Here is a 114,612-nt window from a genome sequence, read left to right on the forward strand (position 1 = left end):
TTCACGACCCCGCCCCCGACCGACACCTCCGACAACAACGTCACCTGCGGCACACCCAGCCGCTCCGCGAGCAGCGCCGGAACCACACCCATCGTCCCGTCCGTCGACGCCATCCCCGAGATCACCAGGTCATAACCAGTCTTCTCGACCGCCTTCGCCAGCACCAACGACGTACCCACCGCGTCCGTGCCGTGCAGACCGTCGTCCTCGACGTGAACAGCCCTGTCCGCACCCATCGACAACGCCTTGCGCAACGCGTCCTTGGCATCCTCCGGACCCACCGTCAACACGGTGACCTCCGCATCGTCCGCCGCGTCCGCGATCTGCAACGCCTGCTCGACCGCGTACTCGTCCAGCTCCGACAGCAGCCCGTCGACATCCTCACGATCCAACGTCAGGTCATCGGCGAAATGCCGGTCACCGGTCGCGTCGGGCACGTACTTCACACAGACAACGATCCTCAAGCTCACGCCGGCTCTCCTGTACTTCGTGGTGTCTCTGCAGCGATCCTATGGTACCCAGTACCCTTCGTAAAGGTACGCAGTGCCGGATATGCCGTTCCGGTGCTACGTTTCCCGGCATGACCGATGACCGCGGGCCGGCCAAGAAGCCCCCCATGCGTGACGTGCTCGCCGAGGCGGCCTTCGCGCTCTTCATGGAGCGCGGGTTCGAGCGGACCACGGTGGACGACATCGTGGCCAGCGCCGGGGTGGGGCGGCGGTCCTTCTTCCGCTACTTCCCCTCGAAGGAGGACGCGGTCTTCCCCGATCACGAGCGGTGCCTCGCGGACATGACCGCGTTCCTGGAGGCCGCGGGGGAGGGCGACCCGGTGGAGGCGGTGTGCGATGCGGCCCGGCTGGTGCTGCGCATGTACGCCGAGAAACCCGAGTTCTCCGTGCAGCGCTACCGGCTCACCCGGGAAGTGCCCGGCCTGCGTACCTACGAACTCTCCGTCGTGCGCCGCTACGAGCGGACCATGGCCGGGTATCTGGAGCGACGGTGGGACGGCGCCCCGGACGCGGCCCTGCGGGCCGAGGTGATCGCCGCGTCGGTGGTCGCGGCGCACAACAACGGGCTGCGGTCCTGGCTGCGTTCGGGCGGCCGGGGCGATGCCGGCGCCGAGGTCGACCGGGCGCTCGAACTCGTCCGTTCCGTATGGGGGGCGGCGGCCGATCGCCCGCCCGCGCCCGCCACCGAGGACGACGTGATCGTGATGATCGCACCGAAGGGCGCCCCGATGTGGCGCGTCGTGCAGCGCATCGAATCGGCATTCGGCGAGGAACAAGGCACCACTGAGAGGTAGTTCACTCAGCGGTTCACCTCTTCCCGGCACTCAGTACCTTTACTTCATGGAACTAAGTGCCATACGGTGCCGATGTGCCGTCGCCGGAAGTGCGGCGCGCCGAGTCGAGCGCGGGAGGCCGAGACGTGTCCATCACCGGAATCGACGTGGAACCCACTGCTCGCGACGCAGCGGGGCCCCGCAGCACGGAAGGTCTGGTGTACCAGGTGTGCCGGTGGTGCGGCACCGCCTCGTTCCGTAAACTCCTGTGCCCCGTCTGCGCGTCGAGCGATCTGGAAGCGGAGCACAGCGACGGCCACGGTGTCGTCGTACGGTCCAGCGTCGTGAACCGCTACTCGCGGGTCATGCGCAACGAGTCCCTGGTCCGGTTCCCCGAAGGCTTCGTGTACCGGTGCCGCATCGTGGGCGCCGCTCCGCACCTGGTGAACGCCGGAGACCGGGTCCGGCCCGTCGGCGGCATGACCTCCGAGGCGGGTGAGGTGGTGCTCGAACTGTGCGACCCGCCCGGGATGGCCGATTGGTACGCGTGAGCCCGGGGCCCTCACGCCTCCAGGTGGCGCAGCACGGCAGGGATCCGGCGGTTGCAGCCGGTGCGGTGCGCCGGCCCCGGCTTGTCGAAGACCGTGTTCAGGTTGTTCTCGACCGCGCTCGGCGAGATGTGCAGTTTCCGGGCGATGGCCGCATTCGTGCAGCCCTGTGCCGGCGCCTCCAGGACGGTGCGCCCGCGCGGGGTCAGCCGCGACAGCGGGTCGGCTCCCGTCCCATGGGTCAGGGGCGGGCGTCCGGCACGGCCTGAGGTCCGCCGGATCCCGCTCCACCGCCCATCCGCCGCCGATACTGCCAACTGGCGTCCACGAGGTGGGTGCTGGGCCAGGACCGCCAGTCGACCGGCCCCTCGTGCTCGTTGCCCTCCAGACAACGTGGGTCGTCGCGTTCGGCCAGCCCGTACACGGCCCAGATGCGCACCATCTGGTCCTCGTCGCCGAGGCGTTCGGCCAGTACGTCCGTGATGTCCTGGGCGTGGCCCTGATGACCGGCAAGGAGTGAACACGCGTGTGCCCGTACGTCGCTGTCGGGATCCCGCGTCAGGACGAACAGTGCCCGCAGCGCCGCGAGGGAGAACGACCCCTCGGATCGCTGGAGGACCGAGGCCGCCGAGTGCCGCACCTCCGCGTCCGGGTGGGTGACGTAGGAGAGAGCCACCGCCTCGACCCGAGGGTCCGGGGAGCCGGACTCGGACAGTGCACGCAGTACGGGACGGAGGACGGCCGGGTCCGTCTCTCCGACGGCCCACGGGAGGAAGATCTCCGGTGCCCGCGGTTCGAACACGACCGGCCGCGCATCGGCCACCGCCTCCCTCTGGACGATGCCGCGCAGGACGTCCGCGGCGAACATCCGGTGCAGGGGTTCGGGGTGGGACCGCAGCCTCGCTGCGGCCGCCCAGGTCTCCTCGTCGGTCCGGTCGGCGAGAACACCCACGGCCTCGGACCAGTCGGCGTGCTCCGGGTCGGGATGCGCGAGGGCGCGTCCGAGCAGTTCATCGACGGACTGACGCTGCCCGAACCACCTTTCCAGATTGCTGAGAACCGCGGCGTGCCCGTCGCGCACGGTCAGTCCGCCGAGCGTGATCTCGTCGTAGTCGGTCCACCAGTCGCCGTCCCGCACACGGATCCGGCAGGGCGGGCCCAGGTCGCCCGTTCTGCGCCGCAACTCGGTTACCACACCTGCCTCGTGCCAGTGCCGCGCGCGTGCCAGCAGTTCAGCCCGCTCGGTCTCGCCGAGGTGCTCCCCGAGACCGGGCAGCACCGCGAGAACGACCGAGACCGTGCCGCAGTCGACGGCTCGGAGCAGGGGAGTGGTTCCGTCGGGGAGCAGCCGTTCCGGATCGGCGCCTCCCTCGGTCAGGGTGGAGGCGACCGGTTCGTCGAACGCGGCGATGGCCAGGCAGAGCGCCGGGACGCCCCGGGCGTCGGCCGATTCCGGGTCGGCGCCCGCCTCCAGGAGCCTGCGTACGGCCTCCGCGTCCCCGCGCCGCACCGCATCGATCACTGCGCCCTCAGCCATTCACAGCCCCCACTTGCACGCATGTCCCCGGAGGAACCCTAATCGCCCCTGCCGTACGACATCGTTGAGGATCGTCCAGCCCGGCGGCCTCCCTGGCCGGTTGCCGGCCTCACCGACGCCGAACCGGGGGCGGTGGGGGGATCCCAGGGCGCCTGTGCGTGAGGGTCGAAAATCCCAACGCCGTTGCCCCGTACAGGTATTGAAGTGGTGGGCCGACCGCCCGAAGCTTCGGCGGCAGTGTTGCGGGTGAATTGCCTGACGCTGCCGCAATGGTCTCTCCGTGGGTCGCGAAGTCATCCGATGAACCCTGCCCTTCACCCTTCTCCCGGCGAGCCCGCGCCGCTACCATCGGGACGCGAATGGGAGCGCTCCCACATCTGTACCCGCCCTGTACCGCCGCTGTCGGCGGTCTCGTTCGGAGAGGACGTTTCCGTGCGCTCAAGCGCTAGACCCCTTGCCGCCCTCCTGGCGGCACTCACTCTCACCGCAGGCCTGTTCGCCACCGGCGCCCCGGCATCGGCGCGAGCCAACGCTGCCGTACCGGCCGCCGAAGCATCCGATGTGTCCCTGGCCGCGGACACGTACGACTGGAAGAACGTCCGCATCGACGGCGGCGGTTTCGTCCCCGGCATCGTCTTCAACCGGTCGGAGAAGAACCTCGCCTACGCCCGCACCGACATCGGCGGTGCCTACCGCTGGGACCAGGCGGGCAAGCAGTGGACACCGCTGCTCGACTGGGTGGACTGGGACCACTGGGGCTGGTCCGGCGTGGTGAGCCTCGCCTCCGACTCTGCCGACCCGGACAACGTGTACGCCGCGGTGGGCACGTACACCAACAGCTGGGATCCGACCAACGGTGCGGTCCTGCGCTCATCGGACCGGGGCGCCAGCTGGAAGGCCGGCACCCTCCCCTTCAAGCTGGGCGGCAACATGCCGGGCCGCGGCATGGGTGAGCGCCTCGCGGTCGACCCGAACAAGAACTCCGTGCTGTACCTGGGTGCGCCCAGCGGCAAGGGCCTGTGGCGCTCCACGGACTCGGGGGCGACCTGGTCCGAGGTGACGGCCTTCCCGAACCCGGGCAACTACTCCCAGGACCCGACCGACACCAGCGGATACGGCAACGACAACCAGGGCATCGTCTGGGTGACCTTCGACGAGCGCAGCGGCAGCGCGGGCAGCACCACGCAGGACATCTACGTCGGGGTCGCCGACAAGGAGAACACCGTCTACCGCTCCACCGACGGTGGCGTCACGTGGTCGCGGATCGCCGGACAGCCGACCGGATACCTGGCCCACAAGGGGGTGCTCGACTCCTCGGGCGGCTATCTGTATCTGACGCTGAGTGACACCGGCGGCCCGTACGACGGCGGCAAGGGCCGGATCTGGCGCTACACCACCGCGACCGGTGAGTGGAAGGACGTCAGCCCGGTCGCCGAGGCGGACACCTACTACGGCTTCAGCGGACTGTCCGTGGACCGGCAGCAGCCCGGCACCCTGATGGCGACCGCGTACAGCTCCTGGTGGCCGGACACCCAGATCTTCCGCTCCACCGACAGCGGGGCGACCTGGACGCAGGCCTGGGACTACAGCAGTTACCCGAACCGCACCAACCGCTTCACCCAGGACGTCTCCTCCGTGCCCTGGCTGACCTGGGGTGCCAGTCCGACGCCGCCGGAGACCTCGCCCAAGCTGGGCTGGATGACGGAGGCGCTGGAGATCGACCCGTTCGACTCGAACCGGATGATGTATGGCACCGGTGCCACGATCTACGGCACGGAGAACCTCAAGAACTGGGACTCCGGCAGCCAGTTCAGGATCACCCCGATGGTGAAGGGCCTGGAGGAGACGGCCGTCAACGACCTGGCGAGCCCGCCGTCCGGGGCCCCGCTGCTCAGCGCGCTCGGCGACATCGGGGGCTTTCGCCACACTGATCTCGACGCTGTACCGGGCATGATGTTCACCTCGCCCAACCTCACCTCGACCACCAGCCTCGACTTCGCGGAGACCAGCCCGAACACGGTCGTACGGGTCGGCAGCGCCGACGCCGCCCCGCACATCGGCTTCTCCACTGACAACGGGTCCAACTGGTTCCAGGGTTCCGAGCCCTCCGGGGTCACCGGCGGCGGCACGGTCGCGGCCGCGGCCGACGGCAGCGGGTTCGTGTGGAGCCCGGAGGGCGTGGGCGTACAGCACACCACCGGGTACGGGAGTTCGTGGTCCGCGTCCACCGGCATACCGGCCGGGGCGGCCGTCGAGTCCGACCGGAGGAACCCGAAGAAGTTCTACGGGTACAAGGCCGGCACCTTCTACGTCTCGACGGACGGCGGCGCCACCTTCACCGCGAAGGCGTCGAGCGGTCTGCCCGCCGAGGGCAACGTCCGCTTCAAGGCGGTGCCCGGTACCGAGGGCGATGTGTGGCTCGCGGGCGGCAGCACGACCGGGGCCTACGGACTGTGGCACTCCACCGACTCGGGTGCGACGTTCACCAGGCTGTCCGGGGTCGAGCAGGCGGACTCGGTCGGCTTCGGCAAGGCGGCCGCGGGGGCTTCGTACCAGACGCTCTTCGTCACCGCGAAGATCGGCGGCGTGCGTGGTGTCTTCCGCTCCACGGACGCGGGTACGACCTGGACCCGGATCAACGACGACGCGCATCAGTGGGGCTGGATCGGCGCTTCCATCACCGGCGATCCGCGGATCTACGGGCGGGTGTACGTCTCGACCAACGGGCGCGGAATCATGTACGGCGACTCCTCGGACAGTGACGGGGGCGGCACGGACCCCGGGACCGATCCGGGCACGGACCCCGGCACCGACCCGGGGAACCCGCCCGGGGACGCTGCCTGTTCGGTGACGTACAAGGTCACCAACCAGTGGTCGGGCGGCTTCCAGGCCGATGTGACGCTCACCAACACCGGGACCGCGGCTCTGGACGGCTGGCAGCTCGGCTGGACGTTCGCGGACGGCCAGAAGGTCACCCAGATGTGGAACGCGACGCCCACACAGGACGGGGCGAAGGTGAAGGCCGCCAGCATCTCCTGGAACGGCAAGGTGGTGCCGGGGGCCTCGGTGGGCTTCGGTTTCACCGGCACCCTGACGGGCGGTAACTCCGAACCGGCCGCGTTCGCCCTGGGCGACGAGGTCTGCGCCACCGGCTGACCAACGGGGCGAGGGGGAGCGGGGGAAGAGGAACGGGGGGAGGGGCGGGCCGAGCGGTTGGGCCCGCCCTTTGCCGCGTCCCCGGTCCCGGGGAGGTGGCGGCGCGCGACGACCTCACTGGCCCCGTACAGGTTAGTCGGCCATACTGCCCGCCGTGGAGCAGCGCATAGATTCGAACACTCAGCCCGCGTACGCCGCAGGGACAGACCCGGCGTACATCCCTGGTCTCACGGCCCCCCGAACCGTCGCGAAGGCGGACGAGGACCCGGAGCAGACCGAGGAGCCCGCACCCGAGGATGCCGCGCCCGAAGATGCCGTCGTGGAGGCCGCATCCGAGGACGCGGTGCCCGACGGCGAGCCCGCCGCCGGAACGGCGTCGGACGACGAGGAGGACGAGAACGAGAACGTGGCAGGGGCGGTTGAGGGCCCTGCGTCCGAGGACGGGGCCGCCGACGGCCCGTCGTTCGAAGTGAGCGACCGACGTGGTTCGATCTCCGCGGACCGGGAGGGTATCCGGTTCACGCTGGACGACCAGGCGGCCGACTTCCACTGGGACGAGATCGGGGCCGTCGAGCTGAAGCCGGCCCGGTTCGGCCGCCGGTTCACGATCACGGTCCACGTGTCGGCCCAGCGCTGGTTCAACGCCGAGGTCGAGGCACCCGCCAGGAGCAGCCTCCAGGAGTGGACGGAGGGCTTCGACGCGGTCCTGGACGTCTACTTCGAGGAGTCCTGAGGCCGCGGGGCTCCGTGGCCCGTGCCGAGCAGCACAGCGAGGACGTGCGGCCAGGCGGCCGCCCCGAGTGCGGCGTCGGCGGCGGGTGAACCTCCGTACCGGAAGCGGTCGGACGGGGTCGCGGGGCCCTCGCCGGGCAGCCGGGGGCGGTGTCCCGCGTCGGCACGGGTGACCAGGCGTACGGGGAGACCGGCCGCCCTGCGACGGGCGGCCAGCTCCCCGGCGAACCGCAGGGAGGGCCACATCAGGTCGTCGCCGCCCGCGACCAGCACGAGCCCGGTGCCGGGCCCGGTCGGCGGGATCGACGCGGCCGGGACACGGCCGGCAGCGGTCCGCAGGCTCTGCTCGTACCAGCCGAGCACCGAGACGGGCTCTCCGTCCGGCTCCACGGGTACCCAGGCGTCGTCGTAGGGGACGAACGGCAGCGGCTTGCCGCGCCAGGTCCAGGACGACCGGTGCGGCCGCGTCCTGCCGTCGCGGCCCGGCCCCACATTCGCCCAGGTGAGCGAGGTGGGTGAGAGCGCCACGACGGCGTCGACGCCGTCGTGGAGACCGGCGAGGTGCAGCGCGGCCTCGGCGCCCTTGGAGGTGCCCAGGACGCCGATACGGCGCACCCCCGCCGCTCGCAGCCACTCGATCGCGGACACGAAGGTCTCCAGCGGGACTTCGCAGATGCCCGGGGGCTGTCCCGGGCCGCCGAACCACTGGATCGACAGGGCGGTCATGCCGTGCCGGGCCAGCAGCCGGCACCGCGCGTCCTCGATCCGCCCGCTGGACCCGGCGAGGACGAGTACGCCGGTACAGCCGCCGTGCTCGGGGGTGGCGAGAAAGCCCGTCCAGGCGTCCGCACCGCCCCCCGGTCCGGCCTGCACCGCGCGTTCCGCGATCCTCATGTCCCGCTCGGTATCCGGCTCGGCTCAGGCGTCCGCCAGGACCACCGACCGGGTCAGATGGCGCGGGCTGTCCGGGTCCAGACCGCGGGCGGCGGCGCGGGCGATGGCCAGGCGCTGGACGCGGACCAGTTCGGCCAGCGGGTCCAGGCCGCTCTCCACCCAGCGGGCGCCGGTGGCGAGGACCTGCTCGCGCAGTCCCTCGGGGGCGGCGCCGAACGTCCAGGTCGCGGTGCCGGTGGTGGCGATGCTGATGGGACCGTGGCGGTACTCCATCGAGGCGTACGCCTCCGTCCAGGACAGCGAGGCCTCCTTCATCTTCAGTGCCGCCTCGTTGGCGAGGCCGGCCGTCCAGCCGCGGCCGAGGAAGGTGAACTGGGTGCAGTCCAGCAGCCCTTCGGGCAACGGCTCGGCCAGTGCGGCCTCCGCGTCGCGGACCACGGCGTCGGTGTGCAGACCGAGGTGGGCGCGGAGCAGGGTGAGCAAGGTGGTGGCGAACCGGGTCTGCACCACGGACTGCTCGTCCGCGAAGTCGAGAACGACGACGGCGTCGGCGGACGTCATCACCGGCGTGTTCGGGTCGGCGGTGATGGCCACCGTGGGGGTCGTGCCGCGCAGCCGGTCGAGCAGTTCGAGTACCTCGGTCGTCGTGCCCGAGCGGGTGAGGGCGACGACACGGTCGTAGCGGCGGCGGGCGGGGAACTCCGAGGCGGCGAAAGCGTCGGACTCACCCTGTCCGGACTCCTCGCGGAGCGAGGCGTATGCCTGAGCCATGTAGAACGAGGTGCCGCAGCCGACCACGGCGATGCGCTCGCCGGGGGCGGGCAGCGCGGCGGCATGGCTCGGAGCGAGGTCTGCGGCGCGGCGCCAGCAGTCCGGCTGACTGGCTGTCTCGATCTCGACAAAAGACACTTTTGCACTCCGTACTGAGGGTTGGATGCTCGTTTACGCACGTTACTCGCAATGAGCAAGCATTATCAAGCATTCAGCGTGCATGCGGCTTGACTCGTCGGAGCCTTGTGCGACGCTTGCGCGTGTCCGGTGATCGCGCCCGAGGGGATGGGTGCTCGCAGACCGGGCCCGTAAGGAGACTTCTCTTGTCCAGGGATACCCGGTGGAACGAACTGCTGGAACTCGTCGGCAAGCACGGCCGGGTGGACGTCGAGGACGCCGCCAGGACTCTGGACGTGTCGGCCGCGACCATCCGCCGCGACCTGGACCAGCTGGCCGAGCAGCAGCTGCTCACCCGTACCAGGGGCGGCGCGGTCGCGCACGGCGTCAGCTACGAGCTGGCCCTGCGCTACAAGACGGGACGCAACGCTCCGGAGAAGCAGGCCATCGGCCGTGCCGTCGCCGAACTGGTCGCGGTCGGCGAGGTGGTGGGGCTGACCGGCGGCACCACCATCACGGAGGTGGCGCGGTCGCTCGCCGTGCGGTCCGACCTGGTGGGTGAAGGTGCGGGCGGGTCGTCCGGCCAGCCGACCCTGACGGTCGTCACCAACGCCCTCAACATCGCCAACGAGCTGGTGATCCGGCCACAGATCAAGATAGTGGTGACCGGCGGCGTGGCCAGGCCCCAGTCGTACGAGCTGACGGGCCCGCTGGCCAGCGGTGTGCTGGGCGAGATCACGCTGGACGTCGCCGTGCTGGGCGTCAACGCGATCGACACCGAACGCGGCGCGTACGTCCATCACGAGGGCGAGGCCAGCATCAACCGGCTCCTCGCCCAGCAGGCCCAGCGGGTGGTGGTGGCGGCCGACTCGTCGAAGATCGGCAAGCGGGCCTTCGCGCGGGTCTGCGACCTCGGGCTGGTCGACTTCCTGGTCACCGACAAGGGTGTCACCTCCGAGGCGGCCGCACGCTTCGCGGAGGCGGGTGTCACCGTCATCGCGGTCTGACCCGGACCGAACGGCCCGTACCGGGCCCATGCGTGACTGCGGGCCGCCACATCTCGTGTGGCGGCCCGCAGTCACGCGCGGGCCCGAGAGGTTTCGCGGTGCGTGAAGCTGCTTGTGATCTTCGCCAACTGATCACAACCACGCACCGGAGTACCGCTCCTGACGGTGTCGCAGCCCTTTTCGGGGCCGGATAGCGAGGATGCTGCGTCGCTTGTGTGCCGATTTCGCATCCCTGCTTGACCCTCCGTTGTGCTTGCGTCGACTTTTCCATGCCAATAGATGTTCGTTACTTCAGTGAAATGAACAACTCTTGCCATGGCGGTGTGTGGTCGTGAACTATGTGGGCTGTCGCCGCGAAGGAGCTGCGGACGCACCCGAACCGGTGCGCGCCGCCTCCGCGTCTGCGGGACGTTCTCTCGCTCCATCAGCCCTGGAGGTGCCTGTGACGATGGCAGATGTGCCGGTCACAGCCGTGCGGTCGCCCGAACCGCAGCCCCGCGACCCCGACGACGCGGACCGCCCCGCCGGGAAGAAGGGCGGGAAGCCCCGAATACGGCAGCCGCTCCGATACCGCCTGAAACGGGACAGGACGCTTCTGCTCCTCTGTCTGCCTGGCGTGCTGTACTTTGCGCTTTTCTTCTACCTGCCGCTCGCGGGCAACGTCATCGCCTTCCAGGACTACCAGCCGTTCCTGGGCTTCAAGCAGAGCCCGTTCGTCGGCCTCGCGAACTTCAGCGCGCTGCTCGCCGAACCCGAGTTCTGGAGCGCGGTCTCCAACACGCTGCAGATCACCGCGATCCAGCTGCTCCTGTACTTCCCCGCGCCGATCGCCCTGGCCCTGCTGCTCAACTCGCTCATCAGCGAGAAGATCAAGCGGTTCATCCAGACCGTCGTGTACCTTCCGCACTTCCTGTCCTGGGTCGTCGTCGTCGCCATGTTCAAGCAGGTACTCGGCGGAGCGGGTTCGGTCACCACGCTGCTGATGGAGCACGGGGTCAGCATCGGCAACGTGATGACGGACCCCGGCACGTTCAAGCTGCTGATCACCGCCCAGGCCATCTGGAAGGACTGCGGCTGGGGCACGATCATCTTTCTGGCGGCCATCGCCTCGATCGACATGGGCCAGTACGAGTCCGCCGCGATGGACGGCGCCGGCTGGCTCCGCAGGATCTGGCACGTCACCCTCCCGGGCATCCGGCCGGTGATCCTGATGCTGCTGATCCTTCGGCTCGGCGACATCCTCTCGGTCGGCTTCGAGCAGATCATCCTGCAGCGCGACGCCGTCGGCCCGGACGCCTCCGAGGTCATGGACACCTACGTCTACTTCCACGGCGTCGTCGACGGCGACTGGGGAATGAGCACCGCCGCCGGTCTGATGAAGGGCGTCATCGGTTTCGCCCTCATCCTCGCCGCCAACAAGCTGGCCCACCGCTTCGGCGAGCAGGGAGTGTACCGATGAGTCAGCAGTCCGTCGCGACCCGGCTGCGCCGCGCCCGGTTCGGCCCCCGGGGCGCCTCGCGCCCCCGCGTCACCCACGGCAGGCCGCCGTGGATGGAGCGCCCCCACTGGTACGGACAGGGCGCGAAGGCGGCGGCCCTGGTCGTCCTCACCGTGATCGTGCTCTACCCGTTCGTCCTCGCCATCGGCACCAGCCTCGCCGGCCGCGAGGAGCTGAACGCCAACGGCGGTTACGTACTCCTGCCGCACCACCCGACGCTGGAGGCCTACCGGGTCATCCTCTCCGGCGGTGTCGTCACCCAGGCCGCCCTGGTGTCCATCGGCATCACGCTGATCGGCACGGCGCTCAGCCTGGCGTGCACGGTGATGATCGCCTACGGCACCTCGCGCCCGGGCACGGTCCTCGGCAAGCCGATCCTGCTGCTGGTGCTGGGCACCTTCCTCTTCGCGCCCGGCATCATCCCGACGTACCTGGCAGTCCAGCAGTTCAAGATGCTGGACACCTACGCCGCGCTGATCCTTCCGGTCCTGCTCAACGCGTTCAACATCGTGGTGGTCCGCTCCTTCTTCCAGAGCATCCCCGAGGAGCTGTACGACGCGGCGCGGATCGACGGGGCGGGTGAGGTCACGGTCCTCTTCAGGATCGTCCTCCCGCTGTCCAAGGCGGTTCTCGCAGTGGTCGGCCTGTTCTACGCGGTCGGCTACTGGAACAGCTTCTTCAACGCGGTGCTGTACCTGAACGACTCCAGCAAGTTCCCTATCCAGGTGATCCTGCGCAGTTACGTGCTGAACGGGCAGAGCATCAACGCGTCGGCCATGGGCGTCCACGCGGTGCCGCCCGCGACCTCGCTGCAGATGGCCGTGCTGATCATCGCCATCGTGCCCATCTTCTGTGTCTACCCCTTCCTGCAGAAGTTCTTCGTCAAGGGCGTCCTCACCGGGGCGATCAAGGGCTGATCCGCCCGCCCCGCCACTGCCCAGCAGGCCACACACTTCTAGGAGCACCATGTCCACCAACTTGTCCCGGCGCGGCTTCATGGGTGCCGCGGGAATCGCCGGCCTGACCGTGGCCGGCCTGTCCACGCTGAGTGCCTGTGGCAGCGGCGCGACGGTCAGCAAGGGCGGCGCGAAGGCGTCGGCCAGGCTCAAGCTGCCGACGTACGTGGCCGCGCAGACCGCCCCCGCCGACCTGGCGGGCAACGCAGCGGGCCTCGACGCCACCTACCTCCGCTACCCCAAGGCCCTCACCACATCGGTGGTCAAGGCGCCCGGCGACGGTAGCCGCATCACGGCCCTCACCGAGACCTTCACCACGCCCGCCCCGCCGCAGGCCAAGAACGCCTACTGGCAGGAGCTCAACAAGCGCCTGGGGGCGCAGTTCGACATGACGATCGTCGTGGACCAGGGCGTCGACGCGTACCTCACCAAGTTCAACGCCATGATGGCCGGCGGCGACATACCCGACCTGGTGTGGTTCCCGCCGAACCAGGGCATCCAGCGCGTGCCAGAGCTGCTGGACGCCAAGTTCCACGACCTCACCCCGTACCTCTCGGGCGACGCGGTGAAGGCGTACCCGAACCTGGCGAACCTGCCGACCACCGCCTGGAAGACCGCCGTGATCAACGGCAAGATCCGCGGCGTCACCGTGGCCTACGGCTCGATGGGCCAGGTCTATGTGGTCAACCAGGACTTCTGGAAGCCCGTCGGCGGCGCCGAGTTCAGCAGCGCGGAGGACTTCCTCGCCAAGGGCAAGGAACTCGCGGACCCCAAGCGCAACAAGTACGTCCTGGAGCCGGCGTACGTGAATCACGTCGGCCAGTTCGGCCAGTGGTTCGGCGCGCCCAGCGGCTGGCGGCTCGAGGGCGGCAAGCTGACGCACATGTACGAGACGGAGGAGTACCAGGAGGCCCTGGCGTTCGGGGTCAAGGTGGCGAAGGCCGGGCTGTTCTGGCCCGACCCCAACCTCAGCACGACGATGGAGAAGATGGCGCAGGGCAGCCTCGGCGCCTATGTGCAGTCCTTCCCCAGCTTCCTGGTCGACTCCAAGACGTACGACTTCCCGTTCGGTGTCATCGTGCCGTTCGCCGCGAAGGAGGGCGCGAAGCCCCGGTACAACATGGGCTACGGCTCGGTCGGCTACACCGCCATCAACAAGAAGGCGGACGCCGAGCGCGTGAAGATGCTGCTGGGTGTCATGGACTACCTGGCCGCGCCCTTCGGGACCGAGGAGCGGCTCTTCCTCGACAACGGCATCGAGGGCAAGCACTTCACCCGCACGGCCAAGGGCGACATCCAGCTCACGGCCAAGGGGAACTCCGAGGCGGTCACCACGGCCATGCCGCTGGCCTTCCTCGCCGCCGGCCCCGAGTACGTCTACCTGCCGGGCAAGGCCGAGCTGGCCGGGAACATCCACGGCTGGCAGCAGGAGCTCCTCAAGATCAGCCAGTCCAACCCGACGAGCGGGCACTTCTCCGACACGTCGACCAGCAAGAGCCCCTCGCTCACCACCGCCATGGCCGATGTCCAGCTGGACATCATCGCGGGCCGCAAGCCGATCTCCGCCTACAAGGAACAGCTGAGCAAGTGGCGTTCCGGCGGCGGCGACAAGATGCGCGCCGAGTTCGAGGCCTCGCTCGCCGGCAAGTAGCCTCCGCCCGCACCCTCCGCCGTACCCCCCAGAGAAAGGGACTCCCGTGTCAGACCTGCGACTCGGTGTCATCGGACTCGGCCTGCGCCGTTCCATCGCGATGTCAGCCCACCACCCGGGACAGGGGTCGGCGATCACCGCCGTCTGCGACCTCGACCCCGAGGTGCGCCGGCGTGAGGCCGAGCGCTTCGGCACCGATGTCGCGGTCGAGGACTACAAGCTGCTCCTCGACCGGGACGATCTCGACGCGATCATCATCGCCACCCCGGACGACACCCACGAGGTCATCGCGATCGACGCACTCCGCGCCGGCAAGGCGGTCTTCGTGGAGAAGCCGCTGGGGATCACCGTCGAGAGCTGCGACAACGTCCTGCGCGCCGCGTACGAGACCGGGACCCGGCTCTACGTCGGCCACAACATGCGGCACATGGGTGTCGTGCGGCTGATGCGCGACATCATCGCCCGCGGCGACATCGGGGAGCCCAAGGCCGTCTGGGTGCGCCATTTCGTCGGCTACGGCGGGGACTACTACTTCAAGGACTGGCACGCCGACCGGACCCGGACCACCGGTCTGCTCCTCCAGAAGGCCGCGCACGACATCGACGTGCTGCACTGGCTGGCCGGCGGCTACACCCGGCGGGTCAACGCGCTGGGTGACCTGCTCGTCTACGGCGGCCTGCCGCGCCGGGAGGCGGACACCCCGCGCCCGGACAACTGGCTGCGGGAGTTCGACTGGCCGCCGACGGCCCGCAAGGACCTGCACCACATCGTCGACGTCGAGGACGTCTCGGTGATGAACATGCAGCTCGACAACGGCGTCGTGGCCGCCTATCAGCAGTGCCACTTCACGCCGGACTACTGGCGCAACTACACCGTCATCGGCACCGAGGGCCGGCTGGAGAACTTCGGCGACAGCCCCGGTGACGAGGTCAAGGTCTGGAACACCGGACCCAGCGGATACCGCGCCGACGCCGACATCACCTACCGGGTGCCGGAGGCCGGCGGTTCGCACGGCGGCGGCGACACCCGGATCATGGAGGAGTTCTGCCGGTTCGTGCGCGACGGGGGCGTCACCGACACCTCGCCGGTCGCCGCCCGGATGAGCGTCGCCGCCGGTGTCCTCGCGACCCGCTCCCTGCGTGAGGGCGGTGCGCCCTACGACGTGCCGGCCCTCGACCCCGAGCTGGTGGCGTACTTCGAACGCGGGCAGGTCCGTTCCTGAGGATCTGACCGGGAAAGGCCGGACAGGGCCACGGCCCTGTCCGGCGGGTTTCACCGCACGAAACGCACCGAGCCGGTGCATGCGAAACGATCCCCGTCCCCCCATCAGAAGCAGGTGCACCGCATGACTCTGCGCCACTTGTTCGGAACCCTCACCGCCACCGCCGCGGCAGCCGCTCTGGCCCTGCTCGGCACGGCCGCCCCCACACAGGCAGCAGGTATCGGGACGACTCCCGGCACCTACACCAACTACTCCTTCTCCGGTGCGCCGAAGCTGACCGACGTCACCTGGTCCACCACCGTCCTGCACGATCCCGGATACCAGGCGAACGTCTTCTGGAGCCATCAGTTCGGCTTCGACCAGGGCAACGGCGCGTACATCGGGATGCAGTCCAACGGAGGGAAGAGCCGCGTGCTCCTCTTCTCCGTCTGGGACGTCTCCGAGGCCAAGGCGGGCTCCACCGGTAGCTGGTGCGAGAGCTTCGGCGGCGAGGGCGAAGGCATGAGCTGCCGGATGAACCTCGCCTGGACCGCGGGCCACCGCTACACCTTCAAGGTCGCGGCCGAGGGCGACGGCTGGTTCGGTGCCACCGTCGCGGACACCACCGCGGGCACCTCGTACAAGCTCGGCACCATCAAGACCCCGGCCACCGCCATCTCGCCCACCGGGATGGTCGACTGGACCGAGTACTTCGAATGGAACGACTCCCGCGCCAACTGCTACGACCAGCCGTTCAGCGACGCCCGCTTCGGGACGCCCACCGGCAACGGCGGCACTGTCACCGGCGCGGTCTCAGGCACGTCCAACAGCGGCAACGCGTGCGCATCCACGACCCGGACCGACGTCGTCGCCGGCTCCACGGTGCAGAACCTCGCGATCGGCAACTCGGTGCGCGGCCCGGTGACCGGACTGGCCGGAAAGTGCCTGGACGCCGCGGGAGGCGTCTCGAACGGTACCGTCGCCGACCTCTACACCTGCTCCGGCGGCGCCAACCAGGCCTGGGTGAGAGCGGCCGACGGCACACTGCGGCTGCCGTCCGACTACTGCCTCACCGCAGACGGCACGGGCAACGGCGCGGCCGTACGGGTACGTGACTGTGCGGGAACGGGGACAGGCGGAGCCGTCACCGATCCGGCCAAGCAGTGGACTTACAACAGTTCCACGCACGCACTCGTCAACAAGGCGTCGGGCCGATGCCTCGACGCCCCGGGCAGCGCCACCACGGACGGGACCGCGCTGGACGTGTGGGACTGCCACGGCGGCGCCAACCAGCAGTGGAACGTGCCCGTGACCTACTAGGAAGTGAGCCACAAGCCCCCGGCGGGCCGCCTCCAGCGGTCTCGGCCGGGGGCTTTTCGGCGTCTGTTTTCAGCCATGCTCGGTGGGTAATCAGCCTCTGCCGGTTTGACGTCGGTCCGCTGCGCATCGGTGATGAGGGAGTAGGTATTCGGGGGAATTCTCATGAACTGTTCCGTTGTCGCACTGCGGCTCCCGGCTCGATTGCTCTCGGACGGTCACCAGTCGGCGGCCTCCGAAGTGGCGGGCAGTCGATTTCACGCCAACAGCGGCCCGTCGTGGCCGGGTTCGAACGCAAGACCGGAAACCGGTCGGCATAATCGCGTCCATGTCGATCACAGGTGGAGACGTCGTTGACCTGGGCCGGGGCCTGTACGCATGGCTCCCGCCGAAACGGGGTTGGGGCCTGGCCAACTGCGGCCTGCTCGTCTCACCGCGTGGCGCGCTCTGGTTCGACACCCCGTACGACACGGTGCTTGCTGGACAGTTCCTGGCCGAGAGCACGAAGCTGCTGCCCGACGGCGTCTCCATCGACCGCGTGATCGTCACGCACGCCAACGGGGACCACTTCTGGGGCGCCGGAGTGCTGCCGGACGCGGAGATCATCGCGACCCGCGAGGCCCGGGAGCACATCCACTACGAGCCCACTCCGCAACAGCAGCACGCCCTGGTCAACGGCAGCGATCCGGCCACCGCGCTCGGCGCCTACCTCGGGCGCCACTTCGGCCCCTTCGACTGGTCGCAGACCGATCCGGTCCGGCCGACGACCTACTTCACCGGGGAGCTCGAACTGACCCTGGGAGAGTTCCCCGTCCGGATCACCGCCCTGCCGTCCGCGCACACGACGGGGGACCTCATGGTCCACCTGCCCGAGCAGAGCGCCGTGTTCAGCGGCGACATCATCTTCTCCTCGACCCCGCAGCAGCCGGGCGACCACCCGATCCACTGGGCCGGCCCGCTGAGCAATGTGATCGCGGCCTGCGAACAGGTGCTGGCCACCGGTGCGGAGACGGTCGTGCCGGGCCACGGACCGGTGCTGGACCGGGCCGGCGTACGCGACCACATCGTCTACCTGGAGTACGTGCGGGAGCGCGCCCACGCCTTCCACGCCGCGGGGGTGCCCGCCATCGAGGCCGCCCGTCGTGTGATCGGGGAGGGGCGCCATCCCGAACTGGGCCTCCCCGAGCGGCTGGTGGTCACGATCGGCAGCGAGTACCGACAGCTCGACGGCTCCGAACTGCCCAGCGTGCTCCAGGTGATGACGGACGTCGCGACGGTGGCACAAGAAGTGGAGCAGGCCCGTGGGACGGCAGTCCGGGCGGGCTGACCGCCCGGTCCTTCGCCACCCCGGCCACAGGACCGACCCGACGACAGAAACGCGGTAACGGCATGGGATGGATCGTGGCGGTGATCGCCGTCGTCGTCGCTGTGACGACGGCGGTGCGCTCGTACAACGCCGCCCGCTCGGAACAGCTGGCCGTGGCCCACGCCGAACTGGCCGAACGCCAGGCGAAGGCCGCGGAGGCGCGCACCGACGCCCTCGTCGACGAGATCCGGCAGCTGGCGCGCAAGCGGATTCCGGCTGCCGCGCTCGCCCTCTCCCACCCCAGCGCCCAGGTCCCCGGGCTGCGCGAGGCGGCCGAGGTCGACGGCGGCGCGGCCCGGCTGCTCACCGAGGCGGTGCAGGCGGCCAGGACCGCGGTCATGGAGGAACGGCAGCGCGTCGACGCGGCCGCCCGAGCGGCGATGCGCGGCACCTCGGCCAAGATCCAGTCCCTGCTCAACCAGTCCCAGCAACTGCTGCACGAGCTCCAGCACGAGTACGACGACCCGCGCATCCTGCAACTGGACTTCCGCAACGAACTCGCGCTGCGCCGCACCCAGGCCACCGCCGTGCTCTGCGACGCATGGCCCGGCCTCGCCCGGCAGAGCTCACCCCTCGTCGAGATCGTGCTCGGCGCTCAGTCCCGGGTCGCCGGCTACGAGCGGATCAAGGTGGCCAACCACTTGCGCGACGAGCGGCTCGCGCTCGCGGCCCGGGCCGCCGAACCCCTCGCGATCGCGCTCGCCGAACTGCTCGCCAACGCCACCGCCTATTCGCACCCCGACACCGACGTGCAGGTGACGGTCCAGCAGAGCGGCGGCCGCGGAGCGTTCCTGGTGGTCGACGACGCGGGCATCGGCATGGACGAGGATGCGCTCGACCGGGCCCGCACCCTGCTGGCGGGCCCCTCCGAGGTCCTCCTGACCGAGCTGGGCGACCCTCCGCAGACCGGGTTCGCGGTCGTCGGCCGGCTGGTGCTGCAGTACGGCTTCCACTGCCACATCGAGGCCTCGCCGTTCGGCGGCATGCGCACGATCCTGCGTGTCCCCGCGCACCTGCTGACCGTGCTGGAGGACGACCACACCCTTTCCGTCCTGGCCCCGGTGCCCGTGTCGGCGGCCCCTGCCCCGGACCGTCCGGCCGGTCCCGCGGAACCCGGACCGGAGGCACCGCAGCCCGCCGCGGCAGCCTCGGGGCCCTCGGGGCTGCCCAGCCGGCGCCGCCGCGCGCCGCGTCCCGCGCCGGCCGCCACGGCCCCCGCCGCCCCGGCCGCCGGACAGGTGTCCCGTACACCTGAGCAGGCGGAGTCTTCCTGGGCGGCACTCCAGCAGGGCACCCTGATCGGCAGGAGCGTCGCCGGGCGGGCCCCCGCACCGGATTCGGACGGCCACGACCACCTGGGCGACCAGGACGAGCAAGGAGACGACGAGAAGTGAGCGCCCCTACTCCCACCACCGGTGACCTCGCATGGGTGCTGACCCCGCTGCTGGAACTGCCCGGAGTCCAGCACGCCGTGGTCGCCACCGGCGACGGTCTCGTCGAGGGCGCCTCGCCCGGCCTCGACCGGGCGTCCGGCGAACGGGTCGCCGCGATGACGGCCACGCTGCACGCCGCAGCCCGCGCCTTTACCACCGCCTTCACCAACGCGGAGTCCCCGCAACTGGCCCAGACCGTCGTCGAGTCGGACCTGGGCTTCGCGATCGTCGTACCGGCGGGGAAGAACACCACGCTCGCCCTGTTCGCTGAACCCGGCGCCAAACTCGGTGACATCGCCTACCAGATGCAGGTGCAGGTCACCGCGCTGACGCGGGCGATGCACGCGCCCGCTCGCCAACCGGACACCTCCCCACGGCCATGACCGCCGGCCCAGGACGCCGTCTGATCCCCGCCTACCTCGTCACCGGAGGCCGGTCCCGGCCCACCGGTCCCACGCTCGACCGCCTCGCCGTGCTCGTGCGGACCGAGGAGGCGCTGCCGCAGGACACCGGCTCCGAGCAGCGCAGGCTGTGCGGACTGCTGGAGCCAGGCGCCCTCACCGTCGTGGAGTGCGCGGCCCATCTGGACCTGCCGGTCAGCGCCACCGTATTCCTGGCCACGGACCTCGCGGCCGCCGGACTTCTGCTCACGCGACCGCCGATACCCAGTGCCGGGGAGATCGACCGGTCGCTCGTCGAGAGGCTGCTCGTTGGACTCCGCTCCCTCCACTGACCGGACGGGTGTCGGCTATCTGCCGGCTACCGCCCGGACCCTGATGAAGCTTGTCGTCACGGGTCCCTTCGGCGTGGGCAAGACGACCCTGATCCGAACCCTCTCGGAGATCCCCACGCTCCACACCGAAGAGGCGATGACCCAGTCCAGCACCCTGCTCGACGACACAGCAGGGCTGCCCGACAAGACCACGACCACGGTCGCCATCGACTTCGGGCGCCTCACCGTCCTGGACGACCTCGTGCTCTACATGTTCGGCACGCCGGGCCAGGAGCGGTTCCTGCCGCTCTGGGAGGACATCGCGCGCGGGGCCCTGGGCGCGCTGGTCCTGGTGGACACCCGCCGGCTCGCCGACTCCTTCGCCGTCATGGACATGGTCGAGGAACAGGGACTGCCGTACGCCGTCGCGGTCAACCGCTTCCCCGATGCCCCCGCCCACAGCGACGAGGTCCTGCGCAAACACCTCGACCTCGCTGCCGGGACCCCGCTGATCCAGTGCGACGCGAGGGGGCGACGCGGCAGCATCGACGCCCTGATCGCACTGGCCGAACACGTGCTGACCCGACTGCCGCAGCCCGAGGACCCGTCATGACATCGCATCCGCAGCCGCCGCCGTCCCTGGCGCTGTACGGCCCCGACTTCGCGGCCGACCCGCACGGCCACTACCGCAGACTGCGCGAGCACGGCGCCCTCGCACCGGTCCGGATCGCCCCCGACGTCGAGGCGATGCTGGTCACCGACTACCAGGCGGCCGTCGACCTGCTGCGGGACACCCACACCTTCAGCAAGGATCCCCGCACCTGGCAGGCGACGGTCCCCGCGGACTCGCCGGTGCTGCCCGTGCTCGGACACCGCCCCACCGCGCTGTTCAGCGACGGCCCGGAGCACACCCGCTACCGCGACGCGATCAACGACACCCTGGCCCTGATCGAACCGCACATCCTGCGCGCCGAGGTGGCCAGGGTCGCCCAGCAGCTCATCGGTGAGTTCGCCGCCACCGGCAGCGGCGATCTCATCGCCCAGTACGCCCGGCTGCTCCCGCTGCACGTCTTCGTCACCTGGTTCGGCGTCGATCCCGAGGACGGCGAACGCATCGTCGACGGCGTCGGCGGCATGATGAACTCGGCCCAGGGCGCCGCCGCCGCGTACGCCGACCTCGTCGATGTCGTCACGCGCCTCGTCGCCGACCGGCGGGCCCGGCCGCGTCGCGATCTGACCTCGTACTTCCTCGCACATCCGGCGCGTCTCGACAACGACGAGACTGTGCGTCAGATCACTTTGCTGATGAGTGCGGGCCACGACCCGGCGACCAACCTGATCGGTAACGCGATCCTGCACATGCTCACCGACGGACGGTACGCGGGCTCGCTGCACAGGGGTGCGATGACCGCCCACGAGGCGATCAACGAGGTGCTGTGGAGGGATCCGCCGATCGCCAATCTGGCGGCGCACTACCCGCGCCACGACACCGAGTTTCACGGGGTCAGGCTGCGCGCCGGACAGCTCGTCCTGGTCTCCTTCGGGGCAGCCAACACCCAGTCCGCACCTGCCACTTCGGACACCGTTGTGCGGTCCGGGGGCAGCGCCCATCTCGCCTGGTCGGCAGGGCCCCACCGATGCCCCGCGAAGCAGCCCGCACTGCTCATCGCGATGACCGCGATCGAGCAGCTGACGAGCCAGCTGTGCGATGCGGAGCTCGCCGTTCCGGTGGGTGAACTGCTGTGGCGGCCCGGTCCGTTCCACCGCGCACTGGTGCACCTTCCGGTACGTTTCACACCCCTGGACACCACCGCGTCCACGGGCCCGGACCGGGGCCGGGCGGGTGAGCCGGCCGTTCCGATCGGCTCCTGAACCGTGTCGCTGGTAGGCCGAACGGGTGAGGGGCGAGAGAATTGCCCGATGAACAGTGAGCGCAGCCGGCGCAACGCCAACCGATGTACAGACGGGGTGGTCCGGTGAGCAGGTACGACAGGTATGACGTCACGGACGAGCAGTGGGAGGGGCTGGCCCAGGTCGTACCGTTGCGCGGCCGCAACGAGTGGCCGTCCCGGGTCGACCACCGCACGGTCCCGGACGAGCGGGAGAGTGCCGAGCAGCGGCGCATGGTGGTGCTGCGGGTCCAGATCTTCGCGGATGCGCGCGAGGTCGCCGAGTACCTGGTCGCGCAGATTCCGGTGCTCCTCGATCTGACCAGCGCCGAGACCGACGTGGCCAAGCGGATCCTCGACTTCACCAGCGGGGTCGTCTTCGGTCTGGGCAGCGGAATGCATCGCGTCGACCGCAACGTCTTCCTCCTGTCGCCCATCGGCATGGAGGTCGAGGGCATGACGGCGGCGGGCGTACCGGGGGCGTAGCCGGTCTTTCCGAGGGCGCCGCGGCACCCGGTACGGCGTCGTCTCCGGTACGCCGTGACCGGGTGCGGCCCGGTATGCCGTTTGCCCGCGCGGGCGCCGTGGCTGGTGGTGTGGCCGATGGTGGTGCCGGTGGGCGGTGCCGGTGGGCGCCGCCGGTGGTGGGGCGCCTTCACATGCGAGGCCGCTTCCACGGGCGGGGGCCGCTTCCACGGGTGGGGGCAGATTCCGGCCGCAGGGCGCCGGGGCGGCAGTGGTAGACCTGGGGCCGTGACAGAACTCGACGTACGGACGCTCCAGCAACGGCTCGCCGCCTTCGCGGCCGCACGGGACTGGGGGCAGTACCACACCCCGAAGAACCTTGCGTCGGCGCTGAGCGTCGAGGCCGCCGAACTCGTGGAGATCTTCCAGTGGCTGACGCCGGAACAGTCGGCGCGCGTCATGGAGGACCCCGGAACGGCGCCCAGGGTCGCGGACGAGGTCGCGGACGTTCTCGCCTACCTGCTGCAGTTCTGCGAGGTGCTGGGCATCGACGCGCTGGCGGCCCTGGCGGCGAAGATCGAGCGGAACGAGCGGCGCTTCCCGGTGCCGGAGCCGGCGGACCCTCCCCTCCGTCACTCTTCGGAGTGATCGACTTGTTCACAGTCGACTCGGTGTCCACAGATTCCCGAAATCCTCTGGCCTTTCGGTACCACCGCCCTCACTGTGGGTAATGGAAGAGGTGAGTGGGTTTTCGCATCGAACGGGGGCGACGGATGGAAGCGGAGCGGCTTGTAGCAGTCATCCGGAGGGCGCTGGCACAGAGCCGGGGCACGCCGGACATCATCGCCGAGGCCTGGCAGGCCCAGGCGCTGGCGCAGGCGATCGGGAGCCGGCTGGCGGCGAGCGGCCCCAAGGAGTTAAGGGGCGAGGCGGGCGGACTCAGCGAGATCGGCGGGCGGAGCAACGGGGCGCTGGACCATCCGGCGGCGCGGGCCGGTGTGGCCCGGGCCGCGCAGCTCTCCGAGGTCGCCGATCCACGGGCGTCCCTGACCGGCCTCGGCGCGCTGCTCGGGGAAGTGGGGATAGCCCTGGTCGGAGTGGCGTGCGAGACGGATGAACAGGGCCTGTACTGGCAGTGCATGGAGGCGATCGACGCCGCCGACGAGTCGACGGACCGGGTGCACGGGATGCTCCGGCTTCTCGACGAGCGCGACCGGGAGTACCGGGAGGATCTGGAGCGCGGCAGGGAGCGCGACGGCCCGCACGGTGTGCTGCACGGACCGGTGGGGCCCGCGACCGACATCGGCTGAGCGTCCGGCACCCGGCACGTCCGGCACTCGTCGCGTCCGGCACTCGGCACGACCGGGGCGCGGCGCGGTGGAGAAGGCAGCGGGAGGGGAATCGGGGCGTCCGGAGGTGCAGGATGGAGGCATGGATCTTCGAATCTTCACCGAGCCCCAGCAAGGGGCGAGCTACGACACACTGCTCACCGTCGCGAAGGCGGCCGAGGACCTCGGTTTCGATGCCTTCTACCGGTCCGATCACTATCTGCGCATGGGACAGGGCGACGGCCTCCCCGGCCCGACGGACGCATGGATCACGCTGGCCGGGCTGGCGCGCGAGACCAAGCGGATCCGCCTCGGCACACTGATGACGGCGGGGACGTTCCGGCTGCCCGGTGTGCTCGCCATCCAGGTGGCTCAGGTCGACCAGATGTCCGGCGGCCGCGTCGAACTGGGCCTGGGGGCCGGCTGGTTCGAGCAGGAGCACAAGGCGTACGGCATCCCCTTCCCCAAGGAGAAGTTCGGCCGGCTGGAGGAGCAGCTGGCGATCGTCACCGGTCTGTGGGCCACCGAGGTCGGCAAGACGTTCAGCTACGACGGTGCGTACTACCAGCTCACGGACTCGCCTGCGCTGCCCAAGCCCGCGCAGGCCAAGGTGCCGGTGCTGATCGGCGGACACGGCGCGAAGCGGACGCCGCGGCTGGCCGCTCAGTACGCCGACGAGTTCAACATCCCCTTCGCCTCTCTGGATGACAGCGAGAAGCAGTTCGGCCGGGTCAGGGCGGCGGCCGCGGAGGCGGGCAGGCGGCCGGACGATCTGGTGTACTCCAACGCCCTGGTCGTCTGTGTCGGCAAGGACGATGCGGAGGTGGCGCGCCGGGCCGCCGTCATCGGACGGGACGTGGCGGAGCTGAAGGCGAACGGACTGGCCGGCTCGCCCGCCGAGGTGGTCGACAAGATCGGCCGGTTCGGCGCGATCGGAGCGTCGCGTATCTACCTCCAGGTACTGGACCTTGACGACCTGGAGCACCTGGAGCTGATCTCGTCGCAGGTCCAGTCCCAGCTCAACTGAGAGGAGCCCCTGTGTCCCCCGCCCGTCATCCCGGCCGATCCGCCGGGCCTCCCGCCGGAACTCTCGCGGCCGCGCTCGACGAGGGCCCGGTTCTGCTCGACGGGGGGCTCTCCAACCAGCTGGAGGCGCAGGGCTGCGACCTCTCCGACGCGCTGTGGTCCGCCCGGATGCTCGCTGACGGGCCGGAGCAGATCGAGGCGGCGCACGGGGCGTATGTACGGGCCGGCGCGCAGGTGCTCATCACCGCCAGCTATCAGGCGAGTTTCGAAGGGTTCAGGCAGCGCGGTATCGGGCGGGTGGAGGCGGCCGGGCTCTTCGCCCGCAGCGTGGAGCTGGCCCGTCGGGCGGCGGAGGCGGTGGACCGTGACGTCTGGGTCGCCGCCTCGGTCGGCCCGTACGGGGCGGTCACGGCGGACGGGGCGGAGTACCGGGGCCGCTACGGGCTCACTGTCCGGGAGCTGGAGCGCTTCCATCGCCCCAGGATCGAGGCCCTGGCCGCCGCAGGCCCCGATGTGCTGGCGCTGGAGACGGTGCCGGACACGGACGAGGCGCAGGCGCTGTTGCGGGTGGCGGGGGAGTGCGGGCTGCCGGTCTGGCTCTCGTACACCGTGGCCGGCGACCGGACCAGGGCCGGGCAACGGCTGGAGGAGGCATTCGCCCTCGTCGACGGAGAGGTGCAGGTGGTGGCGGCAGGGGTGAACTGCTGCGCCCCGGCCGACGCGGACGGGGCGGTCCGGGTGGCTGCGGAGGCGACCGGGAAGCCGGTCGTCGTCTACCCGAACAGCGGGGAACGCTGGGACGCGAAGGGGAGGAGATGGGCCGGGGGTGCCACGTTCGACCCCGGCCGGGTCGGGGCCTGGCGGAACGCCGGGGCTCGGCTGGTCGGCGGCTGCTGCCGCGTCGGTCCGGCGACCATCGCGGAACTGGCCGCGATGCTCGGCGAAGGAGGAACGGCAACCGAGCCCGGGGGGTGAAAATGCCTGGTGAGGGCGAATGAACCGGACCATACTCGGACGCGTGTTCCTGACGATCAGTACTACCGGCACCCCGGAGCGTCCCGCCACCGATCTCGGCTTCCTGCTGCACAAGCATCCCGAGAAGGCGCAGACGTATTCCACCTCCCATGGCACCGCGCACGTCTTCTATCCCGAGGCGTCCGCGGAGCACTGCACGGCAGCGCTGCTGCTGGAGGTGGATCCCGTGGCGCTGGTGCGGCGGGGCAAGGGCAAGGGACGCGGCGGTGCCCCCGACGCGGCACTCGCGCAGTACGTCAACGACCGCCCCTACGCCGCGTCCTCGCTGCTTTCCGTCGCGATGAGCAGCGTCTTCAAGTCCGCGCTGAGCGGCACCTGCAAGACGATGCCCGAGCGGGCAGCGGCGCCGATGCCGCTGCGGATCGAGGTGCCCGCCCTGCCGGCCCGTGGTGGTGCCGAGCTGGTGCGTAAGCTCTTCGGGCCGCTCGGCTGGTCGCGGGTGGAGGCGGTGGCCGTACCGCTGGACGAGCAGTTCCCCGAGTGGGGGGACTCGCGGTACGTACGGCTCGTACTGGAAGGCGAGTTGAGGCTCGCGGACGCGTTGCGTCAGCTGTACGTCCTGCTGCCGGTACTCGACGACGCCAAGCACTACTGGGTGGCGCCGGACGAGGTGGACAAGCTGCTGAGGGCGGGTGAGGGCTGGCTGGCCGGCCACCCGGAGCAGGAGCTGATCACCAGCCGTTATCTGTCGCGGCGCTGGGGCCTGACCCGGCAGGCGATGCAGCGGCTGGAACTGGTGCGGCTCGCCGAGTCCGACGACCTCGACGTGGAGAACATCGACAACGCCGTCGACGAGACGGCCGACACCGAGGAGCGCCCGGTGCCGCTCGCCGAGCAGCGCAGGGCCGCGATCCTGACGGCGCTGACCGCTGCCGGGGCGAGCCGGGTGCTCGACCTGGGCTGCGGTCAGGGCCAGTTGGTGCAGGCCTTGCTCAAGGACGTGCGCTTCACCGAGATCGTCGGCGTCGACGTCTCGATGCGCGCCCTGACGATCGCCTCGCGGCGGTTGAAGCTGGACCGGATGGGGGAGCGGCAGGCCGACCGCGTGACGCTCAGGCAGGGCTCGCTCACGTACACGGACAAGCAGCTCAAGGGGTACGACGCGGCGGTGCTGAGCGAGGTCGTCGAGCACCTCGACCTGCCGCGGCTGCCGGCCCTGGAGTACGCGGTGTTCGGCGTGGCCCGCCCCCGCACGGTGCTCGTGACCACGCCGAACGTCGAGTACAACGTCCGCTGGGAGACCCTCCCGGCCGGGCACGTCCGGCACGGCGACCACCGCTTCGAATGGACGCGGGCCGAATTCCGGGACTGGGCGGGCGAAGTGGCCGTCAGGCACGGGTACGGAGTGGAGTTCGTTCCGGTGGGCCCCGACGACCCCGAGGTGGGTCCGCCCACCCAGCTGGCCGTGTTCACGATGACCGCGGCCGACGGGACCGAGAGGACGGACGGGACCGAGAGGACGGACGCGGCCGAGAAGCCCGGCGCGGCGGAGAAGCCCGGTGCGGCGGGGAAGCTCGACGCGCCCGCGAACGCTGACAAGACCGAGACACCCGACAAGACCGACAAGACCGCGAAGACCGAGAAGGAGGCGAAGGCAGCATGAGCAGTACCAGCGACAGCACCAGTGATGTCACCCGTGACAGCACCAGTGACACCACCGGCGGCAGCACCAGCGACGCCACCCGTGACACCACCGGCGGCAGCACCGCGCGTGTCCTGCCGGTGACCGACCTCTCCCTCGTCGTCCTCATCGGGGCGAGCGGCTCGGGCAAGTCCACTTTCGCCCACAGGCACTTCAAGCCGACCGAGATCATCTCCTCGGACTTCTGCAGGGGCCTGGTCGCCGACGACGAGAACGACCAGAGCGCCAGCCGGGACGCCTTCGACGTCCTGCACTACATCGCGGGCAAGCGCCTGGCCGCGGGACGGCTGACCGTCGTCGACGCCACCAACGTCCAGTCGGAGAGCCGCCGCCAGCTGGTGCAGCTGGCCCGGGAGCACGACGTGCTGCCCATCGCGATCGTCCTCGACCTGCCCGAAGAGGTCTGCCTCGCGCGCAACGCGGCCCGTCCGGACCGTGCCGACATGCCCCGCCATGTCGTCCACCGCCACCGCCGGGAGCTGCGCCGCTCGCTGCGCGGCCTGGAGCGCGAGGGCTTCCGCAAGGTCCACGTCCTGCGCACCGAGGAGGAGGCCGAGCACGCCGAAGTGGTCCTGGAGCGCCGTTACAACGACCTTCGCCACCTCACCGGGCCCTTCGACATCATCGGTGACATCCACGGCTGCGGCTCCGAGCTGGAGACCCTGCTCGGGAAGCTCGGCTACGTGGACGGCTCGCACCCCGAAGGGCGTACGGCGGTGTTCGTCGGCGACCTCGTCGACCGCGGGCCCGACAGTCCCGGCGTGCTGCGCCGCGTCATGGCCATGGTCGCGGAAGGCGACGCGCTCTGCGTTCCCGGCAACCATGAGAACAAGCTCGGCCGTTACCTCAAGGGCCGCAAGGTCCAGCAGACCCACGGGCTCGCCGAGACCATCGAGCAGCTGGAGCGGGAGGACGCCAAGGACCCGGAATTCCGGGAGCAGGTGCGGGCGTTCATCGACGGCCTCGTCAGCCACTACGTGCTGGACGAGGGCAAGCTGGTCGTCTGCCACGCCGGTCTGCCCGAGAAGTACCACGGACGCACCTCCGGGCGGGTCCGCTCGCACGCGCTCTACGGCGACACCACCGGCGAGACCGACGAGTTCGGGCTGCCGGTGCGCTACCCCTGGGCGGAGGACTACCGCGGCCGCGCCACCGTGGTCTACGGCCACACCCCCGTGCCGACCACCTCCTGGATCAACAACACCATTTGCCTGGACACCGGGGCCGTGTTCGGCGGAAAGATGACCGCGCTGCGCTGGCCGGAGCGTGAGCTCGTCGACGTACCGGCCGAACAGGTCTGGTACGAGCCCGTGAAGCCGCTGACCACCGAGGCGCCGGGCGGCCGGGAGGGCCGGCCGCTCGACCTCGCCGATGTGCAGGGCCGCCGGGTCGTGGAGACCCGGCACATGGGCCGGATCGCGGTGCGCGAGGAGAACGCCGCGGCCGCGCTGGAGGTCATGAGCCGGTTCGCCGTCGACCCCCGGCTGCTCGCCTACCTCCCGCCGACGATGGCACCGACTGCCACCTCGCACGAGGAGGGGTATCTGGAGCACCCGGCCGAGGCGTTCGCGCAGTACCGGTCGGACGGCGTGGCCAAGGTCGTGTGCGAGGAGAAGCACATGGGCTCCAGGGCCGTGGCCCTGGTCTGCCGGGACGCGGACACGGCAAGGGAGCGCTTCGGGACCGGCGACTTCGGCGAGGGCGGCCCGACGGGTGCCCTGCACACCCGGACCGGACGGCCGTTCCTGGACGACCCCGCGCTCACCGAGGCCGTGCTGGGCCGGCTGCGCACGGCCGTCACCGCTGCCGGGCTGTGGGAGGAGTGGGACACGGACTGGGTGCTGCTCGACGCCGAGCTGATGCCCTGGTCCCTGAAGGCGGCCGGACTGCTCCGCTCGCAGTACGCGGCGGTCGGTGCCGCATCCGGCGCCGTCTTCCCCGCCGCCACCGGGGCGCTCGCGGCGGCTGAGGCACGCGGCATCGACGTCGGTGCGCTCGCGGAGCGGCAGCGGGGGCGGGCCGAGGACGCGGCCGCGTTCACCGAGGCCTACCGCCGATACTGCTGGAGCACCGAAGGCCTGGACGGGGTGCGCCTTGCGCCGTTCCAGATCCTTGCCGTGCAGGGCCGTTCGCTCGCCTCCGTACCGCACGACGAGCAGTTGGCCTGGCTGGACCGGCTGGTGGAGCACGACCCCACCGGTCTGCTCCAGGTCACCCGGCGGCTCGTCGTCGACACCGCCGACGAGGTGTCGGTCCGCTCCGGCATCGACTGGTGGCTGGAGATGACCGGCCGCGGCGGCGAGGGAATGGTCGTCAAGCCGCTCGGCGCGCTGGTCAGGGACGGGAAGGACCGCCTCGTACAGCCCGGGATCAAGGTGCGTGGCCGGGAGTACCTGCGGATCATCTACGGCCCCGAGTACACCCGCCCGGAGAACCTGGACCGGCTGCGCGGACGCTTCCTCGGCCACAAGCGGTCGCTCGCCCTGCGTGAGTACGCCCTGGGCCTGGAAGCCCTGGACCGGCTGGCCGAGGGGGAGCCGCTGTGGCGGGTCCACGAGGCGGTGTTCGCGGTTCTGGCGCTGGAGTCGGAGCCGGTGGACCCGCGGCTGTAGTGCCTCACCGGCGGGCCGGGACCGTGAGGGGTCCCGGCCCGCCCGCAGAACCTGCTGGCGATTCGCCGGGTGAACGGTGTCCCGCGCGGTGAGGATGAGGGCATGGGATTCCATGTCGACTCCGAGGCCGGGCGGCTGCGCCGCGTCATCCTGCACCGCCCCGATCTGGAACTGAAACGGCTCACTCCGGGCAACAAGGACGCGCTGCTCTTCGACGACGTGCTCTGGGTGCGCCGGGCCCGCCAGGAGCACGACGGCTTCGCGGACGTGCTGCGCGACCGCGGGGTGGAGGTGCACCTCTTCGGTGACCTGCTCCGGGAGTCGCTGGAGATTCCCGTGGCCCGACGGCTCGTACTGGACCGGGTCTTCGCGGAGAAGGAGTACGGACCGCTGGCCACCGAGCACCTGCGGGCCGCCTTCGAGGAGCTGCCCACGGCCGACCTCTGCGAGGCGCTGGTCGGCGGGATGACGAAACGGGAGTTCCTGGAGCGGTACCGCGAGCCGACCTCCGTGCGTTTCCACGTCATGGACCTGGACGACTTCCTCCTCGGCCCACTGCCCAACCACCTCTTCACCCGCGACACCTCGGCCTGGATCTACGACGGCGTCTCCATCAACGCCATGCGCTGGCCGGCCCGGCAGCGCGAGACCGTCCACTTCGAGGCGATCTACCGCCACCACCCGCTCTTCACGGGCCCCGACGCGGGCGCCTTCCACCACTGGTCGGAGGGCCAGGACGACTACCCCTCCACGATCGAGGGCGGCGACGTCCTCGTCATCGGCCAGGGGGCCGTGCTCATCGGGATGAGCGAACGCACCACCCCGCAGGCGGTGGAGATGCTGGCCCGCGGTCTCTTCGACGCCGGGTCCGCCCGGACGATCGTGGCGCTCGACATGCCCAAGAGCCGGGCCTTCATGCACCTCGACACGGTGATGACGATGGTCGACGGGGACACCTTCACCAAGTACGCGGGCCTGGGCATGCTCCGCTCGTACACCATCGAACCCGGGGACGGGCCGCGCGATCTCAAGGTCACCGACCATCCGCCCGAGCACATGCACCGCGCCATCGCCGAGGCACTGGGGCTGGACGCGATCCGGGTCCTGACCGCCACCCAGGACGTGCACGCGGCCGCGCGCGAGCAGTGGGACGACGGCTGCAACGTGCTGGCCGTCGAACCGGGTGTCGTCGTCGCCTACGAGCGCAACGTCACCACCAACACCCATCTGCGCAAGGAAGGCATCGAGGTCATCGAGATCCGCGGCAGCGAACTGGGCCGGGGCCGGGGCGGGCCCCGCTGCATGAGCTGCCCGGTGGTCCGGGATCCGGTGTAGGAGGAGCGTGCGGCGGGGGCGGGTGGCGGTCCCGCAGGTCGGCAGTCCCGCAGGCGGTCGGGTCAGCGATCCACCGCTCTGTATAGCGATGCATTGCGTCGTATAGACTTCCAGGGTTACCGTATGCGTCCCCGTCCGACCCAGGAGCAGTCACCATGGCCATAGACCTCGCAGGCCGCCACTTCCTCAAGGAGCTGGACTTCACGGCCGAGGAGTTCCGCGGCCTGATCGCCCTGGCCGCCGAGCTCAAGGCCGCGAAGAAGTCGGGGACCGAGGTCCAGCAGCTGCGCGGCCGGAACATCGCGCTGATCTTCGAGAAGACCTCGACCCGCACCCGCTGCGCGTTCGAGGTGGCAGCCGCCGACCAGGGGGCCTCCACCACCTACCTCGACCCCTCCGGCTCGCAGATGGGGCACAAGGAGTCCGTGAAGGACACTGCCCGCGTCCTCGGCCGGATGTTCGACGGGATCGAGTACCGCGGTGACAGCCAGGACGCCGTCGAGGAGCTCGCGGCGTACGGCGGAGTTCCGGTCTTCAACGGGCTGACCGACGACTGGCACCCCACCCAGATGCTCGCCGACGTCCTCACGATGACCGAGCACAGCGAGAAGTCGCTGGAGCGCATGGCCTTCGCCTACCTCGGCGACGCCCGGTTCAACATGGGCAACTCCTACCTCGTCACCGGCGCTCTGCTGGGCATGGACGTGCGGATCGTCGCGCCGAAGGCCTACTGGCCCGCCGAGGCCGTCGTCGCACAGGCCCGTGAGCTCGCCGCGGTCAGCGGTGCGACGGTCACGCTCACCGAGGACGTCTCGGAGGGAGTGCGCGGCGCGGACTTCGTCGCCACCGACGTCTGGGTCTCGATGGGTGAGCCCAAGGAGGTCTGGGACGAGCGCATCGCCGCCCTCGCGCCGTACGCCGTCACCATGGACGTCCTGCGGGCCACCGGCAACTCCGGCGTGAAGTTCCTGCACTGCCTCCCGGCCTTCCACGACCTCGGCACCAAGGTGGGGCGCGAGATCCACGCCCGGCACGGTCTGACCGAGCTGGAGGTCAGTGACGAGGTCTTCGAGTCCCCGCACTCCGTCGTCTTCGACGAGGCCGAGAACCGGATGCACACGATCAAGGCCGTCCTGGTGGCGACGCTGGCCGCGCGCTGACGCGGTCGTCACGCATGGTCATGCACCTAATTGGGTGAACATGCGTACGGGTGCCTAATATGGTCCCCGTTGGTGGGGTTCGAGCTCGCACGCTCGAACCCCATTTTCGTGTGCGGCGACCGGCCCCCACTGCCGTCGCCGCACCATCCCCCCACCTGCACCGCCAGAGATGAGACCACCGCCGTGAGCCCCCTGCGCCTGCCCGGCCCGCCACACCGCGTCAAGGACCCGCACCAGCTGATCGCCGAGTCCGGCGCCGACCTGGAGGGCCACGGGCTCAAGCGCACCATGGGCCTCTTCCAGCTGGTGTGCTTCGGGGTCGGTGCGGTCGTCGGCACCGGCATCTTCGTCGGCCTGTCCGACAGCGTGGCCGAGGCCGGTCCCGCCGTCGTGCTGTCCTTCGTCCTCGCGGCCGTCACCTGCATCTTCACCGCGTTCTCGTTCGCCGAGCTGGGCAGCGCGATTCCGGTGTCCGGCAGCTCGTACTCCTTCGCCTACGCCACCCTCGGTGAGCGCACCGCCTTCCTCGTCGGCTGGTGCCTGCTCCTGGAGTACGGCGTATCGGTCTCCGCCGTCGCGGTGGGCTGGAGCCAGTACGTCAACGAGCTGCTCGACAGCCTCTTCGGATGGCAGCTGCCGGCCGCACTCTCCGCCGGTCCCGGCGACGGTGGTGTGATCAACCTGCCCGCCGTGCTCGTGGTGATGATGGCCGCGACGCTGCTGGTGCGCGGCATCCGGGAGAGCGCCGGGGCCACGGCGGCGATGGCCGTTCTCAAGATCGCCATTCTGATCATGTTCTGCGTCATCGCCTTCACGGCCTTCGAGCACGGCAACCTCACGCCCTTCATGGCCCATGGCGCGGGCGGAGTCACCGCGGGTGCGTCGCTGGCGTTCTTCTCGTACATCGGCTTCGACGCCATTACCACCGCGGGCGAGGAGGTCAAGAACCCCCGGCGCAACATCCCGGTCGCGATCATGATCTGCATCGGCCTGGTCACGCTGCTCTACTGCGCGGTGGCCCTGGCCGCGATCGGCGCCCTCGGCCCGGAGGCCGTCTCCGACAAGCCGGCCGCGCTCTCGCTGATCGTCGACCAGGTCACCGGCTCGACCGTCGGCGGCGGGATCATCGCGTTCGGCGCGATCGTGGCCATCGCCTCGGTCGTCCTCGCGGTGATGTACGGACAGACCCGCATCCTGATGTCCATGTCGCGCGACGGCCTGGTCCCGCGGGTCTTCGAACGGGTCTCGCCGCGCACCGCGACGCCGGTCGCCAACACCTGGATCGTCGCCGGCGTCTTCGCCGTTCCGGCGGCCTTCTCCTCGCTCGACGTGGTGGTGAACCTGACCACCATCGGGACGCTGGCCACGATGGTCGCGGTCAATGTCGCCGTGATCGTGCTGCGCCGCCGCAATCCGGAGGTGAAGGGCTCGTTCCGGGTCCCGCTCTACCCGCTCAGCCCGCTCCTCGGCGTCGGCTTCTGCGTGTATCTGATGTACGGGACCGGCTGGTCGACCTGGGTGCAGTTCGCCGTGTTCCTGGCGGTGGGAGCCGCGGTGTACGCCGGCTACGGGCGCAGCCGTTCGCGGCTGGCGGGCCGGGTGGACAGCTGAGCGGTCTCCCCGGTCAGGACGTCGGGCGGGTGCGCGACGGCAGGGTGAACCACACCGCCTTGCCGCGCTCCGTCGTGCGGTGACCGCAGGACGAGCTGAGGGTACGGATCAGCAGCAGCCCCCGGCCGTGCTCCTGCCATGGATCGGGCGTCCAGCCCGGCTCCGGGCGGGAGAGATCACCGGGCGGGGCCGGATCGCCGTCGTGCACCTCCACCTGGCACCCGGTCGGCAGGAGCTCCACCACCAGCTCGACGGGCTCGTCGCCGGGGGTGTGCTCCACGGCGTTGGCGACCAGCTCCGCGGTCAGCAGTTCTGCGGTGTCGCTGTCGGCGGGGGCGTCGGAGTCCGAGTCGATGGATGCCAGCACCGCACGGATCAGCGCGCGGGCGATCGGCACTGCGGCCGCGGAGTGCGGCAGTGCGATACGCCAGGTGGCGGGTGCGGGGACATCGGGCGGCACGGCAGGGCTTCCGTTCGGGAGAGCGTCAACAGTCCTGGGCTCAAGGTTCCGGAGCTCAAAACTTCTTGGTTTCAACCATACGAATCCCCATGACACGGGCAAGGGCCTGCCGACCGGTACGAACGGGACGTTCGTCACTACGGTTCACGCTCCGCTTATCGCGTACTCGTGACGGAAGTCACGTACGAGTGATAAATTCGTGGTCAGGCAGCAGCCCGACGGCCGAAGGGGACCACCCTCGATGAGCCCGTTTCCCAGCTCCGCATCCCCTACGGAGAACTGGCGCCATCTACGGGTCACGACGCAGGACGGCGTCGCCACCGTCACCCTCGCCCGGCCCGAGAAGCTGAACGCGCTGACCTTCGGCGCCTACGCGGATCTGCGCGACCTCCTGGCCGAGCTGGCGCGGGATCGCTCCGTGCGGGCCCTGGTGCTGGCCGGTGAGGGGCGCGGCTTCTGCTCGGGCGGCGACGTGGACGAGATCATCGGCGCCACCCTCGCGATGGACACCGCCCAGCTGCTGGACTTCAACCGGATGACAGGCCAGGTCGTACGGGCCCTGCGGGAGTGCCCGTTCCCCGTCGTCGCGGCCGTGCACGGGGTCGCCGCGGGAGCGGGCGCCGTTCTCGCGCTGGCCGCCGACTTCCGGGTCGCCGACCCCTCGGCCCGGTTCGCCTTCCTCTTCACCCGCGTCGGGCTCTCCGGCGGAGACATGGGCGCGGCCTACCTGCTGCCCCGGGTCGTCGGCCTCGGCCACGCCACCCGGCTGCTGATGCTGGGCGAACCGGTCCGCGCCCCCGAGGCCGAACGCATCGGGCTGATCAGCGAGCTGGCCGAGGAAGGCGGGGCCGACGCGCAGGCCGCGGCACTCGCCCGCCGCCTCGCGGACGGACCCGCGCTCGCCCTCGCCCAGACCAAGGCGCTGCTCACCGCCGAACTCGACATGCCGCTGGCCGCCGCCGTGGAGATGGACGCCGCCACCCAGGCCCTGCTGATGCACGGCGAGGACTACGCCGAGTTCCACGCCGCGTTCACGGAGAAACGGCCGCCGAAATGGCAGGGCCGGTGATCCGGGTGAGCCCCCCCGAAGTCCCGCTCCCCGGCCCCTTGCCCCCCGGCAGGGAGGCGAACAGGCTCCGCCGGATCGCCGTCATCGGCGGTGGACCCGGCGGGCTCTACGCCGCGGCACTGCTCAAGCGGCTCGGCCCGGAGCGTGAGATCACCCTCTGGGAGCGCAACGCCCCCGACGACACGTTCGGCTTCGGCGTCGTCCTCTCCGACGAGACCCTCGGCGGCATCGAGCACGCCGACCCCGCCGTCCACGCCGCACTCCAGCGCGAGTTCGTCCGCTGGGACGACATCGACATCGTCCACCGCGGCCACACCCAGACCTCCGGCGGCCACGGCTTCGCCGCACTCGGCCGCCGCCGGCTCCTGGAGATCCTGCACGAACGCTGCGCCGGCCTCGGGGTGCGGCTCCGCTTCCGGGAGGAGGCGCCGCCCGCCGCCGAACTCGCCGCCTCCTACGACCTGGTGATCGCTGCCGACGGGGTGCACAGCCCCACCCGCGACGCGCACGCCGAGAGCTTCGGGCCCCGCCTCACCACCCACCGCTGCCGGTACATCTGGCTCGCCGCCGACTTCGCCCTGGACGCGTTCCGCTTCGAGACCGCCGAGACGGCGTACGGCGTGATGCAACTGCACGCCTACCCCTTCTCTCCCGATGCCTCGACCGTCATCGTCGAGATGCGCGAAGAGGTCTGGCGCGCGGCCGGATTCGACACCTGCGACCCCGCCGAGTCGACCCGGCACTGCGCCAAGATCTTCGCCGACGCCCTCGGCCACCGCCCGCTGCGCTCCAACAACTCCTCCTGGCTCACCTTCCGTACCGTTGTCAACAAGCACTGGTCGCACGGGAACACCGTTCTCATCGGCGACGCCGCCCACACCGCGCACTTCTCCATCGGCTCCGGCACGAAGCTCGCCGTCGAGGACGCCCTCGCCCTCGCCGCCTGCATCGAGGAACAGCCCGGACTGCCCGCCGCTCTCTCCGCGTACGAGAGCGAGCGCCGGCCCGTCGTCGAGTCGACCCAGCGCGCGGCCGCGGCCAGCCTGCGCTGGTTCGAGGAGCTGGGTACGTATGTCGACCAGCCGCCCCGCCAGTTCGCCTTCAACCTCCTCACCCGCAGCCGCCGCGTCACCCATGACAATCTGCGGCTGCGCGACGCCTCGTTCACCGCGGCCGTCGAGGACGAGTTCGGCTGCGCCCCCGGCACCCCGCCGATGTTCACCCCGCTGCGGCTGCGGGGCCTGGAGCTGCGCAACCGGGTGATCGTCTCGCCCATGGACATGTACTCCGCCACCGACGGCGTCCCGGGCGACTTCCACCTCGTCCACCTCGGGGCGCGCGCTCTCGGAGGCGCCGGGCTGGTCATGACGGAAATGGTGTGCGTGAGCCCCGAGGGTCGCATCACCCCGGGCTGCACCGGCCTCTACACCGATGAGCAGGCGGCCGCCTGGACCCGGATCACCGATTTCGTGCACGCCGGATCACCCGGCACCGCGATCGGAGTCCAGCTGGGCCACTCCGGCCGCAAGGGCTCCACGAAGCTCATGTGGGAGGGCATCGACAAGCCGCTGGACGACGGCAACTGGCCGCTCGCCGCCGCCTCCCCGCTCCCGTACGCTCCGGGCGTCAACCAGATTCCGGACGCCCTGGACCACGCCGGCCTGGAGGTTGTCCGCGAGCAGTTCGCGTCCGCCGCCGGGCGGGCCGACACCTGCGGATTCGACCTCCTCGAACTCCACTGCGCCCACGGCTACCTGCTCTCCGGATTCCTCTCCCCGCTCACCAACCACCGCACCGACGCGTACGGCGGCACCCTGGCGAACCGGCTCCGCTTCCCGCTGGAAGTCTTCGACGCGGTCCGCGAACGGTGGCCCGACGACCGGCCGATGACCGTCCGGATCTCCGCGACGGACTGGGCCGAGGGCGGGACGACGGGCGAGGACGCCGTCGAGATCGCCCGCGCGTTCGTCGCGCACGGCGCCGACGCCATCGACGTCTCCACCGGCCAGGTCGTCCCTTCCGAGCGGCCCGAGTACGGGCGCTCGTACCAGACCCCGTACGCCGACCGGATCCGCAACACCCTGTGCGTGCCCGTCATCGCAGTCGGCGCCATCTCCTCCTGGGACGACGTGAACTCGCTGCTGCTCGCGGGGCGCGCCGACCTCTGCGCCCTGGCCCGTCCGCATCTGTACGACCCGCACTGGACGCTCCACGCGGCGGCCGACCAGAGCTACTCCGGACCGGGCGCGCCCTGGCCGCTCCCGTACCGCGCGGGCAGCCGGACCCCGCCGGCCGGCCGCACCGACGCACCGAAACCGCGGCTCACCCTGGACTGAGCGGCAGGCACTCGTGGCAGAGGCAGGGCTCGGGGTGCGGGGCGGCATGGTGGGTGTGGCGCCCCAGGCGCGCGGTGCGCTCCAGCCGTTCCGCCAGTTCCGCCGCCTCCTCACGCGTCTGCGGGAGCATCCCCGCACACCGTCGGAGTACGGCCGGGGAGTACACCAACTGCGGCCGGAAGGTGTGCAGATGCCGGGTTCCGGTGTCGATGGTGATCCAGCGCCCGGTGTGCCGGCCGTGGCCCACCGCGGTCAGCTGCTCGTTCCCCGTCCCGGGGTACGTGTCCAGGACGTAGACCTTCGCCACGGCCCGGAACGCCTTCGTGCCGGGCCGGAACTCCTGCCCCAGATCCCCGTACCGCCGCCATCGCACCACGTTCGCCGCGACCAGCCAGAGCGGCTCGGGCGGTTCATCCATCGCCCGCCCCCTCGGCGCTGACCACCAGCCGGTCCGAGACCGCGCGATAGCCGATGCGCGTGTACACGCCGTTGCTCGTCGGGTTGGCGAGATCGGTGAAGAGCAGCACCTCGTCCGCACCCGCCGCCCGGGCCGCGCGGCTGACCTCGGCGGTCACCGCCGCCGCATAGCCGCGGCCGCGGTGCTCCGGCGGGGTGTAGACGGGAGCGACGCGCGCGGTGCCCGCGAGCTGCGGCGAGATGCCCGCCATCGACACGGGAACACCGTCGTCCTCCCAGAGCGTCAGCCGGCCCTCCGCCGTCCGCTCGTCGACCGCCCGCCCATGACGTTCGGCGTGCCCGCCCGGCCCGCCGATGTCGACGGCGAACGCGGCGTACCAGCGCAGCAGCAGCTCCCGGTCCGCAGGAGCCGCCGCCCGTGCCCGGCCGCCGGGAGCGGGCGACGGCGGGACCAACTCGCCCAGCCGGTAGAGCCGCTGCTCCCCGTCGACACGGTGTCCCGGCCAGTGGGCCGTCACCGCCCGTGCCGTCGCCCGGTCCGCGTTGACGTGGGTGAGCCGGCGGGCGTCCATCAACGGACCCACCGCCTCCGGGGAGAGCGCGTTCAGCGTCGCCGGGTAGGGCGGCGTGTGCAGCAGGGTGCCCGCCACCTCGCCGTCGGCACCGCGCCACCAGCCCATCACCGGGGCCCGGTCGCCATAGGCATGCGGGCCGTGGCGGCGCAGGGCCGCGGTGACGGTCAGCACGACCGTGCTCTCGGCCGGGCGGGCGGCCAGCGAGGGCCCGGCGTTGTCGAGGAACACGTCGACGTCGTCAGTGAAGGTCCAGGTCATGTGTCCGCATTCTGCCGGGCACACCACCACCTGGGCAGCCGGTTCATCCACGGACGAACTCCGCCCCCGCGTCCCGCAACCGCTCGTGCAACAGCCCGAAGACCTCCGCCGACCTGCCGCCCGGCCACTTCTCCGGAAGCAGCTCCCTCGGCAGCCCCGGATCCGCGTACGGCACCTGACGCCAGGAGTCCAGCGCCATCAGGTAGTCCCGGTACGCCGTCTCCGGGACGGGCGATCCGGCCGGACGCGCCTCCCAGGACCGCAGCACCGGTTCGTGGCGCTCCAGGAAGTGGTCGTGGAGCCGGGCCACCGCGTCGAGGTCCCACCAGCGGGCCACCGACTCCCCGGTGGCCGCGAAGCCCAGATGGTCACCGCGGAACAGCTCCACGTACGGGGCGAGACCGAGGCGCTCCAGGGTGTGCCGGGTCTCGTCGTACAGTGCGGCCGGTGCGATCCATACCCCGGGCGCGGCCGTGCCGAAGCCGAGGCCGGACAGCCGGGAGCGCAGCAGATGCCGCTTGTGGCGTTCGGCCTCCGGTACGGAGAACACGGCGAGCACCCAGCCGTCCTCGATCCGCGGGTCCGGATGCCGGTAGATCCGCCGGTCCCCGTCGTCGAGCAGCTGGCGGGCGTCGGCCGAGAGCGCGTACCCGGCCGCCCCGCCCGGCGTGCGGGCTGCGACGAGCAGTCCGCGCCGCTTCAGCCGGGAGACGGAGGACCGTACGGCGGGGGCCTCCACACCGACGGCGCCCAGCAGCCGGACGAGTTCCGCCACCGGCATCGGGGCGTCGCCCGGGGTGCGGCCGTACGCACCGTAGAGGGTGACGATCAGTGAGCGGGGGGTGTGCGGTTCGACCATGTGATCATTCTCGGCCCGGTGCGCCGGAGTCCGCACCGGGTTCGCCCTCACGGAGCCGGAACCGTTGCAGCTTGCCGGTCGGGGTACGGGGCAGTGCGGGCAGGAACGTGATGAGGCGGGGGCATTTGTGCGGGGCCAGTTCGGCCCGCATGAAGGTGCGCAGCGCGTCGGCCGACAGGGTGGAGCCCTCGCGCAGCACCACGTACGCCGCCACGATCCGGCCGCGCAGCTCGTCCGCACGGCCCACCACCGCGGCCTCCGCCACCTCGGGGTGGCGCAGCAGGGCGTCCTCGACCTCGGGGCCGGCGATGTTGTACCCGGAGGAGATGATCATGTCGTCGGCGCGGGCCACGTACCGGAAGTAGCCGTCGGCGTCGCGTACATAGGTGTCGCCGGTGAGGTTCCAGCCGTGCCGTACGTACTCCCGCTGCCGCTCGTCGGCGAGGTAGCGGCAGCCGACCGGCCCGCGCACGGCGAGCAGCCCCGGCTCGCCGTCCGGCACCGGTTCGCCGTCCCGGTCCACCACCCGGGCCTGCCAGCCGGGGACCGGGACGCCGGTGGTGCCGGGACGGATCGCCTCGTCGGCGGCGGAGACGAAGATGTGCAGCAGCTCGGTGGCGCCGATGCCGTTGATGATCCGCAGACCCGTCCGCTCGTGCCAGGAGTGCCAGGTCGCGACGGGCAGGTTCTCACCCGCGGAGACACAGCGGCGCAGCGCGGAGAGGTCGTGACCGTCGAGCTGGTCGAGCATCACCCGGTAGGCGGTCGGGGCGGTGAACAGCACCGAGACCCGGTGCGCGGCGAGGGCGGGCAGCAACTGCTTGGGGCCCGCCTGCTCCAGCAGCAGGGCCGAGGCGCCGGCCCGCAGCGGGAACACGACCAGGCCGCCGAGCCCGAAGGTGAAGCCGAGCGGCGGACTGCCGGCGAACACGTCGTCGGGCACCGGCCGCAGGACGTGCCGCGAGAAGGTGTCCGCGATGGCCAGCACATCGCGGTGCAGATGCATACAGCCCTTGGGGCGTCCGGTGGTCCCCGAGGTGAACGCGATCAGAGCCACGTCGTCCGCCGCGGTGTCGACGGCCCGGTACGGGCCCGGCCGGCCGGCGGCCAGCCGCAGCAGGTCGTCGGGTGCGTGGCCGCCGTACGCCGTGATCCGCAGCCCCGGAACCTCCGCCTTCACCAGGTCCTCGACCGACCGGGCATCGCACAGCGCATGGCTGATCCGGGCGATCGAGCAGATCGTGGCGAGTTCGGAGGCCCGCTGCTGGGCCAGTACGGTGACGGCGATCGCGCCGGTCTTCAGCACCGCCAGCCAGCAGGCGGCGAGGTGGGGCGTGGTGGGTCCGCGCAGCAGCACGCGGTTGCCGGGCACCACTCCCAGGTCCGAGGTGAGGACATGGGCGATCCGGTCGACCAGATCCCGCAGCTCCCCGTAGCTCAGCACCCCGCCGTCGGGCGTACGGAAGGCGGGCCGGCCGGGTCCGAAGCGCTCGGCCGTACGGTCCAGGAGCTCGGCGGCGCAGTTGAGCCGGTCCGGATACTGCAGCTCGGGCAGGTCGAAGACCAGTTCCGGCCACTGGCCGGCGGGCGGCAGATGTTGCCTGGCGAAGCTGTCGATGTGCGCTGAGGTATTCGGGTCCATGAAGGATCGCCCCCTTGTCGCCCTTGGAGCGTATCGTTTGGGTGACGGTAGTCAACGGTCCGCGATAAAACCCACGGCGTCCAGCAGGACGGCACACGCACGGCTTTGACGGGACTTTCGACCAGAGAGGCGCCGGTATGACGGCATTCTCGCTCGATCCGGCACAGACCGCCTGGTGCGAGGAGCTGCGCACCCTGGCCGGTGAGCGGCTGCGCCCGCTCGCCGAGAAGGGCGAGCCGGGGCACGTCAACCGCCCCCTGGTGGCAGCGCTCGGCGAGCTCGGACTGCTGGACCGGCTGTTCGGCTCCGGAGCGCTCGACCTGTGCCTGCTGCGCGAATCGCTCGCTCGCGGCTGTACGGAGGCCGAGACCGCCCTCGCACTCCAGGGCCTCGGGGCGTACCCCGTGGTCCAGGCGGGCACCCCCGCCCACCGCGAGCGCTGGCTCCCCGAGGTCCGCGCGGGCCGCGCCATCGCCGCCTTCGCGCTGAGCGAGCCGGGGGCCGGCTCCGACGCGGCGGCCCTGGCCCTCGACGCCGTGCCCGCGCCCGACGGCTGGCGGCTGACCGGCGAGAAGTGCTGGATCTCCAACGCCCCGGAAGCGGACTTCTACACCGTCTTCGCCCGGACGGCCGCGGGCGCCGGAGCGCGCGGTGTCACCGCGTTCCTGGTCCCCGCCGACCGTCCCGGGCTGACCGGCACCGCGCTGGACATGCTCTCCCCGCACCCGATCGGCGTCCTCCGCTTCGACGCGGTCCCGGTCACCCCCGACGACGTGCTCGGCGAACCGGACCGGGGCTTCAGGGTCGCCATGAACACCCTCAACCTCTTCCGGCCCAGCGTCGGCGCCTTCGCTATCGGCATGGCCCGGGCCGCCCTCGACGCCACCGTGGAGCACACCGCCACACGCACCGCGTTCGGCGGACCGCTGAGCGACCTTCAGGCCGTCTCCCACCAGGTCGCGGAGATGGCCACCCGCACCGAGGCAGCCCGGCTGCTGGTGTACGCGGCCGCCGCCGCGTACGACGCGGGGGAACCCGGCGTCCCGCGACGGGCCGCCATGGCGAAGCTGTACGCCACCGAAACCGCGCAGTACGTCGTGGACACCGCCGTCCAGCTGCACGGCGCCCGCGCCCTGCGCCGCGGCCATCTCCTCGAACACCTCTACCGGGAGGTCCGCGCCCCCCGCATCTACGAGGGCGCCAGCGAGGTCCAGCGCACCATCATCGCCAAGGAGCTGTACGCGAACCGGGAGCCGTCCGCATGAGCCCGATCCACCGGATCAACCCCGCCGAACTCTCACCGCCCGCGGGCTTCTCGCACGCGGTCACCGCCACCGGGAGCCAACTGGTGTTCCTGGCCGGGCAGACCGCCCTGGACCAGCGGGGCGACATCACCGGGACCACCCTGCCCGAACAGTTCACCACCGCCCTCACCAACCTCCTCACCGCCCTGCGCGCGGCCGGCGGCTCCCCGGCCGACCTGGCCCGGGTCACGGTCTACGCCACCGACGTCGCCGACTACCGGGCGAACGCCGCCGAGCTGGGCCGCATCTGGCGGCGGCTCGCGGGCCGCGACTACCCGGCGATGGCCGTCATCGGGGCGGCACGGCTCTGGGACGAACAGGCACTCGTCGAGATCGACGGGGTGGCGGTCCTGCCCTGACCACACGAACGCCCCGTGCGGGCCCGGGAATCCGGGCCCGCACGGGGCGTTCGCGACGATCGGCGCACTCAGCGAATGATCAGTACGGCTGCACCAGCACGTGCGCCGCACCCGGGATGCCGACCTTCAGCAGCTCGTCCTCCTCGGGTGTCGTCTCCCCGCCCGTCTCCTGCTTGAGCACGGCACGCGACATGGCCTGCACCCACATGGCACGGGGGCGGCGGCGGGCCTCCCAGACGTCGAGCGCGGCGGCGACGTCCGCCTCGGCGTCCAGCGACTCGGCGAGCACCAGCGCGTCCTCCACGGCCATCGCCGCACCCTGCGCGATGTGCGGGGTGCTCGCGTGCGCGGCGTCACCGGCCAGGACCACCCGGCCGACGTGCCACGGCTCCTCGACGGTCACCTGGGAGATCCGCGAGTACACCACCGCTTCCGGTCCCGTGACCGCGGCGAGCGCCTCGGCGACCGGGCCGGAGAACATCGGCAGTCGCTCCTTGAGCTGCTCGTGCGCCTTCTCCGCATCGGGCCGGAAGTCCTCGGACTCGGCGAACACCGCGCCCAGGTACATCAGCTCGTCCGTGATCGGGGTGAGCAACGCCTTGGCGGCCTGGCCCGCCGTGCCCATCACGACGCCCCGCACGTGCTCCTGACGGGGCACGGTGACGCGCCAGTTGGCGAAGCCGGTGTACTCGGGGACGTACCGGTCGCCGTACAGCCGGGTGCGCAGCGGCGAGCCGATGCCGTCGAAGCCGACGACCAGGTCCCAGCGCGCGGCCGAACCGTCGGACAGAGTGACGTCCACGCCCTCGCCGTCGTCGGTGAGCTCCGAGATGGTCGCGCCGAAGCGGATCGTCGCCCCCGCTGCCGTGGCCGCGGCGCCGAGCACCTGGGCGAGCGCGGGGCGCGGGATGCCGTTGTTGGACGGGGCGTCGCCCATGCGGGGCTGCGGTATCTCGGCCAGGGTGTTGCCGGCCGGGTCGGCGATGGTGAGGACCTCCCACTCGAAGCCCGCCTTGAGGCAGTCGTCGAGGACCCCGATCTCCCGCATGACGTGAAGGGCGTTGGACGGCTGGATGATGCCGACGCCCAGGGCGTCCAGCTCGTGGCGGAGTTCGGCGACCTCGACGGTGTGGCCGCGTCGGGCCAGGGCGGTGGAGAGCGTCAGCCCGCCGATGCCGCCACCGTGGATCAGGACGCGCAGAGGTGTTGCCATATCGGATCTCTCCAGTGCGGGAAAAGTATGAAGTGTCGGGGGAGGAGGAGTCAGCCGGCCGCGACGGGCAGGCTCATCAGGTGGTCCACGAGGGCCAGCAGCACATCACGCCCGAAGGGCCGCTCGCGTACGTCGCCGAGCAGCAGGGGGACATGCGGATCGAGGTCGAGAGCAGCCCTGATCTCGTCCAGGGTCCGGGTGTTGTGGCCGTGGAAGCAGTTGATCGCCACCACGAACGGGATGTCCCGGCTCTCGAAGAAGTCGATCGAGGCGAAGCTGGTCTCCAGCCGCCGGGTGTCGGCGATCACGACGCCGCCGAGGGCCCCGTTGACCAGGTCGTTCCACATGAACCAGAAGCGCTCCTGGCCCGGTGTGCCGAACAGGTAGACCACGAGCTCCTGACTGACCGTGATCCGGCCGAAGTCCAGGGCCACGGTGGTCGTGTCCTTCTCGCCGACACCGGCCAGATCGTCGATGCCGATGCTCGCCTTGGTCAGGAACTCCTCGGTGCGCAGGGGCGCGACCTCGCTGACGGCTCCCACCAGGGTGGTCTTGCCGACGCCGAAGCCGCCGGCGATCAGGATCTTTACGGCGGCGGGGGCCGCCTGACTGATGGTCATCTTGGCTCAGAGTCTCCCGAGTCCGTCGCGAAGGGTGGCCAGCATTCCCATGTCGGCGCCGCCGGCCGCCCGGGCCACCGAAAGGGGCGCACGGGCGAGCAGCAGGCCCTGGGCGACCAGGTCGGCCAGCAGGATCTTGGTCACGGTGACCGGGAGGTTGAGGTCCGCGGAGACCTCGGCGACCGCGGCGGGGCGCCGGCAGCGGTCCAGGATCATCCGGTGCTCCGGCTGGAGCCTGCCCGGATGGACCGCCGCGCCGTGGCCGTCCCGCGGGTCGTCCGTGGTGGTCAGCACGGTGATGAGGGTGAAGTCGTCCCGGTCGGGTGCGGTCCGGCCACGGGTGATGGTGTACGGGCGCACCATGGTGCCCGCCCCGTCCTCCCCGTCCGCCCAGCCCGGTTCGGTCTCCTCGTCCTCCCAGTGCGGGGTCACGCGCGCGGCCCGTCCCCGCCGCCGAAGGCGTTGAAGTCGCTCCGCACGGGGGTGGTGAGCTTCTGGCCGACCTGCTGGACGAGGTTGTGCATGGCGAGCGACATGATCTCGGCATCCACCTCCTGGGATGCGACGACGGCCAGGTGTGTGCCCTGGGCGGCCGAGATGATGAAGAGCCACAGATCCGACAGCTCGACGATCACCTGGTGCACGCCGCCGCCGTTGAAGAGCTGGCCCACGCCGCGGGCCAGGCTCTGCTGGCCGGTGCAGATGGCGGCCAGCCGCTCGGCGTCGGACCGCTCGACGGTCCGCGAGTGGCTCACCACCAGGCCGTCGTCGGAGAGCAGCACGGCGTTCAGGGTCTCGGCCACCGAGTCCACCAGACCGTCGAGCAGCCAGTCGAGGTCCTGGTGAGTGGCGGTTGTGCGTGTCATGGCCGTTCTTCTCTCGTGGGGAGGGGTGCGGGAGGGGCGGGCTGCGTCGGCGGCTCGTCGGTCGCGCGGGCGGCGCGGGACCGGCGCTGGAAGGCTCCGATGGCGGCACCGGCGCGGCGCGGGGCCTGCCGGGGCATCGGGTTCACGGACCCGCTCGGCGGCTGAGGTGCGGCAGGCCCGGAGGCCGGGTCGATCCGCAGTTCGTCCGCGAGGCTGGCCTGTCGTACCCGGCGCGGCAACGGGGGCTCCGCGGCGGGTGCTGCCGGCAGGGCGGGCCGCCCCGGCCCGCTCTCCCGGCCGGTCGTTCCCGCCGCCGGGGGTGCCGGATGGTCGGGTTCGGCCACCGGCAGCTGTCCGGGGTGCCCGGCGGCCGGTTCCGGCTGCCGGGGTCCGGGGAACGGGAAGCCGGTCCGGTCGGGGACGCCCGCGTACGGTCCCTCGTACGGCTGGTGCGGAGTCATGTACGGCTCCTCGGGCGTCTGGTAGGGCTGGTGCGGCACCGGGTACTGGCCCTCGGCCTTCATGTACGGCTGCTCGGCACCGGCGTACGGGGCGGAGCCGCCGTACGGGGTGTCGTTCCCGCTGCCGTACCCGTTCCGGTCCGTGCCGCCGCCGTACGGGGACGTGGGCGCGGTGTGGCCGTACGTGTTCCCCGGCGTGCTGTCGGCGTAGGGGGTGTACGGAGTCACCAGGTCACCGAACGGGTCGTCGGCGGGGGCGGGCTGCGGCTGCTCCTCCCGGTCGGGGAAGGGCTCTTCCGCCACCGTGTAGGGCGCACCGGTGGTCTCCAACGGTGCACTCGCGGCGTGCAGTGCCGTGACCCCGGCGAGAGCCTGACCGCGGCCCCGGCTGGGCAGCGCGTCGGCGTCGCGGGTCGGGGCGGGTGCCGGGGCCGGTTCGGCGCCGATGTCCTCGGGGGCCGGCACCGCGACCGGACCGGAGTGCGGACCGGGAACGGTGAGCGCGTCGGGGACGAGCAGGACGACCCGGGTGCCGCCGAAGGCCGAGTGGCGGAACTCCACCCGCAGGCCGTGCTGGTCGGCGAGGCGCGCGATCACGTACAGACCCAGCCGGATGTCGTCGGCGTGCGCCAGCACGTCCATCCGGGGCGGCCTGCTCATCAGCTCGTTGGCCTCGGCGAGCTGCTCCTCCTCCATGCCGAGCCCGCGGTCCTCGACCTCGATGGCCAGGCCCCGGCTGACCCGGGCCGCCCTGACCTCGACGGGACTGGGCGGCTTGGAGAAGGTGAGGGCGTTCTCGATCAGCTCCGCCAGCACATGGGAGACCGGGCCGACAGCGCGCTCGGAGAGCCACGGGGCGCCGTCCAGATCCAGCACCACGCGCCGGTAGTCCTGTACTTCACCCTGGGCGGAGCGCATGACGTCCAGCAGCGGTACGGGCTTGCGCCAGCGCCGGTGCGGGGAGCCGCCCGCGAGGATCACGAGGTTCTCCTCGTAGCGCCGGAGGCGGGCGGTGAGGTGGTCGAGGTCGAAGAGGCCGTCCAGCACCTCGGGGTCCTCGTGCTTGCGCTCCAGCTCGTCCAGCTTCTTCAGCTGCTGGCCGATCAACTGCTGGGTGCGGCGCGCGATGCGCTGCAGCAGCCGCTCGAAGCCGCGGTGCTGGTCGGCCTGTTTGACGGCAGCCTGGAGAGCACTGGTGCGTGCCAGGTCGAGCGCGTCACCGAGCTGGGTCAGCTCGTCCGCCTTGCCGCCGGCCTTGCGGTCGTGTCCGATGGCGCGGGCCTCGGTCTCGACATCGATGCGTTCGCCCTTGCCGAGCCGCTCGACGACATCGGGCAGCGACTTCTCCAGCTCCTCGGCCCGCTCCTGCAGCCCGCCGATCCGGCGGCGCAGATTGCGGGTGAGGCGCCAGGTGATCCAGATGACCGCCACAACGGCGAGGAGGCCGACGACCGTGGTGAGAACGACCCTGGTCAGCAGGGAGATGACACTGTCCTTGCCGTTCGCGACGACCAGTTCGGTGCGGTGCTCCATGAGCTTCACCAGTTGGGGCGTGACCTCGTCCATCGCGCCGCGCCAGGTCTTCTCCTCGACGCCGAGGCGGACGAAGCCGGAGCTGTCCGGGGCGGTGGGCCGCAGCACCTCGGTCTCCACCTGGGTCTTGGTCTTCCAGGCCGAACTGGCCGAGATCTCCTCCCACATGGCCTTCTCGTCCGCCGGAAGGTACGGGACGACCTTGGTGGCGTACTGGAAGGACTGGCCGGAAACAGCCTGCCGGACCTGCTGGAGGTCTTCCGTGCTCAGCTTGCCCTTGGACCAGCCACGCGCCAGCAGTGCGTCCGAGCGCGAGATCATCTCCTTGGCCCAGAACAGGTCGACCAGGGGCTGCGAGAGCGTGGTGATCTGGCCGTTGTCCACGTGGCTGAGCGCGGTGAAGAGCTTCAGGTCGACGGCGATCAGGTCCGTGTAGTAGCGGTACACGGCCTTCTGCTGGTCGTTGTCGCCCTCGTCCACGAGGGACCGCTGGGCCGGGAGTTGGGTGATCGCCGTACGGGCCTGGACGACTGCCTCCCGGACCTCGCCGGGGGCGTCGTCGGTGGCGATGTCGGAGAGGGACTGGAAGCTGGTGATCGCTTCGTCGGTCAGCTTGCGCTGCTTGCGCAGCGCGTCGGTGGCACCTCCATGGGCGGCCAGAGCCTCGGCGCTCAGCCGCCGCTCCTCCTGCAGGTTGTAGTAGACGATGTTGGACGGCTGGCCGGCCTTCTGGGCCAATTGACCCTGGGCTGCCTGCCTCTGGAAGTCGAGCAGAGTCTGACCACTGGTGACGGCCCAGAGGGCGGCCAGTGCGACACCGGGGACGATGGCCAGTACGAGCAGGGCCGTCCGCAGCGACATTGTGGTCGAGTCGCTCCGCCTTGACGCGCGCGTGCGCAGGGCATGCTCCTTGACGTGGTGCCAGCCTCGCGACTGGCCAAATCCGTTGGAAACTTCGACAGATAGATATTAGTCACACTGCAAAAATAGAAAGGAAGTGGGCTCACATGTGCAACACCGATCACCCACAGAAACACCATCAACGCGCGGAGCCGTCCGGGAAGTGACGTCGAGAAGTCGGCTCCGAGGAGCGGGGGCGTCGGTTCGGGACGCCGTCGAAGCCGGTACGGAGCGATGGTGACGGGGCGTCACCGGTGGCCCTCACGCGCGCGGCCGTCCGTGTGCGTCACGGCCGGGGGCGCCGGCCGCAACTGATCCCAGTGCGCCGGAGTGGGCGCGGCGCGCCGTACGGGTGAAGCGGGGTCAGGGATATATCTGTACTTAGTGCCCATTGTCTGTTCTGTGACTCCTCGCACCGCACGACCCGGTGCCGTGACCCGTCGTGCTTCGACAGCGCGCGCCGTGCCGGCCGGTGCGGCACGGGCTGTCGGGCTCCGGATCCCCTCCCGGGACGGGCGCGGGGCACTCCGCGGGGCCGTATGACCGCGCTCGTCATCTGTCACTTCGTCCTCGCCGCGTGCGCGCGCCCGCTGGTGCGGCGGCTGGGAGCACGCGCCTTCGTGGTCCTCGCGCTGCCCCCGGCCGCCACCACCTGCTGGGCTCTCGCCCAGTGGGACACGGCGGCCTCCGGCGCCTCGGTCACCTGGTCATGGACCTGGATCCCCGCGTACGACGTCTCCGTCGCCCTGCGCCTGGACGCCCTCGCCGAACTCATGGTGCTGCTCGCGGCGGGCGTCGGCACGCTCGTCCTGCTCTACTGCGCCTCCTACTTCACCGACGGCACCCCGCAACTGGCGGGATTCGCCGGGAACCTGCTCGCCTTCGCCGGGGCCATGCTCGCCCTCGTCCTCGCCGACGACCTGATCTTGCTCTATGTGTTCTGGGAGCTGACCACGGTCTTCTCCTACCTGCTGATCGGCTACGACAGCGAGCAACGGCACAGCCGCCGCTCCGCCCTCCAGGCGCTCACCGTCACCACTCTCGGCGGACTCGCCATGCTCGTCGGCTTCCTGATCATCGGACAGGCGGCGGGCACCTACCGCATCTCCGCGATCCTTGCCGACCCGCCCGGCGCCGGCCTCGCCGTCTCCGTGGCCGTGGTGCTGATCCTGTGCGGAGCCCTGTCGAAATCGGCGATCTGGCCGTTCAGCCTCTGGCTCCCGAACGCCATGGCGGCGCCCACCCCCGTCAGCGCCTACCTGCATGCCGCGGCCATGGTCAAGGCCGGCGTCTACCTGGTCGCCCGGCTCGCCCCGGGCTTCGCCGACGTACCCGTCTGGCGGCCCGTCGTGATGATCCTCGGCGCTGCGACGATGCTCCTCGGCGGCTGGCGGGCCCTGCGGCTCAACGATCTGAAACTCGTCCTCGCCTACGGCACCGTCAGCCAGCTCGGCTTCCTCACCCTGCTCGCCGGCGTCGGCAACCGCGACGCGGCGCTGGCCGCCGCCGTCATGATCCTCGGTCACGCCCTGTTCAAGGCGCCGCTGTTCCTCGTCACCGGCATCGTGGACCACGCGGCCGGCACCCGCGACCTGCGCAGACTCTCCGGTGTCGGACGGTCACTGCCGCATGTCTGCGCCGTCGCGGTGACCGCCGCCGCCTCCATGGCCGCGCTGCCCCCGCTGCTCGGCTTCGCCGCGAAGGAGGCCGCCTTCGACGCGCTGCAGCACGGCGACACCGCGGACCGCTGGGCGCTGGGCATCACGGTGGTGGGGTCGATGCTGACCGTCGCGTACACCGTCCGCTTCGTCTGGGGCGCCTTCTGGCGCAAGGCGGGTGTGGCCGACACCCCCGTCCACCGGGTCGGCTGGGCCTTCCTGGCCCCGCCCGCCCTGCTCGCGGCCTGCGGGCTGGTGCTGGGTCCGGGCGTCGGGTGGACCGACCGGCTGCTGAGCGCGTACGCGGACACCTTCCCCGCCTCCGCCCACCCCTACCACCTCGCCCTCTGGCACGGCTGGGGCACCGCCCTGCTGCTGTCGGCCGTCGCCACGGCGGGCGGTGCGGTGCTCTTCGCCGCGCGCGGGCCGGTCACCCGCCTCTCCCGGCGGATCGCCTGGCCGACCGCGGACAGCGTCTTCGGCCATCTGCTGCTGGGCCTCGAACGGTTCTCCCTCCAGGTCACCGGTTTCGTCCAGCGCGGCTCCCTGTCCGTCTACCTCGCCACCACCCTGCTCGTGATGCTCGCCGGTCAGCTCGCCGTGCTCGGCATCGACCGGCCCTGGCACGGCGCCGCGGCGCCACGCCTCTGGGACGTACCGCTGCAGGGCGCCGTCGCGGTGCTGACCTGTGCGGCGGCACTGTTCTGTCTGACCGTCAGGCGCCGTATGAAGGCCGTGGTGCTGGCCGGACTCACCGGATACGGGACCGCGCTGCTCTTCGTCGTCCAGGGTGCACCGGACCTGGCGCTCACTCAGTTCTGCGTGGAGACGGTGTCGATGATCGTGTTCGTGCTGGTACTGCGGCGGATGCCCGTGCACTTCCAGGAGTCGATGAGCACCTGGCGGCGGGCCGTCCGTATCCCGGTGGCGCTGGCCGCAGCAGCCACCCTGAGCGTGGTGGTGTGGGTCGCGGCGGCCGCCCGTACCGCGGAGCCGGCGGGCGCCGCCATGGTCGAGGAGACCGCGCACCACGGCCTCAAGGACGTGGTGGCCACGATCCTGGTGGACCTGCGGGCCTGGGACACGATGGGGGAGTCGGCCGTCCTGGCCGCCGCGGCGATCGGCGTGACCAGCCTGATCTATCTGCACCGCCGCGCCGAGGGAGCGGCGGTACCGCCGGAGGTGCAGGGACGCACCGCCTGGTCGGTCACCACCACCCCGCTGACGGGCCTGCCGCAGGGCGACGAAGGGGCGCCGGAGCGCAGCTGGCTGGCGGCCGGCTCCACGCTCGCGCCCGAGCACCGCTCCATCGTCTTCGAGGTGGTGGCCCGGCTGCTGTTCCACCCGATCCTGGTGCTCTCCGTGTATCTGCTGTTCTGCGCCGAGAACATGCCGGGCGGCGGTTTCGTCGCCGGGCTGGTCGCCGGGCTCGCGCTGATCACCCGCTACCTGGCGGGCGGCCGCTTCGAACTCGCCGAGGCCGCGCCCCTGCAGCCCGGTCTCTTCACCGGCCTCGGCCTGTTCCTGTCCACCGGAGTGGGGCTGCTCGGTCTCGCCGACGGCACGGTCCTGCACGCCTGGACCCACCACGGACACCTCCCGCTGATCGGCGACTACCACTTCGGCACGCCGGTGATCTTCGACTGCGGGGTCTATCTGCTGGTCCTGGGCGTGGTGCTGGACATCGTGCGGGCGCTCGGCGCCAAGATCGACCGGCAGATCGAGCGGGCGGCTGCCGAACAGGCGGCAGCCGGGCCGATGGCAGGGCCCGCTCCCGAGACGGGAGGCGCCACCCCGTGACCGTCAGCGCCTCGCTCCTCGCCACCGCCGCGGTCCTGTGCGCGGTCGGCGGCATCCTCATGCTCACCCGGCCCCTCACCCGGATCCTGCTGGGCGCGGTCATCGCGGGCAACGGCATCAACCTGCTCGTCCTGTCCGCCACCGGATCGGCCGGCCGCGAACCCCTGCTCTACGGCGTCGACCTGGGCCGCGTCACCGACCCGCTGCCCCAGGCCATCGCTCTCACCGCCATCGTCATCACGCTGGCCACCACCGCGTTCCTTCTCGCCATGGCCTACCGCAGCCACCAGCTGACCGGCACGGACGAGGTGCACGACGACGACGAGGACCGGCGCATCGTGCTGCGCGCCGAGGTACTGGGGGAGCGCGACGAACTGCGCGAGCAGTACCGGGCCGGGTCCGAGCGCACGGCCGAGGCCCGCCGCCGCTACCGCGAGGAGCGCCGCCGTCTGCGGGCCAGGCTGCGCGCCGACCGCGCCCTCCAGGCCCGCGGCCGGGACGCGAGCGGGGACCTGTGGCACGACGTCCTGGGCGCGGACCCGGAGGACTACGCGGCGGAGCGGCCCGCCGGAGGCCCCGAACACACCGAAGGTCCGGAACACAGCGAAGGCCCCGAAGACAGCGAAGGCCCTGAACACAGCGAAGGCCCCCAACACAGCGAAGGCCCCCAACACACCGAAGGTCCGGACGGGCCCGAGAACCCCGACGCCCCCGACGACGCGAACCGAGGAGACACCGGGTGAACGCACTCGTCCCGCTGCCGGTGCTGCTGCCGCTCTGCGCCACCGGCCTGAGCCTCGCCTTCGGCACCCGGCTCAAACAGTTCCAGCGCTTCATCAGCGTCGCCGTGCTCACCGCCGTACTGGGTCTCTCGGTCGCCCTGATGATCGGCGCCGACAGGAACGGCCCGCTCACCGTGCACCTCGGCGACTTCGCCCCGCCGCTCGGCATCACGCTGGTCGCCGACCGGCTCTCCGGACTGATGCTGACCGTCTCCTCGGCCGTCACCCTCTGCGTCCTCGTCTACTCCCTGGGCCAGGGCATGGCCGACCGGGACGAGGAGACACCGGTCGCGGTCTTCCATCCCGCCTACCTGATCCTGGTCGCCGGGGTCTCCTGCACCTTCCTCGCCGGTGACCTGGTCAACCTGTACGTCGGCTTCGAGATCATGCTGGTCGCGAGCTTCGTCCTGCTCACGCTCGGCGGCACCGGGCCCCGGATCCGGGCGGGCTCCACATACGTGATCATCTCCCTGTTCTCCTCGATGCTCTTCCTCACCGCCATCGCCATGACGTACGCGGCCACCGGCACCGCCAACTTCGCCCAGCTGGCCGGCCGCCTCGCCGAACTCCCGCTGGGCGTCCAGACCCTGATCCAGGCCATGCTGCTGACCGTCTTCGCGATCAAGGCCGCCGTCTTCCCCCTCGCCGCATGGCTCCCCGACTCCTACCCGACCGCGCCGGCCCCCGTCACCGCGGTCTTCGCCGGACTGCTCACCAAGGTCGGCGTCTACTGCATGCTGCGCACCGAGACCCTGCTCTTCCCCGGCAACCGGCTCGGCGACCTGCTGATGGCCGCGGCACTCGCCTCGATGGTCGTCGGCATCCTGGGCGCGGTCGCCCAGACCGACTTGAAGAGGCTGCTCTCCTTCACCCTCATCAGCCACATCGGTTACATGGTCTTCGGGATCGGCCTCGCCACCCGGGAGGCCTACGGCGGCGCGATCGTCTACGTCGTCCACCACATCACCGTCCAGACCACGCTGTTCCTGGTGGCCGGGCTGATCGAGCGGCGGGGCGGCACCACCGAGCTCACCCGGCTCGGCGGCATCGCCAAGGCCGCTCCGCTGCTGGCCGTCCTCTTCTTCGTACCCGCGATGAACCTGGCCGGCATTCCGCCGCTCTCCGGGTTCATCGGCAAGCTCGGACTCATGCGGGCCGGTGTCGCCGACGGCAGCGTCTGGGCGTGGATCCTCGTCATCGGGTCCACGGTGACCAGCCTGCTCACCCTGTACGTGATGGCCAAGGTCTGGAACCTCGCGTTCTGGCGGGCCGCGCCGCCCGGCCAGGCCGCGGACGGCACGGTCCTGGAGTCAGATGACGACAGTGGCGACGACGACAGCGACGAGGGCCCCGACCGGATGCCCGGCACCGGCGACGAAGGGGTACGCCCCCGCCACGAGCCGGCCGGCCGCGCCGTCGCGGCCACCCTCCACGGCCACGCCGTCAGGACCACGGCCAAGCTGCCGCATCTGATGACCTGGGCCACCGCGGCCACGGTCGCGCTCGGCCTCGCCTTCACCGTGTTCGCCGGACCGCTGACCTCGTACACCGACCGCTCGGCGGCCGAACTCATCGCGCGTGTCCCCTACATCGAGGCGGTGCTCGGCCGGTGAAACGCCTGATCACGTTCCCCTACCGGAACAAGAACCTGCCACCCTTCAGCGTTGAGTTCGGCGGCCGCCGGCCGCGTGTGCTCGATCTCCCGCTGATCGCCTGGCTCACCGTCATCTGGGTACTGCTCTGGTCCAGCCTGAACTGGGCCAACCTACTGACCGGTGCCGTGGTCGCGGTGGTTGTCTGCCTGGCCTTTCCCCTGCCACAGGTCGATCTGGGGCTGCGGCTGCACCCCTGGGGCATCCTGCGGCTGGCCGCCTATCTGCTCTACGACATGTACACCTCCGGTGTGAAGGTCACCCGGCAGATCTTCGTGAACCATCCGCACCGGGCCGCGGTCATCGCCGTACCGCTGCGCTGCCGCTCGGACCTGATGCTCGCCGCGACGGCCGTCGCGGTGTCGAACGTGCCGGGCGGATCGGTCGTCGAGGTGCGCCGCGCCACCGCCACCGTCTTCGTGCACGTCCTGGACGCGGACCGGCCCGCCGAACTGGTCGCGGCCCGGCGTTCCGTCTGGCGCATGGAGGAGCTGACCGTCCGGGCCTTCGGCACCCGCGACGAGATCGACCGCGTCGCCGGACCGCCCCCGTCGCCGCCGCGCACCGGCGGGCGGCCGGGAGACGAGGAGGAGGGCGCATGAGTGTGCCGGAGACCGTCGACCGGGTGCTGCTGACCGCGGCCGTCGTCCTGATCGTCGTCGCCGGAGCGGGTCTGCTCTTCCGGATCTGGCGCGGCCCCTCGATGCTGGACCGGGCGATCTCGCTGGATGTCTGCGCGGCGCTCATCATCGCCGGGCTCGGCGCCAAGTCCGCCTTCGCGCGGGACCCGTTCTACTTCCCGATCATGCTGGTGCTGGCCTTCCTCGGCTTCACCGGCTCGGTCGGCATCGCGCGCTTCATCGCGGTACGCGACCGGCCGCCGAGCCGCCCGCGCACCGACGGCGACCCGCGGACCGACAAGGAGGCACCATGAGCCTCTGGCTCCAGATCGTCGACACGGCGGGCGCGGTCCTGCTGCTGATCGGCGCGGCGGTCTGCCTGCTCGGCGTGATCGGCATGCTGAGGTTGCCCGACGTCCTGTCCCGCAGCCACGCCGCGACCAAGCCGCAGTCCCTCGGCATGCTGCTCGTGCTGGCCGGGGTCGCGCTGCGGCTGCGCAGCGGCATGGACCTCGCGACGCTGGCGCTGATCGGCTTCTTCCAGCTGATGACCGGCCCGGTGGCCGCGCATCTGGTCGCGCGCTCCGCGTACCGCACCGGCCAGATCGACCACGACGAGCTGCTCTTCGACGAACTGGACGAGCAGCTCACCGAGGAGAGCTGACCCCGAGGAGAGCTGACCCGAGGAGAGCTGACCCGAGGAGAGCTGGCCCCGAGCGCCCGTCAGTACTCCTGGCGCATCGCGCTGCGGCCGGCGGCGGACAGCAGGGAACCGATCGCGATGCCGATGACGAGATACAGCGCGGCCGAGCCGATCCTGGCTTCCAGCGCGGCGGAGGTGGTGAAGGGCAGCAGCACCATCACGGCGGTGGCGAGAGTGACGATCCAGACGAAGAAGGTCCCCGGCTGCGGCGTCGCCAGCATCAATACGTGCAGGAGGCCGGTGGCCACCAGGGCGGCGAGGGCCGCCCCCATGGCCAGCACCCCCGTCGATGCGTCGCCCATCGCCCCGTCACCCTCCGGAGCGAACACGGGAATGCCCAGGACGCCGCGGATCAGCAGCAGTCCGACGACGGCGGTAAGCGCGGCCACGACGGCGGTCATGGCACCGCCCGCCCACAGCCGCCCGGCGTCGACGCGGGGGGCCTGGGACCGGGGCCGGTGCTGGGGCGGTACGTATCCGGTCTGCTGCGACTGCCACTCGTAACCGTCCTGCGGGCCCATGACAGACCTCTCCCCTCGCTCGACCGAATCCCGATCGTCGAACGGCCGCCGGGGAACGGCGACCGGGCGCGGACCGTACGGGTGACGCCCCGCCGGCTACCCGTCCCTCTGCCGGCCTTCGGCTCCGGCCGTCAGGAGTGCCTCGACCGTGCCTTCCTGGAGCGGGTGCGGGGACTGGGCGCCGAGGCGTGCGTACAGGCGGTGCCAGGCGGCCTCGTCGTCCACCGGCAGGTGCTCGCGCACCAGCTCCGCCACCCTGCTCACCGCCTCGGCCACCGCCGCGGGCGCGTCCGCCCGGTGACGCGCGTCGCCGAGGTACCGCAGGACGCAGGGGCCCTCTCCGCCGACGCTGATCAGGTCGTCGGACGTGACCGGACCCTGCTCCAGCATCCGGTCCAGCTGGTCGACGGCTCCGTCGGGCGTGCTTCCGTAGCTGATGCCGGTCCGCAGGATCCCGCGGGCGACCACCGGATCGTCGCTCCGGCACACGGTGCCGTGGGGCATGCTGCGGGCTGCCGCCCTGGCATGCCGGGCCAGCACCTCCGGGGGCGTCGAGGGGCGGTTGACGACCTGGGGCCAGTGCTTGAAGGGCTCACGGACGTGCTCCGCCTCCAGGTATGGCCAGTCGGTCTCCCAGCTGTCGAAGAGCCCCATCAGCTGCGCCGTGTCCGTGGCGCCCGAACTCCGGCTCACCCGGCGCAGCCGGGCGGCCAGCTTCGGCGTGGTGAACTCCCGCTGGGCCCGCGCACGGAGTGCGGCGCCGGGATCGGGGGCCGTCAGCGCCTTGGCACACATACGGGCGACGGCGGGCGCGACCAGGCCGCTCGCCAGGAGCGCGGCCAGCCGGGCCGGCCCACCCGCGCGCAGGAGCGCCAGACAGCCCGTCAGGTGTTCCTGGGCCTTGAACTTCTTCTGGTGGAATCCGGCGAACGCCGCCTCGATCAGCTCCGGTTCACGCGCCTGGAGGCATTCGTGGTGGACGAGGGAGGAGATCTCCGACACCCGCGGGGCGAGATCCACCGCAGGGTCGGTGAGGGCCTTCCGACGCTGATCCGGAGTGACCCGGGCCCAGGTGTTCACCACCATCAGATGGATGTCCTGATCGCCCAGGGCCAGCAGGGGCACGGCGGTCCGCCCGTCCAGATCCACGCCGCCGGCCAGGACGAGCAGCGCGGCGCGGTCGCCGACGGCCATGAGATGACTCAGCACGGCCGGGGGAGTGCCGTGCCGCAGGGCGACCACGTACTGGGCGAGCCGCACACCCGTCTCGGCGGGAAGGGCGGGCATGACGAGCGCGAGGACGGCGCTGTCGGCCCGCCGCAGCACCTCACCGGCCGGCCACCACCATGTCGCGTCGAACAGTTCGTCCGCAGCTGTTCTCCGCACGCTGCTGCGCGAGTACATCCACTGGTCCTCCAGGTCGCGGGTGGGCAGCAGGACGGCGGGATCGGGCTCGGTGGACGCGGCCAGTCCGAGCAGCTGCGGCCAGGTGATGTCCGGCTGGTCAGAGGTGCTGCGGCACGTCAGCTCCACCGCCGTCAGAAGCCTGAGCCAGGCCTGCTGATCGGTGCCCAGCGCTCCGGTCAGCAAGGTCCGCAGTGCCCGCTCGAAGGCATGACGGACGCGGCTCGGCTGCCACCTCACCCGGACCGGCATCGACAGGCGGGCCGGCAGCACATCCAGGATGTCCGCGGCCGTGACGACGCCGCCCAGGTAGTACGGGGAGAGCCAGGTGGCGATGTCCGCGGCGCTCCTGCGGCCGGGCAGGCCTCGCGCCGCCCGGTCCGTCTCGGTCCGCAGCCGCTCCAGGACCTCCGCACGGCCGGGCACGGGTGCAGGGCGGGGGCCGCGCGGGTCGCCCTCGGGGAACCCGCAGTCCGCCCACGCGCCCGTCAGCCAGTCAGGGCACCCCGTCGCCGGCGGCCAGAAGGTGCTGTGTGTGGCGCCGAGGAACCGGACGACCTCCGGATCGCGGGGCACCGGCGGCAGGGCCCCGCTCCCGTCCGCCGCCAGCCGCCACAGCAGGTCGATCGCGGCGACGGCGGCGCGCTCGGCCGGACTGAAGGGGGCCCAGTGAGCGCCTCGGCTCCGATCGGTGCGCCCCGCTTCGGAGGCCGGCACCCGCGCCGCGCCGTCAGTTTCTGTGTCTGCCTCTGCTGCCCCTGTGGTCATCACGGGAGGAGTTCAGCACACGGCTCAGACAACGACGCGCGGGATGGCCGCCGTTGGCGCCGCATTCGGTCAAGGGGACTGGCTGCCTCGGATGTTGGAGAGACCGAGGCCCAGTATCCGGCCGTGCCGGTGGGTCAGTCCGTCCTCCATCACCTCGACGAGGAGCGCGAGGGCGTCCACCACCTTCGCCCGGTCCTCGCCGAGACCGGCCAGCAGTTCCGCCTCGGTGGTGAGCTGGCGCGGGAAGATCTGGTCGATGGCCTGCTTGCCCGACTCCGTGATCGTCACGAGTGCGGCCCGCCGGTCGGCGGGGTTCGGCGTGCGTTCGATGTGGCCGCGCTTCTCCAGCTTGGCCAGCGTCTTGCTGACCCCGGCGCGCGACATCCCCATGTTGTCGGCCAGCCGGCGGGCGATGGACGGCTCGGTCGCGTGGCGCAGGGGAATGAGCAGGTCGGCCTCGGGGGCGGTGAGCGGAGCGCCCTCGTAGACCGGTTCAAGAGCGCGGTCGAAGAGTGCGGACACCTGCTTGACGAGGGCCACGACCTCCATGGCGGAGGCGTCGAGTCCAGGATTGTGACGGACCCAGTCGTCGCGGACACCATCGGGATGGGGCTGCACCAGCACTCCTTTGTTAACCAGTGAACCATCGGTTATCTTTGTCTCCATGCTAACTCCTCCCCCCGCCTCCGACGAGGCGGTGTCCCAGGCTGTCCGGACCCCGTCCGGCCCGCAGTCGTCCGCCCCGGCCGCGTCCCCCATGCGGGTCGGCGCCCTGATCGCGGTCCTGGGCGCGCTCACCGCCGTGGCCCCGCTGGCCACCGACATGTACGTGCCCGGATTCCCCTCGATGGGGGCCACGCTGCACGCGAGCAGCTCGGCCGTGCAGCTCACGCTGACGGCGTTCCTGGTCGGCATGGTGGTGGGCCAGCTGCTGATCGGCCCGCTGAGCGACGGCTGGGGCCGTCGCAAGCTCCTGCTCGCCGGGTCGGCGGGCTTCGTCCTCTTCTCCCTGCTGTGCGCCGTCGCACCGAACGTGGAGCTGCTCACCGCCGCCCGCTTCCTCCAGGGCTTCGCTGGCGCGGCCGGCATGGTGCTCGCCCGCGCGGTGATCACCGACTGCTTCCGCGGAGCGGACGTACCCCGCTACTTCGCGCTGCTCTCGCAGATCCTCGGCATCGCGCCGATCGCCGCGCCCGTGGTCGGCGGCGCGGTCCTTTCGCTGTCGACCTGGCGCGCCGTCTTCGTCGTCCTCGCCGTCCTCGGCGCACTGCTGATGTTCGCCGTACTGAAGAACGTCCCCGAGACGCTGCCGCCCGAACGCCGGCACAGCGGAGGTCTCAGCGGCACCTTCCGCACCATGGGCACCCTGCTCAAGCACCGTGCCTTCATGGGGTACGTACTCGTGCTCAGCTTCACCTCGGCGGCCCTGTTCGCCTACATCAGCGGTTCCAGCTTCGTCTTCCAGAACGTGCACGGCGTATCGCCCACCGCCTATTCGCTGATCTTCGCGTCGAACGCCGTGGGCATGCTGATCGCCGGAGTCACCTTCGCACGGCTCTCCGCGCGGGTCCGGCTGAACACGCTCCTGGTCGCCGGGCTCGGCGTCTCCGGACTCGGAGCTGTGGCCCTGCTCGTCCTTCCGCTCGCGACGGGCGAGAACCTGGCCGTCAGCTGGATCTGCCTCTTCGTCGCCATCTCCGGCATCGCGATCATCTTCCCCTCGACCATGAGCATCGGCCAGAGCCTGGGCCGCAGCGCACCGGGCGCGGCCTCGGCGCTCATCGGCGGACTTCAGTTCCTGTTCGGCGCCGTGGCCTCACCACTCGTCGGCCTCTTCGGAGAGGACAGCGCGACTCCCATGGCCGCCATCATTCTCATCGCCCTCGCCCTGGCGGGCGTCTGCCTGGTTCTGCTCGCCCGGCCGTGGATGAGCCACGGTGAGGTCACCCACGAGCCGGTCGGGCGCGGGAAGGCCTGACGGGCTGCGCACCCGGTCCGCCCTGTTCCTCCCCGCGGGTGTTCCCGTAGCTTCCTCCCGCACGGTGACGACGGCGCGCGGGAGGAAGCAGTGGACGACAACCGGATGAGGGCACGTGAGCTGGGCGTCCCCCTGACCGGCGATCCGGGGCGGTGGAACGCGATCACGGACGTTCCCGGCGTCGAGGTGGGCTATGTGACCCTCTGCGAGGGTGACGACGTACGTACCGGAGTCACCGCTCTCCTCCCGCGCGGCAGGGACGGCGTGGGCATTCCCTGCTCGGCCGGCTGGCACTCGTTCAACGGCAACGGCGAGATGACCGGCACCGCCTGGATCGAGGAGAGCGGTTCGCTCGCCGTTCCGGTGGTCATCACCAACACGTACGCGGTCGGCCCCGTGCACCGCGGCGTCGTCGAGTGGGTGCGCGCCAACCGCCGTGACATGGCGCCCGAATGGCTGCTGCCGGTGGTCACCGAGACCTGGGACGGCCACCTCAACGACATCCACGGCGCGGCCGTGGAGCCCCGCCACGCGGAGGACGCCATCGAGGCGGCGTCCTCCGGTCCGGTCGAGGAGGGGTGCGTGGGCGGCGGTACGGGCATGCGCTGCTACGGCTTCAAGGGCGGCTCGGGCACCGCTTCGCGGATGGTGGAGTACGGCGAGGACCGCTACACCGTCGGCGCCTTCGTGCAGGCCAACTTCGGCGCGCGGCGCGAACTGGTGGTGGCCGGCGTCCCGGTGGGCAGCGAACTGCCCGTCGGGCCCGAGCCGGCGTCCGACGGCGAGCGCCAGGTGCCGCCCGGGGCGGGCTCGGTGATCGTGGTGGTGGCCACGGACGCGCCCCTGCTGCCGGGCCAGTGCAAGGCGCTGGCCCGGCGGGCTACCCTCGGCCTCGCCCGTACCGGCACCACCGGGAGCCACTTCTCAGGCGACATCTTCCTTGCCTTCTCCACGGCCAACGAGGGTGCCCTGACCAGTACGTTCCCCGAGGACGACGGCAGTGCTACGTACGAGTCGATGCGCTTCGTGCCGTGGGGCCGGATGGACCCCTTCTACGGCGCGGTCGTCGAGTCGGTGGAGGAGGCGGTCCTCAACGTCCTCACCGGCGCGCACTCGATGACCGGCAGGGCCGGCCACCACGTCCCGGCGCTGCCGCTCGACCGGGTGTCCGAACTGCTCGCCGCACGGGGCGTGGTGGCGTAGGACGCGCCCCGGGCGGACGCGGCCTACCGGGCGGCAGGCTTCGGCGCCGGGCGTTCCAGCGGCGTCCGGCGGATACCGGTGATGACCCAGGTTCCGCCCTGCTTGGCCAGGTTCACCGTCCGGTGCTCGGTGTACGGAGTCCCCACCGCGAGGCCGCCCTTCTTGAGGTACGCGGGGTCTCCCGCGGTGAACTCGAAGACGGTGTCCATCTCGGCCTTGGCGGTCCTGCGGTCCCGGTAGACGGTCGACCGGTACCAGGCGACCTTCTCCTGGCGCGTGGCGAGAGCGTTGTCCCGGAAGAGCGTGGTCACCTTCGTGCCGTAGCCCTGCGCTTCGAGGGCCTTTCTGAACTCGGCGCCGTAGAAGGCGAACTCGCTCTTCACGCTCTCGGTGACCGATGCGCTGCTGCGGTCGTCGACCGTGCCCGAGTGGAGCACGACGGTCCTGCGGATCGCGGTGACGTCGGGATCGTCGTCCGCCAGGGTCCCGATGGTCTCGCCGTCGGTGCCGATGAGCGTCCACAGGGAGCGGTTCTCCGGGCCGGTGGGCGGTCCGCCCTGCCGCGCGGCGGGGGAGGGGGCCGGGTCCGGGCCGGTGGTCCCGGAATCGCAGCCGCTGAAGAGCAGCACGGCAAGCGTCGGCAGGACGAGGCGGGTGGCGAGGCGGCGTGCGCGCATGGGCGGGGCTCCTGGGTGGGTGGCGCGCCCCGGTGGCCGGGGCGCGCCGTGGTGGGTCAGCGGTGGCTCACGACGCCGGTTCCGGCGTCCACTGGCTCGTCCAGTAGCCGGCCGGCACGTCGCCCTGTTCGACATATCCGGTCAGGCCCTCGGTGTGCGCGTAGCCGCCGGACGCGCGGTTCTTCAGGCGGAGATAGCCCGCCTCGGACTCCTCCGTCCAGTCTGCTCCGGGTGCGTCGGCGGCCGCTGTTCCGTAGTGGACGTAGCCGTCCGACGCGGAGGTCAGGTAGTCACCGGTCCACCGGTTGCGGAAGCGGGTGTAGCCGGCCGGTGTGGTCTCCGGCGCCCACTGGGAGCTCCAGGCGGTGGCGGGCGGGGTGCCGTACTCGGCCTTCCCGGTCTTGTTCTCGATGTGCAGGTACTGCGAGGTCTGGCGGTTCTTCAGCCGCTCGTACCCGCTGCCGCCGTACCCGCCGTCCTTCTTCCACACGCGCAGATAGTCCACGCTCCAGGACTTGGGCCAGACGTCGTTGTGCTGTCCGGAGCCGGCGTCCGTGTAGATGCCCATGATCATGCCCATCGGCATGTTGGGGGCGTCGTTGATGGTCTTGTACAGCTGGTTGTCGTAGTAGAAGTTGAGCTGGGTGGGCGTCCAGTCCATCCCGTACACGTGGTATTCCTCGGTGGGCTCGCCACTGGGCACCGGGTCCTCGTGGGACACCCAGGAGCCGAGGAAGTTGGGGTCGCCCCAGCCGTACGCGGCGATCCGCCAGGTGTCCGGCTTGCTGAAGAACGTCTCGATCATGTCGATCTCGGCGTTGGCCGACGCACTGCTCGTGTCCTTCGTGCCGACCAGCCACAGGGCCTGGTGGCCCCCGCCGCCGACGTCGGAGAGCTTGGCGCGGGTCTCGACGTAGCCGTACTGCGTGGAGTAGCCGTTGAAGTCGGGCTCGTGGTGGTCGTTGGGCATCGCGTAGTTGAACCGGTGCCACCAGTCCTTGTCGTACGTCTGGATGCTGGAGATCTTCACCGTGCCGTCGTAGGCGGGGTTCCAGGCCGGGGTGTCCTGGTCGACGTGCTCGGTGAGCACGCCGTCCGCGACGGTGTAGCGGGCCTTGGCCTTCTCGCGGTCGGACGTCCAGTGGGGGAGGTAGTACGGCAGCCACTTGCCGGTGTCCAGGGAGCTGCCGCTGAACTCCTCCTGGAAGTCCAGGGTGTACCCCGGCTTGTCCGTCGGGTTGGCGGGGAAGTCGGCGGCCGACGCGGCCGGGGCAGCGGCCAGTGTGCCCAGTGCGCCGAGGGCGGCGGCCAGCACTCCCAGGAGAGGGGTGCGCAGACGGCGGTGTCTCAACTTGACTCCTTCGCGGCAGAGTTCAGGAGGCCCCGGCTGCCGCTTTGACGGCAGGGCGACGCAGCCGACACGGCCGACGCAGGTGACACGGTCGACGCAGGTGACACGGTCGACGCAGTCGCCGCAACCGGGCTTCCGAAAGAAAGTTTCCTGCGTAATGTGCCGTCAGGTCTGCCCGCTGTCAACAGCCGCGTAGGCGTCAGTTCGCCGCCTGCTCCGCCGCGAACAGCCGTCCGCGCACCAGGTCCCGGGCGGCTTCCACGCCGCCCACGGCCACGGCGCCCGCGCTGAGCGCGCTGAGGGTCAGGGGCGGAACCTCGTAGCAGATGTCGGTGAGTTGCTCCCGCACCGCCTCCAGGACGGCCGGGCCCGCCCCGGCCAGTGCGCCGCCGAGCACGATCAGCTGCGGGTCGACGGCGAGCACCATCGCGCCGATGCCGTCCGCCACCGCGCGGGCGTAGCTGTTGACGGTGGCCCGGGCGGCCGGGTCGCCGTGCCGGGCGCGGGTGAACACCAGATGGCCGGCCTCTCCGGCGTCGGGCAGGGCGGCACCGGAACCGCCGCCGAGCTTGGCGGGGGTGTCCGCCCAGCCCAGGCTCGGGTGTCTGCCGATCTCGCCCGCCGCCCCCGTGCGCCCGGTGAACGGCTTGCCGTTGACCAGGATCCCCACGCCGAGCCGGTTGTCCAGGTGGACGTACAGCACGTCGGAGGTGCCGCGGGCGGCGCCGGTCCGGTGCTCGGCCAGGACGGCCAGGTTGGTGTCCTTCATCGCCACGACCGGGCAGCGCAGCAGCTCGTGGAGCTGGTCGGCGAGGTGTACGCCAGACCACTGGGGGATGGCCACGCTCAGTCGCACTGACCCGCGCGCGTCCACGATGCCCGGCGTCCCGACGCCCGCCCCCCACAGGGGTGAGCCGCCCGCGGGAAGGTGCTCGCGCACCAGGTCCGCGGCCTCCCGCAGGCGTTCGTCGGGATCGAGCGCGGTGGGGGTCGGGCGGCCGGCCTCGGCCAGCAGGGTCCCGCCGAGATCGGTGATGCGTACGGAGATGCCGTCGGAGTCGATGTGGATGCCGGCGAGGCGTCCGGCGTCGAAGTCGAAGGCGTAGCGCTGTGCGGGCCGGCCGCCGGTGCGCGTCGCGTCCTGGCCGTCGAGGGTGAGCCGGCCGTCCGCCACGAGGGCGGTGACGATGCCGCGCACGGTGGGGCGGGAGAGCGCGGTGACCTGCGCTATGGCGTTGGTCGTCAGCGGCGGTCCGTCGTACAGCAGTTGCAGGATCCGGCTGGTGTTGAGATGGCGCAGGGCGCTCTGATCGCCGCCCGGCAGGACGTCCGAGTTCTTCATGTCCCCCACTTGCTGCGTACTTTCCATGTCACGGAACGACAATCTGCCCTTTACCTCTTGACGGGCGCAGTGGCGTATCTCATTCTTTCGAAGGAAAGTTTCCTTCGAAACTCGCTGGCAGGCAACCTCGGCTCGACATCCTGCCACACCAGCGATTCCTTCCCCCGTGTTCACAGGAGAGCAGCGTCGATGAAGATCAGCAGAGTTCTGGCAGGAGCCGTCCTGGTGGCGTTGTGCGGGACCGCCTGCGCACCCGGTGCTTCGACGGACACGGCGGGAGCGGAGCCGTCGGGCCCGGTCAGGAAGGGGCTGACCGACGAGAAGGTCACGCTCAAGCTGGTCTCCACGCCCGAGTCGGGAGCGGCGGTCAAGTCGGTCATCAAGGCCTTCGAGGCGAAGTACCCCCAGGTCACGATCGACTACGAGGACAACAACGTCGATGACTACAACAAGGCGCTGAACCTGTCGCTCGCCTCCGGCCAGGCGCCCGACATCGCCCTGCTCAACTCGGTCGGCACGACGGTCAAGGACGGCCTGGTCATCGACCTGTCCCGGTACGCGGAGGCGTACGACTGGGACAAGACGTACCCGAGCACGCAGCTCAACCAGTGGCGGGTCGCCGAGGACGGCAGCACGCTCGGCACCGGCGGCCTGTACGCCGCCCCTGCCGGCTTCTCCCTCGTGGGCGTCTACTACAACAAGGCGAAGGCGGCCAAGGCCGGCATCACCACCCCGCCGGCCACCCTGGAGGAGTTCGAAGCGGCCCTCGCCAAGGCGAAGAAGGCCGGTGAACTGCCACTGCAGCTCGGCAACCAGCAGGGCCACGCCTCCTTCCCGATCCAGCTCATCGGCCAGTCGGCGGACGGTGCCGAGAAGGCCGCGCAGTGGACCTTCGGCCAGAAGAGCGCCACCTTCGACACCCCGGGCAACCGCACCGCCGCCGACAAGCTCGTCGCCTGGAACAAGAAGGGCTACCTGCCGGGCAGCGCCAACGGCACCGATCTGCAGACGGCCGTCGACAAGTTCACCAAGGGCCAGGGCGTCTACTTCGTCGACGGCAACTGGGACGCCGAGAAGATCGGCGACAAGCTCGGCAAGGACGCGGGATTCATCGCCTTCCCGTCGCCGAAGGCCACCGCGATCGGCACCTCCGTCGCGTACGCCATCTCCTCGAAGAGCAAGAACGCGGACGCCGCGGCCTACTTCCTGGACTTCCTGCACTCGCCCGAGGCCTCGGCCGCCGAGTTCAAGGCCGGCTTCATGCCCGCCGACCTCACCGCCGCCAAGCCGCAGGACGGCACCGTGATGAAGGACATCGTGACGGCCTGGGGGAGAGTCAACGAGGACAACGGTCTCGTGGGCTTCAACAACAACGCCACCGCGACCATGAACGACAAGCTCACCGCCACAACCCAGGAACTCCTCGCGAACCGCACCGACACCGACGGCTTCGTGAAGGCGATCCAGGACGAGTGGTCCAAGACGCATGGCTGACACGCTCGTGCGTACCGAGCGGTCAGCGGCTTCGGCCGCGGCCAGGCGCGGGGCGCCCGCCGCCCCGCGCCGCAAGGGCCGGTTCGTGCCGCTGCTGTACGTGGCCCCCGCTCTGGTCTTCTACGCACTCTTCGTCATCGCGCCCTGGCTGCACAGCTTCTGGATCTCGTTCTGGAACTGGAACGGCATCGGCACGGCCACCTGGGCCGGACTCTCCAACTACACCGCGGTGTTCGAGGAACCCGCCCTGCGCGCCGCCCTGACGCACGCCTTCGGCTTCATCGTCTTCTACACGGTCGTCCCCGTCATCCTCGGCCTGATCCTGGCCGCCGTGACCTCGGCCGTCCCGTGGCGGGCCATGCCGGTGATCCGCACCATCATCTTCCTCCCGCAGATCCTGCCGCTCGTCGCGGTGGGCGTCGTCTGGAAGTGGATCTACGGTGAGGACGGCCCGCTCAACCAGATGCTGCGCGCGGTCGGCCTCGGCTCCCTCGCCCGTGCCTGGCTGGGCGACTTCACGTACGCCTTCCCGGCCGTCGGCCTGATCGGCACCTGGGTCTCCACTGGACTGTGCTTCCTGCTCCTGCTGTCCGGCATCGGCAAGATCGAGCCGTCGCTCTACGAGGCGGCCCGCCTGGACGGCTGCGGCCGGCTGCGCGAGTTCTGGCACATCACCGTCCCGGGCCTCCGCAAGGAGATCGGCGTCGCCTGCAATGTCACTGTCATCTCGGCCCTCGCCGGCTTCGACGTCGTGTACGTGATGACGGGCGGCGGGCCCGGCTACTCCACCATGGTCCCCGGTGTCCAGGTCTACCAACTCGTCTTCACCGCAGGCCGGGTCGGCACCGCATGCGCCCTGGCCACGGTGCTGTCCCTCATCACCTGTGCCGCCATGTACGGCCTCAACAGGCTGTCGCGGGAGCGCTGACGCATGCCGCGCATCTCACTGGAGTACCCCCGATGACCAAGCAACTGCCCAGGCTGGCACTCATCGTCGCCGCCGCAGCCGTCCTGTTCCCCTTTCTCGCCCTGTTCACCGCGGCGCTCCAGCCGCAGAGCAACCTCTCACCGGGCCTGTCCTGGCCGTCCGACCCGCAGTGGGGAAACTTCGCCACCGCGTGGACCACGGCCGGATTCGGATCGCTGCTGAAGTCGAGCGCCATCATCGCGCTCGGCGTCGTCCCGATCGCCCTGGTCCTCGCGACCCTCGCCGGCTACGGCCTGGCCACCATGCAACTGAAGGCCAAGGGACCGCTCTTCGCCCTGCTGATGCTCGGACTGGCCCTGCCGTACGAAGCCATCGTGATCCCCCTCTACTACGACCTGGACTCGGTCGGCCTGCTGAACACCTACTGGGCCGTGATCCTGCCGCTGGTCGGGCTGTTCATGCCCTTCGGCGTCTTCTGGATGCGTACGCACTTCGAGTCGCTGCCCAAGGAGCTGATGGAGGCCGCGGCCGTGGACGGCGCGAACAGCTGGCGCACCCTCACCCGGGTCCTGCTGCCGACCGCCGTTCCCGCGCTCACCACACTCGGGCTCCTCTACTTCATGTGGGCGTGGAACCAGTTCCTGCTGGCCCTGGTGCTCATCCAGGACCCGATGATGCGCACGGCCCCGTCCGGCCTCGGCAAGTTCGTCCAGCAGTACGGCAAGAACATTCCGCTGCTGTCCGCCGGCACGCTCATCGTGATCGCACCGATCGTGCTGATCTACCTCTTCTTCCAGCGCCACTTCATCAAGGGCATCCTCCAGGGTGCCGTCAAGTAAGGGATTTGGTACGTGACCGTCACCCTTGCGATCGTCGGAGCGGGGGCCCGGGGGGCCTCCTACGCACGCATCGCCGCCGCCCAAGGTGGAGCCGTCGTCACGGCGGTCGCCGACCCCGACCCCGTACGCCGCCAGGCACTCGCGGACGAGTTCGCGCTGCCGCACGACCGGGTCTTCACCGACTGGGCGGAGCTCGCCTCCCGGCCGCGTCTCGCCGACGCCGCGATCGTCGCCACCCCCGACCGCATGCACGCCGAACCGGCCGTGGCCCTGGCCGATCTGGGCTACGCGCTGCTGCTGGAGAAGCCGATGGCGCCGACGGAGGAGGACGCCCGCCGCATCGTCGAGGCCGCCACGCGCAACGACATCCTTCTCGCGGTCTGCCACGTCCTGCGCTACACGCCGTACTCGGTCAAGGTCAAGCAGCTCATCGACTCCGGGCGGATCGGCGACGTCGTCAGCGTCGAACACCTCGAGCCCGTCGGCTGGTGGCACCACGCGCACTCCTACGTACGCGGGAAGTGGGGCGTCGAAGCGGAGTCGTCGTCGATGCTGCTCGCCAAGTCCTGCCACGACATCGACTGGCTCGGCCATGTGGTGGGCAAGCCCGTGGAGCAGGTCTCCTCCTTCGGCAACCTCTTCCACTTCCGCCCGGAAAACAAGCCGGAGGGCGCCGGCGACCGCTGCGTCACCTGCCCCGTCGAACGCACCTGCACCTACTCGGCCCCGCGCATCTACGAACGCTTCCTCGGCGACCCGGTCTTCGAGCAGTGGCCGCTCGGTGTGCTCACCGACGACGTGACGAGCGCCGGACTCACGAAGGCACTCGAGGACGGCCCCTACGGCGAGTGCGTCTACAACGGCCGCAACGACGTCGTGGACCACCAGGTGGTGAACCTCCAGTACGAGGGCGGCGTGACCGCCTCCTTCACCATGACCGCCTTCACCGGTCTCGACTTCCGAAAGACCCGGGTGTTCGGCACCCACGGTTCGCTCGACGGCGACGGCCGTACGCTCACGCTCCACGACTTCCTCACCGACACCCGGGAGGTCTTCGACTTCGACCCCGAAGGCGGGGCGTCGGCGGCGGACGGCCACGGCGGCGCGGACGACGAGCTCATCAGGGCGTTCCTCGCGGCGATCGCCGACGACGACCGCGAGCTGGTGAACACGGGCCCGGACGAGGCTCTGCGCTCGCACCTCGTGGTCTGGGCCGCGGAACGCGCGCGGCACAGCGGTCAGGTGGTCCGCATGGCCTGACCGGCCGTGTCGCCGCAACGGCTCTGCAGTCACGCAGGTCCTCCTTCCTCTACCGCCGCGCCAGCCAGTCCGCGATCTCGTCCACCACCGTGGCGTCGACGTGTCCAGGCCGGGCGTATTCGGCAGGGGTGGACGGTTCCCGGCCGCTGAAGAAGAAGTGGTTGGCGTCCGGGTGGATCCGGATCGCCACCTCGGGCCGGTCCGCCAGGGCCCGCTGCCAGCGTGTCAGGTCGTCGGCGACCGTCACCTGGTAGTCCCGGCCGCCCTGCAGAATCAGCATCGGGCAGGACAGCCCGGCCGCCGTGGCCACCGGATCGTAGGCGCGCAGGTCGAGCCAGTACGCGGCGGAGAGCCCGAAGGGCAACAGCTCCGACGGCGTATCGGCCCCGAGCCCGGGGCCCGCCACCAAAGCGGCCTGCCGGGCCATCGCCGCGCTTGCCGCGTCCATGTCCGGGCCGGGGGCGAGCGCGGCAAGGTGGCCGGCCACCCGTACGGCCGCCTCGTGCATCGGCTGGGCGTCCGCCGCGAGCAGGATCAGCCCGGCGATCGACCGGTCGGCGGCGGCGGCCCGGGGCGCCGCCTTGCCTCCCATGCTGTGGCCGAGGAGGTGGACGCGGCCGGCGTCCACACCGGCCTGCTGCCGGAGCATCCGGGCGGCGGCGAGCGCATACGGCAGGTACTCGTCGGCCATGGTGAAGTCCGTTGGCAGGCAGCCGGGTTGCGTGAAGGTGATCTTGTCGAACCGCAGTACGGCCACCTGCCGTGAGGCGAGTCCCCAAGCGAGGTCCTTGAGCGGCTTGTTGGGGCCGCTGCTCTCGTCCCTGTCGAACGCGCCGCCGCCGCCGAGCAGCACCACGGCGGGCCATGGGCCGGGGCCGGCGGGCAGACTCAGGGTTCCCGGCACGGCAAGCGGCCCGGTACCGACCAGGACATCCTGCTCGGTGAACCGGTCCGGTTCCGCGTACGGCGGGGGCTGCCATGCGCCACCGCCGGCGGCATCGAACCGCAGGCCGTGCAGCAGTCCGTCGTCGCCCACCGACGTGACCACGGTGAAGCTCCCGTCGGCGCACGTCACGGGGATACGCACGCGTACCGGGACGACGTCACCGGCCGCCCGCACCGGCTCACCGATCTCCCCGGCCCCGCCCCGCCCGGCCGACTGGGCCGCCCACGCAAGCCGCAACGCGTCCGCGGACACGGCAGCGCGCAGCGGGGGCGCGAACAACTCCACGATCTCGGCGAAACGCTCCGCTCGCAGCAGCGCGGCAAATTCCTGAGCAACGGTGAGCGCCTTCACTTCATCCTTTCGCATGATTGAGAAAGGTAGCAGTCATGAGAAAGTTTGGACATGGACTCCCTGGAGCTGCTCGCCCACCCCATTCGGCTGCGGATCGTGCACGCGATGGGCGGCGGCCGGCTGCTGACGACCACTCAACTCTGCGCCCGTATCCCTGAAGCCTCGAAGGCCACGGTGTACCGCCATATCGAACTGCTGACGGCAGGCGGAGTCCTGGAAGTGGCCGAGGAACGCAGGGTGCGGGGCGCGGTGGAACGCCACTACCGATTGCGCCGGGACCGGGCTGTGATCGGTGCCGATGCGGTCCGTGACCTCGCCCCCGACGACCACCGGCAGGCCTTCGCCACCGCGATGACGGCCCTGCTGGCCGAGTTCAACGGCTATCTCGACCGTGACGGGGCCGACCCCGTGGCCGACCGGGTGGGCTACCGGCAACATGCGCTCTGGCTCAGTCCGGGGGAGCTCGACGAACTGATCGCCGAGCTGCGTACGGCCATCGCGCCCAGACTGGACAACCGGCCGAACCCCGAGCGGGCGCAGTACCTGCTGAGTCCGATCCACTTTCCGGTGGAGGACCCGCAACAAGAACCCGAGTAGTGCCGCTGGAATCTGCCTCAGGGACAGCCCTCAGGGACCCGACGTCGCCGACGTCGTGCCCCGCAGCCCCGGTGAATGAGTGCGCGTACTCAGGTGCATCTGCGATCGACTCAGCATGTGGGCATGACTCATGAGGTTCCCGGTCGTGCGGCTCGGGGCAGATGGCCCTGGTCGCGTCCGAAGCCTCTTGCCTCGGACCTCGCCTCCGGCATCGGTCTGCTCGTCGTCGAGGCCGTTGTCTTCGGGTGGATGATGTTCGGCTACGGGATGGAAGGGTGGGCTGCGCAGGGGGCGCGGGAGGAGATGGACGAGTCGACGCTGGCCGGCATCGCGTTCATGGAGCACTTCCTCATCGGCCTGTTCGTCCTCTTCGGGATCGCGGTGCTGGCCCGTGCCCGGTGGACGGCGATCCTGCATCTCCTGACCGCAGGTGCCGTCGCTGCGCTGCTCGTGTCGGCGCAGCACGACTACGACCGCTCCCACCCGGAACCCGCGCCGACCCCCAGCGCCGGGTACTCGCCCTGCTACAGCGGCAGCGGACGGTGCGACTGAGCCGCCCGGCCGCACACGTCGAGGGCCGCCCCAGATGACGGTCTCCGTGGCGTGGTGGTCAGGGAACGGAATCCTGCGGGGTATCACCGCGCCGGGTGACCGGCGTCGGCGGATGCTCTGGCGAACGCACGAATGAGTTACAGGCTTCGCCGTTGATGCGATGGGTGTGCGAGGGGAAGAATGGGACGCGCCGGATGTGCCGGCCCCAGCCGGAGCCACGTGGGTCACCCTCATGGCGGGGGCGATGCCCGCGAGGAAGTACTCACTGCCTGAGCAGAGTTGACGGGTGATCGAATCATGGCCATGCCGATGGGGTACGTGGCGACGACGGCGTTCCTCACCTGGTGCACCTTCTTCGCCGTTGTCGCTCCGCGCCGGCCCCGAGCACTGGCGAGCCTGAGCTTCTGGTTCGGCCTGGTACTCAACGAAGTGCCGTTCCTCGGCATCTTTGCCCTGCTCGCCTCCACAACGCTGGCCGCCGCCCAGGGTGATCTGGAGTCGACGGGCGCCAAGGTGACCGCCGCGGTGGCAGCCGTCGCCGCCATCGGCCTGGCCGTCTCCGCCTGGCGGGGCCTGCGCACGGATCAGGCGGTCGGGCGGGCCCTCGAGGAGGGGCTCGGGACCGGCTGGCGTGAGCGTGTTCGCGTACCGCTGCGCCGCCACCGGCCCTGGGGCCGCATCCTGCTGCTGCCGGGCTTCATGCGGCGCCGTGACGTGGAGCGGATCCCCAACATCAGCTACGGGGACGCCGGACGCCAAAACCTCCTCGACATCTACCGCCGCCGCCGCGACGCACCGCAGAACGCACCGGTCCTGATCTACTTCCACGGCGGCCGCTACAGCAGCGGAGCGAAGAACCGCGAGGCGCGCCCCCTGCTGTACCGGCTCGCCGGCCAGGGATGGGTGTGCATCAGCGCCAACTACCGTCTGCGGCCACAGACCACGTTCCCCGGCCACCAGATCGACGCCAAGAAGGTCATCGCCTGGGCCCGCGAGCACGGCGCAGCCTATGGCGCCGACCCATCGAGGCTGTTCGTGGCGGGCAGCTCCGCCGGATCCAACATGGCAGGCCTGTGCGCGCTCACACCGAACGACCCGGTGTTCCAGCCCGGATTCGAGTCGGCCGACACCTCGGTCACCGCGGCGATCTGTCTCTACGGCTTCTACGGACACTACTTCGGCGACCCGCCGGAAGAGCCGCCGCCTCCGCCCCAGCCCCAGGGATACATCCACCCCGGTGCGCCGCCGATCCTCGTCGCTCACGGCACCAAGGACGCACTGGGAACCGTCGAGGGCGCCCGGAACTTCGTCGCACAGCTGCGCCGCGTCTCGGACAGCACCGTGGTCTACGCCGAACTGCCCGGCGGGCAGCACGCTTTCGACCTGTTCCACTCCCCGCGCTTCGAAGCGGTGGTGGATGGCGTCGAAGCCTTCGCCGGGTGGGTCCTGGCCGCCCCGAAGCGCACTTCCGGCTCGCCCCGCTAGCGGCTCCCGGCCGGCGCCCGTCGCCCGGTACGGGTGCGTGAAACGGGGCCGGGGCGGCGTATCCCGACGTGGTGTCGGGGTACGCCGCCCTGGCGCGAGGCGTGTTGTGGGGGTTCTTCGGTGCCGGCGCGACGGCTGTTCGGCTAGATCGGGTCGCTGTTGAACTTCGAGGTCGACCAGAAGTAGCCGAGGACGGTGAGGCCCACGCACCAGGCGAGGGCGAGCCACCCGTTGTTGCCGATCTCGCTGCCCAGCAGCAGGCCTCGGAGGGTCTCGATCGCGGGGGTGAAGGGCTGGTACTCGGCGATCGGCTGGAACCAGCCGGGCATGGTGTCGACGGGGATGAAGGCGCTGGACAGGAGGGGCAGCAGGATCATGGGGAGTGCGTTGTTGCTGGCGGCTTCGGCATTGGGGCTGATGAGGCCCATGCCGACGGCGATCCAGGTGAAGGCCGTGGCGAAGAGGACGAGGAGTCCGAAGGCGGCGAGCCATTCGAGGGTGGTGGCGTCGGTGGAGCGGAACCCGATGGCCACGGCGACGGCGCCGACGAGGACGACGCTGGCGATGCATTGCAGGACGCTGCCGACGACGTGTCCGACGAGTACGGAGCCGCGGTGGATGGCCATGGTGCGGAACCGGGCGATGATGCCTTCGGTCATGTCGTTGGAGACGGAGACCGCGGTGCCGATCGTGGTGCTCCCGATGGTCATCAGCAGGAGGCCGGGGACGATGTAGGCGATGTAGTCGGAGCGGGTGGCGTTGCCGCCGCCGATACCCGCACTCATCACGTCGCCGAAGATGTAGACGAAGAGCAGCAGCAGCATGATCGGGGTGAGGAGCAGGTTGAGGGTGAGGGAGGGGTAGCGGCGGGCGTGCAGGAGGTTGCGGCGGAGCATCGTGTGGGAGTCGCGTACGGCGAGGGACATGGTGCTCATCGGGCTGTCTCCTTGGGCTGGTCGGCCTGGGCCTGCCGGCTGCTGCTTGTCAGGGCGAAGAACACGTCGTCGAGGTCGGGGGTGTGCACGGTCAGTTCGTCGGCCTCGATGCCGGCGCTGTCCAGCCAGTCGAGAACGGCGCGCAGTTCGCGCTGGCTGCCGTTGCTGAGGATCTGCAGGGAGAGGGACTCGTCGTCCCTGGTGACCTCGCTCAGAACGGACGCGGCGGACTGGTAGGCGGCCGGGTCGGTGAAGCGAAGTCGGACGTGTCCGCCGGGGACGATGCGCTTGAGTTCGTCGGCGGTGCCTTCGGCGACGATCTTTCCGTCGTGCAACACCGCGATGCGGTCGGCGAGTTCGTCGGCCTCGTCCAGGTACTGGGTGGTGAGGAAGACGGTGACCCCGCTGGTGACGAGTGCGCGGATGATGCCCCACATGTTGTGGCGGGAGCGGGGGTCGAGGCCGGTGGTCGGTTCGTCGAGGAAGATGATCCGCGGGTTCCCGACCAGGGTCATGGCGATGTCGAGGCGGCGCTTCATGCCGCCGGAGTAGGTGGAGGCCGGCTTCTTGGCGGCCTCCACCAGGTCGAAGCGTTCCAGCAGCTCGGCGGTGACCTGTCGTCCCTCCTGCTTGGAGAGGTGGTGCAGGTCGGCCATGAGGAGCATGTTCTCCTCGCCGGTGATGAGCCCGTCGACGGCGGAGAACTGTCCGGTGACACCGATCGCGGCGCGCACGGCCTGCGGGTCGGCGGCCAGATCGTGGCCGCCGACATGAATCCGGCCGGCGTCGGCGGAGATGAGAGTGGAGAGGATCTTCACGGCGGTGGTCTTGCCGGCACCGTTCGGGCCGAGCAGCGCGAACACGGTGCCGGCGGGGATGCGCAGGTCGATCCCGTCGAGGATGACCTTGTCGCCGTACGACTTGCGCAGACCGACGGCGGAGACGGCGTCCGGCGACGGATGGCCGTCACCCTTTCTGGATGTGGGCATGACAGGCGAAGGCATGGGGCTCTCCCGTTCGGAGGCTGAAAGCGGCTGGGGGACTGGGCTGGGCAACCGGCCCGGCGGAGACGCGTGTGCCGAGGCCGGCTGCCCGGCGGAACCGGGCGGACCGAGGCCGGCCGCCCCAGGGGTCAGGCCTTGGCGCGGCGGATGTCGATGTTGCCGAACCGGGTGCGGGCGTGGACCTTGACGGTGTCCTCGGTCTCCGCCGGAGTCTCGGAGGCGGTGAGGGTGTTGCGTACCTGGCCGGCGCCGGAGTTGACGTCGAGCCAGGCGGCCGTGCCTTCGCGGATGCCGACCTCGATGGCTCCGTGGTTCGTCTGCAACTGGGCTGTTCCGCGGGCGATTTCGGCCACGCGCAGGGTGCCGTGGGCGGTGGTGGCCGTGACCGATCCCTCGGCGCGGGTGATGTCGATGTCGCCGTTGGAGCCGCTCACCCGCAGCTCGCCGGTCGCGGCGCCGACGGTCGTGGTGCCGTGCGAGTTCTTCAGGACGGCGGATCCGTCGACGAGGCCGACACGCAGGCTGCCCGAGCTGGTGGTGATCTCGGCCTTGCCCTCGACGTGGTCCACGGTGATGGAGCCGTGCGACGCGGTCAGGTGCAGTGGGCCGGTCGTGTCGAGGCGGACGTCGCCGGACGAGGTCTTCACGCGGACCTCGCCCAGCCGGCCCTCGCCGAGTACCTGGGCCCAGGCGCCGGTCACGTCGATGTGCGAGCCCGTCGGCAGTTCGACGGTCACGTCGACGGTGCCGGTGCGTCCGATCAGATAACGCTGCTTGGGCGTCCGGATGGTCAGTACGCCGCCCGCGTAGGTGACCTCGGTCTGCTCGGCCGCCCGTGTGTCCTGGTCCTTCTTCGGGTCGCGGGGCCGCGCCTCGACGACGGTGTCGGGGCGGTCGCCGGCGGTGAACTGGATGGAACCGGCCTCCACGTGCGCGGTGACCGAGATCGCTTCGGGGGTGTCGAAAGAAGGCATGGCTGTCCCGTCCTCTTGAGTCCTCAGGGCGTCCCCGCTGGTGGGACGTGGTGTGGGTGAAGTGGTGCAGGCAGGGGGTCCGGCTAGCGCACCCAGCCCGTGTAGCCCTGTCCGAGCGTCTGGCTCTTCTCTGTCGTGCGCGGCCCGGTGCCGCCGTCGACCGCGGCCGACACGGCGCGCACCAGCCATGCGTTGACCGACAGTCCCTCACGGCTCGCGGTCTCCTCGGCGCGCGCCTTGAGGTGGGCCGGCAGGCGCAGGTTGACGCGGGCGGTGCCGCCCTCCTCGCCGTCCGCCGGGGCCAGGGTCTTGAGCGGCTCGGCGGGCGCGGCCGGCTCCGCGGGGGCGATGCCGGTGGCCGGCAGTGTCACCACGAAGTCGGGGTCGAGCCCGCGCAGTCGTACGTCGACCGAGCCGGGCGCCAGTTCGCGGGTGATCTCGTCCATTGCGGCGGAGAGCACGTTGAGCATGGTCAGCCGGGTCGCCGACTCCAGAGGGGCGGTGAGCCTCTCTGCCAGTGCGCGGGCTTCGTCGCCGCCGGCCTCGGCGGCCACTGCAAGTTCGCGGCGGAGGGTGTCGACATACGGGGTGAGGTCCATGACGCCATCTTGGCACCATGATGGCGCCATGCGCAAGTCGCGTGGCGCAATCTTCGGAGCCGTCTCCGGTGAATGGCCTTTGACCTGCGCAAACGCAATGACATCCGTCTGGTTGCCGGTGGTGTCAGAGGGGGCCATTCGTCTCGGGTGGCATGGAATGGCGCCACGTGGTGCCACCCGGCGCCAGGTCGCGCCAGGTGTGTCAGGTGCGTAAGGCGCGTAAGGGGCGGACGGTCCGCCGCCGGGACGGTGGGGTGGGGGAGCCGGACGAGTCGCTGCGGGCGGCCGCCGTCAATCGCGCGTCAAGGGTCGGGCGTTCGGGATCAAGGGTCCGCCAACGGGCTCGTCCGACCCGGTGGGGGCGGGCATAGCGTCAACGTCATGCCCCGGCTTGCCAGGAGACCGGGGCGCCGATCCGTCCCGATGAGGAGTGTCATGAACGACAGCCAGTGCGCCGAGGACCCCGACCCCCTTGAATCGAACCGGGCCGGAGCGTTGTACGTTCCGGTCCGGCCGGGACCGGTGGGCTGCTGCGCCCGCCTCTTCCGTACGCCTCTCGGCGGCCGTACCGCGGTCGCCTTCACCAGTGAGCGACAGCTGGCCCGCACCCTGGGGCAGCAGCAGGCCTGGATCCGGCTCTCCGAGCCGGCGCTGCGCGCGCTCGTCGCGCCCCTGGGAGTCGCCGGCCTCACCGTCGACCCGCTGATGACCGCCCCCGGGCTCCGCGGCCGTGCGGCCGCCGAACCGCGGCGCGAGCGCCGACCGGCACGGGAGCCGCGACCGGTCGAAGCGCTGCGCGCGAGCAGCGCACCGTCGCTGTCCGCATCGACCTCTTGACCGGCGGGGGAACAACATGAACACCACACTGCCGGCCCTGTCGGCTCCGACATCGGTGCCGACGATGCCGCACGCGGTCCCGGTGCCGCCGGCCAACGCCGCAGGTCTTTCCGTCTGGCCCGCTTCCGCGCGGCTCACCGCCCGCGGCGAGGTCGCGGTGGGAGGCGTCTCGCTCGTCGAGGCCGCCGAGCGGTTCGGGACCCCGGTCTACCTCCTCGACGAGGGCGAGGTCCGGGAACGCTGCCGTACCTATCTGCGGGCCTTCCCGGACACCGACGTCGTCTACGCGGCGAAGGCGTTCCTCTGCCGCGCCCTCCTGCGCTGGGTACGGGAAGAGGGCCTCGGCCTGGACGTCTGCTCGGCCGGTGAGCTGGAGTTCGCCGTCACCAACGGCTTTCCTCCCGCCCGTATCGTGCTGCACGGCAACGCCAAGAGCCCCGACGACCTGAGCGCCGCACTGCGTCTCGGCGTCGGAAGGATCGTCATCGACAGCGCGTGGGAGATCGCCCGGCTCGCCGCGCTCGTCCCGCACGGGGCCCGGCAGAAGGTGCTGGTACGCGTGATCCCCGGGGTCGGCGCGGGCGCCCACGCCGCGATCCGCACCGGCACGGACGACCAGAAGTTCGGGCTCTCCCTCACCGACGGCAGCGCCCAGCACGCCATCGCCCGGATCCTCGACCAGCCGCACCTCGAACTGGCCGGACTGCACTGCCACATCGGCTCGCAGATCGCCTCGGCCAAGCCCTACCTGACCGCGCTCCGACGCATGGTCGGACTCCTCGCCCAGGTCCACCGCCAGCACGGAGTCGCGCTGCCCGAGCTCGACATGGGGGGCGGCCACGCCGTCGCCTACCGTCCCGGCGAGGACCCGCTCGACATCCCGTCCCTCGGCGACCGCATCCGCCGCGAACTGGCCACGAGCTGCGCCGCCGCCGGCATCCCCGCACCGCGCCTCACCATCGAACCCGGCCGCGCCCTGGTGGGGCCCGCGGGCGTGGCGCTCTACCGGGTGCTCGCCGTCAAGCGCACCGGCGACCGCGTCTTCGTGGCCGTGGACGGCGGAATGAGCGACAACCCGCGGCCCGCCCTGTACGGCGCCCGCTACGCGCCCCGCCTCGTCGGCCGCCGCTCGACGGCCGAACCCTGCACGGCGACCGTCGTCGGCCGCCACTGCGAGGCGGGTGACGTACTCGCCGCCGATGCGGTGCTGCCGGGCGACGTCCACCCGGGAGACCTGGTGGCCATCCCGGTCGCGGGCGCCTACCACCTCTCCATGGCGTCCAATTACAACGCGGTCGGCCGCCCGCCCGTGGCCGCCGTCCACGAAGGCCGCGCCCGGCTGCTGATACGCCGTGAGTCCCTCGCCGACATCAACGGCCGCGACGTGGGGCTGTGAACGGCTGAGCCGCGAGCGGCCCCGGGTCCCCTTGCGGTGCACGCAGCCGGTAGGGCCGCATGCACCGCAAGGGCACGCGTTTTGTCCTTGCGTTCAGCATGCTCTGCTCGAAAGCGCAGGGCAGATGCCTTGGTGCCTGGAGGAACGTACGAATCACCCGTGCGGGCGAAGCTCCCGGATCCGCCTGTACGGACGGGAAGCCCCTGATGGCCGGGGGCCTGCGTACCCCCGGCGGCCAATCCCTGACCGCCTCCTGACCACCGTCTGTCCGTTCCCCGACGGCGCGGGGACGGAGTTCTGAAGGAGCCCTGAACCGGAATGCCTTGTCCCGTTCCGTAGCCGCAACCCATGCTGGGAGGACAGTGCCCGCGGCGGGCGGACGAGAACGGGGACGCATGATGCTGACGACGGCACACCCTGCGCACGAGGCAACCGCATCCGGCGGCCTGTCACCGGGGGTCCGCAGGATCACCCTCGACGCGGCCGGGATTCCCCTGTCCGCACTGCTGAGCGAACCCGCTGACGGACGTCCGCCACGCGCGACCGTCGTCGCCCTGCACGGTGGCGGAATGGGCGCCGGGTACTTCGACGGACAGGCGCATCCGGACGTCTCCCTGCTGACGCTCGGCGCTCGCCTGGGCTGCGCGGTGCTCGCGCTCGACCGGCCCGGGTACGGCGCATCGGCGCCGTACCTGCTCGCCGGGCAGAGTCTTCTGGAGCAGGCGGCGACGGTCCGCGCGGCGCTCGCCGACGCGCAGGCCCGCCATGTGCCGTCCGGTCCGCTGTTCCTGCTCGCCCACTCCTTCGGCGGCAAGCTCGCCCTCGCCCTCGCCGCCGACGCCCCGCCCGACACCTACCTCGGCCTGGACATCTCCGGCTGCGGGCACCGGCCGGCGGTCTCCGCGGCGCTCCTGGGCCGCGGGGCACGCACCGGCCTGCGCCGGCTCAACTGGGGCCCCCTGCAGCTCTATCCGGACGGAACCTTCAGCGAGATCGGGGCAGTCGTCGCCCCGATGCCGGAGCAGGAGATCGCATCGGCGCAGGAGTGGGGCACGCTGTCCCGCCGCCTGCTGCCGCGCGTGCGGGTGCCCGTGCGCTTCACCTTCGCCGAGCACGAGGCCTGGTGGCGCCAGAGCGACGCGGACCTCGCCGACCTCGCCGAGCAGTTCTCGGCAGCACCCCGGGTCCTCGTCGACCGGCTCTCCGCGGCCGGGCACAATATCAGCCTGGGCTGCGCCGCCAGGGCGTACCACCTGCGTGCCCTGGCCTTCCTCGACGAGTGCCTCGATGCGGGCGCGCGGTCCGCCCCACGGTGACCACCGACGCCCGGACCCGCCCCTTCCGGGCCCTCGGGATCCGCAACTTCCGGCAGTTCGCAGCGGGCCAGGTGGTGTCGGTCGCGGGCACCTGGATGATGGTCGTCGCCCAGGACTGGCTCGTCCTGGAACTGACCGGGAACTCGGCGACGGCCCTCGGCACCGTCACCGCCCTTCAGTTCACCCCGATGCTGCTCTTCACGCTCCACGGCGGAAGGCTGGCCGACCGGTACGACAAGCGGGCGCTGCTGCTGGCCGCCAATCTTCTGTCGGGCCTGCTCGCGCTCCTCCTGGCGGTGTTCGTCCTCACCGGCACGGCCGGACTGACGGACGTCCATGTCTTCGCGTTCTGCCTCGGCATGGTCAACGCGGTCGAGGTTCCCACCCGGATGGCGTTCGTCGGTGAGCTGGTGCCTCCCGAGCTGCTGCCCAACGCGTCGGCCCTGAGCGCCGCGTACTTCAACGTCGCCCGTGTCGCGGGCCCCGCCGCGGCGGGCCTGCTCCTCACCGTCCTCGGGACCGGCTGGGTCATGTCGGTCAACGCGCTCAGCTATCTCGCGACCGTCGTCGCGCTGTACCGGATCCGCCCCGGCGAGCTCTACCGCACAGCCCGTGCGCCGGGCCGTACACGCGTCACCGACGGACTGCGGTACGTGCGCGGGCGCCCCGATCTCATGATCCCGTTCGCCCTGGTCGCCGGAGTCGGCCTGTTCGGTCTCAACTTCCAGCTCACGCTGCCGCTGCTCGCCAAGACCGTGTTCCACACGGACGCCTCGTCCTTCGGCCTGCTCACCACCGTCTTCGCCGCGGGCTCGCTCACCGCCGCGTTCCTCACCACGGCCCGCACCGCGCGGCCCTCCGCCCGGCTGATCACCGTATCGGCGCTCGTCTTCGGGGTGATGGAGGCCGCGGTCGGGTGGGCGACGGGCTACCCGGCCGTCGTGGTCCTGCTCTTCCTCACCGGCGGTGCCTCCGTCTACTTCGCCCAGGCCGCCAACCACCGCATCCAGCTCGGCAGCGACCCCCTCTACCGGGGCCGGGTCCTTGCCCTGTACACCCTCATCCTTCAGGGCTCCACCCCACTCGGTGCCCTCATGGTGGGGTACGTCGCCGAGGCCAGGGGCGCTCGAAGCGCGTTCGTCGTCGGCGGGCTCGCCTCGCTCGGCACGGGTCTCGTCGCCCTCTGCCTGCGCGCGGGCCGCAGCGGACCCGGGCCGCTCGATCTCACCGGAGGCAGCCATGGCGCATGCACAGGACGAACGCCTGGATCCGGCCCTGCGGCGGCTGATCGGCGTGATCCTGTTAGACGGGATCACGGGGATCCGAGCCGGTGAGACCGCTCACCCGGAGCCGGCCGAAGAGATTACCGCATCCGTTCACACCCGGGGAGAAGGCAAATGAGCACCCTCGTCATCGCTGGTGGCACCGACGGCATCGGCAAAGCACTCGCCGGGCTCTACCTCGGCCGGGGCGACACGGTCGTCGTCATCGGCCGGAACCCCGAGAAGGGCCGGCGCTTCCTCGACGACGCGCGCGCGGCGGACGCCGCCGACCGGGCCTTCTTCGTCACGGCGGACCTCAGCCTGCTCGCGGAGACCTCCCGTGCCGCCGATGAGATCCGGGCCGCGTTCCCGACGGTCGACGCGCTGGTGTTCTGCGCCCGCCACTACCGCTCCCGCCGCACGGAGACCACCGAGGGGTACGAGGAGAACTTCGCACTCTTCTACCTGAGCCGCCACGTGCTGGGCCAGGCGCTCGCCGAGCCGCTGTCCCGGGCGCAGCACCCGGTCGTCGTCAACGTGGCCGGTCCGGGAGCCGGCCTCGAACTCGTCCAGTGGGACGATCTCCAGCTCGCCCGCCACTACCACGGCGGGGCCGCGCTAGGTCAGGGCGGAAAGCTCAACGACCTGCTGGGCGTCAGCTACGCCGAACAGCACGGACCGGCCGGGATCCGCTACGTACTGATCCACCCCGGTGTCACGGCCACCGGCTTCTCCGGCGAGTACGACGCCGATACGCTGCCCCACATCCGGTCGATGCAACGAGACGCCAAGCCCGTCGAGGCCGCGTTGCCGCCGATCGTCGACGCCATCGACAAGCCCCCCTCGGAACCGCTCAGCGCATTCGTCGAGGGCCGTCGCATTCCGGTCGGCACCCGCGACTTCGACCCGGCGGCCGCACGGCGACTGCGCGACCTCACCGACCGGCTCCTTGCGCGGAGTTGACACACTGGACGAAGACCTGCAACGGCGGCCCTGGGAAAGGGCGGCACCGGTCGGCGCGCCGACCTGCTTCGCGCAGAGCTCGCACTCGCGAGCTCTGCTGTCGGGAGCGGCTTGTACCCTGCACTCATTCGACGATCGGACGATCACGGGTACGGGCATGCGGACGCGGGGCGGGCGTCCAGGGGCGGGAGCGCGGGGATTTCGATGAGTGACGCACATCCGATACGAAGGCGCAGACCAAACCTCTCGGCCGGTGCGCTCGTCATCGCCGGGGTCGTCCTCGCCGCGATCGGGGCTGTCGGCGCCTGGCTCCAGCACGACGTTCCCGGCCGGAGTGCGGAGCCGCGTACGGAGTTCACCGCGCACAACCCGCCCGCCGGTCTGACCACCGCGCTCACCACCGGCCAGCACCTCCACTGGTCCCGCTGCACTTCGCCGCCCACCGCGCGCACGGGCTACGACTGCGCCGCCATGAAGGCGCCCCTCGACTACCGGAAACCGGGCGGCAGGACGATCGACGTCGCCCTGATCCGCCGCAAGGCCACCGGCCCGAACGCCCGGCGCATCGGCTCGCTCGTCCTCAACTTCGGCGGCCCCGGCGTGTCCGGCGTGAGCGGACTGCCCGAACGCCTCAACCAGTACAAGCCGCTCCTCGACCGCTACGACCTGGTCTCCTTCGACCCGCGCGGCGTTGGCGCGACCATCCCCGTGCGCTGCGGGAAGACCGCCGACGACACCGGCTACGACGGGGCCGACTCCTGCGCCGAGCACTCCGGGGCGCTCCTCCCGTACATCGGCACCACGCACACCGCGCGCGACCTCGACCTGATGCGCTACCTCCTCGGCGACGAGCGGCTGCACTACTTCGGCGTCTCGTACGGAACGGCGCTCGGCGCGGTCTACGCCCACCTGTACCCGTCGCACGTCGGAAGGCTCGTCCTCGAAGCGTCCGTCGATCCGACCGATGATCTCGACGAGGAGCAGGTGTCGCAGGTCAAGGCGGTCCAGGCGGCGTTCGACCGGTTCGCCGCGCACTGCGCGGCCCGTATCCGCCCCTGCCCGACCGGCGACGGCCCCGAGGAGGCCGCGCGACGCATGGCGCGCCTCGCCGACCGCCTGAAGAAGAAGCCCGCCCCGGCCGGCGGCGGACGCAGTCTCGACGCCGACGACCTCGCATACGCCGTCAGCCACCATCTCGACCGCGGGACAGACGGCTGGCCGCCGCTCGCCAAGGCCCTCACCGCGCTGATCGACCACAACGACGGCCGCCCGCTGAGCGAGGGTACGGACGACATCGGCTCCGCCGACCACGCGGCGACCCCGCACGACAACAGCCGTGCCGCCCTGACCGCGATCACCTGCGCGGACTCCAGCCTGCGCCCCGGCTTCGAACGCCTCGACAGGGATGAGGCCCGCGTCAAGGCCGCCTCACCCGTCTTCGGCGCGGCCTGGTCCACCGGCGTCTACCTCTGTTACGACTGGCCGTTCGACGGTGAGCGCACCACGCCCCGGGTGAACGCCGACGGCGCGGCCCCCGTCCTGGTGGTCGGCGGCACCGGCGACCCGAACACCCCGTACTCCGGCGCCCGCCACATGGCCCGCGCCCTGGGCGACGGTGTCGGCGTGCTCCTGACGGCCGAGGAGGAGGGGCACGGCACGTACCCGCAGAACCGCTGCGTCACGGAGACGGTCGACAAGTACCTCCGCACGGGCCGCACCCCGGCCCCGGGGACGGTGTGCCGGGGCAGCATGTCCTGAGGCCCGTACGGATCCGCCGGGCGGCCCTCAGCACACCGGTTCGCTCGCGCAGGGGCCCCGGGGCGTGCACCACGACACCAACCGTCCGAGATCGCCTTCGGGTGGGTGCCGGTGAGGTGGTCGGGGCAGATGGATCTGCTTGCGATGCGTAGCTGTGCGGCTTGTTCGTCGGTGACTTCGACGAGTGCGAGTGTGGCGTAGAGCTGGGCTGCGGCCGCCACCGCGGGGTCACCGGTCTTGGCTGCCCGGTCGGCAAGTTCTCCTGCTCGTTGGGCAGTGCTGATGTCCGTGCTTCCCCCGGTTCGCGGTTCGGCGGGATCGCCACCCGCACCGTCCGCTTGCCATGCCACTCTCCGCTGGAAGCCGGCGGCCGCGAGAGGAGTGGCCTCAACGTGCCGTACCTCGACTACGGCTGGCCCACCTGCTCGGCCTGCGGCTTTCGCTGCCGGGTTACCTTCGGCCGTGGTTTGGGTGCCGCAGCCCGCGAGACGCTGAGTTGGTGCATCTCCTTGCCCGTTTCCAGGACATCCATGACGATCTGGGCGGTGAGCTCCTGCTTCAGCGGGTCGTCGAGTCGCTCGACGATGCGTTCGGCCGTCAGGAAGTATCCGTTCAAGACAGGCTGGTTGAAGTACTGGTTCAGCTGCTGAAGGGACCTGTCGTAGACGGCCAGGAAGGTCTTGCTGAGGTAGCCGACGAAGGCCGTTGCGAGAGCGGCGAGTGAGCCAATGAAGATGCGCTCCCCGAGCGCATTGAACTGCATGGACGCCACGAAGGCGCCAACGAGGACGAGCAGGCCGATGCTCATCGCGATGAGGCTGCTGACGAAGGACTTGTTGGCTTGCCTGGTGGCGATCCCGTGGTACTTCTCCAACAGGACGCGGTTGAAGTTCACCAGGCTTGCAAGTTCCATCCGTTCACGCAGGTTGTCAGCTGCGTTGTCCAGCCTCGCTTGTTCATTGCGACGCGCCGCAGATTTCCGACGCTCTCTGACAATGATCGCGACGATGCCTGCGAAGACGACGAGGGTCACCGCGACTGCGAGGCTCGGCAGAAGCCACCCTGGAACAGGATCCGCCTTGGCCTTGGCAGAGTCGGCTGTGAGTGCAACGACCCCGACACCAGCGGCTACTGAGGCTCCGGCAGCACCAAGCACGGGTGCCTCGGTCCCAATGGTCGACAGTGCGATGCGGAGGGCTTGCCCAAACGCAGACCCTCTCGGCTCAGCGGTGTTCGCCTCATCGGCTGTTTCGTGCTGATCACCCATGCGTGCCCCTGCCCTCTCCAACGCGAGGCGTCAGGGTAGCGAAGATTCGGTGGCTCGTGATGCGCCATACCAGGGGCGGGGAGCGGGCCCACCCGCCGTGTGCCAGCCGGCCCCTGCCGCGCCCAGGTGTGAGGTGACCTCCCGGTCATAGGTACCGCCCGGTGGGCACAGTCCGAACGCGGCGCCTGCGACGTCGCCGGTGCATGTCCTGGCGGGTCGGTGCGCGGGTGGCGGGCCGGCCGTAGTCGACGGGGATCCGCCGCATGCGGGGCGGCTTGAGGCTGACCTCCGGCGCTTTCGCCGCTTCCATACAATCCTGCCAATGAAGAGACGGGTGCAGTTCACCGAGCAGGTCGCAATGTTCCGTGACTACATGCCGGCCTACGATCGGGAGACGTTCTTGCGTCTCGTGGCCAGGATCGCAGCTGACCCTGAAGGTGCCGGCAGTCAGCTTGTTTACACCAACGACAGCGTGACGCGCGGGGTCTGGGAGGATCACGTAATGATCCACTACGTAGTGACGAGCTTCTTCGTGGTCGTCATCGAGACGGACATCTACGATGCGTCGCGCGGCTTCAACGAGGTGTAGCGGACCAACTGTGGGCGGGTGCCCTGCGCATCCGGGGAGACGCTCACGGCAGCCTCGGGCTCAACGCACCCGTGCTCGGGGCAGTGCTTCGCGTGCAGCATCACGTCGCCCGCGGCACACACCCTGCGAGTTCTCAGCACATCGCTCAGGGCGACCTCTTCGACGGTTCATCATGTGAAGAGTGCAGGGCCGTCGCTCCTGGTTCAAAGCCCCGGAGAAGTCCCAGGGGACTCCCATTGCCGACGGGCGTATTTCGGCCCTATACGGCAGTACGGGCTCGTCGAACCCCTCGTTTTCGACGAGTGCGCCGGAACCTGGATGTCGAGCGTCTGGCGCTCAGTCGATGCCTTGCGGGATCGTGGAGTCCTGATGATCGGCGACGACTTCTTCGGCCGCCGACGGCGGTGAACCTGCGGTGCCGACCAGTTGGTCTGTGGATGCGGCAGCCGGCCGCTCTGGTCCCCGAACCGGCCGAGGACAGCGGCGAGGAGACCGAGCCGCCGCCCGCGCGATGGGAGAATCGGGTCCGTGACGATCGGATCTGGGGACTTTGAACTGACTGTGGACGAACTGCGCGTCGTCGCCCACTACGTTCTGGAGAGCGCTGAGGAAGTTCTTTCCGTGTTCGAGGAGGCCAGCCCCGGCGATCCTCGGCCTCGTGCAGCCATTGACGCTGCGCGGGAGTTCGTGAACGGCGCCAGAAGGACCCAACTTCAGCGCATCACCTCCTTGGACGCCCACCGGGCGGCGAAGGAAGCGACCACGGAGGCCGCACAGCTGGCTGCGCGCGCTGCGGGAGATGCCGCCTCTGCGGCCTACCTTCATCCGATCGCGAAGGCCACCCAGGTGGGTCACATCCTGAGAGCCGCCGCAAGCGCCGCGCGCGTTGGAGAATTGAACGCGGACAATGATTTCGCCGTCGGGCTCCGACTGATCGAGAAGGCTCGACAACGCGCCACACCCGTTCTGATCGAGGTTCTGAACAGATACCCTCTGGCGCCAACAGGCAAGACGCGTGCAGCGCAGCTCATGACCATCCTGGACGCCTCCCTGCGCATGCCCCGCCAAGCTGAGGGTTAGACGTCGTTTCCTTTGGCGTGCTCGTTCGTTGTCCCGTGCATGACGGATCTGGTCGAACGGTTGGTGCCGGAGGAGTTGTGGCTGCTGTTCCGGCGGGTGGTGCCGCCAACTGAGGTGAGGCGTCCACAGGGCGGGGGGCGACGCCGCGCCGGTGACCGCGAGGCTCTCGCCGCGGTCATCTTCGTAGCCACTTCGGGCTGCACCTGGAGGCAGCTCCCGCCGGTGTTCGGCCCGGCCTGGCAGACGGTCTATCGGCGGTTCGCCCAGTGGAGCGCGGATCGGGTTTGGGCCCGGCTCCACCGTGTGGTCCTGGACGAACTGGGGGCGCAGGGTGAGCTGGCCTGGTCGCGGTGCGCGATCGACTCGGTCAGCGTCCGGGCGGCAAAAGGGGGCTTCTGACGGGACCGAATCCGACCGATCGCGGCAAGTTGGGATCGAAAATCCATCTGGTCACCGACCGGAACGGATTACCGCTGTCATTGGGTATCTCGGGCGCCAACATGCACGACAGCCAAGGGCTGGAACCACTCATCCGTGGAATCCCGCCTATCCGTTCCCGCCGTGGACCGCGCCGCAGGCGCCCTGCGAAACTGCATGCGGACAAGGGCTACGACTACGACCACCTGCGGCGATGGCTCCGTGGAAGAGGCATACGCCACCGCATTGCCCGGAAGGGCGTCGAGTCCTCGCAACGGCTCGGCCGGCACCGCTGGGTCGTCGAACGAACCGTTTCCTGGCTGGCCGGTTGCCGACGCCTCCACCGCCGCTACGAACGCAAGCCCGAGCACTTCCTCGCCTTCGTCGGCATAGCCGCGACCCTCATCTGTCACCGCCGACTCGGGAGGCCGAGAACGCTCCGCCGGGAGAACACTGCACGATGAGTCTGTGAAGAGAACTACAGACCCTGAAGCCGCCGCTGCCCGCCTGTGGCAGGAGCACCTGGCCGCGCGCTTCCCCGCCGCGCTACGTGGTGCGGAACTGGCAGGCACCGACATGGTCCTGCTCGACGCAGACATTGCCGGGTGCGTGTCCGCCTGGTTGAACAACGGCGGGGCTCTCGACACGAAGCGCCTCGGGACTCTCCGCGACTGCATCGAGGACCTGGACCAGGTCCTGCCGTTGCTCACCGAACCAGGGGGGCTCCGCTACTACCAACGGCTGCATCAACTGGCTCTATACGTATCGGCTGGCAACCCGAAAGCCACCAAATGAAACGCCCTCTTAGCCACGGCACTGCCACTAACCCTCACCGACAACTGCGGCCGGCCTCCCTGAAAATGACAATGAAGGCGATGCTCCGACAGCACGACGGACCAAGCGATGGCCCGCGCCGTAGTGTCGGTGCGGGACGCGTATGGGAGTGAGGACTGCCGTCACAACCGCGAGCCCACCCAGCCAGACGAACCTCACGCTCTCCTCGGGGCGTCAGAAGTCTCGCGATGACCCATCATGTTTTCGCAAGCTGTCTCTTGCTCCTGATTCAAAGTCCCAGAAAAGCCCCAGGGACTCCGTCACGCCGGCCTCACCTTGCATTTATGCAGGTCAGGATGGGTATGACGGAGCCTCGCCTGAAGGCTTTCAGATGTCCCGGAAGATCTCGATCTGCGCACCGACCGAGTTCAGCCGCTCCGCGAGTTCCTCGTAACCGCGGTTGATCACGTACACGTTGCGCAGTACGGAGGTCCCCTCGGCCGCCATCATCGCGAGCAGCACCACCACCGCCGGCCGCAGTGCGGGCGGGCACATCATCTCCGCCGCGCGCCAACGGGTCGGGCCCTCGACCAGGACCCGGTGCGGGTCCAGGAGCTGGAGGCGGCCGCCGAGGCGGTTGAGGTCGGTGAGGTAGATCGCCCGGTTGTCGTAGACCCAGTCGTGGATGAGGGTCTGGCCGTGGGCCGAGGCGGCGATGGCCGCGAAGAACGGCACGTTGTCGATGTTGAGGCCCGGGAAGGGCATCGGGTGGATCTTGTCGATGGGCGCCTCCAGTTTGGAGGGCCGGACCGTCAGGTCGACCAGGCGGGTGCGCCCGTTGTCGGCGGCGTACTCGGCGGTGCGGTCGCAGTCGACGCCCATCTCCTCCAGGACCGCGAGCTCGATCTCCAGGAACTCGATCGGCACCCGGCGGATCGTCAGCTCCGACTCCGTGACGACGGCAGCGGCGAGCAGGCTCATCGCTTCGACCGGGTCCTCGGAGGGGGAGTAGTCGACGTCCACGTCGATGGTCGGCACGCCGTGCACGGTCAGCGTCGTCGTGCCGACGCCGTCCACCCGTACGCCCAGCGCCTCCAGGAAGAAGCAGAGGTCCTGGACCATGTAGTTGGAGGACGCGTTGCGGATGACGGTGGTGCCGTCGTGCCGGGCGGCGGCCAGCAGCGCGTTCTCGGTCACGGTGTCGCCGCGCTCGGTCAGCACGATGGGGCGGCCGGGGGTGACGGAGTGGTCGACCTGGGCGTGGTAGATGCCCTCGGTCGCGGCGATCTCCAGACCGAAGCGGCGCAGCGCGATCATGTGCGGCTCGATGGTGCGCGTACCGAGGTCGCAACCACCGGCGTACGGCAGCTTGAACTGGTCCATGCGGTGCAGCAGCGGCCCGAGGAACATGATGATCGACCGGGTCCGGCGGGCGGCGTCCGCGTCGATGGCGTCCATGTCGAGCCTGGCCGGCGGGACGATCTCCAGATCGGTGCCGTCGTTGATCCAGCGGGTGCGCACCCCGATGGAGTTCAGGACCTCGAGGAGACGGTAGACCTCCTCGATCCGGGCCACCCGGCGCAGCACCGTACGGCCCTTGTTGAGGAGCGAGGCGCAGAGCAGTGCCACACAGGCGTTCTTGCTGGTCTTGACGTCGATGGCCCCGGAGAGCCGACGCCCGCCGACGACCCGCAGGTGCATGGGGCCGGCGTAGCCGAGCGACACGATTTCGCTGTCGAGTGCTTCACCGATGCGCGCAATCATCTCAAGGCTGATGTTTTGATTGCCGCGCTCGATGCGGTTCACGGCGCTCTGGCTGGTGGCGAGCGCCTCGGCGAGCTGGCTCTGTGTCCAGCCCCGGTGCTGACGGGCGTCACGGATGAGCTTGCCGATACGTACGAGGTAGTCATCTGACATGCCGAAAGGCTATCTCAGATATGAGATGAGGCTGGTGTGGGGGTGTGGCATTCGAGTGACGGCTGAGTGCAGAGCTGCGGGAGACGGGCGCGACTCGGCACGGACCGCACGGCCCACCCCCAGGATCCGCCCGCGGGACCGGTTCGGCACGCGGAGTGCGTCCATCGGCATCCGGCGGGAGGTGGCGAGGGTTTCGTCCCGGCGCTGCTGCTCGGTACAGCCCTGAAACTGTGTCGACGGAGCGCGCGGCGGATCGTATGGTCCTGGGCATGAAGGTGCTTTCCGTCAATATCGGCCGCCCCCGTCCCAACCCCTGGAAGGGACTGAGCGCTACCGGAATCGACAAGCGCCCCGTCGCCGGACCGGTCGCCGTTGCCGACCCGGGCCCCAAGGGCACCGGCGCGGTCGGCCTCGCCGGCGACCGGGCCTACGACGTGCAGCATCACGGCGGCTTCGACCAGGCCGTCTACGCCTATGCCCGCGAGGAGCTCGACGGCTGGGAGGCCGAGCTGGACAGGCCGCTCGCGAACGGAGCCTTCGGGGAGAACCTCACGACCTCGGGGCTTGACGTCAACGGCGCCCTGATCGGCGAGCGTTGGCGGATCGGGCCGGACGTGGTCCTGGAGGTGTCGTGCCCGCGGATCCCGTGCTCTACGTTCCAGGGATGGCTGCAGCGTGAGGGCTGGATCAAGAGGTTCACACAGGCTGCCCTGCCCGGCGCGTATCTGCGGGTGATCGAACCCGGTGACATCCGGTCCGGTGACCCGGTCGAGATCGTGCACCGGCCTGGTCACGACGTGACCGTTGCGCTCGCCTTCCGGGCCATGACTCTCGACGCCGAACTGCTGCCGCGACTGCTGGCCGCCGACGCACTGCCGGCGGAGAGTAAGGAGCTGGTCCGGCGGCGGACGTCCGCATAGGCACACCGCCGCCATCAGCACCCTCGGCGACAGCCGGCCTTGTCCGTGAAGCCCTTCGACGGAAGCCCCGGGGGAGGCGTCGCAGGGCCGGGCACACGTTCCCCCCCCATGCTCTCGGCATCGCTGGAGCAGGGGGGGACGGGGCCCCTTCCGCGTTGTCGTCAATCACCAACTCCCCATGGCCTCAAGGCGCGGGGCCCCTTCGCGTTGCCTCAATCCTCCGCCTTGCAGCTGCACGCACCCAGCCCTGCTCCTTCACCCACCCCCGACTGCCTAAGGCTCTAACCTGCACGGGTGACCATCGACCTGACCCTGCTGCCGCGTGTCGCCTATCGGGGACAGGAGCTCACCGCGCCCAGGCTCCGCGGGCTTCTCGCGCTGCTCGCGGGCGACTTGCACTCAGGCTGCAGCAGCCCACGGCTCGTGGAGGGGCTGTGGCCGGACGAGTTGCCGGAGCGGCCGGGAAAGGCGGTACAGGTCCTCGTGTCCAGGGCACGGTCGCTGCTGGGCGCCGATGTCATCGCCAGTACGCCGACCGGATACCGGCTCGCCCTCGCCGAGGAACAGGTCGACACCTCCGCCCTGCTGCTCCATGCCGTCGCGAGTGCGGACCGGGCCAGGGCCGGGGACCACGCGGGATCACTCGCCGCGGCCGAGGCCGGGCTCGCGCTGTGGGCGGGCACCCCCGACGGGGCGGGCGCCACCGACGACCCCGTGGCCGCGCTGCGTGCCGAGCGCGCCCCCGTCCGCGGCGCGCTCGTACGCGCACAGGCGCTCGCGCTCGCCCGGCTCGGGCGGCACGCGGAGGCGGCCGGGCCGCTGGCCGCGGCCGCCGCCGAGCACCCGCGCGACGAGGAGGTGCTCGCCGAACTGCTACGCGGCGAGGCGGCGACGGCGGGCCCGTCCGCCGCGCTGACGCGGTACGAGGCGTACCGCAGTGAGCTGCGCGACGAGCTCGGCACGGATCCGGGCGCCGGTCTCAAGGCCGTACAGCACGAGCTGCTGCGGGGCGAGGAGCCCGTGGTCAGGCATGGAGTGCCGCACGAGCCGAATCCGCTCCTCGGCCGGGACGAGGACATCGCGGCGGTGCAGCGCCTGCTGCGCACCTCCCGCGCCGTCACCGTGGCCGGCCCCGGCGGCCTCGGCAAGACCCGGCTCTCGCACGCCGTCAGCCGCCGGGCCGAACAACGCGTGGTGTACTTCGTGCCGCTCGCAGGCGTCACCGCGGACGCGGACGTGGCCACGGAGGTGGCCTCCGCGCTCGGCGCGGGCACGATGAGCGGACAGGCCGCGGCCGACCCGGTGGCCGGCATCCTCGGCGTGCTCGGCTCCGGGCCCGCGCTCCTCGTCCTCGACAACTGCGAACAGGTGGTCCGGGGCGCCGCCGATCTCGTACGGGCCCTGGTCTCGTCCTCGCAGGGCGTGCGGGTGCTCGCCACCAGCCGGGCCCCGTTGGGCCTCACGTCTGAGGCGGTGTACGCGCTGCCGGAACTCGGCCCCGACACCGCGGTCGAGCTGTTCACCCAGCGGGCCAGGGCCGCCCGGAGCGGCGTGGAGCTGCCGCCGGACGCGGTGGCCGAACTGTGCCGCGACCTCGAAGGGCTGCCTCTCGCCGTGGAGTTGGCCGCAGCGCGGGTGCGGGTGCTTTCGGTGCCGGAGATCGCCCGCCGCCTCGGAGACAGGTTCACGCTCCTTCGCGGCGGAGCCCGGGACGCCCCGGAGCGCCACCGCACCCTGCACGCGGTCGTCGACTGGAGCTGGAACCTGCTCGCGGAGGACGCCCGGGCGGCGCTGCGCACGCTGTCCGTCTTCCCCGGCGGTTTCTCCGGTGAGGCGGCGGAGCACATCCTCGGCGACGATGCGCTGTTCCTGCTGGAGCAGCTGACCGATCAGTCGCTGCTCACCGTTGCCGACACCCCGGCCGGAGTGCGGTTCCGGATGCTGGAGACCGTACGGGAGTTCAGCGCGGCCCGGCGCGCGGAGGCGGGCGAGGACGAGGAGGTCATCGGCCAGTTCCTCACCTGGGCAAGGGACTTCGGGGTCACGTACCACGACTGGTTCTTCGGCCCGGAACCGCGGGCCGCCTGGGAGCGGATCAGGCCCGAGCAGGACAACCTCGTCCTTGCCCTGCGGCATGCCCTGGCCCGCCAGGACGCCCCCGCGCTCGCCGCCCTCACCGCCGTCCTCGCCGCCCTGTGGTCCACCGACTCCGGCTTCCCCCGACTCGCCGCCCTCGCCGCGGACACGGGCCCGCTCCTTTCCCACTACCGCCCCGAACCCGCATACGTCGAAGTCGCCCGAGCCGCCGCGGTGATGTGCACGGCGGGCCTGTTCATGGCCCACGGCCCGGTCGCCGTACGCCAGCTCGTCACCCTCCGGCGACTGCCCACAGCTCCGCCGGACACGCTCCTTCGCGCCATCGCGGCAGTGCTGGGCGCGATCCCCGAGATGCTGCCTCCCGACCACGACACGCTGCGCGGGCTCTGCGACAGCGAGCAGCCGCTGATCGCCGGCGTCGCCGAGTCCATCGCCACCTATGTCTGGGAGTACGAGCACGACATCGACCGCGCGCTCGCCTCGGCCCGCCGGATACTCGCCGAACTGGCGCCGGTCGGGAATCCGTCCATGCAGCTCATGGGGCACTCCCGGCTCAGCGAGCTGTGCCTGCGGACGGGGCGGGGCGAAGAGGCGTACGAGCACCTCAGGGCAACGCTGGAGGTGGTGCCGCGGCTCGGTGACGGGCACGACTACCTCTTCATCCGCACGAGCCTCGTCCTCGCCTGCCTGCAGCGCGGCAATCCCGATGAGGCCGAGTACTGGCTGCGGCAGGCGGAGCGCGACAGCCCCCCGCAGCAGGATTCCTTCTACCGGCCCGACCTCGCCGGACGGGCCGAGATCGCGCTCGCACGCGGGCTGACGGAGGTCGGCCTCGGCCTGTGGCGTGGTGCCGTGGAGCGGATGCCCGAGGCCGGTCCGCTGCGGGGCGACGACCTCTGGCTCGACCCGTCGGCGCTGCAGATCCAGTCGGCGGCGGTGACGGCGCACGCGTACGCCGGCCGTCTCGAACTGGTCGCGGAGCCGCTCAACCGGCTGCGGTACGGGCTGCGGACCCTGCTCTCCGGTCCACCCGGTTCGCCCTGGCAGCTCCCGGTGTTCGGGACGGTGCTGCACGCCCTGGGCATGGCGGGTCTCGCATCCGACGACGACGATGCCACCGCCGTACGGATGCTCGCACTCGCCGAACGGCTGAGGGTGATGCGCGACTTCCAGCCAACGATGTCGGCGGACCGTGCCCGGCAGGCGGCCGGGAACGCCGACCGGGCGGCGTACGCCGACGCGGTGTCGGAGTATGCCGCCCTGGAGCGTGACGAGCTGCGGGAGGCAGCCCGCGCGCTTACTTCGGGTCGCGGTTGAACTGGGCCATCGACCAGCGGTAGCCGAGCGCGATCAGTGCGACGCACCAGGCGATCGCGATCCACCAGTTGTTGCCGACCGGGGTGCCGAGCAGCAGGCCGCGCAGGGTCTCAATGGCCGGGGTGAAGGGCTGGTACTCGGCGATCGGCCGGAACCAGCCCGGCATCGTGCCGGCCGGGATGAAGGCGCTGGAGATGAGCGGGAGCAGGATCAGCGGCATGGCCATGTTGCTCGCCGCCTCGGCGTTCGGGCTGGCCATGCCCATTCCGACCGCGATCCAGGTGAGCGCCGTGGCGAACAGTGCGAGCAGCCCGAACGCCGCGAGCCACTCCAGGGCCGTGGCATCCGTGGACCGGAAACCGATGGCCAGGGCGACCGCTCCGACGAGGAGCAGGCTGGCGAGCACCTGAAGCACACTGCCGACGACATGCCCGACGATCACTGAGCCGCGGTAGACCGCCATCGTGCGGAAGCGGGCGATGAGACCCTCGGACATATCGGTGGAGACGGAGACCGCAGCGCCGATCACGGTGCTTCCGATGGTCATCATCAGAATGCCCGGGACGATGTAGTCGATGTAGTCGGAGCGGTCCGAGCCGCCGATACCCGCGCTCATCACGTCGCCGAAGATGTAGACGAAGAGCAGCAGCATCATGATCGGGGTGAGCAGCAGGTTCAGGGTCATGGACGGGTAGCGCCGGGCGTGCAGGAGATTGCGGCGCAGCATGGTGGACGAGTCGCGGACGGCGAGGGAGAGGGCACTCATCGGACTGTCTCCTTGGGCTGGGTGGTCTGGCTCGGCACGGTGGAGCTGGTCAGGGCGAAGAACACGTCGTCGAGGTCGGGGGTGTGCACGGTCAGTTCGTCGGCCTCGATGCCGGCGGTGTCCAGCCAGTCGAGAATGGCGCGCAGCTCGCGCTGGGTGCCGCCGCTGGGAATCTGCAGCGACAGCGCCTCGTCGTCCCGGGTCGCCTCGCGCAGGGCGACGGCGGCCGTCCGGTACGCGTCGGGGTCGGCGAACCGCAGCCGCACATGCCCGCCGGGGACGAGCCGCTTCAACTCCTCGGCACTTCCCTCGGCGGCGAGCTTGCCGTCGTGCAACACCGCAATGCGGTCGGCGAGTTCGTCGGCCTCGTCCAGGTACTGGGTGGTGAGGAGGACGGTGACCCCGTCGGAGACGAGCTCGCGGATGATCTGCCACATGTTGTGGCGGGAGCGGGGGTCGAGGCCGGTGGTCGGTTCGTCGAGGAAGATGATCCGCGGGTTCCCGACCAGGGTCATGGCGATGTCGAGGCGGCGCTTCATGCCGCCGGAGTAGGTGGAGACGGGCTTCTTCGCGGCCTCCACCAGGTCGAAGCGTTCCAGCAGCTCGGCGGTCACCTGTCGCCCCTCGCTCTTGGGCAGGTGGTGCAGGTCGGCCATGAGGAGCATGTTCTCCTCGCCGGTGATGAGCCCGTCGACGGCGGAGAACTGCCCGGTGACACCGATCGCGGCGCGCACGGCCTGCGGGTCGGCGGCCAGATCGTGGCCGCCGACGTGCAGATCGCCGGCATCGGCGGTGACGAGGGTGGAGAGGATCTTCACGGCGGTGGTCTTGCCGGCACCGTTCGGGCCGAGCAGCGCGAAGACCGTACCGGCCGGCACCGCGAGGTCGATGCCGTCGAGGACCGTCTTGTCCCCGTAGGCCTTGCGTAGTCCCTTGGCCGAGATGGCGAGAGAGTGCGAAGTCGTTGTCGTCATGCCGAGGAGGTTGCGGCAGGCCACATTCACTGCGGTTTCACGACGGTTTCAGCGTTCTGAAACCGGGACGGCGGACGGCAACGCCTGCTGGCTCCTTCGCCGTTGCGACCTCAGCGCGGCCATCGCCGCACCCCGACTCGGCGGACGTCGGCACCGTCGCAGATCGCGGCAAAGACTCTGGCGCAACCCTCGGCATAACCTCCGGCGCAACCTCCGCGAAGAGTGCTGCCGTACCGCGGGACTGTCTATGGTTCGGACATGCCATCACTCCGTGTCGGTCCGGACCCGCGTTCCGGCGATGTACAGCCCGATCGCCGGATGCCCTCCGGGGTGGACCGGGTGATTACGGGGTTGTCCTACTGGTGGGCGGCTTCTCCCCTCATCCTGCTGACCCCCGTGATCGCTCTTGCGATGGGATTTCCGGAGGTGCGGGAGGAGTTCGGCAGGGCATGCGGGCTGGCTGCTCTGGGCAGTGCGGTGGTCGTGCCCGCCGCGGGGGCCGTGGTGGCGATCACCGGGCACCGACGGCAGGCTCGTCGGCGGTTCGCCGTCATGGGAGCGGTGTCCAGCGTGCCGGTCCTCTTCTTCTGGGTCTTCGGCGTGCTGCTCGCCGAGTGCCCTGGCAGCCATCACTGTTAGCGCCGCATCAGGCGACGTTCGCCTTCTCGGCCGAGCTGTCAGGAAGCGCCAGGGTCCGCCTGTGGCGGGAGTTGTCGGTGGCGGATGCGATGCCCGCGGCCGACAACACGATCCGGGCGATGCGGGGGCACAGAGGGCCGCGATCCTGTGGTGTGCGCCGTCGTTCGTCAGCCGCTGCTCCACCAGCGCCGAAAGCTCCAGACGCGTATGTCATTCGAGCCACCCCTAGTCGCGATACCAGCGTGTTCACGCCGGCCGGCCAGGGCAGCCATCGCAGTCACCAGTGGCAACTCCACGCGCGAGCCCCCGGGGTCAGCGCCGAAGTGACTGTTGGGCAATGGCCAGGGTGACGTCGACGGTGTCGCTCCAGGAGCAGACTTCCAGCCACGACAGGTAGCCGTTCTCCGCGAAGACCAGAACCTCCCCGGGGCAATCGCCGTCCGTCAGGTATATCCGGGCTTCAGCTGCCACCACCGTGCCCGGGCCCGACGGCGCCGACTCCACGGAGGTGGTGTCGAGTTCGAAGTAGGCGGTACCGCACCCGCACGTGCAGCGACCCGATACACGCAGGTGGGGAATCTGCCGCCGAAGCACGGCGTGAGCCGGATCGGCCTCATCGAGGAGGGCATCGAGCACGAAAGCCACATCGGCAGGCAGAGACTCCAGCACGCGATCACCGTATCGCCCACCCCTGCCATTCCTGCCGGGCCTCCCCTTCCCGCGGTGCGAGCCAGGCGGCGGTCCGATTCCTATGAGACGGGTCGGCAGTCGTCCTTGCGCACAGATCGCCGAGCTCACGAGCCTGCTCGCGCCCGGCGGCATCAATGGCTGAGCGGCGTTCCTTGATCCTTCTCGGTGGCAACGGCGGAGGCGGACAGAAGCGTCGCACCGGCGAGGCTGCCCCAGAGGGCGGCCGAACCGTGGGAGGCGAGAGCGGTGATGACCGCAGGGGAGACGGCGAGGCCGAAGCCCGTGGAGAGCTGGAAGCGGGCGAGGGCGCGTCCCAGGACATGGGCCGGGGCGAGGGCGGTGACGAGCGCGGTGGCGCTGCCGGCATAGATGATCTCGCCGATGGTGCAGACCACGGACACCGTGGCGACGGCCAGGGCACTCCAGCCGTGTCCCAGTGAGGTGGCCGCGAGGAAGCCGAGGTAGGACACGGCGAGTACCACGCCGGCAAGAGCCAGCACGGCCCGCCGGGAGAAGCGGGACATCAGGACGGTGACCGGAATCTGCAGGGTGACCACCAGTACCGTGTTGGCCACGAAGATGGCTGCCGACCACACCGGGGACGCGTGCAACTGTGTCACCAGGACCAGAGGCAGCGCGATTTCGGGGACGTTGAGGCAGAAGACGTAGACCACGTTGGCGGCCAGCAGCACACGCATCCGAGGTGTGGGCTCATCGGACCTGTCCTTGGCCGAGATGGCGGCCGGATGCGCGCGCAGGTGAACCGACCATGCCAAGGCTGCCGCAGCGAGATAGGCGAGCCCGGTGACGGCCGCCAGCGCCTGCAGTGCGGTCGTGCCGCCCGCCAGGCATGCGGTGGCGAGGAGCGCGCCCGCGCCCAGTCCGGCGTTGCGCAGGGCGCGGCCTCCCGCGAGAGCGGCGTCGCGTTCCCGGCCGTGGGCGACCGTGGCCACGAGAGCTGCATGGGCGGCCGGCCATGCCTGGTTGCCGATGCCGAGGAAGAGCGCCGCCGTCGCGAACATCCAGACGTGCCCCGCGGGGGTGGCCAGCAGCAGCGCCACGCCCAGCACCCGCACCAGCATCGACGCTGCCACGACCGTGCTGCGTGCGCCCCGGTCCAGCCAGCGGCCGACAGCGGGCATGCACACCAGACTCACGACGACGCCGACCATCATGGCGATACCGGTGGCAGGCGCGGACAGCCTCAGCACCGTCAGCCCGTAAAGAAGCAGAAAGGGCCGCAGCATGCCGGTGCCGAGCGCGTCCACGGCCAGGGCGACGGCATAGCGGGGGCCTCCGGAGGCACGGATGAGGGCGCGCGGCTGGATCTTGGTGGTGGTTGCCATGGCGCCAACGGTGCGTTCGGCCGCCGGGCCGGCCATGCCGGTTGACGGACACCGTCAATCGACGCGTTCGCCGGCCGTCCGGCCATCGATGATGAGGGGATGACGTTGAGGATCGACATCGGCGGCCTGCCGCCCGGGCGACTGCGGTTCGCCGCCTCCCCGCTCGCCGAACTGACCGCGATGCTGCACGTGCTGGCCGAACCCGCGCATCACCCGCAGTTCGCCGGCTGGGCCGGGGACGTCTGGGCCGGGCTACGGCCGGAACTGGCGGAGCGGCTCAGGGAGGCGGAGTTCCTCTGGCGTTCCTCGCGAGCCGACTTTCTGGTCCCCGCTCGACCCCGGCCGACCCTCGCCGAGGAGTTGGACGATGTGGACCGGATCGACGACGAAACCTATGTGACCGCCGCGCTCATCACCACGTGCGGCAGCAACCGGGTCCACTTCGCCGCACCGTCGCCGCTCGCCGACGCGACGGCGCGCGAGCGGGCCCTGGACCTGGCCCAGGCCCGCGGCGCGCTCCAAGAGGCCTTCGCGGAAAGGCTGCTCGCGGATCCGGCCGCCGTGCGGGCACGGGTGCGTCACACGCTCGAACAGTGCGCCGACGCCTTCTTCGACGCCGCCTGGAGAGGCGTCGCCGTGCAACTCGCCACCGACCTGCGCCTGAAGAACGACCTGCTGAAGCGCCAGGGCACCGGGGCGGCACTCGCGTCGGTCTCCGGCGCCGTCACCCTGGCGCCGGACGGCAACTGCATCATCGTGGACAAACTGCAGGACAATGCGACCGCCGCCCACGGTACCGGGGTCACCTTCCTCCCCAGCGTCTTCGGCCGCCCGCACCTGGTGGTGGTCCACGCGCCCGGGTGGCAGCCGGTGGTGCAGTACCCCGTGGCCGAGGCGAGTCCAGCGGAGCCGGTATCGCTGGAAACGGTCACGCTACGGCTGGAGGCACTCGCGCATCCGGTGAGGCTGCGGCTGCTGCGCACCCTGGCCCGCGGCCCGCACACCACCGGTGAGCTGGCCCACGCCTGGGAACTCTCACCCCCGGAGGTTTCCCGCCACCTTGCCGTCCTGCGCCGCGCGGGCCTGCTCACGGCCCGGAGGCAGGGCCGCTACGTCCGTTACACCGTCGATCTGCCCGGTCTGACGGCGCTGGGGACCGACCTGCTGGCGGCCGTACTGCGCTGAGTGGCTTCGGTCCGCTTGCGGGGCGGTGTGCCGGCCGACCCGTTTCGGAGATGGCCGGCCGACGTGCGGGCAGGCCATGAGATTTGTGCTTGCCCGAGTAGTTCTTCCGGTTCGCCTCCCGGTCTACGCCCCGCCGATCTCACCTGTCCCGGGCCCGGACCCGTCGCTGGGACCCGAGTGAGCATTGCCGGACTCTTCGGAGGCGGCCTCCACACCACCACCCTCGACGGCTGGAGCCTGGCAACCACCCTGGTCCGAACCCTGCTGGTACTGACACACCACCAGATCGCACGATGACCGACGATCTCCCGGCCACGATCGCGCCGCCACGCTGCGCGAGCCCCCAACGCCCCCTCACGCCAGGGCCGGTGACCAGCACGAAGCACAAGGAAACTCGCTCAATACGGAGTGATTCGCTCCGGGGCGCAGGGGCGCAGGGGCGCAGGGGCGCAGGGGTGCGGGCCCGTCGGTCGATGCCTCTTGCGAGGTGAATGGCGTTCACTTATGTTGGTGAACGTCATTCACCTCGGAGAGGGTCTCCCTGTGTCCGCTGATTCGCATCCGTCGACGGCTCCGGTCGCCCACCGTGGCGTCATGGCTGTGCTGGCGGCCGGCGGCATCGTCACCACGCTGGTGCAGACCGCGGTCGTGCCGCTGCTGCCGCAGTTGCCCCGGCTGACCGGTGCGGCCCCGGTCGATGTCGGGTGGGTGGTCACGATCACGCTGCTGACCGGCGCGGTCGCCACCCCGCTGCTGGGGCGGGCCGGGGACATGTACGGCAAGCGGCGGATGCTGCTGCTCGCGCTCGGGGCGCTTGCCGCCGGATCGTTGGTGTGTGCGTTCGCCTCCACGCTTCCATGGCTGCTGGCGGGGCGGGCGCTGCAGGGTGTGGGGGCGGCGGTGGTGCCGCTGGCGATCAGTTTCCTGCGGGGTGTGCTGCCGCCGCAGCGGACGGGTTCGGCGGTGGCGCTGATGAGTTCGACGGTGGGCATCGGTGCGGCGCTCGGGCTGCCGCTGGCCGCGCTGCTGGTGCAGTACGCGGACTGGCACGCGATGTTCTGGGCCATGACCGTGCTCTCGACGGGTGTGCTCGCCCTGGCCTGGCGGCTGCTGCGGGAGGAGCCGGTCCGGTCGCCGGGGCGTTTCGACCTGCCGGGGGCGCTCGGGCTGAGTACGGGGCTGGTGCTTCTGCTGCTGGCGCTGTCCAAGGCGGGGGAGTGGGGCTGGGGCAGTTGGCGGACGCTGGGACTGTCGGGGGCGGCGCTGCTGATCCTGACCGGCTGGACCTTGCACCAGCGCCGTGCGCCGCGGCCGCTGGTGGACGTGCGGTTGGCGACGCGTCCGGCAGTGCTGCTGCCGCACCTTGCCGCGCTGCTGGCCGGATTCGCCTTCTACGCCAACTCCCTGGTCACCGCGCAACTGGTCCAGGCGCCCCGGGCCACCGGGTACGGGCTGGGGCTCTCGGTGGTGGTGGCGGGTGCCTGTCTGCTGCCCAGCGGTGTGATCATGGTGCTGTGCGCCTCTCTGTCCGCTCGCATGTCCGCCGCCCGCGGGGCCAAGGTCACTCTCACCCTGGGCACGATGGTCATCGCGGCCGGCTACGGTTTGCGCCTCGCCGACAGTCGGCAGCTGTGGGCGGTCATCGCGGGCGCGGCCGTGGTCTCGGTCGGCACGGCGTTCGCCTACTCCGCCCTCCCCATGCTGATCATGCGGGCGGTGCCGCTGGAGCAGACCGCCGCAGCGAACGGCCTCAACGTCCTGATGCGCACCATCGGGCAGGCCTTGTGCAGCGCGGTGGTGGCCACCGTGCTGGCCCAGCACACCCGTCTTTTCACCGACCCGGCGGGCGCGGCCGTGTCGGCGCCGACACTGGACGGGTACCGCACGGCCTTCGCCGCAGCGGGTGCGGTCGCGCTGCTGGCCTGCGCGGCGGCCTGCCTCATCCCGCGCCCGCCGCGGCCCGCGCTGTTCCCCCTCCAGGAGACTGAACCAGATGCCCCACCCGAACTCCGCCTCCCCTCGAAGCGCCCGCCCGCGAACGACGTCCAGGAAGGAGCCGACCCCGGCCCCGACGCCCGACTCGGACCCGGACCGGCCGGCACGACCGCGTGACGCCGACGCGCGCCGCGCGGACATCCTCGACGCAGCCCGGCGGGCCTTCGCACGGCACGCCTACGCCGACACCACCATCGCCGCCATCGCCGCCGACGCAGGCGTCAGCCCGGCGCTGGTGATGAAGTACTACGGCACAAAGGAGCACCTGTTCACCCAGGTCTTCACCTTCGACGCCGACGCCTCCGCCCTCTTCGACGCCCCCCTGGACCGCCTCGCCCGGCACATGGTCCTGCACCTGCTGGCCACCCAACGCGGCCAGACCCGCGACCCGATCCTGCGGATCGCCTTCTCCCGCCACCACCTGGAGCTCGGCGGGCAGGCGCGGGCCAACTTTCGTACCCAGGTCATCGACGCCCTCGCCGCCCACCTCCCCGGCCCGGGCGCCCCGCTGCGGGCGGAGATGGCCATCGGCGTGCTGCTCGGCCTCGGCGCTCTCTACGCGACCGTCCAGGCCGACCAGCTCACCCGGCTCGACCCCGAGGAGGTCGCCGACCTCTACGTCCCGCTGCTGCAACCCCTGCTCTGCGGCGGCTCCCCGGCCCTCGCATCCGAATAAGCCCATCCTGCCAACGGCGAACGTCGGCACAGAACTTCAAAACACTGGAGGTTTCCATGGCCAAGGGTTACTGGGTCAGCGCCTACCGCACCATCTCCGACCCCGAGAAGCTGGCTGCCTACGACAAGCTGGCCCGTCCGGCCGTCCGGGCTGCGGGCGGACGGCTCCTCGCCCGTGGCGGCCGGGCCGTCGCACACGATGCCGGAATCGCCGAACGCACCGTCCTGATCGAGTTCGACAGTTTCGAGCAGGCCGTCGCCGCACGCGAGAGCGAGGCCTACCAGGAGGCGCTGGCCGCCCTCTCCGGCGGCGTCGAGCGGGACTTCCGCATCATCGAGGGCCTCGACTGACCGAAGGGGGACGCTCTTTCGGATCACCGGGCCGGCCGCTGCGAGTGCGGTCAGCGGTGGCTGTGGTCGACGGGCGGGAGGCCGGGTTCGGCCGGCAGCCGGGCGATGCGTGCGCGGCTCCGCCCGTCCGCCGGGGTGTGGACCGCGACCAGCCTCAGCGCCATGGGCATGCCCATGGCGCTGAGGCTGGTCGCGGACATCCGGACCTCGCCGACGGCGGCGTTGGACTGAGTGGCGCGTCGCGCGCTGGTCCACATGCCGCCGTCTGCTCACCGGGCAGCGCGGCGAGATCTTCACGCGTCTACAGCGGTAGTGGCCTGCACCGGGGTGGCCCGGGCGAAGCCCACCACGAACCCGGCCTCGAGCCGAAGCAGCATTGATCCCGCACAATGCGTCACTCAACCTTCACTGCGACAGGTCAACAGGCATGCCCTGACATGACCCTTCCCCGGTCATGTACTAGAGTTATCTCGACATCGAGATATATGCCGAAGGCGCACAGCGGGCCGCCGCGCAGTAAGGGCTACCTAACTAAGCCTTACCTTAGCGGATGGTCGGGTGGCTGAAGGCGGCACCACGCGGCGCCCGCCGAAGTGAGGCGCGGCGCGGAGTTACGCGCACATTGATGAAGGAGACTGTCGTGTCGGCGAACAGCTTCGACGCCCGCAGCACGCTGCGCGTGGGCGACGAGTCGTACGAGATCTTCAAGCTGGACAAGGTCGAGGGCTCCGCGCGCCTCCCTTACAGCCTGAAGGTGCTGCTGGAGAACCTGCTCCGCACGGAGGACGGCGCGAACATCACCGCCGACCACATCCGGGCGCTCGGCGGCTGGGACTCCCAGGCCCAGCCCAGCCAGGAGATCCAGTTCACGCCGGCCCGCGTGATCATGCAGGACTTCACCGGTGTTCCGTGTGTCGTGGACCTCGCCACCATGCGTGAGGCCGTCAAGGAGCTCGGCGGCGACCCGGCGAAGATCAACCCCCTCGCCCCGGCCGAGCTGGTCATCGACCACTCCGTCATCGCCGACAAGTTCGGCACCAGCGACGCGTTCGCGCAGAACGTCGAGCTGGAGTACGGCCGGAACAAGGAGCGCTACCAGTTCCTGCGCTGGGGCCAGACCGCCTTCGACGAGTTCAAGGTCGTCCCCCCGGGCACCGGCATCGTCCACCAGGTGAACATCGAGCACCTGGCCCGCACGGTCATGGTCCGGGGTGGCCAGGCCTACCCCGACACCCTCGTCGGCACCGACTCGCACACCACCATGGTCAACGGCCTCGGTGTGCTGGGCTGGGGCGTCGGCGGCATCGAGGCCGAGGCCGCGATGCTCGGCCAGCCGGTCTCCATGCTCATCCCGCGCGTCGTCGGCTTCAAGCTGACCGGCGAGCTCCCGGCCGGCACCACCGCCACCGACCTCGTGCTGACCATCACCGAGATGCTCCGCAAGCACGGCGTCGTCGGCAAGTTCGTCGAGTTCTACGGTGAGGGCGTCGCCGCCACCTCCCTCGCGAACCGCGCCACCATCGGCAACATGTCGCCGGAGTTCGGCTCCACCGCCGCGATCTTCCCGATCGACGACGAGACGCTGAAGTACCTCCGTCTGACCGGCCGCGACGCCCAGCAGGTCGCGCTCGTCGAGGCGTACGCCAAGGAGCAGGGCCTCTGGCTCGACCCGGCCGCCGAGCCCGACTTCTCCGAGAAGCTGGAGCTCGACCTCTCCACGGTCGTCCCCTCCATCGCCGGCCCGAAGCGCCCGCAGGACCGCATCGTCCTCGCGAACGCCAAGGCGCAGTTCGCCCAGGACGTACGCAACTACGTCACGGACGACGAGGAGGCGGGCAAGGAGTCCTTCCCGGCCTCCGACTCGCCGGCCACCCACAACGGCGTTCCGTCGAACCCGGTCACCGTGACCGCCCCCGACGGCACGTCCTACGAGCTGGACCACGGCGCCGTCACCGTCGCCGCGATCACCTCCTGCACCAACACCTCGAACCCGTACGTCATGGTCGCCGCGGCGCTCGTGGCGAAGAAGGCCGTCGAGAAGGGCCTGACCCGCAAGCCGTGGGTCAAGACCACCCTCGCCCCGGGCTCGAAGGTCGTCACCGACTACTTCGACAAGGCGGGCCTGACCCCGTACCTCGACAAGGTCGGCTTCAACCTCGTCGGCTACGGCTGCACCACCTGCATCGGCAACTCCGGCCCGCTGCCGGAAGAGGTCTCCAAGGCGGTCAACGACCACGACCTGGCCGTGACCTCGGTGCTCTCCGGCAACCGTAACTTCGAGGGCCGGATCAACCCCGACGTCAAGATGAACTACCTGGCGTCCCCGCCGCTGGTCGTCGCGTACGCCATCGCCGGTTCGATGAAGGTCGACATCACCAAGGACGCCCTCGGCGTCGACCAGGACGGCAAGCCCGTCTTCCTCGCCGACATCTGGCCGGCCGAGGCCGAGGTGAACGACGTCGTCGCCAACTCCATCGGCGAGGACATGTTCAACAAGTCCTACCAGGACGTCTTCGCGGGCGACGCCCAGTGGCAGGCGCTCTCGATCCCGACCGGCAACACCTTCGAGTGGGACGCCGAGTCGACCTACGTCCGTAAGCCCCCTTACTTCGAGGGCATGACGATGGAGACCACCCCGGTCTCCGACATCACGGGCGCCCGCGTCCTCGCCAAGCTGGGCGACTCGGTCACCACCGACCACATCTCCCCGGCCGGTGCGATCAAGGCCGACACCCCGGCCGGCAAGTACCTCACGGAGCACGGCATCGAGCGCCGTGACTTCAACTCCTACGGCTCGCGCCGGGGTAACCACGAGGTCATGATCCGCGGCACGTTCGCCAACATCCGCCTGCGCAACCAGATCGCGCCGGGCACCGAGGGCGGCTTCACCCGCGACTTCACCCAGGCTGCTGCTGCTGGCGATGCCCCCGTGTCGTTCATCTACGACGCCTCGCAGAACTACCAGGCCGCCGGCACCCCGCTCGTCATCCTGGCGGGCAAGGAGTACGGCTCCGGCTCGTCCCGTGACTGGGCGGCCAAGGGCACCGCGCTCCTGGGCGTCAAGGCTGTCATCGCCGAGTCCTACGAGCGCATCCACCGCTCGAACCTCATCGGCATGGGCGTCCTCCCGCTCCAGTTCCCCGAGGGCCACACCGCCGAGACCCTCGGCCTGACCGGCGAGGAGACCTTCTCCTTCACCGGCGTGACCGAGCTGAACGACGGCACGACCCCGCGCACGGTCAAGGTCACCACCGACACCGGTGTGGAGTTCGACGGCGTCGTCCGCATCGACACCCCCGGTGAGGCGGACTACTACCGCAACGGCGGCATCCTGCAGTACGTGCTCCGCAGCCTGATCCGCAAGTAGGGATCAGCGGCAGTACGGCGAGAGGGCCGCATCCCCGGCGACGGGGGTGCGGCCCTCTCGCATGTTCCGAACGAGAGGGCCTGGGTCAGGGCCGGGTGAGGGAGCCCGCCGTCGCCGGTTCGGCGTGGCCGGCCGTGGTGAGCCGGTGAATGCCGTGCAGCTGGGTCATCACGTCGCGCAGCGACCGGCAGTCCCGCGGACCCGGGCCCGGCGCCGGACGCGCGGTGCGGTGGCCGTCCTCCAGGGCGTCCGCCAGCACGGAGAGCGCCGTCGTCACGCGCTCCACGTCGCCGGACGAGGGCCGCGGCACCCCGTTCTCCACCCGCAGCGCGCACGCGGTCGCCGCGTCGACGACCAGCTCGGCGGCCACCGTCACCGCCGACCAGTCGTGGCGTCGCCCGCCGAACGGACCGGGCAGCTCGGCCGCGACGGTCTCCGCCGCAGCCCGCGCCTCGGCGAGCGCCCGGTACGCGGCGCCGCGCAGGGCCAGCCCCTGTACGTCGCTCCGCTGCCCGCCCCCGGCCGGGTCCGGCGCGTCCAGCACATGGCGCAGATACCGCTCCGTGCAGCGCAGCGTGACGGCGAACCGGTGACCGGCCCGCACCCGGGGATCGGCCACCAGCGGCAGGTGGCCGACGAGCAGCACGATGACGCAGGCCAGGAACGTCTCCAGCAGCCGGGACGCGGCCGCCTCGGTGTCACCCGCGGTGTGCACGAAGGACAGCACGAGCACGGTGATCACCGCGGTCTGGAAGGCGAAGTGGCGGGTGGAGAGGGGGACCAGGGCCCCGGCCACGACGACGGCCGCCACGACGAGCGGCGGGCCGAGGCCGCCGAGCGCGGCCATGAGCGCGACGAAGGCGAGGACCCCGGCCACGGTCCCGGCGAACCGGTTCACCACCCGTGAGAACAGCGGGCCCAAGTCGGGCTTCACGAGGAACGCGGCGGTGGCGGGCAGCCAGTACCAGTGGCCCTCGTGCAGCAGCAGCGCGACGGCCGCCGTGACCGAGACGCAGAGCGCCACGCGCAGCCCGTACTCGCGTCCGGCGGGTGTGAACAGACCCGGGCGGAGACCGGAGTCCGTGCCGGCCGTGCGGGGGCGCTCGGAGATGCGTGCGGGGTGCGCGCCGGCCGTCGTCCGGTCGAAGACCACCGCGGCCTCCAGCACCGCCCGGTCGAAGGCGAGCCGTTCGACGGTGTCCGGCCGCGGGCTCGGCAGCGTACCCGCGGGTCCGCCGGAACGTACTGCCGCGGCCAGCCGCCGGGGTCCCTCGGCCACCGTGTCCGGGACGGGCCGGCCCTCCCACAGCAGCGCGATGCTCGCCTCGCAGAGCGCGACCCCGGCGCCGAAGCGTTCGGCGAGGCCTCGATCGGCTCCGCCGGCCCGGCGCGGCCAGGGCAGCAGCCGCATGAGCCGCAACGCCTCGTCGGCCTGCTGCTGCGCGGCGACCAGCGCGCGTCGGGCGGCCGGTGCCCCCGGCCCGCCGAGCGCGCCCAGCGCGTCCGCGAGCGCGTCGAACACCGCGGCGACGGCCTCGCGTTCGCCGCTCCACCGCATCGCGCTCCGCGATCGCGGGGTGCGCAGCAGCAGCCGCAGGACGACCAGCCAGCCCGCACCGGACAGGAAGCACAGCGCCTTCAGCCACGCAGGTCCGGCCAGCGGCATTCCCATGCCGATCGTCGTGGTGACCAGCATCTGGAGTGCGGCCGCCGACCACACGCCGCCCCTGGCGCTGAGTGCCCCGGAGACCCAGCCCACCAGGAAGAGCACGGGAACCGCCGCCCATCGCCCCGTCGCGTCCGCGACCAGTGCGCCGACGAGCAGCCCGAGCGATCCGGCCGCGGCCGGGAGCCCTATGTGGACGAGCCCCTTGCGGCGCGTCCCCGGACGGTCGTTGACCCCGGCGAGCATGGCCCCGAGCGCGGCGAGAACGCCCGCACCCGGCTGCCCGACGGCGATACCGGCCCCGAGCAGCGGGCCGGCACCGAGGGCGCCGCGCACCATGGCGGTGCGGGGCACGGGGGCCCGGCGCAGACGAGTCACGTGGGTGAGCCAGGCGGGCGCGTGGCGCCGCGACCTGGACCTGTCGGTCCGGACTGCCGGAACGTGCACCGCAGACCTCCTCGTTCACCGGACCACGGGGTCCGGGGGCGGGTGGAGCGGGCAACGGCGGCCGCGTACACCGCGAACGTAACAGGGGGACTTGTCGGGCGGGCTGCGGTGATGTTTCGGGCGTGTGATCCTTCGGTACGGTCCGTCGGCCCACGGCGGCACCGGCACGAAACCGCAGGTCGTCCGCGGGGTCGCGCACGGCATCCGCGCGCGAGGCCCTACGCTCGAAGGCCTGATGACCATCCATCCCGCCTCGCCCGGCGTCAAGTCCGGAACCGAGTCCGTGCGCCGTAACAACCTCGGCCTCGTCCTGCGTGCCGTCCTGGAGGAGGGCGAGGTGACCCGCGCCCGGGTGGCGGCCCGCGTCGGGCTGACCCGGGCTGCGGTCTCCTCGCTCGTCGAGGAGCTGCTGGCGCTCGGCCACCTGACCGAGTCGGGCAAGACGTTCAGCGGAAGCGCCGGACGTCCCGGCACCGTGCTGAAGGTGTCGGACACCGGCCCGGCCGGGCTCGGCGTCGAGATCAACATCGACTACGTCTCGGTGTGCGCGGTCGGGCTCACCGGCACCGACCGGGTCCGCGTCACCGAGCACATCGACAACCGGAACACCCCGCCGGCCGAGGTCCTCGCCCATGCGGCCCGGCTCACCAACCGGGTCATCACCTCGACCGGCGAGCAGGGGCTGCGGGCCGTCGGCGTCGAGCTGGCCCTGCCCGGACTCGTCTCCGGCGGCATGGTCCGCCAGGCACCCAACCTGGGCTGGTACCGCGTCGCTGCCGAGGGCATCTTCGGCCAGGCGCTCAGCACGCTGCGCCCGGCCGGCCGGGCGCTGGCGGTCAGTTCCGACAACGAGGCCAACCTGGCGGCGCTGGCCGAGCTGTGGTTTGGCGGCCTGGGTGATGCCGGATGCTTCCTCTACCTCACCGGCGAGATCGGCGTCGGCGGTGCTCTGGTGCTCCACGGCGAGCTGCTGCGCGGCGCCCACGGCTTCGCCGGGGAGGTCGGGCACGTGGTCGTCGATCCGGAGGGGCCGCTGTGCGGGTGCGGGGCGCGGGGCTGTCTGGAGCAGTACGCCGGTCAGGCGGCGCTGCTGCGGGCGGCCGGCATCGACCCGGCCGCGGGTGTGCGCGGACTCGGCGAGCTGGAGAAGCGGGCGAGGGCGGGCGACGCGGAGACGCTGGAGGTGCTGCGGGCGGCCGGTGACCGGATGGGCGTGGTGCTGGCCGGGGCGGTCAACCTCTTCGATCTGGACACCGTCGTGCTGGGCGGCATCTACCGCGACCTGATGCCGTGGCTCGCGAAGGCGGCCGATGCGCAGCTCGCGGACCGGGTGGTGTCGGGCCGGTGGCGCACCGACGGCAGCGGGCTGCGTGCCTCCTCGCTCTCCGGCGACGCGGCACGGGGCGCGGCGGCCCATGTGGTGCGCGGGGTCCTGGCGGACCCGGCGGCGCACGCGGCGCGCTGAGGCAGGGGCGCGCAGCGGGGGAGCCGGCGCAAAGGGAAGCCGCGCAGAGGGAACCTGCGCAAAGGGAGCCGCGCGGAGGGAGCTTGCGTGAGGGAGCCCACGTGAAAGCGCCCACGCAGCAGACTGCCCCCGTCCGCTTCGAGGGCGAACGGGGGCAGGAGGCGGACCGGACTACTTCCGGTGCGCCGCGATCAGCTCCTGGTACCAGCGGTAGCTGTCCTTCGGGGTGCGCTCCAGCGTGTCGTAGTCGACCCGGATGATCCCGAACCGCTTCGCGTAGCCGAGCGCCCACTCGAAGTTGTCCAGCAGCGACCAGACGTAGTAGCCGTGTACGTCGACGCCCGCGTCCATCGCCGCCCGCAGCGCCGTCAGGTGCGTCTGGAGGTAGGCGACCCGGTCCGTGTCACGCACCGCGCCGTCCGCGTCCACGGTGTCGAACTCCGCCGAGCCGTTCTCCGTGATGTGCACCGGCGGCAGCACGTCGCCGTACGTCTGCTTCAGGGCGGTCAGCAGGTCGGTGAAGGACTCGGGCACGACCGGCCAGCCCATCGCCGTCTTGCGGACGCCCCGGTACTCGCCCTCGCTGTACCGGTTGTCGGTGGCGACCCGCAGCGCAGGGTCGGCCTCGCGGTGCGGGGCGGCGGCGACCACGATGGGGCGGTAGTAGTTGATGCCCAGGAAGTCCATCGGCTGGGAGATCAGCTCCAGGTCGCCCTCGCGCCGGAAGTCCTGCGCGGTGATCAGCTCGCCCCAGGTCTCCTCCTCGGTGACCGGGTAGCGGCCCGCCAGGATCGGCTCGGTCCACACCAGGTTGTGCTGGGTGTCCGCGCGGACGACCGCGGCCAGGTCGGCGTCCGACTCGGTGGCCGGGACGTTGCGGTCCAGGTTGAGCGTGATGCCCGCCTCGCGGACGCCCGCCGCGCGCAGCGCGGTCATCGCGTGGCCGTGGCCGACGAGCAGATGGTGCGCGGCGGCCAGGGCGCCGCGGCCCTCCTTGGCACCCGGTGCGTGCCGGCCGACCGAGTAGCCGAGGAACGCGCTGCACCACGGCTCGTTCAGCGTGATCCAGCGCGGCACCCGGTCGCCCAGGTGCTCCGCCATGATCGCCGTGTACTCCCCGAAGCGCTCCGCGGTCTCGCGTACCCGCCAGCCGCCCTTGTCCTCCAGGGCCTGGGGCAGGTCCCAGTGGTAGAGCGTGGCGGCCGGCTCGATGCCCGCTTCGAGGAGCTCGTCGACGAGCCGGGAGTAGAAGTCGAGGCCCTTGGCGTTTATCGCCCCGCCGCCCTCGGGCTGGATGCGCGACCAGGCGATGGAGAAGCGGTACGAGTCCACACCCAGGTCGCGCAGCAGCGCCACGTCCTCGGGGTAGCGGTGGTAGTGGTCGCAGGCCACATCACCCGTGTCACCGCCGTCTGTCTTACCGGGCGTGTGGCTGTAGGTGTCCCAGATGGACGGCCCGCGGCCGTCCTCATCCACGGCGCCCTCGATCTGGTACGAGGCCGTGGCCGCGCCGAAGACGAAACCGGGCGGGAAGACCGGGAAGTCACTCATGGAAACCCTTACTTGACCGAGCCGCCGGTGATCCCGGCGGCGATGTACTTCTGGGACAGGACGAGCAGGACCGCGGCGGGCACGGCCGAGAGGACCGAGGCGGCCATGACCGAACCCCAGTCACCGACGTGGGCGCCGATGTACTGGTAGATACCCAGCGTGATCGGCTTGACGTCGTCCGTGGTGTTCAGCGTCAGGGCGAACATGAAGTCGCTCCACGCGTAGAGGAAGGAGAACAGCCCGGCGGTGATCAGCGAGTTGCGGCTCATCGGCAGGACGACCTGGATGAACGTACGGATGCGGCCGGCGCCGTCGACCTCGGCTGCCTCGATGACCTCGTGCGGGATGGACACCATGAACGAGCGCATCAGCACGATGGCGAAGGGGATGCCCAGTGAGGCGTCCGCGAGCATCAGGCCGAAGTAGGAGTTGACCAGGCCGAGGTCCACGTACGCGCTGTACAGGGCGTTCGCGATGACGATGCCCGGCACCATCTGCGTGATGAGCGTGCCGAAGACGATCGTCTTGCTGCCGCGCAGCTTGAACTGCGCCAGGCCGTACGCCGCCGGCGCGGAGATCGCCAGGCAGATGGCCACGGCGCCGAGCGCCACGGCCAGCGAGGTCAGCAGGTTGCCGCCCTGGTCGGTGAGGGCGGAGGTGAAGCCGGAGAAGTCCACGCTCGTCGGGACCGGGCCCACATCGACCAGGCCCGCGTCCGGCTGCAGCGCGGTGTTGATCATCCAGTACAGCGGGAACAGCATCACCGCGAGGGCGACGAGGCCGAACACGGTCGCTCCCCAGCGGCGCTTCGGCCGGTGGACGGCGGCGGGAGCCGGGGCGGCGGGGATCTGGGTGGTGGTCGCCATGCCGGTCACTTCCCCTCGTTGCGGTTGACCCGCAGGTAGAACACCGCGAAGACGGCGGAGATCAGGATCAGGATGTTGCCGACCACGGCACCGGCCCCGAAGTCCATCTGGACGAAGGAGTTCTGGTACGTGAGCGTGCCGAGCGTCTGGGTGGAGTCGGCGGGCCCGCCGTCGGTGAGGGCGAGGACCAGGTCGAGGATCTTGACCGTCGACATGAAGCCGAGCACCAGCACCACGGTGATCACGGGCTTGAGCATGGGCAGGGTGACCGAGCGGAACGTACGCCAGGCGTTCGCGCCGTCGAGCGAGGCGGCCTCGTGCAGCTCCTTGGGGACCTCCTGGAGGCCGCCGTAGAGGATCACCATGTTGAACGGGATGCCGATCCAGATGTTCACCAGGATCACCGAGATCAGCGCCATGCTGGTGCTCGTCAGCCACGGCGTGTCACCGGGGAGGCCGACGGTGCCCAGGAAGGAGTTGAGGACACCGGTGTCCTGGTCGAAGATGCGCCGCCACACGATGCCGGAGACGACCATCGGGACCAGCCACGGCAGCAGGATCAGCGAGCGCAGGATCCCGTTCAGCGGGAAACGGCGGGTGAAGAAGACGGCGAGGGCCAGGCCGATGCAGAACTGGCCGACGAGCGATCCGACCGTGAAGAGGATCGTCTGCCACAGGGCCTTGCCGAACAGCCCGTCGTTGAAGACGTTGCTCCAGTTGTCGAAGCCGTTGAACGGCGCCTCGCCGGTGAAGAACGTGGACGGCGAGTAGTCCTGGAAGCTCATCACGATGTTGCGGACGAGCGGGTAGCCGAAGAACAGCGCCATGAAGATCACGGCGGGGGCGATGAACCCCCACTGGGCGAGCGTCCTGCGCCGCTTGGCGCTCCGCGGGTTCACGGGCTTCTTGACCGCAGCGGCCGCGGGGGCCTTCGGGTCGGCCGGCGGCGCGGCGGCCGAGGCTGTGGTGGATGACATGGTTCGTTACCTCAGTTCCCGCTCGTGACCTGCTGCTGGGCACGCTTCAGAGCGGCCTCGCTGGACTCACCGGTGAGGGCGGACTGGAAGGCGCTCTGCAGGGCCAGCGACACGGACGACCACTGCGCGCCGAGCTTGGCGGTACGCGAACGGGCCGTGGCGACCT

General features: G+C 70.8%; 102 protein-coding genes (1 of these 102 only partly in view). 64 read left to right on the forward strand and 38 right to left on the reverse strand.

All coding sequences use genetic code 11. The annotated features are described in order from the left end of the window. Positions 1-470 (reverse strand): electron transfer flavoprotein subunit beta/FixA family protein (locus tag ACIOEW_RS29850; protein WP_401967439.1); only part of this gene is annotated, 470 nt, incomplete at its 3' end. A gap of 110 nt (positions 471-580) precedes the next feature. Between ACIOEW_RS29850 and ACIOEW_RS29855 the strand changes: the two genes are divergently transcribed. Next, on the forward strand, positions 581-1,303 hold the full coding sequence (locus ACIOEW_RS29855) for a TetR family transcriptional regulator (protein WP_362552491.1): 723 nt from the start codon (positions 581-583) through the stop codon (positions 1,301-1,303). 125 nt (positions 1,304-1,428) lie between these two features. Beyond that, positions 1,429-1,833 (forward strand): zinc ribbon domain-containing protein, encoded by a 405-nt coding sequence (locus ACIOEW_RS29860; RefSeq protein WP_401967441.1) that lies wholly within the window; start codon positions 1,429-1,431, stop codon positions 1,831-1,833. Positions 1,834-1,844: 11 nt separating this feature from the next. Here the strand turns inward: ACIOEW_RS29860 and ACIOEW_RS29865 are convergent, their stop codons facing one another. Together ACIOEW_RS29865 and ACIOEW_RS29870 are read right to left on the reverse strand one after the other, a co-directional pair. Next, the gene (locus ACIOEW_RS29865; protein ID WP_401967443.1) at positions 1,845-2,147 is read right to left on the reverse strand and encodes a response regulator transcription factor; all 303 of its coding nucleotides are present in this window, start codon (positions 2,145-2,147) and stop codon (positions 1,845-1,847) included. Next, on the reverse strand, positions 2,072-3,367 hold the full coding sequence (locus ACIOEW_RS29870; RefSeq protein WP_401967445.1) for a HEAT repeat domain-containing protein: 1,296 nt from the start codon (positions 3,365-3,367) through the stop codon (positions 2,072-2,074). The genes ACIOEW_RS29865 and ACIOEW_RS29870 overlap by 76 nt, the downstream gene beginning before the upstream one ends. A 432-nt stretch (positions 3,368-3,799) precedes the next feature. On the opposite strand from ACIOEW_RS29870, the gene ACIOEW_RS29875 reads away from it, so the two are divergent. Together ACIOEW_RS29875 and ACIOEW_RS29880 are read left to right on the forward strand one after the other, a co-directional pair. Beyond that, complete coding sequence (locus tag ACIOEW_RS29875; RefSeq protein WP_401967447.1) at positions 3,800-6,523, forward strand: cellulose binding domain-containing protein; 2,724 nt, start codon at positions 3,800-3,802, stop codon at positions 6,521-6,523. 154 nt (positions 6,524-6,677) lie between these two features. After that, on the forward strand, positions 6,678-7,256 hold the full coding sequence (locus ACIOEW_RS29880) for a hypothetical protein (RefSeq protein ID WP_401967449.1): 579 nt from the start codon (positions 6,678-6,680) through the stop codon (positions 7,254-7,256). Here the strand turns inward: ACIOEW_RS29880 and ACIOEW_RS29885 are convergent. Then, positions 7,238-8,149, reverse strand: a complete 912-nt coding sequence (locus ACIOEW_RS29885; RefSeq protein ID WP_401967451.1) for an acyl-CoA thioester hydrolase/BAAT C-terminal domain-containing protein — start codon at positions 8,147-8,149, stop codon at positions 7,238-7,240. The genes ACIOEW_RS29880 and ACIOEW_RS29885 overlap by 19 nt on opposite strands. 24 nt (positions 8,150-8,173) lie before the next feature. Further along, complete coding sequence (locus ACIOEW_RS29890; RefSeq protein ID WP_362552509.1) at positions 8,174-9,058, reverse strand: SIS domain-containing protein; 885 nt, start codon at positions 9,056-9,058, stop codon at positions 8,174-8,176. 185 nt (positions 9,059-9,243) lie between these two features. On the opposite strand from ACIOEW_RS29890, the gene ACIOEW_RS29895 reads away from it, so the two are divergent. From ACIOEW_RS29895 to ACIOEW_RS30000, 22 genes are all read left to right on the forward strand, one after another. Continuing rightward, entirely contained in the window at positions 9,244-10,044 is an 801-nt protein-coding gene (locus ACIOEW_RS29895; protein ID WP_362552512.1) for a DeoR/GlpR family DNA-binding transcription regulator, read from the forward strand. Between the two features lie 448 nt (positions 10,045-10,492). Next, positions 10,493-11,503: an ABC transporter permease gene (locus ACIOEW_RS29900; RefSeq protein ID WP_401967453.1), complete on the forward strand. Its 1,011-nt coding sequence runs from the start codon at positions 10,493-10,495 to the stop codon at positions 11,501-11,503. After that, positions 11,500-12,459 (forward strand): carbohydrate ABC transporter permease, encoded by a 960-nt coding sequence (locus ACIOEW_RS29905; protein WP_401967455.1) that lies wholly within the window; start codon positions 11,500-11,502, stop codon positions 12,457-12,459. Before ACIOEW_RS29900 ends, ACIOEW_RS29905 begins: the two co-directional genes overlap by 4 nt. Before the next feature lie 49 nt (positions 12,460-12,508). Beyond that, positions 12,509-14,149, forward strand: coding sequence for a hypothetical protein (locus tag ACIOEW_RS29910; protein ID WP_401967457.1), 1,641 nt, complete (start codon positions 12,509-12,511; stop codon positions 14,147-14,149). Positions 14,150-14,195: 46 nt separating this feature from the next. Further along, positions 14,196-15,371, forward strand: a complete 1,176-nt coding sequence (locus tag ACIOEW_RS29915) for a Gfo/Idh/MocA family oxidoreductase (protein WP_362552523.1) — start codon at positions 14,196-14,198, stop codon at positions 15,369-15,371. A 123-nt stretch (positions 15,372-15,494) separates the two neighbouring features. Then, positions 15,495-16,670 carry a ricin-type beta-trefoil lectin domain protein gene (locus ACIOEW_RS29920; RefSeq protein ID WP_362552526.1) on the forward strand — a complete coding sequence of 392 codons (1,176 nt, stop codon included), beginning with the start codon at positions 15,495-15,497 and terminating at the stop codon, positions 16,668-16,670. Between the two features lie 325 nt (positions 16,671-16,995). After that, positions 16,996-17,994 (forward strand): MBL fold metallo-hydrolase, encoded by a 999-nt coding sequence (locus ACIOEW_RS29925; protein ID WP_401967459.1) that lies wholly within the window; start codon positions 16,996-16,998, stop codon positions 17,992-17,994. A 62-nt stretch (positions 17,995-18,056) separates the two neighbouring features. After that, a complete protein-coding gene (locus ACIOEW_RS29930) occupies positions 18,057-19,427 on the forward strand; it encodes an ATP-binding protein (RefSeq protein WP_401967461.1) in 1,371 nt (456 codons plus the stop codon). Continuing rightward, on the forward strand, positions 19,424-19,849 hold the full coding sequence (locus ACIOEW_RS29935) for a roadblock/LC7 domain-containing protein (RefSeq protein WP_350998620.1): 426 nt from the start codon (positions 19,424-19,426) through the stop codon (positions 19,847-19,849). Before ACIOEW_RS29930 ends, ACIOEW_RS29935 begins: the two co-directional genes overlap by 4 nt. Then, a complete protein-coding gene (locus ACIOEW_RS29940) occupies positions 19,846-20,199 on the forward strand; it encodes a DUF742 domain-containing protein (RefSeq protein WP_350998623.1) in 354 nt (117 codons plus the stop codon). Before ACIOEW_RS29935 ends, ACIOEW_RS29940 begins: the two co-directional genes overlap by 4 nt. Next, the gene (locus ACIOEW_RS29945; RefSeq protein WP_362552536.1) at positions 20,177-20,791 is read left to right on the forward strand and encodes an ATP/GTP-binding protein; all 615 of its coding nucleotides are present in this window, start codon (positions 20,177-20,179) and stop codon (positions 20,789-20,791) included. The genes ACIOEW_RS29940 and ACIOEW_RS29945 overlap by 23 nt, the downstream gene beginning before the upstream one ends. Next, a complete protein-coding gene (locus ACIOEW_RS29950) occupies positions 20,788-22,050 on the forward strand; it encodes a cytochrome P450 (RefSeq protein WP_401967465.1) in 1,263 nt (420 codons plus the stop codon). The genes ACIOEW_RS29945 and ACIOEW_RS29950 overlap by 4 nt, the downstream gene beginning before the upstream one ends. A 104-nt stretch (positions 22,051-22,154) precedes the next feature. After that, the gene (locus ACIOEW_RS29955; RefSeq protein ID WP_362552542.1) at positions 22,155-22,553 is read left to right on the forward strand and encodes a cell division protein SepF; all 399 of its coding nucleotides are present in this window, start codon (positions 22,155-22,157) and stop codon (positions 22,551-22,553) included. A gap of 267 nt (positions 22,554-22,820) precedes the next feature. Beyond that, positions 22,821-23,180: a nucleotide pyrophosphohydrolase gene (locus ACIOEW_RS29960; RefSeq protein ID WP_362552545.1), complete on the forward strand. Its 360-nt coding sequence runs from the start codon at positions 22,821-22,823 to the stop codon at positions 23,178-23,180. Positions 23,181-23,305: 125 nt separating this feature from the next. After that, a complete protein-coding gene (locus ACIOEW_RS29965; protein ID WP_362552736.1) occupies positions 23,306-23,842 on the forward strand; it encodes a DUF6099 family protein in 537 nt (178 codons plus the stop codon). Between the two features lie 121 nt (positions 23,843-23,963). Next, positions 23,964-24,887, forward strand: a complete 924-nt coding sequence (locus tag ACIOEW_RS29970; RefSeq protein ID WP_362552548.1) for an LLM class F420-dependent oxidoreductase — start codon at positions 23,964-23,966, stop codon at positions 24,885-24,887. An 11-nt stretch (positions 24,888-24,898) separates the two neighbouring features. After that, on the forward strand, positions 24,899-25,861 hold the full coding sequence (gene mmuM / locus ACIOEW_RS29975; protein ID WP_401967469.1) for a homocysteine S-methyltransferase: 963 nt from the start codon (positions 24,899-24,901) through the stop codon (positions 25,859-25,861). Positions 25,862-25,904: 43 nt separating this feature from the next. Then, positions 25,905-27,524, forward strand: a complete 1,620-nt coding sequence (locus tag ACIOEW_RS29980) for a 3' terminal RNA ribose 2'-O-methyltransferase Hen1 (protein WP_401967470.1) — start codon at positions 25,905-25,907, stop codon at positions 27,522-27,524. Then, entirely contained in the window at positions 27,521-30,175 is a 2,655-nt protein-coding gene (locus tag ACIOEW_RS29985) for a polynucleotide kinase-phosphatase (RefSeq protein WP_401967471.1), read from the forward strand. Before ACIOEW_RS29980 ends, ACIOEW_RS29985 begins: the two co-directional genes overlap by 4 nt. 102 nt (positions 30,176-30,277) lie before the next feature. Then, entirely contained in the window at positions 30,278-31,510 is a 1,233-nt protein-coding gene (locus ACIOEW_RS29990; RefSeq protein ID WP_362552560.1) for an arginine deiminase, read from the forward strand. 155 nt (positions 31,511-31,665) lie between these two features. Continuing rightward, positions 31,666-32,670, forward strand: coding sequence for an ornithine carbamoyltransferase (argF, locus tag ACIOEW_RS29995; protein ID WP_362552563.1), 1,005 nt, complete (start codon positions 31,666-31,668; stop codon positions 32,668-32,670). Between the two features lie 183 nt (positions 32,671-32,853). Beyond that, positions 32,854-34,281 carry an amino acid permease gene (locus tag ACIOEW_RS30000; RefSeq protein ID WP_362552566.1) on the forward strand — a complete coding sequence of 476 codons (1,428 nt, stop codon included), beginning with the start codon at positions 32,854-32,856 and terminating at the stop codon, positions 34,279-34,281. Positions 34,282-34,294: 13 nt separating this feature from the next. Here ACIOEW_RS30000 and ACIOEW_RS30005 read toward each other — a convergent pair whose 3' ends face one another. Further along, positions 34,295-34,741 carry an ATP-binding protein gene (locus tag ACIOEW_RS30005; RefSeq protein WP_362552569.1) on the reverse strand — a complete coding sequence of 149 codons (447 nt, stop codon included), beginning with the start codon at positions 34,739-34,741 and terminating at the stop codon, positions 34,295-34,297. Between the two features lie 241 nt (positions 34,742-34,982). Here ACIOEW_RS30005 and ACIOEW_RS30010 point away from each other — a divergent pair, with 241 nt between their 5' ends. Next, on the forward strand, positions 34,983-35,810 hold the full coding sequence (locus ACIOEW_RS30010; RefSeq protein ID WP_401967473.1) for an enoyl-CoA hydratase family protein: 828 nt from the start codon (positions 34,983-34,985) through the stop codon (positions 35,808-35,810). A 38-nt stretch (positions 35,811-35,848) separates the two neighbouring features. Further along, positions 35,849-38,146, forward strand: a complete 2,298-nt coding sequence (locus ACIOEW_RS30015; RefSeq protein ID WP_401967765.1) for a bifunctional salicylyl-CoA 5-hydroxylase/oxidoreductase — start codon at positions 35,849-35,851, stop codon at positions 38,144-38,146. On the opposite strand, the gene ACIOEW_RS30020 is transcribed toward ACIOEW_RS30015, so the two are convergent. The 4 genes from ACIOEW_RS30020 to ACIOEW_RS30035 are packed head-to-tail and all read right to left on the reverse strand — an operon-like array spanning position 38,133 to position 41,897. Continuing rightward, positions 38,133-38,564, reverse strand: a complete 432-nt coding sequence (locus ACIOEW_RS30020; RefSeq protein ID WP_401967476.1) for a hypothetical protein — start codon at positions 38,562-38,564, stop codon at positions 38,133-38,135. The two genes, ACIOEW_RS30015 and ACIOEW_RS30020, sit on opposite strands and share 14 nt — an antisense overlap. Then, positions 38,557-39,396: a GNAT family N-acetyltransferase gene (locus ACIOEW_RS30025; RefSeq protein WP_401967477.1), complete on the reverse strand. Its 840-nt coding sequence runs from the start codon at positions 39,394-39,396 to the stop codon at positions 38,557-38,559. Before ACIOEW_RS30025 ends, ACIOEW_RS30020 begins: the two co-directional genes overlap by 8 nt. Before the next feature lie 43 nt (positions 39,397-39,439). Next, complete coding sequence (locus ACIOEW_RS30030; protein ID WP_401967479.1) at positions 39,440-40,255, reverse strand: PaaX family transcriptional regulator C-terminal domain-containing protein; 816 nt, start codon at positions 40,253-40,255, stop codon at positions 39,440-39,442. Between the two features lie 4 nt (positions 40,256-40,259). After that, entirely contained in the window at positions 40,260-41,897 is a 1,638-nt protein-coding gene (locus ACIOEW_RS30035; protein ID WP_401967481.1) for an AMP-binding protein, read from the reverse strand. A gap of 137 nt (positions 41,898-42,034) precedes the next feature. Here ACIOEW_RS30035 and ACIOEW_RS30040 point away from each other — a divergent pair, with 137 nt between their 5' ends. Both ACIOEW_RS30040 and ACIOEW_RS30045 read left to right on the forward strand, forming a co-directional pair. Further along, entirely contained in the window at positions 42,035-43,162 is a 1,128-nt protein-coding gene (locus ACIOEW_RS30040) for an acyl-CoA dehydrogenase family protein (protein ID WP_401967482.1), read from the forward strand. Continuing rightward, complete coding sequence (locus tag ACIOEW_RS30045) at positions 43,159-43,560, forward strand: RidA family protein (protein ID WP_401967485.1); 402 nt, start codon at positions 43,159-43,161, stop codon at positions 43,558-43,560. Before ACIOEW_RS30040 ends, ACIOEW_RS30045 begins: the two co-directional genes overlap by 4 nt. A 79-nt stretch (positions 43,561-43,639) precedes the next feature. Here the strand turns inward: ACIOEW_RS30045 and ACIOEW_RS30050 are convergent, their stop codons facing one another. From ACIOEW_RS30050 to ACIOEW_RS30070, 5 genes are read right to left on the reverse strand one after another with little or no spacing between them, the layout of a single operon-like run. Next, positions 43,640-44,773: an FAD-dependent monooxygenase gene (locus ACIOEW_RS30050; protein ID WP_401967486.1), complete on the reverse strand. Its 1,134-nt coding sequence runs from the start codon at positions 44,771-44,773 to the stop codon at positions 43,640-43,642. Positions 44,774-44,823: 50 nt separating this feature from the next. Continuing rightward, positions 44,824-45,393 (reverse strand): GTP-binding protein, encoded by a 570-nt coding sequence (locus ACIOEW_RS30055; protein WP_401967488.1) that lies wholly within the window; start codon positions 45,391-45,393, stop codon positions 44,824-44,826. A gap of 6 nt (positions 45,394-45,399) precedes the next feature. After that, the gene (locus ACIOEW_RS30060; protein WP_401967490.1) at positions 45,400-45,825 is read right to left on the reverse strand and encodes a DUF742 domain-containing protein; all 426 of its coding nucleotides are present in this window, start codon (positions 45,823-45,825) and stop codon (positions 45,400-45,402) included. After that, complete coding sequence (locus ACIOEW_RS30065; protein WP_362552597.1) at positions 45,822-46,259, reverse strand: roadblock/LC7 domain-containing protein; 438 nt, start codon at positions 46,257-46,259, stop codon at positions 45,822-45,824. The genes ACIOEW_RS30060 and ACIOEW_RS30065 overlap by 4 nt, the downstream gene beginning before the upstream one ends. Continuing rightward, positions 46,256-49,114 (reverse strand): nitrate- and nitrite sensing domain-containing protein, encoded by a 2,859-nt coding sequence (locus ACIOEW_RS30070; protein ID WP_401967492.1) that lies wholly within the window; start codon positions 49,112-49,114, stop codon positions 46,256-46,258. The genes ACIOEW_RS30065 and ACIOEW_RS30070 overlap by 4 nt, the downstream gene beginning before the upstream one ends. Before the next feature lie 578 nt (positions 49,115-49,692). Here ACIOEW_RS30070 and ACIOEW_RS30075 point away from each other — a divergent pair. The 6 genes from ACIOEW_RS30075 to mnhG are packed head-to-tail and all read left to right on the forward strand — an operon-like array spanning position 49,693 to position 56,329. Then, positions 49,693-52,611, forward strand: a complete 2,919-nt coding sequence (locus tag ACIOEW_RS30075; RefSeq protein WP_401967494.1) for a Na+/H+ antiporter subunit A — start codon at positions 49,693-49,695, stop codon at positions 52,609-52,611. Continuing rightward, on the forward strand, positions 52,608-53,354 hold the full coding sequence (locus tag ACIOEW_RS30080) for a Na(+)/H(+) antiporter subunit C (RefSeq protein WP_401967497.1): 747 nt from the start codon (positions 52,608-52,610) through the stop codon (positions 53,352-53,354). Before ACIOEW_RS30075 ends, ACIOEW_RS30080 begins: the two co-directional genes overlap by 4 nt. Beyond that, a complete protein-coding gene (locus ACIOEW_RS30085; protein ID WP_362552609.1) occupies positions 53,351-55,006 on the forward strand; it encodes a Na+/H+ antiporter subunit D in 1,656 nt (551 codons plus the stop codon). The genes ACIOEW_RS30080 and ACIOEW_RS30085 overlap by 4 nt, the downstream gene beginning before the upstream one ends. Further along, on the forward strand, positions 55,003-55,647 hold the full coding sequence (locus tag ACIOEW_RS30090) for a Na+/H+ antiporter subunit E (RefSeq protein ID WP_401967500.1): 645 nt from the start codon (positions 55,003-55,005) through the stop codon (positions 55,645-55,647). The genes ACIOEW_RS30085 and ACIOEW_RS30090 overlap by 4 nt, the downstream gene beginning before the upstream one ends. Beyond that, positions 55,644-55,979 (forward strand): monovalent cation/H+ antiporter complex subunit F, encoded by a 336-nt coding sequence (locus ACIOEW_RS30095; RefSeq protein WP_401967502.1) that lies wholly within the window; start codon positions 55,644-55,646, stop codon positions 55,977-55,979. Before ACIOEW_RS30090 ends, ACIOEW_RS30095 begins: the two co-directional genes overlap by 4 nt. Next, positions 55,976-56,329 (forward strand): monovalent cation/H(+) antiporter subunit G, encoded by a 354-nt coding sequence (mnhG, locus tag ACIOEW_RS30100; RefSeq protein WP_362552618.1) that lies wholly within the window; start codon positions 55,976-55,978, stop codon positions 56,327-56,329. Before ACIOEW_RS30095 ends, mnhG begins: the two co-directional genes overlap by 4 nt. 59 nt (positions 56,330-56,388) lie before the next feature. On the opposite strand, the gene ACIOEW_RS30105 is transcribed toward mnhG, so the two are convergent. The 3 genes from ACIOEW_RS30105 to ACIOEW_RS30115 all read right to left on the reverse strand — a co-directional run bounded on the left by ACIOEW_RS30105 (position 56,389) and on the right by ACIOEW_RS30115 (position 59,727). Continuing rightward, positions 56,389-56,889, reverse strand: coding sequence for a DUF6069 family protein (locus ACIOEW_RS30105; RefSeq protein WP_401967505.1), 501 nt, complete (start codon positions 56,887-56,889; stop codon positions 56,389-56,391). A gap of 96 nt (positions 56,890-56,985) precedes the next feature. After that, positions 56,986-59,010 (reverse strand): hypothetical protein, encoded by a 2,025-nt coding sequence (locus tag ACIOEW_RS30110; protein ID WP_401967507.1) that lies wholly within the window; start codon positions 59,008-59,010, stop codon positions 56,986-56,988. Between the two features lie 120 nt (positions 59,011-59,130). Beyond that, on the reverse strand, positions 59,131-59,727 hold the full coding sequence (locus ACIOEW_RS30115) for a MarR family winged helix-turn-helix transcriptional regulator (RefSeq protein WP_401967510.1): 597 nt from the start codon (positions 59,725-59,727) through the stop codon (positions 59,131-59,133). On the opposite strand from ACIOEW_RS30115, the gene ACIOEW_RS30120 reads away from it, so the two are divergent. Continuing rightward, positions 59,726-61,039 carry a multidrug effflux MFS transporter gene (locus ACIOEW_RS30120; protein WP_401967513.1) on the forward strand — a complete coding sequence of 438 codons (1,314 nt, stop codon included), beginning with the start codon at positions 59,726-59,728 and terminating at the stop codon, positions 61,037-61,039. The genes ACIOEW_RS30115 and ACIOEW_RS30120 overlap by 2 nt on opposite strands. Before the next feature lie 105 nt (positions 61,040-61,144). Then, the gene (locus ACIOEW_RS30125; RefSeq protein WP_401967767.1) at positions 61,145-62,242 is read left to right on the forward strand and encodes a P1 family peptidase; all 1,098 of its coding nucleotides are present in this window, start codon (positions 61,145-61,147) and stop codon (positions 62,240-62,242) included. Positions 62,243-62,265: 23 nt separating this feature from the next. Here ACIOEW_RS30125 and ACIOEW_RS30130 read toward each other — a convergent pair whose 3' ends face one another. From ACIOEW_RS30130 to ACIOEW_RS30140, 3 genes are all read right to left on the reverse strand, one after another. Continuing rightward, a complete protein-coding gene (locus ACIOEW_RS30130) occupies positions 62,266-62,919 on the reverse strand; it encodes a hypothetical protein (RefSeq protein WP_401967516.1) in 654 nt (217 codons plus the stop codon). 67 nt (positions 62,920-62,986) lie between these two features. After that, positions 62,987-64,270: a family 16 glycosylhydrolase gene (locus ACIOEW_RS30135; protein WP_401967518.1), complete on the reverse strand. Its 1,284-nt coding sequence runs from the start codon at positions 64,268-64,270 to the stop codon at positions 62,987-62,989. A 199-nt stretch (positions 64,271-64,469) separates the two neighbouring features. Further along, entirely contained in the window at positions 64,470-65,612 is a 1,143-nt protein-coding gene (locus ACIOEW_RS30140; RefSeq protein WP_362552640.1) for an ROK family transcriptional regulator, read from the reverse strand. 189 nt (positions 65,613-65,801) lie between these two features. Here ACIOEW_RS30140 and ACIOEW_RS30145 point away from each other — a divergent pair, with 189 nt between their 5' ends. Genes ACIOEW_RS30145 through ACIOEW_RS30160 form a run of 4 tightly spaced genes read left to right on the forward strand, consistent with a single transcriptional unit; the run spans position 65,802 to position 70,133 of the window. Then, a complete protein-coding gene (locus tag ACIOEW_RS30145; RefSeq protein WP_401967520.1) occupies positions 65,802-67,106 on the forward strand; it encodes an ABC transporter substrate-binding protein in 1,305 nt (434 codons plus the stop codon). Further along, positions 67,099-68,034, forward strand: coding sequence for a carbohydrate ABC transporter permease (locus tag ACIOEW_RS30150; RefSeq protein ID WP_401967521.1), 936 nt, complete (start codon positions 67,099-67,101; stop codon positions 68,032-68,034). Before ACIOEW_RS30145 ends, ACIOEW_RS30150 begins: the two co-directional genes overlap by 8 nt. 32 nt (positions 68,035-68,066) lie before the next feature. Beyond that, positions 68,067-68,873, forward strand: coding sequence for a carbohydrate ABC transporter permease (locus tag ACIOEW_RS30155; RefSeq protein WP_362552649.1), 807 nt, complete (start codon positions 68,067-68,069; stop codon positions 68,871-68,873). Positions 68,874-68,885: 12 nt separating this feature from the next. Beyond that, on the forward strand, positions 68,886-70,133 hold the full coding sequence (locus ACIOEW_RS30160; protein WP_401967524.1) for a Gfo/Idh/MocA family protein: 1,248 nt from the start codon (positions 68,886-68,888) through the stop codon (positions 70,131-70,133). Between the two features lie 49 nt (positions 70,134-70,182). On the opposite strand, the gene ACIOEW_RS30165 is transcribed toward ACIOEW_RS30160, so the two are convergent. Next, positions 70,183-71,445 (reverse strand): alpha/beta hydrolase family protein, encoded by a 1,263-nt coding sequence (locus tag ACIOEW_RS30165; RefSeq protein WP_401967526.1) that lies wholly within the window; start codon positions 71,443-71,445, stop codon positions 70,183-70,185. Between the two features lie 36 nt (positions 71,446-71,481). Between ACIOEW_RS30165 and ACIOEW_RS30170 the strand changes: the two genes are divergently transcribed. The 3 genes from ACIOEW_RS30170 to ACIOEW_RS30180 all read left to right on the forward strand — a co-directional run bounded on the left by ACIOEW_RS30170 (position 71,482) and on the right by ACIOEW_RS30180 (position 74,064). Beyond that, on the forward strand, positions 71,482-72,027 hold the full coding sequence (locus ACIOEW_RS30170; protein WP_401967528.1) for a helix-turn-helix domain-containing protein: 546 nt from the start codon (positions 71,482-71,484) through the stop codon (positions 72,025-72,027). 123 nt (positions 72,028-72,150) lie between these two features. Beyond that, positions 72,151-72,579, forward strand: a complete 429-nt coding sequence (locus ACIOEW_RS30175; protein WP_401967530.1) for a DUF6234 family protein — start codon at positions 72,151-72,153, stop codon at positions 72,577-72,579. Between the two features lie 297 nt (positions 72,580-72,876). Beyond that, positions 72,877-74,064 (forward strand): alpha/beta hydrolase, encoded by a 1,188-nt coding sequence (locus ACIOEW_RS30180; RefSeq protein WP_401967532.1) that lies wholly within the window; start codon positions 72,877-72,879, stop codon positions 74,062-74,064. A gap of 143 nt (positions 74,065-74,207) precedes the next feature. Here the strand turns inward: ACIOEW_RS30180 and ACIOEW_RS30185 are convergent, their stop codons facing one another. The 4 genes from ACIOEW_RS30185 to ACIOEW_RS30200 all read right to left on the reverse strand — a co-directional run bounded on the left by ACIOEW_RS30185 (position 74,208) and on the right by ACIOEW_RS30200 (position 77,576). Continuing rightward, entirely contained in the window at positions 74,208-74,999 is a 792-nt protein-coding gene (locus ACIOEW_RS30185; RefSeq protein ID WP_401967534.1) for an ABC transporter permease, read from the reverse strand. Beyond that, on the reverse strand, positions 74,996-75,988 hold the full coding sequence (locus ACIOEW_RS30190) for an ATP-binding cassette domain-containing protein (RefSeq protein WP_401967535.1): 993 nt from the start codon (positions 75,986-75,988) through the stop codon (positions 74,996-74,998). The genes ACIOEW_RS30185 and ACIOEW_RS30190 overlap by 4 nt, the downstream gene beginning before the upstream one ends. Positions 75,989-76,131: 143 nt before the next feature. Further along, the gene (locus ACIOEW_RS30195; RefSeq protein ID WP_401967538.1) at positions 76,132-76,977 is read right to left on the reverse strand and encodes a DUF4097 family beta strand repeat-containing protein; all 846 of its coding nucleotides are present in this window, start codon (positions 76,975-76,977) and stop codon (positions 76,132-76,134) included. Between the two features lie 83 nt (positions 76,978-77,060). Beyond that, positions 77,061-77,576 (reverse strand): hypothetical protein, encoded by a 516-nt coding sequence (locus ACIOEW_RS30200; protein ID WP_362552673.1) that lies wholly within the window; start codon positions 77,574-77,576, stop codon positions 77,061-77,063. 435 nt (positions 77,577-78,011) lie between these two features. Here ACIOEW_RS30200 and ACIOEW_RS30205 point away from each other — a divergent pair, with 435 nt between their 5' ends. The 6 genes from ACIOEW_RS30205 to ACIOEW_RS30230 all read left to right on the forward strand — a co-directional run bounded on the left by ACIOEW_RS30205 (position 78,012) and on the right by ACIOEW_RS30230 (position 85,108). Further along, positions 78,012-78,413, forward strand: coding sequence for an SAV_915 family protein (locus ACIOEW_RS30205; protein WP_401967540.1), 402 nt, complete (start codon positions 78,012-78,014; stop codon positions 78,411-78,413). Positions 78,414-78,477: 64 nt separating this feature from the next. Further along, complete coding sequence (gene lysA, locus ACIOEW_RS30210; protein ID WP_401967770.1) at positions 78,478-79,809, forward strand: diaminopimelate decarboxylase; 1,332 nt, start codon at positions 78,478-78,480, stop codon at positions 79,807-79,809. 398 nt (positions 79,810-80,207) lie between these two features. Further along, the gene (locus ACIOEW_RS30215) at positions 80,208-81,125 is read left to right on the forward strand and encodes an alpha/beta hydrolase (RefSeq protein ID WP_401967773.1); all 918 of its coding nucleotides are present in this window, start codon (positions 80,208-80,210) and stop codon (positions 81,123-81,125) included. Continuing rightward, positions 81,122-82,459 carry an MFS transporter gene (locus tag ACIOEW_RS30220; RefSeq protein ID WP_401967543.1) on the forward strand — a complete coding sequence of 446 codons (1,338 nt, stop codon included), beginning with the start codon at positions 81,122-81,124 and terminating at the stop codon, positions 82,457-82,459. The genes ACIOEW_RS30215 and ACIOEW_RS30220 overlap by 4 nt, the downstream gene beginning before the upstream one ends. Before the next feature lie 63 nt (positions 82,460-82,522). Beyond that, positions 82,523-83,350, forward strand: coding sequence for an SDR family NAD(P)-dependent oxidoreductase (locus tag ACIOEW_RS30225; protein WP_401967545.1), 828 nt, complete (start codon positions 82,523-82,525; stop codon positions 83,348-83,350). Positions 83,351-83,554: 204 nt separating this feature from the next. After that, entirely contained in the window at positions 83,555-85,108 is a 1,554-nt protein-coding gene (locus ACIOEW_RS30230) for an alpha/beta hydrolase (RefSeq protein ID WP_401967547.1), read from the forward strand. A gap of 406 nt (positions 85,109-85,514) precedes the next feature. Here ACIOEW_RS30230 and ACIOEW_RS30235 read toward each other — a convergent pair whose 3' ends face one another. Next, positions 85,515-86,375, reverse strand: a complete 861-nt coding sequence (locus ACIOEW_RS30235) for a hypothetical protein (RefSeq protein ID WP_401967550.1) — start codon at positions 86,373-86,375, stop codon at positions 85,515-85,517. A 322-nt stretch (positions 86,376-86,697) separates the two neighbouring features. Here ACIOEW_RS30235 and ACIOEW_RS30240 point away from each other — a divergent pair, with 322 nt between their 5' ends. The 4 genes from ACIOEW_RS30240 to ACIOEW_RS30255 all read left to right on the forward strand — a co-directional run bounded on the left by ACIOEW_RS30240 (position 86,698) and on the right by ACIOEW_RS30255 (position 89,256). Next, positions 86,698-86,964, forward strand: a complete 267-nt coding sequence (locus ACIOEW_RS30240) for a hypothetical protein (protein WP_362552687.1) — start codon at positions 86,698-86,700, stop codon at positions 86,962-86,964. A gap of 528 nt (positions 86,965-87,492) precedes the next feature. Next, positions 87,493-88,044 (forward strand): putative immunity protein, encoded by a 552-nt coding sequence (locus ACIOEW_RS30245; RefSeq protein WP_362552690.1) that lies wholly within the window; start codon positions 87,493-87,495, stop codon positions 88,042-88,044. A gap of 39 nt (positions 88,045-88,083) precedes the next feature. Then, a protein-coding gene (locus ACIOEW_RS30250) for an IS5 family transposase (protein WP_401967553.1) occupies positions 88,084-88,925 on the forward strand; the annotation gives its coding sequence in 2 pieces (ribosomal slippage) (positions 88,084-88,438 and positions 88,438-88,925; 843 coding nt in all). Positions 88,926-88,929: 4 nt separating this feature from the next. Further along, entirely contained in the window at positions 88,930-89,256 is a 327-nt protein-coding gene (locus ACIOEW_RS30255) for a hypothetical protein (RefSeq protein WP_362552695.1), read from the forward strand. Positions 89,257-89,622: 366 nt separating this feature from the next. On the opposite strand, the gene ACIOEW_RS30260 is transcribed toward ACIOEW_RS30255, so the two are convergent. Beyond that, complete coding sequence (locus ACIOEW_RS30260) at positions 89,623-91,152, reverse strand: UDP-N-acetylglucosamine 1-carboxyvinyltransferase (RefSeq protein ID WP_362552698.1); 1,530 nt, start codon at positions 91,150-91,152, stop codon at positions 89,623-89,625. Between the two features lie 269 nt (positions 91,153-91,421). On the opposite strand from ACIOEW_RS30260, the gene ACIOEW_RS30265 reads away from it, so the two are divergent. After that, positions 91,422-92,072 (forward strand): MOSC domain-containing protein, encoded by a 651-nt coding sequence (locus ACIOEW_RS30265; protein WP_401967555.1) that lies wholly within the window; start codon positions 91,422-91,424, stop codon positions 92,070-92,072. Between the two features lie 294 nt (positions 92,073-92,366). After that, on the forward strand, positions 92,367-95,486 hold the full coding sequence (locus tag ACIOEW_RS30270; RefSeq protein WP_401967557.1) for an ATP-binding protein: 3,120 nt from the start codon (positions 92,367-92,369) through the stop codon (positions 95,484-95,486). On the opposite strand, the gene ACIOEW_RS30275 is transcribed toward ACIOEW_RS30270, so the two are convergent. Both ACIOEW_RS30275 and ACIOEW_RS30280 read right to left on the reverse strand, forming a co-directional pair. Continuing rightward, a complete protein-coding gene (locus tag ACIOEW_RS30275; RefSeq protein ID WP_401967559.1) occupies positions 95,467-96,252 on the reverse strand; it encodes an ABC transporter permease in 786 nt (261 codons plus the stop codon). The two genes, ACIOEW_RS30270 and ACIOEW_RS30275, sit on opposite strands and share 20 nt — an antisense overlap. Further along, positions 96,249-97,226, reverse strand: coding sequence for an ATP-binding cassette domain-containing protein (locus ACIOEW_RS30280; protein ID WP_362552710.1), 978 nt, complete (start codon positions 97,224-97,226; stop codon positions 96,249-96,251). The genes ACIOEW_RS30275 and ACIOEW_RS30280 overlap by 4 nt, the downstream gene beginning before the upstream one ends. A gap of 258 nt (positions 97,227-97,484) precedes the next feature. Between ACIOEW_RS30280 and ACIOEW_RS30285 the strand changes: the two genes are divergently transcribed. Then, positions 97,485-97,865, forward strand: coding sequence for a hypothetical protein (locus ACIOEW_RS30285; protein ID WP_362552713.1), 381 nt, complete (start codon positions 97,485-97,487; stop codon positions 97,863-97,865). Between the two features lie 312 nt (positions 97,866-98,177). Here the strand turns inward: ACIOEW_RS30285 and ACIOEW_RS30290 are convergent, their stop codons facing one another. Further along, a complete protein-coding gene (locus ACIOEW_RS30290) occupies positions 98,178-98,534 on the reverse strand; it encodes a hypothetical protein (RefSeq protein ID WP_362552716.1) in 357 nt (118 codons plus the stop codon). Positions 98,535-98,686: 152 nt separating this feature from the next. Further along, positions 98,687-99,901, reverse strand: coding sequence for an MFS transporter (locus ACIOEW_RS30295; RefSeq protein WP_401967563.1), 1,215 nt, complete (start codon positions 99,899-99,901; stop codon positions 98,687-98,689). Positions 99,902-100,000: 99 nt separating this feature from the next. Between ACIOEW_RS30295 and ACIOEW_RS30300 the strand changes: the two genes are divergently transcribed. The 4 genes from ACIOEW_RS30300 to ACIOEW_RS30315 all read left to right on the forward strand — a co-directional run bounded on the left by ACIOEW_RS30300 (position 100,001) and on the right by ACIOEW_RS30315 (position 104,107). Then, a complete protein-coding gene (locus ACIOEW_RS30300) occupies positions 100,001-101,086 on the forward strand; it encodes a DUF5937 family protein (protein ID WP_401967565.1) in 1,086 nt (361 codons plus the stop codon). Between the two features lie 594 nt (positions 101,087-101,680). Then, entirely contained in the window at positions 101,681-103,198 is a 1,518-nt protein-coding gene (locus ACIOEW_RS30305; RefSeq protein WP_401967567.1) for an MFS transporter, read from the forward strand. Further along, positions 103,080-103,757 (forward strand): TetR family transcriptional regulator, encoded by a 678-nt coding sequence (locus ACIOEW_RS30310; protein ID WP_401967570.1) that lies wholly within the window; start codon positions 103,080-103,082, stop codon positions 103,755-103,757. The genes ACIOEW_RS30305 and ACIOEW_RS30310 overlap by 119 nt, the downstream gene beginning before the upstream one ends. 56 nt (positions 103,758-103,813) lie before the next feature. Further along, entirely contained in the window at positions 103,814-104,107 is a 294-nt protein-coding gene (locus ACIOEW_RS30315; protein ID WP_401967572.1) for a DUF1330 domain-containing protein, read from the forward strand. A 50-nt stretch (positions 104,108-104,157) separates the two neighbouring features. Here the strand turns inward: ACIOEW_RS30315 and ACIOEW_RS30320 are convergent, their stop codons facing one another. After that, entirely contained in the window at positions 104,158-104,364 is a 207-nt protein-coding gene (locus ACIOEW_RS30320) for a hypothetical protein (RefSeq protein WP_401967573.1), read from the reverse strand. Between the two features lie 383 nt (positions 104,365-104,747). On the opposite strand from ACIOEW_RS30320, the gene acnA reads away from it, so the two are divergent. Beyond that, entirely contained in the window at positions 104,748-107,474 is a 2,727-nt protein-coding gene (gene acnA, locus ACIOEW_RS30325) for an aconitate hydratase AcnA (protein WP_401967575.1), read from the forward strand. 85 nt (positions 107,475-107,559) lie between these two features. Here the strand turns inward: acnA and ACIOEW_RS30330 are convergent, their stop codons facing one another. Then, entirely contained in the window at positions 107,560-109,518 is a 1,959-nt protein-coding gene (locus tag ACIOEW_RS30330) for an FUSC family protein (protein ID WP_401967577.1), read from the reverse strand. 304 nt (positions 109,519-109,822) lie between these two features. On the opposite strand from ACIOEW_RS30330, the gene ACIOEW_RS30335 reads away from it, so the two are divergent. Next, on the forward strand, positions 109,823-111,052 hold the full coding sequence (locus ACIOEW_RS30335) for an ROK family transcriptional regulator (protein WP_362548029.1): 1,230 nt from the start codon (positions 109,823-109,825) through the stop codon (positions 111,050-111,052). A gap of 171 nt (positions 111,053-111,223) precedes the next feature. Here ACIOEW_RS30335 and ACIOEW_RS30340 read toward each other — a convergent pair whose 3' ends face one another. The 4 genes in view from ACIOEW_RS30340 to ACIOEW_RS30355 are tightly spaced (at most 11 nt apart) and all read right to left on the reverse strand, a layout consistent with a single transcriptional unit that may run on beyond the window. Further along, positions 111,224-112,603 (reverse strand): GH1 family beta-glucosidase, encoded by a 1,380-nt coding sequence (locus ACIOEW_RS30340; protein ID WP_401967580.1) that lies wholly within the window; start codon positions 112,601-112,603, stop codon positions 111,224-111,226. An 8-nt stretch (positions 112,604-112,611) separates the two neighbouring features. Next, positions 112,612-113,469, reverse strand: a complete 858-nt coding sequence (locus ACIOEW_RS30345) for a carbohydrate ABC transporter permease (protein WP_362548035.1) — start codon at positions 113,467-113,469, stop codon at positions 112,612-112,614. Between the two features lie 5 nt (positions 113,470-113,474). Beyond that, positions 113,475-114,446, reverse strand: a complete 972-nt coding sequence (locus ACIOEW_RS30350) for a carbohydrate ABC transporter permease (protein ID WP_401967583.1) — start codon at positions 114,444-114,446, stop codon at positions 113,475-113,477. Positions 114,447-114,457: 11 nt separating this feature from the next. After that, positions 114,458-114,612, reverse strand: partial view of a sugar ABC transporter substrate-binding protein gene (locus ACIOEW_RS30355; RefSeq protein WP_362548390.1) — the 3' end only. The gene runs 1,084 nt beyond the window's last position; 155 of the gene's 1,239 nt are visible here — the last part of the coding sequence; its start codon lies off the right edge, out of view — the gene reads right to left on this strand; the stop codon is at positions 114,458-114,460.

The organism is Streptomyces sp. NPDC087901 (assembly GCF_044742205.1).
Taxonomy (GTDB): Bacteria; Actinomycetota; Actinomycetes; order Streptomycetales; family Streptomycetaceae; genus Streptomyces.

Coding starts and splice junctions, on each gene's coding strand:
- ACIOEW_RS29855 (WP_362552491.1), top strand. CDS start 581: ATGACCGATGACCGCGGGCCGGCCAAGAAGCCCCCCATGCGTGACGTG.
- ACIOEW_RS29870 (WP_401967445.1), bottom strand. CDS start 3,367: ATGGCTGAGGGCGCAGTGATCGATGCGGTGCGGCGCGGGGACGCGGAG.
- ACIOEW_RS29885 (WP_401967451.1), bottom strand. CDS start 8,149: ATGAGGATCGCGGAACGCGCGGTGCAGGCCGGACCGGGGGGCGGTGCG.
- ACIOEW_RS29900 (WP_401967453.1), top strand. CDS start 10,493: ATGGCAGATGTGCCGGTCACAGCCGTGCGGTCGCCCGAACCGCAGCCC.
- ACIOEW_RS29905 (WP_401967455.1), top strand. CDS start 11,500: ATGAGTCAGCAGTCCGTCGCGACCCGGCTGCGCCGCGCCCGGTTCGGC.
- ACIOEW_RS29910 (WP_401967457.1), top strand. CDS start 12,509: ATGTCCACCAACTTGTCCCGGCGCGGCTTCATGGGTGCCGCGGGAATC.
- ACIOEW_RS29920 (WP_362552526.1), top strand. CDS start 15,495: ATGACTCTGCGCCACTTGTTCGGAACCCTCACCGCCACCGCCGCGGCA.
- ACIOEW_RS29925 (WP_401967459.1), top strand. CDS start 16,996: ATGTCGATCACAGGTGGAGACGTCGTTGACCTGGGCCGGGGCCTGTAC.
- ACIOEW_RS29930 (WP_401967461.1), top strand. CDS start 18,057: ATGGGATGGATCGTGGCGGTGATCGCCGTCGTCGTCGCTGTGACGACG.
- ACIOEW_RS29940 (WP_350998623.1), top strand. CDS start 19,846: ATGACCGCCGGCCCAGGACGCCGTCTGATCCCCGCCTACCTCGTCACC.
- ACIOEW_RS29950 (WP_401967465.1), top strand. CDS start 20,788: ATGACATCGCATCCGCAGCCGCCGCCGTCCCTGGCGCTGTACGGCCCC.
- ACIOEW_RS29965 (WP_362552736.1), top strand. CDS start 23,306: ATGGAAGCGGAGCGGCTTGTAGCAGTCATCCGGAGGGCGCTGGCACAG.
- ACIOEW_RS29970 (WP_362552548.1), top strand. CDS start 23,964: ATGGATCTTCGAATCTTCACCGAGCCCCAGCAAGGGGCGAGCTACGAC.
- ACIOEW_RS29985 (WP_401967471.1), top strand. CDS start 27,521: ATGAGCAGTACCAGCGACAGCACCAGTGATGTCACCCGTGACAGCACC.
- ACIOEW_RS29990 (WP_362552560.1), top strand. CDS start 30,278: ATGGGATTCCATGTCGACTCCGAGGCCGGGCGGCTGCGCCGCGTCATC.
- argF (WP_362552563.1), top strand. CDS start 31,666: ATGGCCATAGACCTCGCAGGCCGCCACTTCCTCAAGGAGCTGGACTTC.
- ACIOEW_RS30010 (WP_401967473.1), top strand. CDS start 34,983: ATGAGCCCGTTTCCCAGCTCCGCATCCCCTACGGAGAACTGGCGCCAT.
- ACIOEW_RS30020 (WP_401967476.1), bottom strand. CDS start 38,564: ATGGATGAACCGCCCGAGCCGCTCTGGCTGGTCGCGGCGAACGTGGTG.
- ACIOEW_RS30025 (WP_401967477.1), bottom strand. CDS start 39,396: ATGACCTGGACCTTCACTGACGACGTCGACGTGTTCCTCGACAACGCC.
- ACIOEW_RS30030 (WP_401967479.1), bottom strand. CDS start 40,255: ATGGTCGAACCGCACACCCCCCGCTCACTGATCGTCACCCTCTACGGT.
- ACIOEW_RS30035 (WP_401967481.1), bottom strand. CDS start 41,897: ATGGACCCGAATACCTCAGCGCACATCGACAGCTTCGCCAGGCAACAT.
- ACIOEW_RS30040 (WP_401967482.1), top strand. CDS start 42,035: ATGACGGCATTCTCGCTCGATCCGGCACAGACCGCCTGGTGCGAGGAG.
- ACIOEW_RS30045 (WP_401967485.1), top strand. CDS start 43,159: ATGAGCCCGATCCACCGGATCAACCCCGCCGAACTCTCACCGCCCGCG.
- ACIOEW_RS30050 (WP_401967486.1), bottom strand. CDS start 44,773: ATGGCAACACCTCTGCGCGTCCTGATCCACGGTGGCGGCATCGGCGGG.
- ACIOEW_RS30055 (WP_401967488.1), bottom strand. CDS start 45,393: ATGACCATCAGTCAGGCGGCCCCCGCCGCCGTAAAGATCCTGATCGCC.
- ACIOEW_RS30065 (WP_362552597.1), bottom strand. CDS start 46,259: ATGACACGCACAACCGCCACTCACCAGGACCTCGACTGGCTGCTCGAC.
- ACIOEW_RS30070 (WP_401967492.1), bottom strand. CDS start 49,114: ATGTCGCTGCGGACGGCCCTGCTCGTACTGGCCATCGTCCCCGGTGTC.
- ACIOEW_RS30075 (WP_401967494.1), top strand. CDS start 49,693: ATGACCGCGCTCGTCATCTGTCACTTCGTCCTCGCCGCGTGCGCGCGC.
- ACIOEW_RS30095 (WP_401967502.1), top strand. CDS start 55,644: ATGAGTGTGCCGGAGACCGTCGACCGGGTGCTGCTGACCGCGGCCGTC.
- mnhG (WP_362552618.1), top strand. CDS start 55,976: ATGAGCCTCTGGCTCCAGATCGTCGACACGGCGGGCGCGGTCCTGCTG.
- ACIOEW_RS30105 (WP_401967505.1), bottom strand. CDS start 56,889: ATGGGCCCGCAGGACGGTTACGAGTGGCAGTCGCAGCAGACCGGATAC.
- ACIOEW_RS30120 (WP_401967513.1), top strand. CDS start 59,726: ATGCTAACTCCTCCCCCCGCCTCCGACGAGGCGGTGTCCCAGGCTGTC.
- ACIOEW_RS30115 (WP_401967510.1), bottom strand. CDS start 59,727: ATGGAGACAAAGATAACCGATGGTTCACTGGTTAACAAAGGAGTGCTG.
- ACIOEW_RS30125 (WP_401967767.1), top strand. CDS start 61,145: ATGAGGGCACGTGAGCTGGGCGTCCCCCTGACCGGCGATCCGGGGCGG.
- ACIOEW_RS30130 (WP_401967516.1), bottom strand. CDS start 62,919: ATGCGCGCACGCCGCCTCGCCACCCGCCTCGTCCTGCCGACGCTTGCC.
- ACIOEW_RS30140 (WP_362552640.1), bottom strand. CDS start 65,612: ATGAAGAACTCGGACGTCCTGCCGGGCGGCGATCAGAGCGCCCTGCGC.
- ACIOEW_RS30145 (WP_401967520.1), top strand. CDS start 65,802: ATGAAGATCAGCAGAGTTCTGGCAGGAGCCGTCCTGGTGGCGTTGTGC.
- ACIOEW_RS30150 (WP_401967521.1), top strand. CDS start 67,099: ATGGCTGACACGCTCGTGCGTACCGAGCGGTCAGCGGCTTCGGCCGCG.
- ACIOEW_RS30155 (WP_362552649.1), top strand. CDS start 68,067: ATGACCAAGCAACTGCCCAGGCTGGCACTCATCGTCGCCGCCGCAGCC.
- ACIOEW_RS30165 (WP_401967526.1), bottom strand. CDS start 71,445: ATGCGAAAGGATGAAGTGAAGGCGCTCACCGTTGCTCAGGAATTTGCC.
- ACIOEW_RS30170 (WP_401967528.1), top strand. CDS start 71,482: ATGGACTCCCTGGAGCTGCTCGCCCACCCCATTCGGCTGCGGATCGTG.
- ACIOEW_RS30175 (WP_401967530.1), top strand. CDS start 72,151: ATGACTCATGAGGTTCCCGGTCGTGCGGCTCGGGGCAGATGGCCCTGG.
- ACIOEW_RS30180 (WP_401967532.1), top strand. CDS start 72,877: ATGGCCATGCCGATGGGGTACGTGGCGACGACGGCGTTCCTCACCTGG.
- ACIOEW_RS30185 (WP_401967534.1), bottom strand. CDS start 74,999: ATGAGCACCATGTCCCTCGCCGTACGCGACTCCCACACGATGCTCCGC.
- ACIOEW_RS30190 (WP_401967535.1), bottom strand. CDS start 75,988: ATGCCCACATCCAGAAAGGGTGACGGCCATCCGTCGCCGGACGCCGTC.
- ACIOEW_RS30195 (WP_401967538.1), bottom strand. CDS start 76,977: ATGCCTTCTTTCGACACCCCCGAAGCGATCTCGGTCACCGCGCACGTG.
- ACIOEW_RS30200 (WP_362552673.1), bottom strand. CDS start 77,576: ATGGACCTCACCCCGTATGTCGACACCCTCCGCCGCGAACTTGCAGTG.
- ACIOEW_RS30205 (WP_401967540.1), top strand. CDS start 78,012: ATGAACGACAGCCAGTGCGCCGAGGACCCCGACCCCCTTGAATCGAAC.
- lysA (WP_401967770.1), top strand. CDS start 78,478: ATGCCGCACGCGGTCCCGGTGCCGCCGGCCAACGCCGCAGGTCTTTCC.
- ACIOEW_RS30215 (WP_401967773.1), top strand. CDS start 80,208: ATGCTGACGACGGCACACCCTGCGCACGAGGCAACCGCATCCGGCGGC.
- ACIOEW_RS30225 (WP_401967545.1), top strand. CDS start 82,523: ATGAGCACCCTCGTCATCGCTGGTGGCACCGACGGCATCGGCAAAGCA.
- ACIOEW_RS30230 (WP_401967547.1), top strand. CDS start 83,555: ATGAGTGACGCACATCCGATACGAAGGCGCAGACCAAACCTCTCGGCC.
- ACIOEW_RS30235 (WP_401967550.1), bottom strand. CDS start 86,375: ATGGGTGATCAGCACGAAACAGCCGATGAGGCGAACACCGCTGAGCCG.
- ACIOEW_RS30240 (WP_362552687.1), top strand. CDS start 86,698: ATGAAGAGACGGGTGCAGTTCACCGAGCAGGTCGCAATGTTCCGTGAC.
- ACIOEW_RS30260 (WP_362552698.1), bottom strand. CDS start 91,152: ATGTCAGATGACTACCTCGTACGTATCGGCAAGCTCATCCGTGACGCC.
- ACIOEW_RS30265 (WP_401967555.1), top strand. CDS start 91,422: ATGAAGGTGCTTTCCGTCAATATCGGCCGCCCCCGTCCCAACCCCTGG.
- ACIOEW_RS30275 (WP_401967559.1), bottom strand. CDS start 96,252: ATGAGTGCCCTCTCCCTCGCCGTCCGCGACTCGTCCACCATGCTGCGC.
- ACIOEW_RS30280 (WP_362552710.1), bottom strand. CDS start 97,226: ATGACGACAACGACTTCGCACTCTCTCGCCATCTCGGCCAAGGGACTA.
- ACIOEW_RS30285 (WP_362552713.1), top strand. CDS start 97,485: ATGCCATCACTCCGTGTCGGTCCGGACCCGCGTTCCGGCGATGTACAG.
- ACIOEW_RS30295 (WP_401967563.1), bottom strand. CDS start 99,901: ATGGCAACCACCACCAAGATCCAGCCGCGCGCCCTCATCCGTGCCTCC.
- ACIOEW_RS30300 (WP_401967565.1), top strand. CDS start 100,001: ATGACGTTGAGGATCGACATCGGCGGCCTGCCGCCCGGGCGACTGCGG.
- ACIOEW_RS30305 (WP_401967567.1), top strand. CDS start 101,681: ATGGCTGTGCTGGCGGCCGGCGGCATCGTCACCACGCTGGTGCAGACC.
- ACIOEW_RS30310 (WP_401967570.1), top strand. CDS start 103,080: ATGCCCCACCCGAACTCCGCCTCCCCTCGAAGCGCCCGCCCGCGAACG.
- ACIOEW_RS30315 (WP_401967572.1), top strand. CDS start 103,814: ATGGCCAAGGGTTACTGGGTCAGCGCCTACCGCACCATCTCCGACCCC.
- ACIOEW_RS30320 (WP_401967573.1), bottom strand. CDS start 104,364: ATGTGGACCAGCGCGCGACGCGCCACTCAGTCCAACGCCGCCGTCGGC.
- ACIOEW_RS30335 (WP_362548029.1), top strand. CDS start 109,823: ATGACCATCCATCCCGCCTCGCCCGGCGTCAAGTCCGGAACCGAGTCC.
- ACIOEW_RS30340 (WP_401967580.1), bottom strand. CDS start 112,603: ATGAGTGACTTCCCGGTCTTCCCGCCCGGTTTCGTCTTCGGCGCGGCC.
- ACIOEW_RS30345 (WP_362548035.1), bottom strand. CDS start 113,469: ATGGCGACCACCACCCAGATCCCCGCCGCCCCGGCTCCCGCCGCCGTC.
- ACIOEW_RS30350 (WP_401967583.1), bottom strand. CDS start 114,446: ATGTCATCCACCACAGCCTCGGCCGCCGCGCCGCCGGCCGACCCGAAG.